At 70.5% G+C, this 115,343-nt stretch carries 98 protein-coding genes and 10 pseudogenes (1 of these 108 only partly in view); 42 read left to right on the plus strand and 66 right to left on the minus strand.

Translation table 11 applies throughout. From position 1 onward, the window contains the following. Positions 1-135: 135 nt before the first annotated feature. From IE294_RS09205 to IE294_RS09215, 3 genes are all read right to left on the minus strand, one after another. Positions 136-366: a hypothetical protein gene (locus IE294_RS09205; RefSeq protein WP_189819454.1), complete on the minus strand. Its 231-nt coding sequence runs from the start codon at positions 364-366 to the stop codon at positions 136-138. A gap of 100 nt (positions 367-466) precedes the next feature. After that, positions 467-1,165: a DUF6585 family protein gene (locus tag IE294_RS09210; protein WP_189884193.1), complete on the minus strand. Its 699-nt coding sequence runs from the start codon at positions 1,163-1,165 to the stop codon at positions 467-469. Further along, positions 1,162-2,238 carry an AfsR/SARP family transcriptional regulator gene (locus IE294_RS09215; RefSeq protein ID WP_189884195.1) on the minus strand — a complete coding sequence of 359 codons (1,077 nt, stop codon included), beginning with the start codon at positions 2,236-2,238 and terminating at the stop codon, positions 1,162-1,164. The genes IE294_RS09210 and IE294_RS09215 overlap by 4 nt, the downstream gene beginning before the upstream one ends. Before the next feature lie 182 nt (positions 2,239-2,420). Here IE294_RS09215 and IE294_RS09220 point away from each other — a divergent pair, with 182 nt between their 5' ends. After that, positions 2,421-4,733 carry a helix-turn-helix domain-containing protein gene (locus IE294_RS09220; RefSeq protein ID WP_189884197.1) on the plus strand — a complete coding sequence of 771 codons (2,313 nt, stop codon included), beginning with the start codon at positions 2,421-2,423 and terminating at the stop codon, positions 4,731-4,733. 50 nt (positions 4,734-4,783) lie between these two features. On the opposite strand, the gene IE294_RS09225 is transcribed toward IE294_RS09220, so the two are convergent. Genes IE294_RS09225 through IE294_RS09235 form a run of 3 tightly spaced genes read right to left on the minus strand, consistent with a single transcriptional unit; the run spans position 4,784 to position 8,087 of the window. Next, the gene (locus IE294_RS09225; protein WP_189884199.1) at positions 4,784-5,791 is read right to left on the minus strand and encodes an LGFP repeat-containing protein; all 1,008 of its coding nucleotides are present in this window, start codon (positions 5,789-5,791) and stop codon (positions 4,784-4,786) included. Positions 5,792-5,805: 14 nt separating this feature from the next. Continuing rightward, positions 5,806-6,846, minus strand: coding sequence for an LGFP repeat-containing protein (locus IE294_RS09230; RefSeq protein WP_189884201.1), 1,041 nt, complete (start codon positions 6,844-6,846; stop codon positions 5,806-5,808). 50 nt (positions 6,847-6,896) lie between these two features. Then, entirely contained in the window at positions 6,897-8,087 is a 1,191-nt protein-coding gene (locus tag IE294_RS09235; RefSeq protein WP_189884203.1) for a glycoside hydrolase family 183 protein, read from the minus strand. Between the two features lie 432 nt (positions 8,088-8,519). Here IE294_RS09235 and IE294_RS09240 point away from each other — a divergent pair, with 432 nt between their 5' ends. After that, positions 8,520-8,855 (plus strand): hypothetical protein, encoded by a 336-nt coding sequence (locus IE294_RS09240; protein ID WP_306433389.1) that lies wholly within the window; start codon positions 8,520-8,522, stop codon positions 8,853-8,855. A 192-nt stretch (positions 8,856-9,047) separates the two neighbouring features. After that, on the plus strand, positions 9,048-10,094 hold the full coding sequence (locus IE294_RS09245; RefSeq protein WP_189884639.1) for an alpha/beta hydrolase: 1,047 nt from the start codon (positions 9,048-9,050) through the stop codon (positions 10,092-10,094). A gap of 235 nt (positions 10,095-10,329) precedes the next feature. Here the strand turns inward: IE294_RS09245 and IE294_RS09250 are convergent. Together IE294_RS09250 and IE294_RS09255 are read right to left on the minus strand one after the other, a co-directional pair. Then, a pseudogene (locus IE294_RS09250) lies at positions 10,330-11,095 on the minus strand (relaxase domain-containing protein); the annotation flags it as partial. Positions 11,096-11,965: 870 nt separating this feature from the next. Continuing rightward, positions 11,966-12,565 (minus strand): CGNR zinc finger domain-containing protein, encoded by a 600-nt coding sequence (locus IE294_RS09255; protein WP_229917068.1) that lies wholly within the window; start codon positions 12,563-12,565, stop codon positions 11,966-11,968. A gap of 85 nt (positions 12,566-12,650) precedes the next feature. On the opposite strand from IE294_RS09255, the gene IE294_RS09260 reads away from it, so the two are divergent. From IE294_RS09260 to IE294_RS09270, 3 genes and pseudogenes are all read left to right on the plus strand, one after another. Beyond that, entirely contained in the window at positions 12,651-13,439 is a 789-nt protein-coding gene (locus tag IE294_RS09260; protein WP_189884206.1) for an MBL fold metallo-hydrolase, read from the plus strand. A gap of 165 nt (positions 13,440-13,604) precedes the next feature. Further along, positions 13,605-14,873, plus strand: a complete 1,269-nt coding sequence (locus tag IE294_RS09265) for an MFS transporter (protein WP_229917069.1) — start codon at positions 13,605-13,607, stop codon at positions 14,871-14,873. Positions 14,874-15,232: 359 nt separating this feature from the next. Then, positions 15,233-16,607: pseudogene (locus IE294_RS09270) on the plus strand (ISKra4 family transposase); the annotation flags it as partial. Between the two features lie 20 nt (positions 16,608-16,627). On the opposite strand, the gene IE294_RS09275 reads toward IE294_RS09270, so the two are convergent. Together IE294_RS09275 and IE294_RS09280 are read right to left on the minus strand one after the other, a co-directional pair. Next, positions 16,628-17,176, minus strand: a complete 549-nt coding sequence (locus tag IE294_RS09275; RefSeq protein WP_189884208.1) for a GNAT family N-acetyltransferase — start codon at positions 17,174-17,176, stop codon at positions 16,628-16,630. Between the two features lie 172 nt (positions 17,177-17,348). Beyond that, on the minus strand, positions 17,349-17,519 hold the full coding sequence (locus tag IE294_RS09280) for a hypothetical protein (RefSeq protein ID WP_189884210.1): 171 nt from the start codon (positions 17,517-17,519) through the stop codon (positions 17,349-17,351). 180 nt (positions 17,520-17,699) lie between these two features. Between IE294_RS09280 and IE294_RS09285 the strand changes: the two genes are divergently transcribed. Genes IE294_RS09285 through IE294_RS09295 form a run of 3 tightly spaced genes read left to right on the plus strand, consistent with a single transcriptional unit; the run spans position 17,700 to position 18,980 of the window. Beyond that, a complete protein-coding gene (locus tag IE294_RS09285) occupies positions 17,700-18,164 on the plus strand; it encodes a DUF1648 domain-containing protein (protein ID WP_189884212.1) in 465 nt (154 codons plus the stop codon). After that, on the plus strand, positions 18,161-18,646 hold the full coding sequence (locus IE294_RS09290) for a hypothetical protein (protein WP_189884214.1): 486 nt from the start codon (positions 18,161-18,163) through the stop codon (positions 18,644-18,646). The genes IE294_RS09285 and IE294_RS09290 overlap by 4 nt, the downstream gene beginning before the upstream one ends. 1 nt (position 18,647) lies before the next feature. Next, complete coding sequence (locus IE294_RS09295) at positions 18,648-18,980, plus strand: GntR family transcriptional regulator (RefSeq protein WP_189884216.1); 333 nt, start codon at positions 18,648-18,650, stop codon at positions 18,978-18,980. A 685-nt stretch (positions 18,981-19,665) separates the two neighbouring features. On the opposite strand, the gene IE294_RS09300 is transcribed toward IE294_RS09295, so the two are convergent. Continuing rightward, complete coding sequence (locus IE294_RS09300; RefSeq protein WP_268252776.1) at positions 19,666-19,995, minus strand: DUF6234 family protein; 330 nt, start codon at positions 19,993-19,995, stop codon at positions 19,666-19,668. Positions 19,996-20,124: 129 nt separating this feature from the next. On the opposite strand from IE294_RS09300, the pseudogene IE294_RS09305 reads away from it, so the two are divergent. Continuing rightward, a pseudogene (locus tag IE294_RS09305) lies at positions 20,125-20,342 on the plus strand (class I SAM-dependent methyltransferase); the annotation flags it as partial. Between the two features lie 737 nt (positions 20,343-21,079). On the opposite strand, the gene IE294_RS09310 reads toward IE294_RS09305, so the two are convergent. Together IE294_RS09310 and IE294_RS09315 are read right to left on the minus strand one after the other, a co-directional pair. Beyond that, positions 21,080-22,480 (minus strand): isopeptide-forming domain-containing fimbrial protein, encoded by a 1,401-nt coding sequence (locus IE294_RS09310; protein ID WP_189884220.1) that lies wholly within the window; start codon positions 22,478-22,480, stop codon positions 21,080-21,082. Between the two features lie 962 nt (positions 22,481-23,442). After that, positions 23,443-23,817, minus strand: coding sequence for a nuclear transport factor 2 family protein (locus IE294_RS09315; protein ID WP_189884222.1), 375 nt, complete (start codon positions 23,815-23,817; stop codon positions 23,443-23,445). 233 nt (positions 23,818-24,050) lie between these two features. Here IE294_RS09315 and IE294_RS09320 point away from each other — a divergent pair, with 233 nt between their 5' ends. Genes IE294_RS09320 through IE294_RS09340 form a run of 5 tightly spaced genes read left to right on the plus strand, consistent with a single transcriptional unit; the run spans position 24,051 to position 29,936 of the window. Continuing rightward, positions 24,051-25,418, plus strand: coding sequence for a TrpB-like pyridoxal phosphate-dependent enzyme (locus IE294_RS09320; RefSeq protein WP_229917070.1), 1,368 nt, complete (start codon positions 24,051-24,053; stop codon positions 25,416-25,418). Between the two features lie 9 nt (positions 25,419-25,427). Then, positions 25,428-27,230: a gamma-glutamyltransferase family protein gene (locus IE294_RS09325; RefSeq protein ID WP_189884226.1), complete on the plus strand. Its 1,803-nt coding sequence runs from the start codon at positions 25,428-25,430 to the stop codon at positions 27,228-27,230. 24 nt (positions 27,231-27,254) lie between these two features. Continuing rightward, positions 27,255-27,755, plus strand: coding sequence for a VOC family protein (locus IE294_RS09330; RefSeq protein ID WP_229917071.1), 501 nt, complete (start codon positions 27,255-27,257; stop codon positions 27,753-27,755). After that, a complete protein-coding gene (locus IE294_RS09335) occupies positions 27,752-28,759 on the plus strand; it encodes a 3-methyl-L-tyrosine peroxygenase-related protein (RefSeq protein WP_189884229.1) in 1,008 nt (335 codons plus the stop codon). The genes IE294_RS09330 and IE294_RS09335 overlap by 4 nt, the downstream gene beginning before the upstream one ends. Beyond that, positions 28,749-29,936, plus strand: coding sequence for an NAD(P)/FAD-dependent oxidoreductase (locus tag IE294_RS09340; protein ID WP_189884231.1), 1,188 nt, complete (start codon positions 28,749-28,751; stop codon positions 29,934-29,936). Before IE294_RS09335 ends, IE294_RS09340 begins: the two co-directional genes overlap by 11 nt. Positions 29,937-30,057: 121 nt before the next feature. Here the strand turns inward: IE294_RS09340 and IE294_RS09345 are convergent, their stop codons facing one another. Genes IE294_RS09345 through IE294_RS09360 form a run of 4 tightly spaced genes read right to left on the minus strand, consistent with a single transcriptional unit; the run spans position 30,058 to position 33,938 of the window. Further along, positions 30,058-30,543, minus strand: coding sequence for an aminoacyl-tRNA deacylase (locus IE294_RS09345; RefSeq protein WP_189884233.1), 486 nt, complete (start codon positions 30,541-30,543; stop codon positions 30,058-30,060). 1 nt (position 30,544) lies between these two features. Further along, on the minus strand, positions 30,545-31,114 hold the full coding sequence (locus IE294_RS09350) for a flavin reductase family protein (protein ID WP_229917072.1): 570 nt from the start codon (positions 31,112-31,114) through the stop codon (positions 30,545-30,547). Between the two features lie 11 nt (positions 31,115-31,125). Further along, the gene (locus IE294_RS09355; RefSeq protein ID WP_229917073.1) at positions 31,126-32,385 is read right to left on the minus strand and encodes a cation:proton antiporter; all 1,260 of its coding nucleotides are present in this window, start codon (positions 32,383-32,385) and stop codon (positions 31,126-31,128) included. A 5-nt stretch (positions 32,386-32,390) separates the two neighbouring features. Beyond that, a complete protein-coding gene (locus tag IE294_RS09360; RefSeq protein WP_189884235.1) occupies positions 32,391-33,938 on the minus strand; it encodes a tryptophan halogenase family protein in 1,548 nt (515 codons plus the stop codon). A 226-nt stretch (positions 33,939-34,164) separates the two neighbouring features. On the opposite strand from IE294_RS09360, the gene IE294_RS47405 reads away from it, so the two are divergent. Next, complete coding sequence (locus IE294_RS47405; protein WP_229917075.1) at positions 34,165-34,887, plus strand: LuxR C-terminal-related transcriptional regulator; 723 nt, start codon at positions 34,165-34,167, stop codon at positions 34,885-34,887. 145 nt (positions 34,888-35,032) lie between these two features. On the opposite strand, the gene IE294_RS09370 is transcribed toward IE294_RS47405, so the two are convergent. From IE294_RS09370 to IE294_RS09390, 5 genes are all read right to left on the minus strand, one after another. After that, positions 35,033-35,668: a LysE family translocator gene (locus IE294_RS09370; RefSeq protein ID WP_373315798.1), complete on the minus strand. Its 636-nt coding sequence runs from the start codon at positions 35,666-35,668 to the stop codon at positions 35,033-35,035. A 1,133-nt stretch (positions 35,669-36,801) separates the two neighbouring features. After that, on the minus strand, positions 36,802-37,236 hold the full coding sequence (locus IE294_RS49615) for an LLM class flavin-dependent oxidoreductase (RefSeq protein ID WP_359833349.1): 435 nt from the start codon (positions 37,234-37,236) through the stop codon (positions 36,802-36,804). Positions 37,237-37,503: 267 nt separating this feature from the next. Beyond that, positions 37,504-37,908, minus strand: coding sequence for a RidA family protein (locus IE294_RS09380; RefSeq protein WP_189884236.1), 405 nt, complete (start codon positions 37,906-37,908; stop codon positions 37,504-37,506). Positions 37,909-38,202: 294 nt separating this feature from the next. Then, positions 38,203-38,424 carry a helix-turn-helix domain-containing protein gene (locus tag IE294_RS09385; RefSeq protein WP_189820133.1) on the minus strand — a complete coding sequence of 74 codons (222 nt, stop codon included), beginning with the start codon at positions 38,422-38,424 and terminating at the stop codon, positions 38,203-38,205. Next, a complete protein-coding gene (locus IE294_RS09390; RefSeq protein WP_189884239.1) occupies positions 38,424-38,909 on the minus strand; it encodes a DUF2975 domain-containing protein in 486 nt (161 codons plus the stop codon). The genes IE294_RS09385 and IE294_RS09390 overlap by 1 nt, the downstream gene beginning before the upstream one ends. Positions 38,910-39,634: 725 nt before the next feature. Here IE294_RS09390 and IE294_RS09395 point away from each other — a divergent pair. Next, a complete protein-coding gene (locus IE294_RS09395) occupies positions 39,635-40,819 on the plus strand; it encodes a pyridoxal phosphate-dependent aminotransferase (RefSeq protein ID WP_189884241.1) in 1,185 nt (394 codons plus the stop codon). A gap of 238 nt (positions 40,820-41,057) precedes the next feature. Beyond that, positions 41,058-41,966, plus strand: a complete 909-nt coding sequence (locus IE294_RS09400; RefSeq protein WP_189884243.1) for a DMT family transporter — start codon at positions 41,058-41,060, stop codon at positions 41,964-41,966. A 474-nt stretch (positions 41,967-42,440) separates the two neighbouring features. Here IE294_RS09400 and IE294_RS09405 read toward each other — a convergent pair whose 3' ends face one another. Then, positions 42,441-43,049, minus strand: a complete 609-nt coding sequence (locus IE294_RS09405; RefSeq protein ID WP_189884245.1) for an ester cyclase — start codon at positions 43,047-43,049, stop codon at positions 42,441-42,443. 63 nt (positions 43,050-43,112) lie between these two features. After that, the gene (locus IE294_RS09410; protein ID WP_229917076.1) at positions 43,113-44,252 is read right to left on the minus strand and encodes an L-dopachrome tautomerase-related protein; all 1,140 of its coding nucleotides are present in this window, start codon (positions 44,250-44,252) and stop codon (positions 43,113-43,115) included. A gap of 432 nt (positions 44,253-44,684) precedes the next feature. Between IE294_RS09410 and IE294_RS09415 the strand changes: the two genes are divergently transcribed. Beyond that, on the plus strand, positions 44,685-45,710 hold the full coding sequence (locus IE294_RS09415; protein WP_189884247.1) for an SLAC1 family transporter: 1,026 nt from the start codon (positions 44,685-44,687) through the stop codon (positions 45,708-45,710). Between the two features lie 192 nt (positions 45,711-45,902). On the opposite strand, the gene IE294_RS09420 is transcribed toward IE294_RS09415, so the two are convergent. From IE294_RS09420 to ctaD, 6 genes and pseudogenes are all read right to left on the minus strand, one after another. Beyond that, positions 45,903-46,916, minus strand: coding sequence for a YihY/virulence factor BrkB family protein (locus tag IE294_RS09420; RefSeq protein WP_229917077.1), 1,014 nt, complete (start codon positions 46,914-46,916; stop codon positions 45,903-45,905). 71 nt (positions 46,917-46,987) lie between these two features. After that, positions 46,988-47,371, minus strand: coding sequence for a hypothetical protein (locus IE294_RS09425; RefSeq protein ID WP_189884251.1), 384 nt, complete (start codon positions 47,369-47,371; stop codon positions 46,988-46,990). A gap of 820 nt (positions 47,372-48,191) precedes the next feature. Beyond that, positions 48,192-48,317 (minus strand): hypothetical protein, encoded by a 126-nt coding sequence (locus IE294_RS48995; protein ID WP_268252777.1) that lies wholly within the window; start codon positions 48,315-48,317, stop codon positions 48,192-48,194. Between the two features lie 186 nt (positions 48,318-48,503). Beyond that, positions 48,504-48,728: pseudogene (locus IE294_RS09435) on the minus strand (hypothetical protein); the annotation flags it as partial. A gap of 54 nt (positions 48,729-48,782) precedes the next feature. Next, positions 48,783-49,343 (minus strand): hypothetical protein, encoded by a 561-nt coding sequence (locus IE294_RS47410; protein WP_229917078.1) that lies wholly within the window; start codon positions 49,341-49,343, stop codon positions 48,783-48,785. A 3-nt stretch (positions 49,344-49,346) separates the two neighbouring features. Further along, positions 49,347-51,038 carry an aa3-type cytochrome oxidase subunit I gene (gene ctaD, locus IE294_RS09445; protein ID WP_189884253.1) on the minus strand — a complete coding sequence of 564 codons (1,692 nt, stop codon included), beginning with the start codon at positions 51,036-51,038 and terminating at the stop codon, positions 49,347-49,349. Between the two features lie 239 nt (positions 51,039-51,277). Here ctaD and IE294_RS09450 point away from each other — a divergent pair. Further along, positions 51,278-51,694 (plus strand): annotated as a pseudogene (locus IE294_RS09450) (PucR family transcriptional regulator); the annotation flags it as partial. Between the two features lie 492 nt (positions 51,695-52,186). On the opposite strand, the gene IE294_RS09455 reads toward IE294_RS09450, so the two are convergent. Continuing rightward, positions 52,187-53,479, minus strand: a complete 1,293-nt coding sequence (locus IE294_RS09455; RefSeq protein WP_229917080.1) for a hypothetical protein — start codon at positions 53,477-53,479, stop codon at positions 52,187-52,189. 180 nt (positions 53,480-53,659) lie between these two features. On the opposite strand from IE294_RS09455, the gene IE294_RS09460 reads away from it, so the two are divergent. From IE294_RS09460 to IE294_RS09470, 3 genes are read left to right on the plus strand one after another with little or no spacing between them, the layout of a single operon-like run. After that, a complete protein-coding gene (locus IE294_RS09460) occupies positions 53,660-54,724 on the plus strand; it encodes an aromatic ring-hydroxylating dioxygenase subunit alpha (RefSeq protein ID WP_189884255.1) in 1,065 nt (354 codons plus the stop codon). Next, positions 54,721-54,903 (plus strand): hypothetical protein, encoded by a 183-nt coding sequence (locus IE294_RS09465; RefSeq protein WP_189884257.1) that lies wholly within the window; start codon positions 54,721-54,723, stop codon positions 54,901-54,903. Before IE294_RS09460 ends, IE294_RS09465 begins: the two co-directional genes overlap by 4 nt. Continuing rightward, complete coding sequence (locus IE294_RS09470; protein ID WP_189884259.1) at positions 54,900-55,835, plus strand: PDR/VanB family oxidoreductase; 936 nt, start codon at positions 54,900-54,902, stop codon at positions 55,833-55,835. The genes IE294_RS09465 and IE294_RS09470 overlap by 4 nt, the downstream gene beginning before the upstream one ends. A gap of 189 nt (positions 55,836-56,024) precedes the next feature. Here the strand turns inward: IE294_RS09470 and IE294_RS09475 are convergent, their stop codons facing one another. From IE294_RS09475 to IE294_RS09490, 4 genes are read right to left on the minus strand one after another with little or no spacing between them, the layout of a single operon-like run. Continuing rightward, complete coding sequence (locus tag IE294_RS09475; protein WP_189884261.1) at positions 56,025-56,480, minus strand: MaoC family dehydratase; 456 nt, start codon at positions 56,478-56,480, stop codon at positions 56,025-56,027. 13 nt (positions 56,481-56,493) lie between these two features. After that, the gene (gene menE / locus IE294_RS09480; protein ID WP_189884263.1) at positions 56,494-57,999 is read right to left on the minus strand and encodes an o-succinylbenzoate--CoA ligase; all 1,506 of its coding nucleotides are present in this window, start codon (positions 57,997-57,999) and stop codon (positions 56,494-56,496) included. Between the two features lie 12 nt (positions 58,000-58,011). Next, positions 58,012-58,887 carry an amidohydrolase family protein gene (locus tag IE294_RS09485; RefSeq protein WP_189884265.1) on the minus strand — a complete coding sequence of 292 codons (876 nt, stop codon included), beginning with the start codon at positions 58,885-58,887 and terminating at the stop codon, positions 58,012-58,014. Next, the gene (locus IE294_RS09490) at positions 58,887-59,804 is read right to left on the minus strand and encodes an SDR family NAD(P)-dependent oxidoreductase (RefSeq protein WP_306433390.1); all 918 of its coding nucleotides are present in this window, start codon (positions 59,802-59,804) and stop codon (positions 58,887-58,889) included. Before IE294_RS09490 ends, IE294_RS09485 begins: the two co-directional genes overlap by 1 nt. A gap of 239 nt (positions 59,805-60,043) precedes the next feature. On the opposite strand from IE294_RS09490, the gene IE294_RS09495 reads away from it, so the two are divergent. The 3 genes from IE294_RS09495 to IE294_RS09505 all read left to right on the plus strand — a co-directional run bounded on the left by IE294_RS09495 (position 60,044) and on the right by IE294_RS09505 (position 64,843). Beyond that, on the plus strand, positions 60,044-60,505 hold the full coding sequence (locus IE294_RS09495) for a MarR family winged helix-turn-helix transcriptional regulator (protein WP_229917081.1): 462 nt from the start codon (positions 60,044-60,046) through the stop codon (positions 60,503-60,505). A 10-nt stretch (positions 60,506-60,515) separates the two neighbouring features. Continuing rightward, positions 60,516-61,292, plus strand: coding sequence for an IclR family transcriptional regulator (locus tag IE294_RS09500; RefSeq protein ID WP_189884267.1), 777 nt, complete (start codon positions 60,516-60,518; stop codon positions 61,290-61,292). Positions 61,293-61,723: 431 nt separating this feature from the next. Beyond that, positions 61,724-64,843: a S8 family peptidase gene (locus IE294_RS09505; protein ID WP_189884269.1), complete on the plus strand. Its 3,120-nt coding sequence runs from the start codon at positions 61,724-61,726 to the stop codon at positions 64,841-64,843. A 212-nt stretch (positions 64,844-65,055) separates the two neighbouring features. Here the strand turns inward: IE294_RS09505 and IE294_RS09510 are convergent, their stop codons facing one another. After that, positions 65,056-65,961 (minus strand): LysR family transcriptional regulator, encoded by a 906-nt coding sequence (locus IE294_RS09510; protein ID WP_189884657.1) that lies wholly within the window; start codon positions 65,959-65,961, stop codon positions 65,056-65,058. A gap of 146 nt (positions 65,962-66,107) precedes the next feature. On the opposite strand from IE294_RS09510, the gene IE294_RS09515 reads away from it, so the two are divergent. Both IE294_RS09515 and dctA read left to right on the plus strand, forming a co-directional pair. After that, the gene (locus tag IE294_RS09515) at positions 66,108-67,226 is read left to right on the plus strand and encodes a PrpF domain-containing protein (RefSeq protein WP_189884271.1); all 1,119 of its coding nucleotides are present in this window, start codon (positions 66,108-66,110) and stop codon (positions 67,224-67,226) included. Next, complete coding sequence (gene dctA / locus IE294_RS09520; RefSeq protein ID WP_189884273.1) at positions 67,223-68,620, plus strand: C4-dicarboxylate transporter DctA; 1,398 nt, start codon at positions 67,223-67,225, stop codon at positions 68,618-68,620. Before IE294_RS09515 ends, dctA begins: the two co-directional genes overlap by 4 nt. 606 nt (positions 68,621-69,226) lie before the next feature. On the opposite strand, the gene IE294_RS09525 is transcribed toward dctA, so the two are convergent. Together IE294_RS09525 and IE294_RS09530 are read right to left on the minus strand one after the other, a co-directional pair. Further along, complete coding sequence (locus IE294_RS09525; protein ID WP_189884275.1) at positions 69,227-70,501, minus strand: glycoside hydrolase family 6 protein; 1,275 nt, start codon at positions 70,499-70,501, stop codon at positions 69,227-69,229. A 91-nt stretch (positions 70,502-70,592) separates the two neighbouring features. Further along, a complete protein-coding gene (locus tag IE294_RS09530) occupies positions 70,593-71,558 on the minus strand; it encodes a glycoside hydrolase family 6 protein (RefSeq protein ID WP_189884277.1) in 966 nt (321 codons plus the stop codon). A 228-nt stretch (positions 71,559-71,786) separates the two neighbouring features. Between IE294_RS09530 and IE294_RS09535 the strand changes: the two genes are divergently transcribed. Further along, positions 71,787-72,800 carry a LacI family DNA-binding transcriptional regulator gene (locus IE294_RS09535; RefSeq protein ID WP_189884279.1) on the plus strand — a complete coding sequence of 338 codons (1,014 nt, stop codon included), beginning with the start codon at positions 71,787-71,789 and terminating at the stop codon, positions 72,798-72,800. A 103-nt stretch (positions 72,801-72,903) separates the two neighbouring features. On the opposite strand, the pseudogene IE294_RS09540 reads toward IE294_RS09535, so the two are convergent. From IE294_RS09540 to IE294_RS09550, 3 genes and pseudogenes are all read right to left on the minus strand, one after another. Continuing rightward, positions 72,904-73,407 (minus strand): annotated as a pseudogene (locus IE294_RS09540) (endo-1,4-beta-xylanase); the annotation flags it as partial. Positions 73,408-73,509: 102 nt separating this feature from the next. Next, entirely contained in the window at positions 73,510-74,241 is a 732-nt protein-coding gene (locus tag IE294_RS09545; protein WP_189884281.1) for a DUF1990 family protein, read from the minus strand. Next, positions 74,238-74,450 (minus strand): hypothetical protein, encoded by a 213-nt coding sequence (locus IE294_RS09550; RefSeq protein WP_014677155.1) that lies wholly within the window; start codon positions 74,448-74,450, stop codon positions 74,238-74,240. Before IE294_RS09550 ends, IE294_RS09545 begins: the two co-directional genes overlap by 4 nt. 109 nt (positions 74,451-74,559) lie before the next feature. On the opposite strand from IE294_RS09550, the gene IE294_RS09555 reads away from it, so the two are divergent. From IE294_RS09555 to IE294_RS09565, 3 genes are all read left to right on the plus strand, one after another. After that, positions 74,560-75,396 carry a DUF1990 domain-containing protein gene (locus tag IE294_RS09555; protein WP_229917082.1) on the plus strand — a complete coding sequence of 279 codons (837 nt, stop codon included), beginning with the start codon at positions 74,560-74,562 and terminating at the stop codon, positions 75,394-75,396. Further along, entirely contained in the window at positions 75,396-76,286 is an 891-nt protein-coding gene (locus tag IE294_RS09560) for an SDR family oxidoreductase (RefSeq protein WP_373315799.1), read from the plus strand. The genes IE294_RS09555 and IE294_RS09560 overlap by 1 nt, the downstream gene beginning before the upstream one ends. A 491-nt stretch (positions 76,287-76,777) precedes the next feature. Continuing rightward, the gene (locus IE294_RS09565; RefSeq protein ID WP_189884285.1) at positions 76,778-77,323 is read left to right on the plus strand and encodes a hypothetical protein; all 546 of its coding nucleotides are present in this window, start codon (positions 76,778-76,780) and stop codon (positions 77,321-77,323) included. Between the two features lie 495 nt (positions 77,324-77,818). Here the strand turns inward: IE294_RS09565 and IE294_RS09570 are convergent, their stop codons facing one another. The 6 genes from IE294_RS09570 to IE294_RS09595 form a co-directional block, all read right to left on the minus strand. Further along, the gene (locus IE294_RS09570) at positions 77,819-78,484 is read right to left on the minus strand and encodes a hypothetical protein (RefSeq protein ID WP_189884287.1); all 666 of its coding nucleotides are present in this window, start codon (positions 78,482-78,484) and stop codon (positions 77,819-77,821) included. 91 nt (positions 78,485-78,575) lie between these two features. Then, positions 78,576-80,138, minus strand: a complete 1,563-nt coding sequence (locus IE294_RS09575; protein WP_189884289.1) for a carboxylesterase/lipase family protein — start codon at positions 80,136-80,138, stop codon at positions 78,576-78,578. Positions 80,139-80,153: 15 nt separating this feature from the next. Continuing rightward, entirely contained in the window at positions 80,154-80,792 is a 639-nt protein-coding gene (locus IE294_RS09580) for a GOLPH3/VPS74 family protein (protein ID WP_189884291.1), read from the minus strand. Positions 80,793-80,905: 113 nt separating this feature from the next. After that, positions 80,906-81,565: a response regulator gene (locus IE294_RS09585; RefSeq protein WP_189884293.1), complete on the minus strand. Its 660-nt coding sequence runs from the start codon at positions 81,563-81,565 to the stop codon at positions 80,906-80,908. Beyond that, a complete protein-coding gene (locus IE294_RS09590; RefSeq protein WP_189884295.1) occupies positions 81,562-82,731 on the minus strand; it encodes a sensor histidine kinase in 1,170 nt (389 codons plus the stop codon). Before IE294_RS09590 ends, IE294_RS09585 begins: the two co-directional genes overlap by 4 nt. Positions 82,732-83,038: 307 nt before the next feature. Further along, entirely contained in the window at positions 83,039-83,293 is a 255-nt protein-coding gene (locus tag IE294_RS09595; RefSeq protein WP_189884297.1) for a hypothetical protein, read from the minus strand. 336 nt (positions 83,294-83,629) lie between these two features. Here IE294_RS09595 and IE294_RS09600 point away from each other — a divergent pair, with 336 nt between their 5' ends. Beyond that, entirely contained in the window at positions 83,630-84,178 is a 549-nt protein-coding gene (locus tag IE294_RS09600) for a DUF4142 domain-containing protein (protein WP_229917083.1), read from the plus strand. Positions 84,179-85,902: 1,724 nt separating this feature from the next. Then, a complete protein-coding gene (locus tag IE294_RS09605; protein ID WP_189884299.1) occupies positions 85,903-86,754 on the plus strand; it encodes a hypothetical protein in 852 nt (283 codons plus the stop codon). A 394-nt stretch (positions 86,755-87,148) separates the two neighbouring features. Here IE294_RS09605 and IE294_RS09610 read toward each other — a convergent pair whose 3' ends face one another. The 6 genes from IE294_RS09610 to IE294_RS09635 form a co-directional block, all read right to left on the minus strand. After that, the gene (locus IE294_RS09610) at positions 87,149-87,475 is read right to left on the minus strand and encodes a DUF1048 domain-containing protein (RefSeq protein WP_189884301.1); all 327 of its coding nucleotides are present in this window, start codon (positions 87,473-87,475) and stop codon (positions 87,149-87,151) included. Position 87,476: 1 nt separating this feature from the next. Then, positions 87,477-87,833: a DUF1048 domain-containing protein gene (locus IE294_RS09615; RefSeq protein WP_189884303.1), complete on the minus strand. Its 357-nt coding sequence runs from the start codon at positions 87,831-87,833 to the stop codon at positions 87,477-87,479. Continuing rightward, positions 87,830-88,156 (minus strand): PadR family transcriptional regulator, encoded by a 327-nt coding sequence (locus IE294_RS09620; RefSeq protein WP_189884305.1) that lies wholly within the window; start codon positions 88,154-88,156, stop codon positions 87,830-87,832. The genes IE294_RS09615 and IE294_RS09620 overlap by 4 nt, the downstream gene beginning before the upstream one ends. Positions 88,157-89,019: 863 nt before the next feature. Further along, positions 89,020-89,481 carry a hypothetical protein gene (locus IE294_RS09625; protein ID WP_189884307.1) on the minus strand — a complete coding sequence of 154 codons (462 nt, stop codon included), beginning with the start codon at positions 89,479-89,481 and terminating at the stop codon, positions 89,020-89,022. 896 nt (positions 89,482-90,377) lie between these two features. After that, positions 90,378-90,923: an ATP-binding protein gene (locus IE294_RS09630; RefSeq protein WP_435858055.1), complete on the minus strand. Its 546-nt coding sequence runs from the start codon at positions 90,921-90,923 to the stop codon at positions 90,378-90,380. Positions 90,924-92,144: 1,221 nt separating this feature from the next. Continuing rightward, on the minus strand, positions 92,145-92,435 hold the full coding sequence (locus IE294_RS09635) for a hypothetical protein (protein ID WP_229917084.1): 291 nt from the start codon (positions 92,433-92,435) through the stop codon (positions 92,145-92,147). Between the two features lie 137 nt (positions 92,436-92,572). Here IE294_RS09635 and IE294_RS09640 point away from each other — a divergent pair. Further along, positions 92,573-92,686: pseudogene (locus tag IE294_RS09640) on the plus strand (IS21-like element helper ATPase IstB); the annotation flags it as partial. Between the two features lie 59 nt (positions 92,687-92,745). Here IE294_RS09640 and IE294_RS09645 read toward each other — a convergent pair. From IE294_RS09645 to IE294_RS09680, 8 genes are all read right to left on the minus strand, one after another. After that, positions 92,746-93,210, minus strand: a complete 465-nt coding sequence (locus IE294_RS09645) for a site-specific integrase (protein ID WP_189884309.1) — start codon at positions 93,208-93,210, stop codon at positions 92,746-92,748. Positions 93,211-93,396: 186 nt separating this feature from the next. After that, a complete protein-coding gene (locus IE294_RS09650) occupies positions 93,397-94,071 on the minus strand; it encodes a hypothetical protein (RefSeq protein WP_189884311.1) in 675 nt (224 codons plus the stop codon). Positions 94,072-94,340: 269 nt separating this feature from the next. Beyond that, entirely contained in the window at positions 94,341-94,466 is a 126-nt protein-coding gene (locus IE294_RS49000; RefSeq protein WP_268252778.1) for a hypothetical protein, read from the minus strand. Between the two features lie 699 nt (positions 94,467-95,165). Then, positions 95,166-95,999 carry a PIG-L family deacetylase gene (locus tag IE294_RS09660; protein WP_189884313.1) on the minus strand — a complete coding sequence of 278 codons (834 nt, stop codon included), beginning with the start codon at positions 95,997-95,999 and terminating at the stop codon, positions 95,166-95,168. Between the two features lie 322 nt (positions 96,000-96,321). Next, on the minus strand, positions 96,322-96,840 hold the full coding sequence (locus IE294_RS49005; protein ID WP_306433394.1) for a DnaB-like helicase C-terminal domain-containing protein: 519 nt from the start codon (positions 96,838-96,840) through the stop codon (positions 96,322-96,324). A gap of 17 nt (positions 96,841-96,857) precedes the next feature. Next, on the minus strand, positions 96,858-97,850 hold the full coding sequence (locus tag IE294_RS09670; RefSeq protein WP_189884317.1) for a helix-turn-helix domain-containing protein: 993 nt from the start codon (positions 97,848-97,850) through the stop codon (positions 96,858-96,860). A gap of 510 nt (positions 97,851-98,360) precedes the next feature. Next, positions 98,361-99,788, minus strand: a complete 1,428-nt coding sequence (locus IE294_RS09675; RefSeq protein WP_189884320.1) for an FG-GAP-like repeat-containing protein — start codon at positions 99,786-99,788, stop codon at positions 98,361-98,363. A 351-nt stretch (positions 99,789-100,139) separates the two neighbouring features. Continuing rightward, complete coding sequence (locus IE294_RS09680) at positions 100,140-101,381, minus strand: L,D-transpeptidase (RefSeq protein ID WP_189884322.1); 1,242 nt, start codon at positions 101,379-101,381, stop codon at positions 100,140-100,142. A 523-nt stretch (positions 101,382-101,904) separates the two neighbouring features. Here IE294_RS09680 and IE294_RS09685 point away from each other — a divergent pair. The 5 genes and pseudogenes from IE294_RS09685 (at position 101,905) to IE294_RS09705 (ending at position 105,675) form a co-directional block, all read left to right on the plus strand. Next, positions 101,905-102,338: pseudogene (locus IE294_RS09685) on the plus strand (DedA family protein). Further along, positions 102,335-102,943 (plus strand): phosphatase PAP2 family protein, encoded by a 609-nt coding sequence (locus IE294_RS09690; RefSeq protein ID WP_189884324.1) that lies wholly within the window; start codon positions 102,335-102,337, stop codon positions 102,941-102,943. Before IE294_RS09685 ends, IE294_RS09690 begins: the two are co-directional and overlap by 4 nt. Beyond that, complete coding sequence (locus IE294_RS09695; RefSeq protein WP_189884326.1) at positions 102,940-103,671, plus strand: phosphatase PAP2 family protein; 732 nt, start codon at positions 102,940-102,942, stop codon at positions 103,669-103,671. The genes IE294_RS09690 and IE294_RS09695 overlap by 4 nt, the downstream gene beginning before the upstream one ends. After that, on the plus strand, positions 103,625-104,287 hold the full coding sequence (locus IE294_RS09700) for a response regulator transcription factor (RefSeq protein WP_189884328.1): 663 nt from the start codon (positions 103,625-103,627) through the stop codon (positions 104,285-104,287). The genes IE294_RS09695 and IE294_RS09700 overlap by 47 nt, the downstream gene beginning before the upstream one ends. Continuing rightward, entirely contained in the window at positions 104,284-105,675 is a 1,392-nt protein-coding gene (locus IE294_RS09705; protein WP_189884331.1) for a sensor histidine kinase, read from the plus strand. The genes IE294_RS09700 and IE294_RS09705 overlap by 4 nt, the downstream gene beginning before the upstream one ends. On the opposite strand, the gene IE294_RS09710 is transcribed toward IE294_RS09705, so the two are convergent. The 3 genes from IE294_RS09710 to IE294_RS09720 form a co-directional block, all read right to left on the minus strand. Beyond that, positions 105,656-106,546 carry a COG4705 family protein gene (locus IE294_RS09710; protein WP_189884332.1) on the minus strand — a complete coding sequence of 297 codons (891 nt, stop codon included), beginning with the start codon at positions 106,544-106,546 and terminating at the stop codon, positions 105,656-105,658. The genes IE294_RS09705 and IE294_RS09710 overlap by 20 nt on opposite strands. Before the next feature lie 150 nt (positions 106,547-106,696). Continuing rightward, positions 106,697-107,536, minus strand: coding sequence for a COG4705 family protein (locus tag IE294_RS09715; RefSeq protein WP_189884334.1), 840 nt, complete (start codon positions 107,534-107,536; stop codon positions 106,697-106,699). 109 nt (positions 107,537-107,645) lie between these two features. Next, a complete protein-coding gene (locus IE294_RS09720) occupies positions 107,646-108,584 on the minus strand; it encodes a hypothetical protein (protein WP_189884336.1) in 939 nt (312 codons plus the stop codon). A gap of 473 nt (positions 108,585-109,057) precedes the next feature. Between IE294_RS09720 and IE294_RS09725 the strand changes: the two genes are divergently transcribed. Then, positions 109,058-113,143, plus strand: a complete 4,086-nt coding sequence (locus IE294_RS09725) for a CHAT domain-containing protein (protein WP_189884338.1) — start codon at positions 109,058-109,060, stop codon at positions 113,141-113,143. A 118-nt stretch (positions 113,144-113,261) separates the two neighbouring features. On the opposite strand, the pseudogene IE294_RS09730 reads toward IE294_RS09725, so the two are convergent. Further along, a pseudogene (locus IE294_RS09730) lies at positions 113,262-113,516 on the minus strand (ATP-dependent DNA helicase); the annotation flags it as partial. A 77-nt stretch (positions 113,517-113,593) separates the two neighbouring features. On the opposite strand from IE294_RS09730, the pseudogene IE294_RS09735 reads away from it, so the two are divergent. Continuing rightward, positions 113,594-114,296: pseudogene (locus IE294_RS09735) on the plus strand (SDR family NAD(P)-dependent oxidoreductase). 277 nt (positions 114,297-114,573) lie between these two features. Here IE294_RS09735 and IE294_RS09740 read toward each other — a convergent pair. Next, positions 114,574-115,343: the 3' portion of an ABC transporter substrate-binding protein gene (locus tag IE294_RS09740; protein ID WP_189884340.1), read on the minus strand. It continues 529 nt past the right edge of the window; only the last 770 of its 1,299 coding nucleotides appear in the window; the start codon falls outside the window, past its right edge — the gene reads right to left on this strand; it ends in the stop codon at positions 114,574-114,576.

Genomic DNA, 115,343 nt, shown 5'->3' on the forward strand with positions numbered 1-115,343 from the left:
ACCCGCTCCCGGAGACGGTCGGCCGGGAGAAGTGACGGCGTCCGCCGGACGAGTGCCGCCCGGCGGACCGCTCGGTCACGCACGCAGTACCTACCCTCCGGCAACGGCCGCCCAGGAGTCGTGTGCAGTGCTTGGTCAGTGCTGGGAGGCGATGATCAGGATGACGACGAGGATGACGAGGGCGAGCAGGCATCCGCCGCCACCGCCGCCGGACGATCCCTTGCGGAACTCGACCATCCCGCCGGGGACGACGGCCGGGTGGCTGCGGCGGTAGTGCCCTTCGATCGCCTTCTCCCCCTGGGACTCGCTCCCCCAGGAGGTGCGGTGCCCGCACTCACCGCACCGGTACCGGTAGCTGTCGGCCATGACTGTCTCCTTCTGTATTCGTTGGTCGTTCCGGGTTCGGTGGGTCGGGTGGCCGCCGGCCGAGTCCGCCGGACGCCGAGGCCGGTTCGAGCGCCCTACGTCAGTCGTCGTCCCGCCCGGCGCGGGCGAGGTGTTCGGTGAGGGCCTGGAAGACGCAGAGGTTCGGGATCCCGGACGCGGCGGTGGCCCACAGCAGCCAGCGGCCGCCGGTGCGGACGGCGACGAAACCGTTGCGGACCTCGATCCGCTGGACCTGGCTCCAGCGCAGGGAAGTCCGGGCGGAGCCGACGGCGTCCGCGGTGGCCCACAGGGGGCCGAAGGCCAGCCGCGCGCCCTGCCGCAGCGCGGCCAGCGCCCGTGGGGTCTGCGCGGCGACGACGGCCCCGCAGATCGCGGACCACCACTCCTGCGGCCGGGCGAAGTCGCCGCAGCGCAGCACGACCCGTTCGCCATGGACGTCGACCAGCACGAGGGCGCCGGTGACGCCGCGCGAGGTGAGCACCGTGCGCCGGCGCACCACTGTCGTGTTGAAGCGGACGGCGTGGATCGTCCGGCCGACGGCGGCTGTCAGACCGTGCTGGTACAGGTCCAGCCGGGCGCCCGGGCTCGTGGCCGGTCCGCCGTCGGCGCGTAGCAGGCGCCGCACCCGCGCGGTGGCCGGCCGGCACCGCCAGGGCTCGGTGGGCGGCGCCCGGTAGGTGGCGCGTCGCCTGCCCAGACGGGCCCGTCCTGCGGTCGCGGAGATCCGCGCCAGCAGCAGTTCCTCGGCGCGCTCACGGTCGTCCGCCGCCCCGTTCACGCCGCGCCCGCCCGGCCCCGGCCCGGCCCGGCGTCCTCCCCGAGCAGTGCCGCCCGCCGGGCCCGCAGGAGCAGGTCGCCCGGGGCGACGCCGAGGTCGTCGCCCAGGCGCCGGGCGACGCGGTCGAAGACGGCCAGAGCCTCGGCCCGCCGGCCGTCGCGCCGCAGCGCGTGCATCAGCGTCGCGGCGACCGGTTCGTTCAGCGGTTCCTCCAGGGCCAGCGCGGACAGCGCGGTGATCGCCTCCAGGCGCCGGCCCAGCCTCAGCTGCCAGTCCGCCTTCCGCTGGGCCAGGCCGACCCTGCGCTGCGCGAGCCGCACCCGCTCCGACTCGGCGAACGGCCCGGGCAGTCCGGCCAGCGGCTCGCCGCGGAACAGCTCCAGCGCCCGGGCGCACAGCCGTACGGCCCCCGGCAGGTCGCCGGTGCGTTCGGCCTCCTCGGCCCGGGTGACCAGGTCGTCCACGCACAGCGCGTCCACCTCGGCGATGCCCTGGACCAGTCCGTATCCGTACCGGTCGCGCCGGATCACCGAGTCCGGGCGCTCACCGAGACGCAGGATCTTGCGGAGCCGGTACACGTAGACCGGTACGACGTTGCCGTCCGGCATCTCCCTGCCCCAGACGTCCTCCAACAGTCGCCGCCTGCTGACGGAACGGCGCGGGTTCAGGGCGAGCGCCGCCAGCACGGCCTGCTGCCGCACAGGGCCGACGTCCACGGGCCGGCCCGCGAGCTTCGTCCGCAGCGGGCCGAGCACCGACACCCGCAGCCAGGGGCCGGACGCGGTGCCGGTGCGGCGTGCGGCGGTGTTCCCCGGCACCGGCCGGCGCGGTCCCTGGCCCGGTACGACCAGACCGCAGTCGAAGGCGTGCACGATGGCGGCGGCCCGGTCGCGCAGCCCCAGCTTCTCCAGCACGCGGCCGAGCCGTTCGGCCACCACCTGTTCGGGCAGGACCAGGGCGGCGGCGATCTCGGCGTTCCCCAGGCCGCAGCCGAGCGCGTAGAGCACGTCGCGTTCCTCGGCGGTGAGACCCGTGACGCCCCGGTCACACCTGCCCGCGGTCGTCGTCGGCATGGCCACTCCCCGTTCTCCGGACCGGTCGATCCCTTCGCCCCGGTCGTTTCGTCGATGTGGTCGAGGCTGGCCGTCGTGCAGGAAATGTGGACAGAGCATTCAACCGGTCATATGTGACCGGTGCCCGCGCTAGAGTCCCGACCTGCGGAAACGGACAACTCAAGGGGGAAGGGCCATGGCCTGTGGCCGGTGAGTTCGGCGCGGTGCTGCGCCGGCTGCGCGAGGATGCGGGACTGACCCAGGACGAGCTGGAGCGGCGTTCCGGTGTCAGTGTGAGCACCATCCGCGGCCTGGAGACCGGCAAGCGCAGCAACCCGCGGATGACCACGGTGCAGCAGCTGGCCGACGCGCTGGCCCTGCGCAGCGAGGACCGCGAGGAGTTACTCGGTGCCGCCGTCCCGGGGCGCCGGGGCGGCGGCGCGGGCGCCACGGGCGAGGCGGAAGCGAGTGCTCCGGAAGTGGGCGCGGCGCAAGCGGGTGGGCCCGCCGTGGCGCCGCCCGCGGTGCGGGCCGCGCCGACGGAGGCGGCCGAGCAACTCGCGAGGGCGGTGGCGGCCCGCTGGCAGCGCGAGGAGGAGCAGCGGCGGATCCAGGACCCGTACCCGCTGCCGGTCCGCTGGAAGGCCGCCTGCGAGACGCTCACCGACCACTGGGCCAACATCCGCCGCCTCCCGCCGGGCGCCCCGAGCGGCCCGCTGGATCTGAGCGGCCGGCTGGAGGGCATCGCGGAGACCTACCGGAGCGTCCCCTCCGGGCGGCTGGTGGTCCTCGGCAGGTCCGGGTCGGGGAAGTCGGTCCTGGCGCTGCGCTTCGTCCTGGACCATCTGAGGTCGCGGACGCCCGCCGAGCCCGTTCCGGTGATCTTCAGCATCGGCGCCTGGGACCCGACGGCCGTCACCCTGCGCGACTGGCTGACCGAGCAGTTGACGCGTGACTATCCCGGTACGGCCGCCCCGGGACCCGGCAAGGTCAGCCTGGCCTCCGCGCTGGTCGACTCCGGCCGCGTACTGCCGGTGCTGGACGGCTTCGACGAGATGGCCGACGGTCTGCGTCGGCCCGCGCTCGAGGCCCTCAACGCCACCACGCTGCCGCTCGTGCTCACCAGCCGCCCCGCCGAGTACGCCGCCGCGGTGGAGGAGACGGATGTGCTGACCTCGGCCGCGCCGATCGAACTCGTCGATCTCACCCTGGACGACCTGGACCACTATCTGCCCCGCACCACCCGCAAGACGGACCGCTCGGACCCGGCGGCGGGCGCCTGGCAGTCCGTGCTGAACAAGCTGCGCGAGCCCTCGCCTGACAGGTCACCGGCCCCGCTCGCCACGGTCCTGTCGACGCCGCTGATGGTGGCGCTCGCCCGCACCGTCTACAGCGATACGCCGGAGCACGATCCGGCCGAGCTGCTCGACACCGGACTGTTCCCCGGGGTACGGGAGTTGGAGGAGCACTTGCTCGACAACTTCCTTCCCACCGTCTATCGCCGCTCCCGACCGGGTGCGCGCGGCTGGGACCCCGAGCGCGTCCAGCGCTGGCTCGGCCACCTCGCCCGCCATCTGACGGAACTGAGGACTCCGGACCTGGCCTGGTGGCGACTCGGCCACGGCCTGCGCAGTTCCACCCGCACTCTGGTCACCGCCCTCGTCACCGCGCTGGTCATCGGACTGGTCGACGGCGCCATGTCCGCCGCCTTCAGCGGCTCGTTGGCCGGTGGCGTGCTGGACGGGACGATCGTCGGCCCACTGGCCGGTCTCCTGTTCGGGCTGGTGCACTGGTTCACGTACACGGTCACGGGCAAGGACGTCCAGCCGTCCGCCGTACGGCTGCGCATCCGCGGCCGGCCGGAGACCACCACGTGGCGGGCGGGTCCCCGGCTGGTGATCGGCGCCCTGGGCGGCGCGTTCTTCGGCTTCGCCTACGGTTTCGTGATCGGCCTCCTGCACGCGTTCGGCTGGAACGCCGGGCTGTCGTCCGCGCTGGAGCTCGGGCTGATCGACGCGATCGTCTTCGGGCTGGTCTTCGGTGGCGCCGCCGGGCTCTCCTTCTGCCTCCTCGGCCTCCTCGAAACGCCCCTCGACATCGTCTCCGCCGTCAGCCCGGGCAGCGTCCTGCGCACCGACCGCCGGACGGTGCTCACCCAACTGTGCTTCTGGGCACCCGTGTTCGGCGCGGCGGTGGGATTCGGGATCGGGGTGGTGGTGGATCTGCTGCAAGGGCACCTGGGCCGGCTCGTCATGGACCCCACGGGCAGTCTCATGCTCGGCACCATCAGCGGTCTGGGCGGCGCGCTCGGTTACACGCTGACCCTGACCGCCTGGGGCCAGTGGTGTCTGCTCACCCGCATCTGGCTGCCGTTGACCGGACGCCTCCCCTGGGCCGTCGCCGCCTTCCTGGACGACGCCTACCAGCGCGGCGTCCTGCGCCAGGCGGGTGCGGTGTACCAGTTCCGCCACGCCCGGTTGCAGAGCCGTCTCGCACAGGGCCGCCGGCGAGGATGAGCCGGCGGTCCCGGGGAGGTGTCCGTCGAGCGATGTGCCGGTGGTGCGGATCAGTTGTCGGTGATCCAGGTGCCCTTGTCGGGGTGCCAGTGGATGGTGGCGTTCTGGAAGCGCTGCATCCGCCCGCCGCCGGCCTCGTCCGTCTCGTCGGTCGTCGGATACCCGAGGACGCTCTCGTGGCCCCCCGCATGGAACGCGTCGTAGATCGCGTCATGCACGACGTGCGTACCCGTCGACGGCGACCACAGGAACAACCCCCGCTCGAAGAACTGGTACCGCCCCTTCGTCCCGTCCGGCGCCCGCGACGCATCCGCCTCGTCCATCGTCGGGAAACCCCAGCGCCGCTCCGCGTCCGTCGCCCACAACTTGCTCAGGACATCCCCGTACACCGCAAACGCCACGTCCGGGTGCCACAGGATGATCCCGTTCTGGAACTGCTGGAAGCGCCCACCCAGCGACGAGTCGCGTTCGCCCCGGACCGGCTGTCCCAGGACGCCGCCGGGGCCGCCCATGCTGTCGTACTTGACGGCGATGGTGCCGTACGGCACGAGGTCGTCGAGTGCGTTGTAGCGGCGGGGGGAGAAGCCGCGCAGTCCGTCGTTCCAGACGCGTTCCTCGGCCACGTGGCCGAAGTCGTACTCCTCGCGCACCACCGGCCGGGTGTGGGCCGGGTCCGCCCAGCGGACGAACAGCGCCACGTGGTCGACGCCGCCCGAGTCCCGCAGCAAGGCGTCGCCGGGCTGGAGGTCGTCGGCCGGGATGCCGGACGTGACGTCCCACAGGCCCCAGGTGGTGAGGGAGCTGCTCAGGTGCCAGGCCATGGAGACGTAGCCCGAGCAGTCCGGGCGGTAGCAGCCGAACTGGTCCTCGTGGCAGCCGGACTGGCTGTACGGCACCTGCTCGGCGATCCACGACCAGGCGCGGTCCATGGCCTCGCCCCGGCCGATCGGCCCGTCGGGGCTCGACGCGCTCGCGGCCGGTACGGCGCAGAAGGTGGTGACGAGGAGCGCCGAGGCCACAGCCGCCGTGCGAAGCACTGTGCGGTGAAGGGACTTCAAGGGAGTTCTCCCGTTCAGTTGTCGGTGATCCAGGTGCCCTTGTCGGGGTGCCAGTGGATGGTGGCGTTCTGGAAACGCTGCATCCGCCCGCCGCCGGCCTCGTCCGTCTCGTCGGTCGTCGGATACCCGAGGACGCTCTCGTGGCCCCCCGCATGGAACGCGTCGTAGATCGCGTCATGCACGACGTGCGTACCCGTCGACGGCGACCACAGGAACAACCCCCGCTCGAAGAACTGGTACCGCCCCTTCGTCCCGTCCGGCGCCCGCGACGCATCCGCCTCGTCCATCGTCGGGAAACCCCAGCGCCGCTCCGCGTCCGTCGCCCACAACTTGCTCAGGACATCCCCGTACACCGCAAACGCCACGTCCGGGTGCCACAGGATGATCCCGTTCTGGAACTGCTGGAAGCGCCCACCCAGCGAGGCCGCCTCCTCGGCCCGGACCGGCGCGCCGAGGACACTGCCCGGGCCGCCCATGCCGCCGTACTTCGCCCCGATCGTGCCGTAGGGCTGGAACGCCTCGTCCCGCAGCGCCACGGCGGTGCCCTCGGCCTGGTCGTAGCGGAGCGGGTAGTCGGAGCGCTGGACGGCCTGGGCCAGCTGCCCGGCGGTGCTGCCCTCCATGCCGGGTTCCATCTGCTCGGCGACCTCGAAGAACTTCGACGCGGCGTAGTCGACGTCCAGGACCTGCTCGGGCGATCCCCAGCCCTGCGAGGGGCGTTGCTGGAAGACGCCGAGCGAGTCCCGGTCCCCGCACGCCAGGTTGTTCATCCGGGACTCGACCCAGCCGGTCTCGAACCCGGCGAGCATCACCTTCGGGGAGACGTTCATGCGCTGGCCGACCTCGTAGACCTTGCGGGTGACCGCGATGTCGCGTTCCGCGGGGATGTCGCAGTACGCCGTGGCGGGCGCGGCGTGACCGAGGGGGCCGGGTATCTTCGGGGGTCGAATGCTGTCGGCGCTCGCCGGGCCGCTGCTGAGGGCGGTCAGCACCGTGAGGGCGGCGAGCAGGGCTGTGCCGCCTGCTCTCGCGCGTCGTAAGCGGACTGCGCGCACTTGATTCCTCCTGGGGGGTGTGTTCTGCGAGGGCACGTGCGGGGCGTGACTCACGGGTTGATGCCGTCGTACTGGAGGACGCGGTAGGGCGACTGGTGGGGCTGGCCGTTCCACTGCGAGACGATCAGGGTCAGGGAGGTGGGGCCGGCGCTGCCCGGGTGGATGTATCCGCCGTAGAGGAAGGGGAGTTGGGGCTTGCCCCAGTGGTTGGCCGGCCAGGTGGCGTTGCCGACGATCTGCGGCTTCGGCGCGCTCCACACGGCGTCGGGCCGGGGGGCGGTGCGGGTGCAGATCGAGTAGTCGGTGACGTCGAAGTAGCTCATGCAGTACGTGCCGCCGATGCGCTTGACGGAGAACTCGCCGATGTTGTTCCCGGAGAGGATCACGGACGGCTGCACCGCGCGCGTCCACTGCCATCTGCCGTCCAGGTAGGCCCAGTTCTCCTGCGCTCCGAAGTTGCCGGCGCGGAACTCCTCCGGCCGGATGCGGAAGAGCTGGATCGCGCCGCCGTCACCGGTGTTGAGGTGGCTGCCGTTCCAGCGCTTGGAGAAGATGTACAGCCAGCCGTCGGGGTCGATGCCCGCGAACGACCACATGCCGTACAGGGACTGGTTGACGCCCTGGGTGTCCCCCGCCCAGTGGTAGGGGTAGTCGTGCCAGGTGACGCCGTGGTCGTCGGAGTAGGCGACGCCGGACATCCGTGAGCCGTCGTAGCCCGCGGGCGGCTGCCAGACCTCCACGGAGGTGTACTGGATGTAGGTGCGGCCGCCGAACTCGATGCAGTCGTTCGGGATGCGGCTGACCTCGAAGCCGTGTCCGTTGTCGGCGTTGTGCTGGTAGTCGAAGAGCTGCCGGGCGCCGCCTCCCGTGGGCATGGCCCACGTGAACGAGATCGGCGTGGAGCCGGAGGCGTCGAAGGATGCCTGGTTCAGCATGACGGGGGAGCCGAGGTACTCCCCTCCCAGCGCGGGTTCGCTGAAGGAGTCGCCGAAGACATAGCCCCAGGTGTTGTCGTGCACCCGGTAGTAGGGGATGGCGAGGTCGCCCGATCCCAGCCCCTGCGCACGGGCCGAGTCGCCGGGCTGTTCGCACAGCGGCGCACCGTTCTGGGCCGCGGCGGCGGAGGGGGCGGCGGCGAGGGAGCCGCCGAGCGCGCCGGCGGTCAGGGCGACGCCCGCGCCGGCCTTGAGCAGGGTTCGGCGGGTGGGCGGACGGCGGTCGGGGTGTGCGGAGTCGGACATGGTCGTCCCTTCGGGGTCGGTCGGCCGCGGTGGACCCGGTCGGTGGGTCCGCCGCGACGCGCTGAGTGACGGTCGGGTATGCGGGCCGCGGGCGCGGTGCCGGCGGTCGTGCGGGTTCGGGCACCGCGGCCGGTGCCGGGGTGGCGGCACGAGGTGATCGCCGCGCCACGGCCGCGGATACGGACCGGACGGACCAGGGGGCCCGCGGCGGTCGGCTCATCCTGGCGGGGGGCGTTGAAGAATCGATGAAATCCCCGTTCAGCGAACGGATTCGGCGTCCAGGGAGTTTCGACGGAGGAGCCGTCGCGGAGCCGTCACCCGTCGGCCCGGACCGTCGCACACCCACAGCGGTGTCATGGGAATTTCATCGGCCCTCCTTAGCGTGACCGTGCCCGGACGAAGCCGCCGGTACGGGAGGGACGGTTCGATGGCATGCCGGAGACGCTGAACGCGCGGCTCTCGGACGTCCAGAAGGCCGTCCGCAACGGTGCGCAGATCCCGATCCACGGCCCGACCGGCGAGTTGGGTGTGCTGAACGTGATCGCTCCGGGCCAGGTCGACGGCGAGACGGATGTCGTCTTCGGGTCCAGGTTCATCCAGGAGGTGTCGCTTCACCGTGGACGGCCCGCCGCAGTCCTCCTCCCTGCTGACCTGCTCCCGGTCGGTCGACCCGACCTCGGCGCACTACGTCGGTCGGACGAGGCTGTTCTCGGCGGGCCGGTGGGTGACCGAGCGATTCACCGAAGAACAGGTCGCGACCTAGCCTGAGTTGGAGGTCGAGGTCCTGAACTGAGATCGACGTGTGAGCACGCCGGGACGCCGATGACAGCCTTCAGCGTGCTCCTCCCCTCCCGGGGCGTCACCGCGTCCCGGCACATCCCGCCCCGCACCACACGAAGGCTCACAAGGAGGCACGCTGTGGCAAGGACATCGAACCGCTGGCGACTGACGGCGACCGGGATGGTCACCGCCGTCACCCTGGCCGTGGCCCTGGCCCTGCCGGCCGGTCCGGCCCAGGCTGCCGACGGCACCGCACCGCCCCCGTTGACGAACGGATTCGGACTGACGCAGGTCGACACGGCCGTGGGTGGTCCCACGAACTTCACCATCACGGTGGCCACGCCGGAGGTCGCCGGCAAGCACCACATCAAGATCATCCTGCCTAGCGGCTACTACGGCGACCCGAACAGGCGCTATCCCGTGCTGTACTTCCTGCACGGCTCGCCCGACGACCCGATCCAGCAGAACTATCCGGCGCTGACCATGTCCGACTCGATGATCACCGTCATTCCGGACGGCGGCGCTCGCGGCTGGTACGCCAACTGGCTGAACCAGAAGACGCAGCTCGGCGTCCAGAACTGGGAGAACTTCCACCTCAAGCAGGTAATCCCGTTCATCGACGCGAACCTGCGAACCATCCCCACCAAGAAGGCCAGGGCCGTCGCCGGTGTCTCCATGGGTGGGTTCGGCGCCCTGCACTACGCGCAGGTCCGGCCCGACCTGTTCAGCCAGACGGCGTCCCTCTCGGGAGACATCGACCTGTCGGTCCGGTCCATGGACCTGCGGCTGGCCGTCGTCGCCTCCGTCACCGACGCGCTCGGCGCTATCTGCGGCTCGTCGTCCGGAGCCTGCGACCCCGACAACTCCCCCTACAAGCCCGGCGTGGACAGTGACGCCCTGTTCGGCTCGCCCTACCCGGTGTTCAACGCCGACTGGCGGTGGAACGAGGTCGATCCGGCCGCGCACATGGACAAGCTCGCCGGGATCGGCGTCTCCGTCTACGTGGGCAACGGCGGCGGCGTCCCCACCGAACCGGAGTTCTGGCTCGAAGGCGCGGCCCAGCACGTCAAGGACAGCATGGACGCGCTCGGCATGCCGTACCACTACGTCGACTACGGCGACGGTTCCACCTGGGGCACCCAGTGCAACGGCGGCCACAACGGCGGCTGCTGGGAACAGGATCTGCGGGACCTGATCCCCAGGCTGGAGCGGGCGTTCGCCTCCTGACCGTACGCACGCGCGACGAGGGGACGGGACGGCTGCCGTCTCCCGCGCGGCGGCCGTCCCGTCCGGCGTCCGCACGCCACGCCCGCCTCATCGCACCGCACCGGCACGGGTGCTTGTAGGCGGCCTGTTGCGTCCTGGGGCGCTCAGGTCCGCGGAAGCCGACGCTCTCCGCAACGGCTACCGCCCGCGCGGGTGGGACACCCGCGCCGGGACTGTCGAGCTCGCCGTTCCCGAGCGAGGCCCGCCACCGTTTGCGCGGCGCGGTCGGCGACAGCAGCTGCGTGCACGTGGGCGGGCGTGTCTGGTCGGCGGCCTGGCAGCCAGCGCGTAGGCGGCCCGCTCTCCCGTCGGATACCCCTGCCGTTCCTCGTACTTGACGGTGAGGACGGGCAGCGCGTCCTCGATCTGCTGGCGGCGGGCCGACTGCCGGCCGATGAGCCGCCGGTCGATTCCCGCGATCTCCATGACCGGCCTGCGGCCGTGCGCCACCTCGCGCGGCTCCCACGCCCACCCGAGCCGGGCGGACATAGCCTCCATGAAGTACAGGGTGGAGAGGGCGTCGGCCGCGACGATGAGCCTTTCCTTGACCCGGGGGCGGCGCTTGCCGCCGCCATTCCAGCGGATATCCACGACCGCACCCTCACCCACGCCGGCGTCATCGCCAGCGTCATGTCCCGGGCGGGGTCCTGGCACGACTCCAGAACCCGCGATGGTTGTCGTCCATCAGGGCCCACGCGAGGTGCGCCGTCACCGAGGGCCGGAACGTCAGGTCGAAGCCCAGCCAGGGGGTGCGCTCCTTGACCTTGTCGGTCTTGGGCGAGCGGTTGTGCTCGATGGGCCTGCCCAGCACGGTCGCCCGCCGGGCCTGCGCCGGACTCTTGCCGTCCGAACTCTTACCCTCCGGACTCCTGCCCTCCGCCAGGAGTTCGCGCTCGATCCGGTCGGCGTCCGGGTGCCACCCCTCCCCCCAGCAGCAGCTCGCCCTGCCGCTCGGTCACCACATCTCCAGCCGGGTGCGCGGCAGATGGCCAGTGTCTGGCACAGCAGCGCGCCGCGCTACGGCACCCAGTCGCCCCACCACCGGGGCGCGCCTCGTACGGGGGGCAGCGGGCTCGGGTGACGGTGACGGTGACAGGTACGTTGGGGCACTGACTGAGCACTTCGGCGAGGGCGGACCGCTCCCCGGTGCCGACGCTGAGTGCCCAGCGGGTCTTGTCGGCCACCCACTCGGCCGCGTACTGGCAGCGGTAGCCGACGACCGGCGGCAGCCGGGTGCTGGGGGGTACTGGTCGGCCCTGGACCGGCACGCGGGCGGGGCAGCCGACGGACGGCACGGCGGCACATCAGGAGCGGTCGACGGGGGCCGGGGACCGCGGGGTGCGGGGCGACGGCCGCCGGGCCGACCGGACTGGGCTGCCGCCCGGGGAGGAGAGCGGCACTCCAGCAGGGGCGCCGGACCGACGCGGCCCGTCGGCGGGCGGGCGACGAAGCGGGGCGGAGCCGAGGTGCGGCGACCACGCAGATCCAGGACGAGGACATCGCCCCGCTGTTCCCGCTCAAGCACAACCTCAACGTGCTCGGCCGCTACAGCTTCACCGCTTCCAACGCACGCAACGGGCTGCGACCGCTGCGTGATCCGGATGCCATCGACCTTGACGATGACGACGACGGGCAGGAGAGACGAGTGGGCGCTACCGCACAGCGCCCGCGTCACCGATTGGAGGATCGTGTCCTCGTCGCGGGGGTTGGAGGCACCGAGGCGGGCGACGAAGCCGTTCAGGGCCCCGGTGGGGGCGAACGCATGGGCATCGTCCCGTCCGTTGCCCCCGGCCCCTGGTGTCGGGGGGACTCTCCCGGGCGGTACGGGTTCGTCAGTCTGCTTTCGGCTGGGTGCGTCGGGCGTAGGCGCGGGCGGCGCGGGCGCGGTCGCCGCAGCGGGTGGAGCACCAGTGGCGACGCCCGTGGCGCAGCAGGTAGCGGTTACAGGGGGTGGAATCGCAGCTGGTAAGGCGGTTGGCGTCGGGGCCGGTGAGGAGGTCGGCCGTGTTGGCCGCCAGGCTCGCGAGGGCGCGGTCGAGGATCTCGTTGGTGGGGCACGGCGCCGCGCGGTAGGGGCCGTTCTTCTCGTCCCAGTACAGCAGGGCGGCCGTGGGAGCTCTGCCCAAGGCGTCGTTGACGGCGGACAGTGCCGCGGGAAGGGGGGGCAGTCCGTTGACGTGGGCGGCGAACAATGCCCTGATGTGTTCGCGCAGGGAGCGCAGCTGCGTCGCACACATCTCCTGCACTCCGGCGTCGGCGGGCGCGAGGCCGTGTTCGGTGAGCCAGCGATTCGTGGCCTCGGGGGTGCCGAGGAAATCGATGAAGTGCCCTCCGGGTAGTGCGACGGCGCTGTTGACGAAGTCGAGGGCGAGGTATTCCTCCCCGCCCGGGGCGGGCGGTGGCGCGGATTGGGCGGTCAGGGTCTCGCTCATGGCTCTCATGGTACGGCTTGCGTTCATCCGTGACACACCTCTACCGTTCATCACGGATGAACCGCCTTCTGTCCGTGAGGTTTTGATGCCCGATACCAGAACGACCACTGAGCAGATCCCCATACGCGTCTTCGGCGGCCCGACCGCCCTCTTCGAATACGGTGGCCTGCGATTCCTGACCGACCCGACGTTCGACGCGCCCCGCGACTACCACGTGCCGGGCGGCCGGCTGACCAAGACGGCGCCCGCCTCCGCCGTGCCGTCCGGCCTCGGCCGTATCGACGTGGTCCTGCTCTCCCACGACGAGCACCCCGACCATCTCGACGACTCCGGCCGGACGCTGCTCGCCGACGTCCCGCTGACCCTGACCACGCCCGGGGGCGGGCAGCGCCTGGGTCGGGGAGCCAGGGGGCTGGTCGACTGGGAGCAGATCGAGTTGGACCGCCCCGGCGGCGGAACGATCACTGTCACGGGTGTGCCAGCCGTCCACGGGCCCGGTCCGCGCGAGGAAGTCGAACCGATCACCGGCCAGGTCGTCGGATTCGTCCTGACCGGGGATGGCCTTCCCACGGTCTACGTCAGCGGCGACAACGCCTCGCTCGACCTGGTCAAGGAGATCGCCGAACGGTTCGGCGCGGTGGACACCGCCATCCTGTTCGCCGGAGCTCCCCGCTTCCCCATGCTCTTCGACGGCGCGTTGATCGTCCTCGACAGTGCGCAGGCCGCCGACGCCGCCCGGATCCTTGGTGCCCGCCGGGTGGTTCCCGTCCACTACGACAGCTGGGCGCACTTCACCGAAGGCCGTGACGAACTGATCGCCGCCTTCACCGACGCCGGGCTGCCCGACCGCCTGGACCTCTGCGACCGGGCCTGACCACGCAGCCGGGCACGCCGGGACGCCGACCGATGCCTCGGCAGGGCCGGTAGGGGTCCGCCTCCTCTGGCTCGGCTTGCCACGGCGCCACACCCGCGTCCTCTTCGGACCTCCCGAGCCGGCAGAGGCGCCGTCCGGCAGGGTCATGCTCAGCGAAGGAACTCCGTGACGACTACCCCGCACGCTCGCATCGAGGATCTCCCGCGGTCCCAGGCGCAGCGCCGCGTCCTGATCGTCCTGATCGTCGCTCAGGTCCTCAGCGGCGCCGGACTGGCGGCAGGGGTGACCGTCGGTGCCCTGCTCGCGCAGGACATGCTTGGCTCGACCGGCCTTGCCGGCCTACTCAGTGCCGTGTCCATCACCGGCTCCGCGCTGGCGGCCATCGCAGTCGGGCGTATCTCCCAAGCCCGTGGCCGTCGCTCCGGTCTTGCCGCCGGGTACCTGGCCGGCGCCATCGGCAGCGCGGGCGTCATTGCCGCCGCCGTCGCCGGCAGCTCCGTGCTGCTGTTCGTCGCGATGTTCGCCTACGGCGCCGGTACGGCCACGAACCTGCTGGCCCGCTACGCCGGTGCCGACTTGGCGGCTCCCCAGTATCGCGCCCGCGCCTTGTCCACCGTGCTGGTCGCCACCACCCTGGGCGGCGTGGTCGGCCCGAATCTCGTCGCACCCGCCGGCAACCTCGCTCATGCCCTGGGCATCCCCCGCCTGGCCGGGCTGTTCCTTCTCTCAAGTGCCGCCTACGCGATAGCCGCGTTGGTTCTGGCCATCTGGTTGCGCCCTGACCCACTGCTGCTGGCCCGCACGCTGGAAGCTGAGCGCACCGCCGAAACGTTCACGCGTTCAGACGAACCCGGCAGTCGGGCGCGGCCGGCAACCGGACGACGCCGCGCCGGCGTACCGCTGGGTGCGCTGGTCATGGCCCTCACGCAGCTGGTCATGGTCGCGATCATGACGATGACACCGGTCCACATGCACAACCACGGCCACAGCGCCGCCACCTCCGGCTTCGTCATCGCGATCCACATCGGGGCGATGTATCTGCCCGCGCCCCTGTCCGGCTGGCTCGTCGACCGGTACAGCGCACTGACGGTCGCCGCCGCCGCCGCGCTGGTTCTGCTGGCTGCCGGGATCGTTGCCGCCAACGCCCCTGATAGTTCTGTCGCCGCATTCGCGATGGCGCTCGCGTTGCTGGGTGTGGGCTGGAGTCTCGGTCTCGTCAGCGGCACCGCGATCATCACCGATGCCGTCCCGCTGGCCACCCGTGCCCGGACCCAGGGCTTGGTCGATGTCTCCGTCTCCGTCGCGGGTGTCATGGGCGGCATGGCTTCAGGCTTGGTTGTCACAGCCGCCGGCTACCCTCTCCTGGCGGTCGGCGGCGGTACCCTGGCGCTGGCCATCGTGCCGGCCATCGTCGTCGCAGCGCGCAGTCGCTGAGTGGGGACCTCTGGAGACGGCCCCGCACCGGCAGGACCGCGCTGCTCACCGCCGCCGTCCCGGCCGCATTACTGGCCGGCCTCACGCCGGCCCACGCCACAACCACGGCGGGTGCACCCGCCGTGGCCCGGGACCGGACCGCGTGCCCGAGCGGGTTCGTCTGCATCCACCCCGACATCGACTTCGACGGTTAGTGAAGCGTGGCTGGCTGGACGAGGACGTCCCCGGTCTGTTCACTTTGGCCCGTCACCGAGCTGGCGATTCGCCCAACTCCCGTTAGCAGCAGGGACCTTCCGCGCCTACATTCGAAGGTGCGACACATATCGGATGCTGGACGGGAAGAGCCCTGGAGATGAACACCGTACGATACCCAACTCACTACTGACCCCTTTGCGCGCTCCCTCAGCGCCTTCGAGACGCTGACCACCACGCTGTCGGGCGGCAATGCGACCGCCTGGCCCCACAAAAAAGGGGCCGGGCACTCGCGCTGGCTGGCCACTGCGTTCGGGATGGTCCGGGTCAGCCGAGTCGCTCACCGGGGCCGGGACGTGGGCAACGTCCACCCTGCCGACGCTGTGTTGTCTCTGCCGGCGGGCCGACACTCGACGGGGTTACGGCGGCTCGCGGTCACCGAGGCCGTCCGTGGCTCGTTCGACCAGGCCCACGATGCCAGTCGAGCGCCGCTGCGGGAGTGTGCTCGGCAAGCGAAGGTTGGAAGAGCTCGTGGTCGCCGCCGCGGTCGACGTCGACGGCTTCTACCGGACCTTGATCCCGGTCCCGTGCAGCCGGGACATGCCCTTGGTGGTCCAGGTGGACGGCAAGGGCGTAGTCATGCGCCTGGAGGCCCTGCGCGAGGCTACCCGCCGAGCCGCCGCGAAGGCCGCCAGTGGTCACCGCGGTCGGCTCGCGCCGGGCGAGAAGCCGAACCGGAAGCGGATGGCCACCGTGGCCTGCGTCTTCGACACCCGCCCCGCCCCCAGGCGCCCGCACGATGTGATCCACCCGCCGGGCGGCCGAAGCGGCGAACGTCCCGCGCGCCCCCGGCCAAGGGCGGAGAACAAGTGGTGCACCGCCTCGCTGGTCCGTCCGCCCGAGCAAGTCATCGCCGACATCTTCGACCAGGCCGAGGCGCGCGACCCGAAGCAGCTGCGGCCGTGGGTCGTCCTGGTCGACGGGGCCCGCCACCAGCTCGACCTGATCGAAGCGGAAACCGGCCGGCGCGGCGTCACGGTCCACGTCCTGCTGGACTTCGTGCACGTGGCCGAGTACGTCTGGGCCGCCGCCCACGCCTTTTATAAACCCGGCACCACCGAGGCTGAGACCTGGGCGGCCGACCATCTGACCGCGATTCTCTCGGACCACGCCGCTCGCGCCGCCGCCGAGATGACCGCTCAGGCGGAGGGGGAACACCTGTCAGCCTCGCGGCGCGAGGGCGTCGATGCCTGCCACCGCTACCTGACCGGCCACCTCGATCAGCTCCGCTACGAGATCGCCCTCGCGCGCGGATGGCCGATCGCCACCGGCGCAGTCGAGGGCGCCTGCCCCCACCTCATCGCCGATCGCCTCGACATCACCGGCGCCCGCTGCGGCCTGCACGGAGCCGAAGCTGTCCTGCGACTGCGTGCCGTCGTCTCCAACGGCCACCTCGACACCTACTGGCGCTTCCACCTCGCCCGCGAGCACGAGCGTCTCTATCCCACCCCCGAGCAGCGGACTTACCCCCTCACCGCTTGATCGCGAGCCTCACGAGCCCCTCAAGATTTCGGGCGGACATGCAGATGCCCCTCGGTCGGAAACGCGGGCGGTTGAGCAGGCAGGACCGCTTCGAGCTCGAAGCCGCATCTCTCAGCCACACGACATGAGGCACGGTTGCCCACCGCATGGAGCAGATCCAGTCGCGCCACCGCTATTGGCGAATGCTCGCTGAAGGCCCACCGCACCACCGCCTCCAGGGCCCGGGAGGCCAGCCCCCGCCCTCGAGCCTCGGCCGCTGTCCAGTAGCCCACTTCCGCAGAACTGTCATTCCCGATCTTCACCGTCACATGGCCGACCGCCGCAGCGAAGCCTTCCCCTCCGTCTTCCAGAACGGCGAAGCTGAATCGGCTGCCATCGGCCCAGCCCTGATGCTGGCTGCCGATCCAGCGACGAGCATCAACGTCGCTGCTGATCACACTCGTCAGCCAACGACGCAGGTCAGGATCCCGATGCGCGGACACAAGAGAGCCGACGTCGTCGACCTGCCAGGGGCGCAGTCTCAGGGCAGGCAGCGCCGCAGTCGACCCCACGGACAGTTGGACGCTCACATGATCCTCCGATCAACTCGGCTGCTGATCAACAACCTAGCCGCCGAGCCCCCCACAGAGGACAGGAGTCCTTGTTCCCTTCAAAGGAGCCGCACCCATCGACATTGGAGTCACTGGTCCTGTCCCAGGCGTCTCAGACCGCGGTGGCCGCTCCGTCGGGAGCGACCGCGAGTCAGAACTGATCGATGAAGCCGTTGGAGAAGGACCTCAGACGTTGCGGCGCCGACCAGGCCGTCGCGCCGGGGGCGAGCGTGGGGGGCATCGCCTCGTATTCCCAGCCTCCGTCGCCCTGGACCCATCCGGCGGTGACGGTGCCGTCCGCCGCCGCGGCCAGCCGGGGCATCGACAGGTCCAGTCCGGCGTAGGCCGTGAGCGGAGCCGAAGCATCGGCGCCTTCCTATCTCGCCACCACTCACGCCGGTAATCTGCCGATGGGGGAAGGTCGTGGGTTCACATCCCGCCACCCTGACCGGGAAGTACCAGATCAGGTGCCTGATCTGAGTCGCAGAGGGGGCTGACGTTCATGTTCACGACCCGCACGACGCCTCCAGGACTTGCCCGTCGCATGGCCTTGGTGGCTGCGCCCTTCGCCGGAGGGGCGTTAGCCAGCGTGATCGCGTTCTTGCTGATCCGGGACTCGTTCCCCGACAAGGTGACTACGCACTTCACACTTGACGGCACCGCCGACGGCTACAGCTCCCCTGTCGCAGCACTTGGCCAGTACATGCTGGTGTTCGCGATCGAAGCAGCCGGCACCATGGCCGCAGGCTTCTCCACCAGGTCCGCGCTCAAGAGCACCAGGTCGCTGTGTGTCTTCTCTTGTGGCTTGGCCGCCGCGACCGCCTACCTCCTCATCGCGGCTATGTTGACCGCCAGTGGCTCCGGCGGACACACCGCGCAACTGCCCCTTTTCCATCTGCCCGTGGCCGTCGTCGTCGGCGCCGCCGTAGGCGGTGCCGCCTGGCTCATCTCCAGGAGGCGCGCATGAACCAGGACCCGACTCCACACCAGGTGACGGTCTGGCACCGGTCTCTGGCCAGCGGCTGGATGCTCGCCACAGGCATCGTCTCGGCAGCCGGCCTGCTGGTCATCGCCGCGGTCGACCACCCGCACCGGACCGTCGCCCTATGGCTCTTGATCGTTTCCGCAGCTTTCCTCATCACCGGTGCCATCCGTGTCACCGTCTCCCCCCGCGGGGTCACCGCCGGATCGGCCCTCCTCCCGTTCCTGCGACGCCGTTTCCCTCTTGACCGCATCCAGAGCGCTTCCGCCCGCTGGACCCGACCCACCGAGATCGGAGGATGGGGCTACCGCTGGAACCCCGGCCTCAGCTCCATCTCGCTCCGCGAGGGCGACGCCCTGTGGCTCACTCTCACCAGCGGCAACCAGTTCGTGATCACCATCGACGACGCCGACACCGCTGCCCAGCTCACCAACCAACTCCGCGCTCACGGACGCAAAGGTCGCTGACATGCTGGTGACCATCGACCGCTCCTCGCCCCAAAGCCTCGCCGAGCAGATCGCGGCCTCCGTCCGCCGCAACATGGCCGATGGCAAGCTCTCCAGGGGAGACCGCCTCCCTCCCGCCCACGCGCTGGCCCACAGCCTGGACATCAACATGCACACCGTCCTGCGCGGCTACCAGATCCTCAAGGACGAGCAACTCATCGAACTCCGCCCCGGTCGCGGGACGGTGGTCACCGCCGACGCCCCCAGCCTGGCCCTGGTCATCGCGGCATGCCGGCACTTCATTCACCTCGCCCAGCAACGGGGATGGCAGACCCCGACATGCTCCAACTCGTGACAGACCGCCTCAAGCCAACCGGCTGACGAGACGTGCAGGAATCTTCGAGGTGGTGGTCCTGGAGCACTGCATTCAACGCGCGCTGTGGACTGGTTGGCGCCGCCGCTGCCACTGAGCGGGCAAATGCCGGACCCGGCGCACGCGTTCGGCCCGCTGCGGCCGGCCGAGGGCGTCGTCTGGCACCGTCACGGCCGTGGGCGGGGGAGACGACCCATGCGCGGACGCCTTCGCGCCGGACGAGGTCGGGTGTGTGCTGCCTTCCGCACTGCGGGACCGGGCGTAACGCTCCCCCACCACGGTGGTGCTGGGTATCGCCCACAGCATCCGGTGCACAGTGAACATCGATGCGTATCACTCTATGGGCGGTACGCACCGAGTGAGGTCGATACGGTGGAGCGGCACCGGTTTGCGGCGTCGCGTTCCCCCTTGACACAGGCCGTGGTCAAGGGGCATGCAGCGGGAGCACGCCGGGTGAACGCGCGGAATAGTTCCCATCTGTGTCATCCACTCCGCCCGGTGGAGTCCACCCGGTGGAGTGGAGGCCGGGCATCGTCGGCGCGCATGACAGTCAGCCCCCGGCCGCGATGCGCGGTATCGAAAACGCGCCGCAGTCAAGTCCAGCGGTTACCCGGTGTCGGGAACGCCTGGTCCGCTCCACCGACTGGCGGACATCACGCATACAAGTTCAACTAGCCAGGGTGAGGTGCCCGCTCATCGCGGCGGTACAGAAGGCCAGCACCGCGGCAGCGGCTACGGCCTGCGCCGCCACACTCACCCGGTATCCCAGTCGGAACAAGCCGATCGCTGAGAGGAGTACCAGTCCACCGAATCCTCCCACGTAGGCGAAAACCGGCGTCAGCGACGCGTGGGGGTCCGGCTCTAAGGGGTTGAAGTCGGTCCGCGCCAGACCGGTCAGCAGGGCGACGATTCCGACGATGGCGTCGAGTAACCACAGCAGGACGGCGAAGAACACGTCTTCGCCCGTACCTCGACGGGAAGGTGAATGGTCGTGCATGAGCCAAGCTTCTCCGTGCACAACAGGCTGGGGCCTGAGTACGCATACTCAGACACCACCGTCGATCAGTGATTCCCTACCCGCTGGCGTGCTCCAGCACGGTCGCATACAGCCGTGCACCAGCGACCTTCGGGTGGCGGAGAAGCGCTTGAGTTTGCCATCGGGACCGGCCGCGTAGCCGTCCCGCTCGCGGGGCGAGGAGTCCCGGTCACCGGCATCGAGCTGTCGCTCCCGATGATGGAGCAACTGCGAACCAAGGCCGATGAAGCGACGTCCCCGTGATCGTTGGTGACATGGCGACCACCGTCGCTCCTGGGAAGTACGCCCTCGTCTGCCTGCTGTACAACAAACGCGCGGGGGTGGGGTGCGCAGCTGGCGATCGTCAGGGCCGCATCCGCGGGGTGCGGCGCCCGGTCACCCCGGCGGCACACAGCCGGGACCAGGCCGACAGACGGCAGTGAGCGGCTGCTCTCCCGCAAAGGGGGACGGCTGCTGACGCAGGAACAGTACGAGGAGGGGGCTGAGGACACCATGACCGTGGAGCAGCAGCTCCTGGGCCGGCTGCACGAGGAGGGCACCACTGCACCGAGCGCCGGGAGCGCCCGCCGCGAGCACGACACCGCCGACCGGGTCATCGAGGACTGAGGACACCGACCATGTCGTACACCGACCACATGCCGCCCGTCGGCAAGGTGAAGCAGAGCCACCCGGAGCTGACTGACGACTGCCGCCCGGGCGGGAGGCCATCTTCAGCGGGTCGGGCGGGGATGGGTGCAGGGGTGAGGCAGGCGGCAGGAGGGCGGCGCGTTCGGCGGCGGTGTCGGGTGCGCAGGTCTTGAAGGCGGCTGGACGCGGGCGTGGGTGTGGAGGTCGATCGCGTCGGTGAGGTGGTCCCATGCGTCGCTGTCGAGGCCGGCTGGGCGGGGACCGAGGACGTCGGGGCCCGCGCGGTGGTGGCGGCGCCGGTAGTCGCCGAGGGTCCGGGGCAGCCGTCCTCGCCGTGGATGTACTCCCGGCCGGGTCCCTCCTCAGGGGTGGGCCGGGAGTAGCCGTGGGTAGTGGTCCTCGCGGCGATTGGCTAGGGCTACTTCTGGCCGGCGCAGGGGTCGCAGCAGGAGGGGGCCGGTTCGACGCAGACGCTGACGGTGTCGGTGTTGTTGGCGGTGTCGGGGTCCTTCTCGTTGGCGGTGGCGGTGGCGGTGTTGTCGACCAGGCCGGCCTTGGTGGCTTTGGCCCGCAGCACGAGGGTGGCGTTGGCGCCGTTGGCCAGGTCGCCCACGGTCCACTGCCCGGTGGCCGGGTCGTAGCTTCCGGGGCCTTCGGCGGACAGGAAGGCGAGGCCGTCGGGGAGCTGGTCGGTGACGGTGACGCCGGTGGCATCGTTCGGGCCGGCGTTGTGGACGGTGATGCGGTAGGTCACGGTCTGGCCGACGGTGACGGTGGTGGCGTCGGCTGCCTTCACCACGGTCAGGTCGGCCGCCGGTTTGACCTGCGTGACCTGCTCGTTGGAGGTGGAGGTCAGGGACTCTGGTGTGTCGCCGAGCCGGTTCTCGTAGGAGGCGGTCGCGGTGTTGGTGATCTGCTTGCCGCCGCTGGCCCGGTCGATGGTGACCCGGTACTCAACCGTGGTTCCCGCCGGCAGTGTCTCGGTGTTGGGCAGGCCGCCCCCGTCCGCGGCGGTGGCACCGTTGCCGAGGTGGAAGACGACCTTGTTCGCCTGGGCGTCGTAGTACGCCTGGTCGTCGCCTTGCGCGTCGGTCTTCGCTCCGGTGTTGGGGCCGTCGACGATGCGCAGGGAGCCGGGCAGGTACGTCGTGCCCTGGGGGATGACGTCGGTCAGGGTGAGGTTCTCGGCCGCGCCGCCTCCTTCGTTCTTGGCGGTGATGCGGTAGGTGACGACGTCGCCCACGTCCAGCGGTCCGGCCGGGATGGCGGTCTTTTCGAGCGACACGTAGGCGGCGGTGCCGAAGAAGATGCCGTCCAGGAAGTTGCCGATGCTTCGGTTGCCGCCGGCGGCGGAGATGGAACGGAAGGCGAAGCGCGTCGTTGTCTGGCCTGCCGGGACGGTGTAGGTGCCGGTGTAGTAGCCCCAGGCGGTGTTGCCGTCGGTGAAGCGCCTCTGCTCCACCGTGGAGCCCGGTGCGCCGATGTCCAGCGCCATGGTGTCCTGCCCCTGGCGGCCGCGGTGGTACAGCCGCCAGTAGAGCTTCGTACCGGGGGTGGTCGGCAAGTCCTGGTAGAGCGTGGAGACTTCATTGGCGTTGAGCTCGGCGAATTGGGCGCCGTCGGCTGCCGGCACCCCCTGGAAGCCCGAATGCCACAGTTCGATCCTGTGGTCGGAGGCCGTGGTGAGCCAGCCCGGGACCCGCTTGGCCGCCTGTGTCTGTGAGGCGTCGGGCAGAATCTCCACGCCGGTCACGGAGGGCTGTTCGAAGCTGCCGTTGACCAGGGCAACCCGGAGCGGGGCAGCGGGAGGTGTGGTCATGGGTCTTCCCCCTTGGGTGGGCACTGCTGGTATGCGCCGCCAGGCCGCACCTCTGCGCGCCGCGGCGGAGCCGAAACGCTCTGTAGCGCACCGCACTGACGTGATTACGTACAGTGTTGGATGGAGAGGTCCAGCCAACCCCCTGGAGGCAAGTTTGCGGGAGCCGCGCCCGCACGTCCGCTGCCGCGACGTCATCCCTGCGGCGTCGGTACGCCACTTCCGTCACAGGGGCTCCTCAGCCCTCCCTCGCGCATCGCCGACATGACCGAAAGCCCATGGTGCACGTGCTGCCGTCACTCTCGCTCAGGGTGAATCGGCCAGTAGCGGGTTGACGGTTCTGGCGCAGCGGCACACGTATAGGGGCTGCGGTCTCCCGGTGGCGCTCCGTGACGTGCCGGGCGACCGCGTCGACGCCGGGGCGGGCGTACCGCTCCAGGGAGCGGACGGAGGCGTGACGGGAACGGGCCAGCAGCAGCGGGGTGGAGGTGCCGCCACTCTCGACGGCGTGTGTGAGGGCACTGGGGCGGAGCCGGTGGAGTGTGAAGCCGTCCAGGTCCTCGATGTCCTCGATGTCCTCGGGTGAGGCGAGCGGGGTGGCCAGGAGACGGGTGTTCTCCTCGAAGATCTCCTCGGCCCGGCGGCAGGAGAGCGGGGCCCGGCCGGTCGAAGGCGCGGGCCGTCTTGCGGCCGTTGGTGTCGCGTGCCTCGATGATTCCGTCGGATCGTCCGTCGCTTCAGCGACCTCCGCGGTATGCCCAGGGCCTGGGAACGGCGCCCCCTCCCCGTGCGTGGGCCGACACGCCCGGCGCCTCGTCCAGCATGCCCCTCAGCCCGACCGGAGTCGTCGTCCCGACGCCGCCGGCGCCGCCGACTCGGCTTCCACCGAGCCCGCTTCACGCCCCGGCCGCCCCGGCCGGGGCAGGGGTACGTCTCTCCCCGGGCACCGCTCCCCCGCTGCTCCCCTACCGCTTCGCCGTGGCCTGGTGTGCGAGGAGCCTCCAGCTGCCATCGACACGGGCCCACACTCCGAGCGCGCGGTTGGCCAATTCCCTTCGCACTCCCCCCGCGGTGATGTCGATGTGCATTTCGCTGATTATCACGGCGGTGTCGCCGATCACTTTGACGCTCTCCACAAGGTGATCGATGCGGTGGTACACGTAATGGGAGTTCTCGCACTTCTCGACGAACGATTCGAGCGTATCCAGGGTTCCGCTCGAATGAACGTAGGAGAGGTCGGGATGACAGAGGTCAGTGAAGTCTCCGAGGTCGTGTGCCACAAGGGTGTCGAAACGGCGCTTCTCCAGTTCGCGAATGACGTCCGTGTCAGTTGCCGTCACGTGTTCCTCCGCCTCGGGCCCGGCTTCGTACCACAAGCTCGGCAGGTGCGACTCGCGGTGACTTCGGGCAGCCAGTCTGCATCCGGGCAGGGTGGGGAGTCGTGCGCATTTGGGACTAGTCAGATCTGCGGAGTGCTCATCCCCGCGAGCAGGCAGAAAGGGCGAAGCCGTCCGGATATTCCCTTCCTATGATTCTGCACCAGGAATGTCCTGGCCTTCGAAGGGAATCACCGGTGTTGAAGCGAGTCCTGCTTTCCGAGACCGACCTGCCCGACCGTTGGTACAACATCCTTCCCGATCTTCCCACGCCTCTCCCCGGCCCCCTCAACCCCGTGACGATGGCTCCCCTACAGCCCGGGGATCTGGTCGACCTGCTTCCGCAGAAGGTCATCGAGCACGAGTTCACGCAGGACCGCTGGGTGGAGATCCCGGAGCGGGTGCGGGACGTCTACAAGATCTGGCGGCCCTCCCCGCTGGTCAGGGCGGAGCGACTGGAACGCGCGCTCGACACCCCGGCACACATCTACTTCAAGTTCGAGGGTGTGTCCCCCTCGGGCTCCCACAAGCCGAACACCGCGGTCGTCCAGGCGTACTACGCCGCCGAGGAGGGCGTCCGCCGGCTGACGACGGAGACCGGGGCCGGCCAGTGGGGTTCCGCGCTGTCATTCGCCGGTGCGCTGTTCGGGCTGGAAGTGAACGTCTACATGGTCCGCGCGTCCTTCGAGCAGAAGCCCTACCGCAAGTCGCTGATGCAGAGTTGGGGCGCCCAGGTCTACGCCTCGCCCACCCGGCGGACCGAGGCCGGCCGTCAGGTCCTGGAACAGGACCCGGACTCGCCCGGCAGCATCGGCATCGCCATCAGCGAGGCCGTGGCGGACGCGCTCAGCCGCGACGACACCAAGTTCGCGCTGGGCTCCATCATGAACAACGTGCTGCTGCACCAGTCCGTGATCGGTCTGGAGGCCAGGAAGCAGATGGAGATCATGGGCGAGTACCCCGATGTGGTGATCGGCTGCGTCGGCGGCGGCTCCAACTACGCGGGGCTCGCCTACCCGTTCCTGCGGGACCGGCTGAGCGGCGAACGCCCGCGGACCCGGTTCGTCGCCGCCGAGCCCGAGGCATGCCCCACACTCACCCGCGGCAAGCTGGCCTACGACTACCCGGACACCACCGGCCTGACCCCGCCCCTGTACATGCACACCCTGGGACACGGCTTCATCCCCGGCTCCATCCACGCCGGCGGCCTGCGCTACCACGGCGACGCGCCCAGCCTGTGCCTGCTGAAAGAGCACGGTCTGGTGGAGGCACGGGCGTTCCCCCAGACAGAGATCTTCGATGCGGCGGTGCGCTTCGCGCGGAGCGAGGGATTCGTCATCGCCCCCGAGTCGTCGCACGGGCTGAAGGCGGCGCTCGTCGAGGCGCTGGCCGCCCGCGAGGCGGGGGAGGAACGGGTCATCCTGTTCAACATCTCCGGGCACGGCAACTTCGACCTGGCCGCCTTCGACTCCTTCCTGGCCGGGACGATGGAGAATCCGACGGTCACGGACGAGCAGATCGCGGCAAGCCTGAGCGATCTGCCGTCGCCCTCCGCCTCGGTCTGAGGGGTGGTCATGGCGACGCGTCCCGAACTGCGGGGTACGTTCGGCGCGGTGTCCTCGACACACTGGCTGGCCTCTGCGGCGGGCATGGCGACCCTGGAGGCCGGTGGCAACGCTTTCGACGCCGCCGCCGCGACGGGCTTCGTGCTCCAGGTGGTGGAACCCCATCTGAACGGGCCTGGCGGCGATGTGCCGATCCTCTTCTTCGACGCCGCATCGGGTCGCGCCCAGGTGATCTGCGGGCAGGGGCCGATGCCGCAGGCGGCGACACCGGAGGCGTTCCAGGCCCTGGGCCTGCTCCGGATCCCCGGCTCCGGTCTGCTCCCGGCCACCGTCCCCGGCGCGTTCGGGGCCTGGCTGCGGCTGCTGGAGGAACACGGCACGATGCGGCTCGCGCAGGTGCTCCAGTACGCCGTCGGTTACGCGGCGGACGGCTATCCGGTCCTGCCGAAGGCGGCCGAGGCCATCGCCGTTCTCGCGGAGCTGTTCCGCGACGAGTGGACGCAGTCCGGCCACACGTATCTGGTGGACGGCGCGCCGCCCCGGCCCCGTTCCCGGCTGCGCAACCCAGCGCTGGCCGAGACCTACCGGCGGATCATCAAGGAAGCCGAGGCCGCCGGACCCGGCCGTGAGCAGCAGATACGCGCCGCCCACCAGGCGTTCTACGGCGGCTTCGTCGCCGAGGCCATCGACGCACATCTGCGCACCGCCGCCCTGGACGCCACGGGCAGGCGGCACCGGGGCCTGCTCACCGGCGACGACATGGCTCGCTGGGCACCGCGTACGGAGGCCACGGTCCACCGCACCTACCGTGGTCTGGAGGTGCACAAGCCGGGCCCCTGGTCGCAGGGCCCGGTGTTCCTCCAGCAACTCGCCCTGCTGGAGGGGTTCGACCTCGCGGCGATGGGCCTGGACAGCGCCGACTATCTGCACACCGTGATCGAGTGCGCCAAGCTGGCCTATGCGGACAGGGAGGCCTGGTACGGCGACCCGGACTTCACCGACGTACCGTTGTCCGCGCTGCTGGCCGGTGACTACGCCGACGAACGCCGACGACTGGTCGGCGACCGTGCCTCCGACACGCTGCGTCCCGGTTCGCCGGCAGGACGGCCGCCACGGATCCCGCCGCTGGACCGTGCGGAACCGCCCGTCGGACCCTACTGGCAGGGCCAGTTGTACGACGGACTGCCCACGGTGGTCCCCCCGGTCGTGGCAGCGACCGAGGCCCGCGGTGACACGTGCTGCCTGACGGTCACCGACCGGCACGGCAACATGGTGGCCGCGACGCCCAGCGGCGGCTGGCTGAAGAGTTCCCCCGTGGTCCCCGGGCTCGGCTTCCCGCTGGGCACTCGGGGCCAGATGGCCTGGTTGGAGGAGGGGCACCCCAACTCCCTGGCACCGGGCAAGCGGCCCCGTACGACCCTGAGCCCGACCCTCGTCGTCCAGGACGGCCAGGCCCGGCTGGCGTTCGGCACGCCGGGCGGGGACCAGCAGGACCAGTGGACGCTGGGGTTCTTCCTGGCCCATGCGGACTTCGGACTGGACCTGCAACGCGCCGCCGAGACCCTCGCCTTCCACTCCGAGCACGTCCCCTCCTCGTTCACGCCCCGCACACACCGGCCGCTCGCAGTACGTATCGAAAGCCGTCGCAGCGACGAGGCCGCAGCCGGCCTCACCCGCCGCGGGCACGCCCTGGTCTCCGTACCGGACTGGTCGCTGGGCAAGGTGTGCGCCGTGGGTGTCGAACCGGGTGACGGCCTGCTGCGCGCCGCAGCGTCACCGCGCGGCGAGCAGGCGTACGCCGTCGCCCGATGAACCATCGGAAAGGATTCCCCAACCGTGCCCCTCCCTGTGGACGAACCCCCAGCGGCCGGAAGCGCCCCGCGGGCCGGACTGCACCACCTGGCGGTCGAAACGGCCGACCTCGACAACTGTGTCGCGTGGTACACCGACTTCTTCCGTGGTATCGCCACCTGGACCCTCGATACGTTCTCCGACCTGACCCGCGACCGGCTGCCCGGCATCACCCGGCTGACCGAGGTGGCCGCCGTCGGCATGCGGTTCCATCTGTTCACCCGCTCGGCCGCCTACTCCCTCCCGCATCCGGACACCTTCCAGTTCCAGCATGTGTGCATGGCCGCCGCGACGGCCGAGGAGTTGCGGGCGTGGCGGGACCGCTGGCAGCGGTTGTTCGCCTCCGGACGCTACGTCTTCGCCCGTCCCGAGCCATCGACGGAGATCGTCGTGGACTCGGACGGGGTGAGCAGCTTCTACGCCTACGACGTCAACGGGCTGGAGTACGAGTTCACCCACATACCGGTGGAGGCAGAGGGACGGTGAGCGCGCTGGACGGCAACTCGACCACCGGTCTGCTGGAAGCCGGCGTCGCCGAGTACGGCGGCCGCGCCTACGGGCTCGAACCTCTGGTGCTGCCGCCCGCCCCAGTGCCGAGCAGCGGCGACGGTCACCTGACCCGGCGGTACGCGGAACTCCTCGGCACCACCCGCACCCGCACGGACCCGGGTGCGGTCCACCCGGGTGCCCTGGTGCCGCTGGGTACCGCGGGCTCCGAGGAGCAGCTGTTCTGGTTCCGGTGGATCACCGGTCACCAACTCACCTTCATGCTCTGGCAGGAGCTGGGACGGCGGGCCGCCGAGGCCGCCGTCCCGGTGCCACCGGAGGAGGTGGCTGCCGCGGCCCGACTGGTGCGCGGCTACTCGGCCATGCTGCTGTACACGGCGTCGTGCACCCGGGATGTCTACCACCGGATCATCCGGCCGAGCATGGCACTGCACCACCCTGCGTTCAGCGGTGCCTGGGCCCGTGACTACGGTCCCGTGCGGGCCTTGTTGCGGGGGCGGCTCCCCGAAGCCTGGGTCGGCTGGGCAGACGTCCTGCTCGACGAGTGCGCGCTCAACGACGCCGTGCACGAAGGCATCGCCGCGAAGCTGGTGCCCGACGCCCCCTCGTTGCTCCAGTCGGCGGCGGGCGATGGCCGGGCCCTGCCACGCGACGTCCGGGCAGTTCTGTTCGACACGTACTTCCTCACCCTCCGCGCGCCCTGTTCGCCCGCGGAGGTCGCCGCGCAGCTCCTGCGCCGGATACGGGTGGTGCGGGACGACCTGGCGGCCAACGGCCTGTACCCGGCCGCCGCCTCCAGCCGAGCAGAGAAGCCGGACGCACTGCGGACGGCACGGGTCGAGGAGATCGAGCGCACCGTTCCCCGGCTCCTCGGCAGGATCGCCCGCGACTGCGTGCGGCTTTCCACTCCCGAGGCGCGCGCTCCGTCCCCCACCCGCGCATACGAGCACCCGTTGGAAGGAAGCGGATCCCATGGCACATGACGTGATCGTGGTCGGCGGCGGTATAGCGGGCTGTACGATCGCCGAGCGGCTGGCCGGGCAGGGGCTGAGTGTGCTCCTGCTGGAGCGCGGCGCCCTGGCCGGCGGGGCGACCGGCCGCAACCAGGGCGGTCTGCTGCCCAGTCCGCTGCCCGCGTGCGGCGGGCTGTTCGCCGAGGCGGTCGCCTACTACGAACAGGCCGAGCTGGAGAGCGAGGTGCCGTTCAGGTTCCGTCCGCACGGCTATCTGCTGGTTGCCGCGGACACGGAGGACTTGGACCGGGCCCACGCCCACGGCCACGCGCTGTCCGCGTCCGGGTTCCCGGCCCGCGCGGTCAGCACCGATGAACTACGGGATCTGGAACCCGGCCTCGCGCCTGACCTGGCGGGCGCGGTGATCGTCGAGGGGGCGTACGCCCTCCACCCGGTACTGGCCGCCGCGGCCCTGGCCGGGCGGGCCGCCCGCGCGGGCGCCGAGATCCGGACGCACGCACCGGTCCGGGGTCTGACCACGGCCGGCGACCGGGTCACCGGTGTGGTCACGGACGACGGGCCGCTGGCGGCGGGAAACGTGGTGCTCGCGGCGGGGCCGTGGTCACGGAGCCTGGCCCAGCAGGCCGGCAGCGATGTGCCGGTGTTCGGGGCACGTGGCTGGCTGCTGCGCACCGCGCCGGTCACGGGCGCGGTGTTCCGCCACACTCTGATGCAGTCCACCTGGCACGGTCCGGTCGGCTTGCGGCGCAACGGCCCCCCGTTGTTGGCCGACATCGCCGCTCCCGCGACCACGGCCACTCAGGTGGTCTTCTCGTTGCAGCCGTTGCCCGGTGGAGAGGTGGTGCTCGGTTCCAGCAGTGGTCCGGCGCTCCAGCTCGATGACGTACGGGACGGCGACGCGGCGGTCCCGCTGATCGCGGCGGCGGCAGCCCGGCACGCCCCGGTGCTGGCCAAGACACCGGTGCGCGCGGCGTGGTCGGGTGTGCGCCCGATGTCCCCCGACGGTCTGCCCATGGTCGGCCCGGCGTCCGGGGCCGCGGGGCTGTGGCTCCTGACCGGGTTCGGCATCGACGGCATGCCGTTGGCCCCGGGCACGGCCCGGCTCCTGACGGAGTACCTCGTGTCCGGTCGGCGGCCGGCGGGTGCCGAGCCGTTCGCCCCGGAACGGTTCGACGACCGGGAGTAGGACGGTGGCCCCCTCATGAGGGAGGCGGTGCGGTCCGGACATCCGGCTCGCACCGCCTTTCCGGTTCACCCGGTCGGGCGTCCGGCCGAGGCCGGGCCACTGCGTGACGGGGCCTGCCGCGTCACTGGGACAGTTCCTCGATCTTCGGCCCGACCAGCTCGATCAGTCGCGCGGCCTCGATCCGTACGGTCCGGTCGGCGCGACCGCTGCCGCAGTACACGGTGCCCATCCGGGTCACCGCTGTGTCGAAGACGATCACGACGTCCGGCAGATCGCAGACCGGACTCGCGCCGCCCGGTTCCATGCCGAGCAGGCTCAGCTCCCCCGGTTCGGCCTGCCGGAGCTTGGCGCGGGAGACGCCCGCCGCCCGGGCCAGCCGGCCGTAGTTGACGCGTCCGGTGACGGGCAGGGCGGCGAGCACGAAGCCGCCGTCGGCCGTCCGGAAAACCATGGTCTTCAGTAACTGCTCGGTGGTGAGGCCGAGTTTGGTCTCGGCATCCTCCTGGCCGACGATCGGGACGTGGTCAAGGACCGTGAACGGCACCCCGGACCTGCGGAGCACCTCCTCGGGCGACAGGACACTGGTGGGCTCCGCTGGCTGCGACATCTCACTCCTCGGCGGCTGGGTCCGGCCGGGACCGGCCGGGCTCCGCCACGCTACCGCTCGTCGGCCAGGCGGCGTACCGGCGCAGCCCGTACAGCAGCGGGGGCCGTCCGTGTCCGGTGCGGACACTGACGCGGAACACCCGGCCGAAGACGATGGTGTGGTCCCCTGCCTGCCGCACCCCGTCGACCCGGCAGTCGCCCACGGCGTGCGCGGCGTCCAGCAGGTGCGGGCCGGCCGCCGCGTCGGGCAGGTGCCAGGCCGTCCGCCGGAACCGGTCCGGGTCGCCTGAGGCGAACAGTTCCGCCACGTCCCGGGCAGAGTCGTGCAACAGGTTGACGCTGAACGCCCCGGTGCGCTCCAGCGCGGCCAGCGTGGGACTGCCGGTTCGTACGCAGACCAGGAGCATGGGCGGGTCCAGGGACACGCTGCACAGGGACGAGCACGTCATGCCCCAAGGCCGGCGAGTGTCGTCCAGGGTCCCGATGACCGCGACGCCGGTGGGGAACAAGGACATCAGGGTCCTGAAGTCGCCCTCACCCACCGTCGTTTCCCGGCTGGCCGTGGCAGACATGTCAGGCCTTGTCATGGGACAGCTCCTCGGACGCGGAACGTGGCAGGGGCCCCGGTGGCGGGGAAACGGTGGTCCGCGAACGACAGCAGCGGGCCGGTGGCGGCCGTGGTCACGAGTGCCATCAGCAGCATGACGAGGAAGAGCCCGGACGAGAGGATCCCGGCCGACAGTCCGGCCTGGAGTACGGCGATCTCCGTCAGGCCCCGGGTGTTCATCAGCACCCCGAAGCGCAGTGCCGTCCTGGTGGGCAACCGCGCGGCACGCGCGCCGGCGTAGCCGCCGCCCAGCTTGGCCGCCATGGCGAGGAGCACGACCACGGCGAGGGTCACCCAGGAGAAACCGTCCGGCCCGTCAGTGGCCGTCCGGAAGCCCACCGTCACGAAGAACGCTGGGACCAGGAGCAGGCCGCATCGCTCCACGCTGCGTACGGCTTCGGTCCGCGGTCCCTGTTCGCCGTCCCGGGGAACGGCGAGACCGGCCAGCACCGCGCCGAAGATCGCTGTGAGTCCCGCCCGCTCGGTGGCCAGGGCCGCCGCGATCGCGCCCGCGCCCAGGGTGGCCGCGGCGGCGGCCGGCCACCGGGCGCACAGCCTGCCGACGGCCTCCCGGCCCAGCAGCCGCCGGAGCGCCACGGCCACCGTCGTGCCGACGGCGATCACCGCCGCGGCGCGGACGACCTGCCTGCCGCTGCCCGCAGCGGCGGCCAGCGCGGAGTTCAGGAGCAGCCAGGTCAGGGCGTCGATGGAGACGGCGACGAGGAGGGACAGTCGGCCCTCGGTGGGGTCGGCGATGCCCCGGTCGGTGAGGATCCGCGCCAGCACCGGAACAGCCGTGACGGCGAAGGCGGCGGCCAGCAGCAGCACCAGCGCCGCGGTGGGTGCCGTACCCCGCTCCTCCGCCGCGTCCCGCCACACCACCCACACGGACACCAACGCCCCGGCGATCAGCCCCGGCAGCAGGGAGCCGGCCGGCAACCAGCCGTAAGAGCGCGGTGACACCTCGCCGCGCCGCGGGCGGGCGCTGTGTCCCACGCCCGTCAGGTACAACGCGAGCCCGGCCAGGCCGATGGTGTGCAGGTGGCCGGTGGTCCCGGACGGCAGCACCGTCTCGACGAGGCCGGGTCCGGCGGCCGTCGTCAGGACGGGGACGACGACGAGGCCGAGGGTGATTTCCCCGATGACGGGTGGCTGGCGTATCAGCGTCGCCGCTCGGCGGGCCGGCCGGGCCGCCAGGAGCACCACGGCCAGCACCACCACGGCGTGGAGGGCCACGACCATCAGCGCAGCCCCGAGAGGTACTCCACTTGGCTGGGCAGCGTGTCGACCAGCTTGCGCGCCTGTTCCCGGACCCGGGCCAGCTCGGCCCGCGCCGCACGGGTGTCGAGCAGGTCCAGCGCGGGCGGGTGGCGCAGCGGGATGCCTCCGAGGCCGAGGGCCATGCAGACGTAGCTGTAGGGCTCGAAGGCGTGGTAATAGGGGTAGGTGGTGTCGTTGTCGGGCAGTTTGCTCTGCCATTGCTCCATGCGCACGGCCATGTCCTCGGGTACCGCGCGCTTCTTCGCGTCGCGCCAGTAGTCGTTGTCCACGCGCGCGGCGCCCCGGTAGTGCAGGATCAGGAACTCCCGGACGCCCTCGATGGTCCGGGCTGCGCTGAGGTTGTAGGTGTCGCGCAGCACCGGGTCCCTGTCCGTGCCGGGGAAGTACCTGACGAGTTGTTCGATCGCGTGCTGGATGAGGAAGATGCCGGTCGACTGCAACGGTTCGACGAAGCCGGCGGAGAGTCCGATGCCCACGCAGTTGTTGACCCAGGCCCGGTGGGAACGGCCGATCCGCATCCGGATGTGGTTGGCCTCCAGGTCCGCGGCGGCGGGCCCGACGAAGTCGCGCAGGACGCGTTCGGCCTCCTCCGGCTCGCAGTAGTCGGCGGCGTAGACGTATCCGGTGCCGATCCTGTCGTAGAGCGGGATCGTCCAGATCCATCCGGCGTCCTGAGCGGTGGCCGTGGTGCACGGCCTGATGCCCCGCACGGCGGTGTCGACGGGGACCCGCAGAGCCACCGCGCGGTCATTGGGGAGGGAGTCCTGGAAGGAGATGAAGGGCTCGCCGAGTGCGTCGCCGAGCAGCCGGCTGCGGAAGCCGGAGCAGTCGACGTAGAGGTCCGCGGTCAGGTCTCCGTGCTCGCGGGTGACGAGACCGTCGATCCAGCCCCGCTCGTCGAGGCGCACGTCCACGACGTCGTCGATGATCCGGTGGACGCCGCGTCCGACGGCGTAGCGGCACAGGAAGTCGGCGAGGAGCGAGGCGTCGAAGTGGTAGGCGTAGGGGAACTGGGTGTTCTGTTCGGCGAGCGTGGTCCGGTAGAGCGGCCGGTCGGGGTCCTCGTCGAAGTCCTGCTCGAAGAGCCGGTGGTCCAGGTACCTGGGGGACGCCTTCGCGTCGCAGAGCCAGGGTATGAGGAAGCAGTCCCGGTCGAAGCGGCCCGTCCCGCCGACTTTCTGCCACCAGTCGGTGAGTGGCACCCCGTCGACGACCCGCATCCGTTCGAAGGGGTGGTAGAAGTACGTGCCGGGCGCCCGCCAGTTCTCCAGGCGCACCGCCAGCTTGTACGTGCCGTTGCACTCCGGCATCCAGTCGGCCTCGCTGAGACCGAGATAGTCGAAGAAGTGGCGGACGGTGCTGAAGGTGGCCTCGCCCACCCCGATGGTGCCGATCCGCCGGGACTCCACCACAGTGATGTCGACTCTGTCCGCGAAGGCCGCCCGCAGGTAGGAAGCGGTCATCCACCCAGCCGTTCCACCACCCAGGATCACCACGCTCTGTGTCATGGCTGGTGACTCTAGGCGTGATCTCCGGGTGGTGTCTTCGGTAGATCGGACGGATCACGGCAGGCCAGGAGCCGAACGGACTAGGCCGAAGTGACCGGCTCTCCCCCTTTCTGCATGTGCCAGCTGAATGTGGCAAGAAATCGTGTGCTCTGGGTCGCGGCCGTGGGATTAGATGAGGCGTTGTTCGACTCTGTCCGTAGCCGCTACTCGCGGTGCAGGGGGGCTCGTGGACGAAGTTCGATCCGACCGGAACCCAGCGTCGAGCGACTTGGCCGGCGGTGAGAAGCCGGAACCATTACGGATCTTCCTGATCGATGATTCGAGCCTGGTGCACGCCGGGCTTGCGCATGTTCTGCGGGAGTACCCCGACCTCACCCTTGTCGGCAGCGCCCGGGACAGCCCGACGGCACTCGAAGCCACCCTCAACTCCTCGTTGGACGTGCTCATCATCAACACCGCATGCCGGTCCATCAACGTGGTGGACCTGATGCACCGGGCTGTCCACTACTCCGGTTCCGGTGTCTCGCGCATGCTGCTGGTGACCAACGATGCGAACGATCCCATCCGCGCGGATGCTGACAAACTAGGCGCCGGGGGTGTGGTGCTGGCCTGGGAAGAACCGGAATTCCTGGTGTCCGCCATCAGGCTCGTCTCCGGAGGGTACCGGATCGGTATACCTGACCAGGAGGAGCCTGACAACAGGCTGCCGCGCAGGAAGTCCGTCCGCCATACAGCCCTCGACCTGCTCACGCTCCGCGAGCGACAAGTCCTCAAACTCCTGGCGCGCGGCATGAAGAACGCCGAGATCGCCGGAGAACTGGTGGTCAGCGAGAGCACGGTCAAGACACACGTACAGAATCTGCTGGTCAAGCTCGGCCTGCGGAATCGGGCCAGCGCGGTCGCGGTCGCCTACGAATTGGGCATCACCCGAGGTGAATGGCCGCGGTGATGTGGTCGAACGTGTCAGCTGGGGCGGACCGCTCCCGGCGCCCGGGACCCCGGCGGCCGGATCGCCGACCGTATGCCATCGACTCTCCGGCCGGCGGATTGCTGCGCGCCTGACATCAGGTCGGCGGGTCGGTCCCCCGCCTCCCTCATTCGCGTCCGCTGAACGCCAGCCGGATTCCCAGTCCGACCATCACCACTCCCGACGCTCCACCGATCCACGACAGCCGACGCGGTGACCTGGCAAGCCAATTGCGGGCCGTTCCCGCGAGAAGGCCCCATGTCGCGTCGGAAACCAACGCGATCAGGACGCAGATCAAACCCAGCAGCAACAGCTGCACCCGGACATTCCCCGCCGAGGAGTCGACGAACTGCGGCAGCACCGCGCCAAAGATCAGCAAGCCCTTGGGATTGCTCACCCCGACGATGAAGCCTTCCCGGAAGACCCGTCCCGGCCGGCCGGCCGACGCCTCGGCCTGCTCCTCCACCATCAGCAGTTTGCGGTGCCGCCATGCCTGAACACCGAGATAGACGAGGTAGAGAGCGCCGGCGAACTTCAGGACCGAGAAGACCAGGAGGGATCGCGCGAGTACCTCCCCCAGCCCGAACGCCACCAGTACGACCTGGACGAGGAGACCTGCCTCATTCCCCACCGCAGTGGATACGGCGGCCCGTCGCCCCAGCGCCACCCCCCGGCTCACCACGAACAGGACGCTCGGCCCCGGCACGGAGATCAGCACGGTCACCACAGTCAGGAAGACAGCCAGACGATCTAATCCGATCACCAGCACAGGATACGCGCCCCGCCCTCATCGCCCTGTGGTTCGAGGAAATCAGTGAACTGTGCCGGCACTACTCAGTTCTTCTCAGCCTGGTCTTGGCCACCGCGCACTGCTCCATCACGCCAGGGATCGCACCGGCCGCGGCGCGAGCGCCTCGATCCGGCCAAGGTCGCCCACCTCGGACCAGGGGCGGCTACAGGGCCCCGGGGAGTGAGGGAGGCATGCGGCGCCTTGCGTCCACTGCATGAGCGAGGGGCGCGCGGTGGCGTCGGTGCTGGGAATGTCGGTGGAGTGGGGGGCGGCCGGGCGTGCGCTCGAAGGCCAAGCCGGCTGGCGGAGCGCGGGTGGCTCCGGCAGGAAACGCCGGGGATGTGCGGCGCCGCCCGGCGGGCCGTGGGTGAGGCCGACGGTGAGGCGCGTCCCGCCGTGCGGCGCAGGGCGGCCTCGACGCCGTCGCGGCGCGGCGCAGGGCGGCCCGAGCCCGGGGGGCGGCGAACCAGTCGGCGGGAGCTGATCCGGCGCCTGCGGGGAGTGCGGTCGCGGCGGGTGACTGCTGCTTCGCGGTTCGGGCTGCCGTGAGTGCCTTGCTGAGGCGAGTGCTGTGCGAGGTGGGCTCATTGCCCCGTGTACTGGGGTCCTTGTTGGGGTCCTTGTGGGGATCCGCTCGACTTGCCAACCGAGCCGGCGTCGCAGGGCAGCCTTGGGCTGATCACGTTCGTCTGGCAGTTCAGTCCCGGCCGACGTGGCCATCGGCCGGGACTGAACTGCCTTGACGTGTGTGGTGGTGAAGGGGTGGTCGCCTACGCGGCGAAAGGCTCTGCGGGGCTTCAGCCGAACGATCGTCCCCGCAGGCAATAGGTGAGGCCCGGGGACACTGTCCCCTTCACCACCACACCCCCTGCAACCACACCCACCCGCCGGGCATTCCCCGGCCGCCCGGACGACGCACGGATCGCCCCGTCGGGCGCACGGGTATCTGACCTGGGCGCTGCGAGGCCTGAGGAGGGCAGGGGCCCCACAGGCTCAGCACGATGTGCGTCAGGCCTGCGGCGATGAGCTCCGCGATGGCCTTGCGGTCGGCGATCGGGTCGTCGTAGGAGACGATGCGCTGAACGGAGCGGGTGATCGTCCGCGGATCACGGGCGATGGCCGCGCGGTGGTCGTCCAGAACGGCACTGCGCTCGGTGATGGAGTCCAGCGTGTTGCGCGGCGGTCCGGGGATGTTCCGGATGTCGGCCTGCTCGGCGACCAGGCGGAGCGTCCCGTTTCCTCAGCCGCCGATCGGCGGGGGCGGGGCCTGGCCGCTGGACAGGTTCCGGCTCGTTGTGGTTGCCGGTCAGGGTGTAGTAGCGCCCGTGGAAGCCGAAGACGTCCCGCGTCCAGATGCCGCGGAGGATGGTGATGGCCTCCTTCAGGCGGGCGATGCCTTCGGCGGGCGGGACGAGTGAGAGGCCGTAGGCGGCGTACTCAGCGACGGCCGGGTTCTCGCCGACGATCACGTCCACTGTCGTGGCGATTTCGCCGAGGACGGCGGGCGGTCGGACGTGATTGCACGTCACGAGCAAGCCCATGCGCAGCCGCTGGGTCCTGGCGGCCAGGGCGCTCGGCAGCGTCCACCCTTCGAGGGGCTGCCCATCCTTATGTCACGGAGGGGAGGCACTGGTCGGACATGGTTGCCACGCGCCCTTCGAGTCGACGCGCCGCCGTTGACGGCGACACGATCGTCGCGTCGGTTGACACCGAGACCCGCTGGCTTCACCTCGCACAGCCGCCGTCCCAACGCGCCGCGAAGGTGACGGCCCGATGAGACAGCTGAAGGAATCAGGCCAGTCTCCCGCCTATGGCTTCACGTCGAGACGCACGAGCGCGCCGATCTCCACGAGTTGGTCCGGCAGTGCCAGGTCGGAAATGCCCATGACCGTGCTGGCGGGCCGGTGCTCCCCGAAGTACTCCGCGTGGAGGCGTGCCGTCGTGTCGAAGTTCTCCCGCAAGTTCCTCACCAGCACTGTCGTTTCCACTACCTGGCTGCGTGCGGCCCCGAACTGCTTCAGGACCAGGTCCAGATTCTCCAGCGTGGTTCGGACTTGCAGTTCGAAGTCACCTGCGCCCACGAAGTTGCCGTCACGGTCATGGGACAGCTGCCCAGACACGTAAACCGTGTCACCGACCTGCATGGCCTGACTGTAACCGTAAGACGACTCCCACGGCATACCAAAACCGAACGCCTTCGCTTGCAAAGTCATGACGCACTCCTTGAGACGGCACGGGGAACCGTCAGTTACCGAAAGCCCCTGTCATGAGGGAAGTTACACGTCCATCGCAGGCGATTCTTGTTCGGCAGCGAAGCCGAACTGTCCTGTGCGTGCACCAGTCGGTTCGAAGAGCTGGGTCACCTGGACGAAGTTGCCCGCACGACCCGAGGGACGGATGAGGTACGCGAAGCGAACGCGGGCGAGCTGTGTCTTATGAGGGCGTTCATGGTCGCGGAGTTGGTCAAAGACCGGCGGGACCTGCGAGGACGCGCGGGCAGGGACGGTTCACTCGTCCGCGACGTCCTCGGCCTCCCAGCGGAGCAGGTCACCCGGCTGGCACTCAAGCACCTCGCAGAGCGCGGCGAGCGTCGCGAACCGTACCGCCTTGGCACGGCCGTTCTTGAGTACCGCCAGGTTGGCGGGCGTGATCCCTACACGGTTCGCGAGGTCGCCCACGGACATCTTCCGCCTGGCCAGCATCACGTCGATGTCCACGACGATCGGCATCAGATCACCTCGTCCAGCTCGGCCTGCATCCGTGCCGCTTCGACGTCGCGCGCGACGGCCTGGGCAAGCAGCATCCGCAGCACGAGCACGATGAGCGCGACCCCCAGGATGGCCACGCCGACCCCGCCCATGATGACGGTGACGCCCGGGTCGTCCCGCTGGCCCGGCGCATTGAGGACGGTGACCGCGAACCACACGAGTGCAGCCGCCACGATCGCGCCGATCACGCCGTCCACGTACCGGAAGGCGGCTTGGGAGAACACGGTTCCGCGTCGGACCATCGTCACCAGCCGCCATACGCAGCCCAGGGCGACCTGGGCCGTCACCATGCCCAGGATCGTGATCAGACGCAGCGGGGTCAGCGGGAGTGACCCGTCCTCCGGGTCGGTGGCCAAGGCCCACACCATCAATGCCTGTACGAACACGGTGCCGGTGAGCACCACCACCAACACGGCCCGCAGCGCACGCACTGTCAGCTTTCCCATGACCCGTCCTTCCATCGAGTTGCGATGGAAATCTATCGAATTTCGATAGGTCAGACAACGGCTGGGACGGAGGGCTGGGCGGTGGATCCGCAACGTTCCAGCGGCGGCGCCGGTGCGGCACCCGCGGCGACCGTCCTGAGCCCTGCCTGCGGGTGAGCGGACACGAACGACCCAAGCGCTGACGCCCGGCGTCGAACTCCAGGAGTACGGGTCGGCCGGTGGGCGGCCGATGGCGAGGTCGGCACGGCCGGCAGCCGTCGCGGCCCTCAGTCGCTCGGCGTGCGGCGGCTTCGCTCACGAGTTCGAGCAGCGTGTGTGCACCACGTCGGGAAGCGCTGCCACCGGATCGGAGCAGGACATCGGGCAAAGTGCCGGAGAGGCCGGAGAATGCCACGACCAGGACAGCGGTGAGTGCGGCGGGCGCCGCCGTCTCCGAGTGTGTGGGTGCGCGCGGACGGAGCGTCCGTGCCGGAGGCGGATCACCGGGGAAGCGTGACGGCAGTCCCCCGCCGGAGGCAGGGGACGCACCGTGGAGGGTTCATCCGCACCTGCCCCGGTACGTCCCCTCCGTGCCTCCCTCCGTGACCCGCATATGCTGGACGACCAGCATCGGGACGGTCCGGGGTGAGGTGCCGTCCTCACCGCCGCGGGCACCACGGCACCGGGATTCCCGGCCGTCCCGTCCGCCGGGACGCGGGGGCCCGCTCTCACGCCGGAGGCACCGTATGGACACCCCGCGCATCTCGCGCCGCGCGCGAGCCGTCGCGCCCTTCTACGCCATGGAGTTCGGCAAGCACGCCGCCGCGCTGGAGGCCCAAGGGCACCACGTCGTTAAGCTCAGCCTCGGCGAACCCGACTTCGGCGCGCCCCCGGCCGTCCTGGAGGCCATGCGTGAGGCCATGGACGGAAGACCCCTGCCGTACACGCCCGCCCTCGGTCTGCCCGCGCTGCGGCAGGCCATCGCCCGTTTCTACCGTGACGTGCACGGGGTGCCGGTCGATCCCGGCCGGATCGTGGTGACCGCCGGTGCCTCGGCCGCCCTGGTCCTGGCCGCCGCCGCCCTCGTCGACCCCGGGGACGAGGTCCTCATCGCGGACCCGTCGTACCCGTGCAACCGCCAGATCATGGAGAGCTTCGGCGCGCGGGCCGTCCTGGTGCCCACCACCGCCGCCGGCCGCTTCCAACTGGACGCCGCGTCCGTGCGGTCGCACTGGACGGACCGGACCCGCGGAGTGATGGTCGCCACACCGTCCAACCCGACCGGTACGTCCGTGCCGGCCGCCGAGCTGGCCGCGATCTGCGGCACGGCCCGCGAGCGCGGCGCGTGGCGCCTGGTCGACGAGATCTACCTGGACCTGGGCGACCACGACGAGCACGGCCGCCCGCCGGCGAGCGTGCTGGCGTCCGACCCCGACGCCGTGGTCGTCAACAGTTTCTCGAAGTACTTCGGCATGACCGGCTGGCGGCTCGGCTGGTGTGTCGTCCCGGAGACGTACGTACCCGTGATGGAACGCCTCGCCCAGAACTACTTCCTGTGCGCGTCGGCGCCCGCCCAGCAGGCCGCGCTGGCCTGCTTCACCCGTGAGTCGCTCGCGGTCTGCGAGGCGCGCCGCGAGGAGTTCGTCCGGCGCCGCGCCCTCGCCGTCGAGGGACTGGAAGGCATCGGCCTGCCGGTGCCCGTGCGCCCCGACGGCGCGTTCTACGTGTACTTCGACGTCAGCGGCACCGGGCTCACCTCCTGGGAGTTCTGCGAGCGGGCCCTGCACGAGGCACACGTCGCCCTGACCCCCGGCAGGGACTTCGGCGCCCGCACGGCGGACACCCATGTCCGGCTCTCCTGCGCCGCGGCGGCGGACGAACTGCGCGAGGGGATCGCCCGCCTCGGCACGCTGGTGGACACGCTCGGATGACATCTCAGGAACGGAGGGCGGCCCCGGCGCCGCTTGGAGGACGACGCACCGGCTCCGCCGGACCCGGCCGGGCGGCGGCACCGGAGCGCGGGCCGACCGGAACGGCCGGGACTAGACTGACCCGGGTGTTTCCGCGCGAAGGAGCAGGAAACCGCCCAGAACACCTCGCTCGTCGGCCGTACGGCGACGCTCCGTCCTCACCGAACGCGCACGACAACCGGAAGCGGTGCCATCGGACATGATGCTGGCGATCGTCTTTGCCGTGCTCGCCGCGGGAAGCAACGCATGGGGAACCGTCCTGCAACGGCGTGCCGCCGGCAGCGTCCCCGCCTCGCGATCACCCCTCCGGCTCCTCGCCGGTCTGCTGCACAGACCGGCGTGGCTCGGCGGCATCCTCGGAGTGACGCTCTCGGCCCTCTTCCAGGCCCTGGCCCTGAACGCCGGATCACTGGCGACGGTGCAGCCGGTCTTCATCCTGGAGCTGCCGATGGCCCTGCTGTTCGGCAGCTTCGTCTTCCGGGTGCAGGTGTCCGGCAAGGCGTGGTGGTGCGTGCTCTGCATCTTCGCGGGGCTGGCGGTCTTCCTGTTCTCGGCCGCCCCCACGGGCGGACGCGACCAGGTGCCCGGCCCGTGGTGGCCACCGACGATCGCCGTCGTCGCCGCGGTGGAGGCGGCACTGGCCCTCCTCGGCCTGCGCCGGCCGCCCGGTCTGGCCAGGGCCGCCTGTCTGGCAGCCGCGGCGGCCATCGGCAACGCGCTCACGGCGGCCCTGGTGAAGTCCGCCATGGACGTCCTGTCCCGTGACGGAGCGGCCGGTTTCCTCCTCGCCTGGCAGACGTACGGCTTCGCCGTCGCGGGATCGCTCTCCATCGTGTTGCTCGGGTACGCCATGCAGGGCGGGCCGCTGATCGCCTCCCAGCCGGCCCTGACCCTGGGCGACGCCGCGGTCAGCTTCGTTCTGGGTGTGACGTTGTACGCCGAGTCGCCCCGGCAGGGGCTGTGGCTCGTGCCGGCCCTCGCCGGTCTGGCGCTCCTGGCGTACGGCGTCTTCACGCTCTCCCGCACTCGGTGCCTGGCCAAGTGCGTCAACCAGGAGGAGCGGGACGGGGACCAGGAGGTGGGTCAGCGCGCCGCAGCCCTCATGTGACGGCCGGCGTGCTGGACCGAAGGGGCACGTGGGGACACGTCCACTACCGACCGTGCAGGCACCGTGGGTCCGGCGCGCCCGGGAGGGTCCTGAAAGCCGGTTCCACGGCCTGTCGCGTACGCGTTCCGGCAGCGGTGAGACCGGGGCTCGCCGAACACCCGGCCGCGGACTCCGGGCCGGCACGCGTATCACAGCGGACGCGGAACGAACGGGAGGGGCGGTACCTTCCGAGCCGTGCCCGCGGGTCACACGTGCGGTTGACCGCCGCACACGATCACGTGCGACCAGTGCCGTGACCGGAAACCTTCGCCGCCGCTCCCCCGAGCACCGTGGGCGCCGGCATGTGCGGCACGCCCCGCCACCGAACGTGGTGCCCAGGGCGCCCGTGCCCGGAAGGCACCGGTCGGTCCGGTACCGCGCCCGGTGGACGGCCGGAGGCACGACCGCGTGGCGGGGGTCGGTGCGGACGGTCGGTCAGTCGACGCCGAGCTGGGACAGCAGGGTCTGGTTGTCCTCGATGTGCCAGTCCTCGACGATCTGCCGCTCGCCGACGTGCTGGATGTCGATGGCGTTGAAGTCCACCTTCTGGCCCTTGCCCTGGACTCCGTCGAAGGTGCCGGTGAAGTGGCCCCGGAAGACGAGCCGAGCGGTGATCTTGTCACCGGTGATCAGCAGGTCGGCCAGTTCGCACGTCAGGTCGGGCACGGCGGCGCGGAAGTTCCGCGAGGCGAACACCGGGCCTTCGGGGCCCTGCGGCCGACCGGGCGGCAGGGTGTTGTCCACGAAGTCCGGGCTGACCGACGCGTCGAGGTACTTCTCCTCGCCCGTGTTCCAGAAGGTGTACAGCTGCTGCGCGAGACGCACCTCAAGCACCGCCCGGCGCTCACCGATCGAGCGGTCCACCGTCAGCGCCGCCGGCCTCACCAGGTCGGGCGAGCCGTCGACCAGCTTCCAGGGCCAGGCGTGGGAGCCGGTCCGCTGCCGGTCCTCGGCGACGGACGGCTGCGCGGCGAGCGCGGTGCCGGCCGCAACGGCGGCGGCGACGGAGGCCGCCACGGCGGCACGAGTGAACTTGCGGGACATGCGGGAATCCGCCTTTCGGTCGATCGGTTGCGGGAGGAGGAGCCCGGCCGGAGCCGGCTCGGGTCAGCGGCGTGCCGGTCCGCTGCCGATGGGCAGGCGGTACAGCACGTACGGCTTGCGCCGGAGGTCTGTGCCGCCGTTGTAGGCGGCCTGGCGGTTGAGCTGATTGGCGACGACGTAGAGCTTGTGGTCGTAGCCGATGGAGAACGTGTCGGGCCAGCTGAGCCGCTCGTCCTGCACCAGCGTGTGGTAGCTGCCGTCGGTGTCGCGGCGGACGATCGCCTTGCGCTCGATGTCACCGGCGTACACGCGTCCCGCACGGTCGGTCTCCAGACCGTCGGACATCCCCTTCGCACCGAGGTCGTGCACCTCGATGGCGGTCTTCCGGAGACGGGTGAGATCGCGTGTGCGCACCCCGTACAGTCGCCGGCTGGACAGCGGGCAGTAGTACAGCCACTCACCGTCGGGGCTCAGCGCGATTCCGTCCACACCGATGCCGATGGGCGTGCCCGCGGACGTGCCGTCCGGACGGTTCAGCATCGGCCGGCCGTCGATCGTCGGCACGAAGCCCGGCGCCGGCAGCGTCGACGGGGTGTCGTCCAGGCGCCGCCACGACTCGCCCGTGGCCAGGTTCACGACGATCAGCCCGTTGGGGCCGTCCGGTGTGGCGTCGGTGAGATACGCGAAGCCGTGGACCAGGTCGAAGCGCACGTCGTTGACGAAGCTGCGCGGACCGGCCACCGAGGCGGGGAAGACGATCGTGCGCACCACCTTGTCGGTGGCCAGGTCGACGGCCACCAGCTTGGGCCCGCCGTACGGCGCGTCGGCCCACTCCACCCGGCCGGTGTCGACCACCCACAGCCGGTCGGCGGCGTCGACGACGACGCTCTGCACGCCCAGGAAGTGCCGCTCCGGGGCGGCCGTGTCAGGGGTGTTGATCTCCCGGTCCGGGTAGGCGACGGGCTTGCCGTGCCGGATCTCCGCCACGGTGAACGGCACGTCGTCGCCCCACCGGGGGAAGTTCACGAACACGCGGCCACCACGTGAGACCGTGACACCGGTCGGCATCGCACCGTCGAACGTGGCCACCGTCTCCAACCGCGGCGCGTGCGGGTGCGCCTGCGGGGCGCCGCTGCCCGGCCGCGGGGCGGCCTCCGCCTGCCCGGTGCCGACCGCCAGGGCCGCGCCCACGGCGAGTGGCACGGCGAGCACCGTACGCCGGTCCGGACCCGTCGTCGAAGCGGGATCGGGGGTACGCATAAGGACTGGCTCCCAACTGTGCTGGGGCCTTCGCGAAGAAGGTCACCTCGGGTTGCATTCCGCACATCAGTGCACAACGGTCCCCGTCCGCGTGCTTCCGTCGAATGACTGACGCCGGTGGGGCCGCGCATCACTCTGGTACGAAAGGCGTGATGATTCCAATGACTGGATGTGCTGGCTTCCATAGGTTTCATGCATGACGTTGCCCCCGGGGCACCTCATGCACTGGACCTATCGGCATGATGAAAATCATTCCTTGGACTCATGTGACGGCAGGAGTGCAAGATCGGAGCGTCCTCGGAAACAGGACGTCAACCGTCCCTGGCCGGCCGTGCCCTGGTGGCACTGCCCGCTCGACGCATCACTGGAGTCCCGATGTCCGCATCCACCTCCCGCACGGGCCGGTCCGCCGGCACCGCGCGACCCGCACGGGCCCGGCTTCCGCTCAACACCTTCGGCATCTCCTTCGGCCTGTCCGGGCTGGCGGGGACCTGGACGGCCGCCGCCGCACTGGGGGCGCCGCGGGTGATCGGGACCGCCCTCTGGCTGGTGGCCGCGACCGCGTGGCTGGTGACCGTGCTCCGGTACGCCGCGGCCGGGCTCAGGCCGCACGAGGTCGCCGACGATCTGCGCCATCCTGTTCTCGGCCCGTTCGCGGCCCTCGTGCCCGTCGCCGCCTCGCTGATGTCGGCCCGGCTCGCCGTGTCGTTCCCCCAGATGGGGAAGGGGCTGGTGTGGGCCGTGCTGGCCCTCAGCGCCGGCTTCGGCGCGTGGTTCGTCGCCAGGCTGCTGACCGTGCCGCGCGACCCGGCGACGCTGCACGGCGGCCATCTGCTGCCCACGGTCGCGGCGTCCCTGATCTCGGCCCAATCCGTCGCGACGATCGGTCACCCCGGTGCGGCGAAGGTGTTGTTCGCCGCGGGCATCCTGTTCTGGCTGCTGGTCGGGAGCCTGCTGCTGGTCCGCTTCGCGACCGGTCCCGAACTCCCGAGGCCGCTGCTGCCGACCCTGGCGATCTTCTCGGCGCCGCCGGCCGTCGCGGGCAACGCCTGGTGGGTGATCACCGGGGGCCGGCCCGGTACGGTCCACGAGATCCTGCTCGGCACGATGGCCGCCCTGCTCCTGCCCCACCTCTTCCTCGTGAAGGACTATCTGCGGCTTCCCTTCACCCTCGGTTTCTGGGCCCTGACCTTCACCACCGCGGCGAGTGCGACCTACGGGATCCGGCTGCTGTCCCTCACCGGAGCGACGTGGAGCGCCCCGGTGGGCTGGGGCGTGGTCGCCGTCGCCACCGGTGTCATCGGAGCCGTCGCGGTCCGCTCCCTGGCCCTGGTCCCCTTCCGCCGGACGCGCCGTCACCACACCGGCCGCACCGCGCACCCGGCGACGGCAGCCTGCTGAAGCGCCGCCGCGAGGCAGCCTACTGATCCCTGCGAACGCCCCTTCGGACAGCTCGGCCGAGTGGCGGCTCGCTGTACCGACAGCGCCGAGAACGAGGCCACGCCGGCGCGCGTCGTACAAACCGTTCAGCAGGTGTACGGCACAGGGTCCCGAGGTCGCCGGGCAGCAGTTCCTCTTGGCGAGCGGGCTTGCCTAGGAGGCATCGTCCGGCGGTTCCTCGTGCAGGGGCTTCGGTGGCTGGTCGAAGCGAACGTCGATCTTCTGGAACCCCTTGAACGCCTCGGTGGCGGCGTACGAGCTGTAGGCCCGGCGGTCCGCCGGGCTCAGGTGCACCCGGTCCGTGAACGGCGTCAGCAGGCTGCGCGGCCACAGCTGCATCACCCGAACGGACGCCACCTCGGCCGCCGTGACGAAGATCAGCGCCCCGATGTAGAGCCAGGCGAGCAGGCCCAGGACGATGCCGAACATGCCGTAGGTCGCGGTTGCGCCGCGCAGGACGTGAGTGACGTAGTAGGAGCCCGCCCACTGCACTGCCTGCCAGGCACAGGCTCCACCCAGCGCGACGCCGGCCAGCCGGCGCAGCGGGAGCGGCCGGTGCGTCAGCAGCCGGTACCCCAGGAGGAGCAGGACGGCGTTCAGGCACACGGACGCCACGGTGGCGCCGATCCAGGTCCCGCCCTTCAGCGTCGCGCCGAACACATAGGTCTGCGAAGCCGCGACCGACAGCAGGGTGAACGCGCCCAGTCCGACGGCGAGGAGCAGCAGGAACAGCAGGCCCTTCAGTCGCGAACGGAACGGGTCGGGGCGTGCGTGCCGGGGGACCGCCCAGATCTTGTTGAGGGCGTACTGCGCGGCCTGTGCCACGCCGAGAGAACCGTAGAGGCTGCCCGCGATGCCCACGGCCAGCGCGACCCCACTGCTGTGGAAGGAGTGGATGTTGTGCCCGAGCTGGTCCCCGATCACCGGGAACTCGCCCAGCGCCGAGTCCATGATCCGCTGGCGCAGAGCGGGATCGTCGCTGAGGAAGGTGCTCAGGACGGCGATGAGGATCAGGAGCAGCGGGAAGAGTGAGAGGAAGCCGTAGTAGGTGAGGAGGGCCGCGAGGTAGGCGGCCTGATCGTCGTAGAACTTGTACACGACGGCCACCGGGAGCCCCACCCAGCGGTGCCGTCTCTGGAAGCCGTCGGCGCGCTTGAGGAACCTCAAGGCCCGCGCTCGCCGCGTCGACGCGCTGGACCGCGACGGAATCGGACGAGATCCGTCCGATGAGAACGTCGTCATTGCACCGTCCCCCACCCGCCGTGTTCGTTGTGCCAGGCGATGGCGCGCCTGATCTCCGTCTCGTCCAAGCCGGTTCGGCACGCCAGCTCTCCGAGCGTGAGAGCCGGCGTGCCACTGCTCAGGGCGCGGTTGACTTTCGCCGCCCAGAGTTCCTCCTCTGTGAAAGGCCGGCGCTGGTAGGTCTTCCTCAGCACGGCGAAGTGCCCGGTGCTGCACGCCGTGATGATCCGCAGGCCGTCGAACCAGTCGTTCCGAAGACTCACGGACGAGGAGTCGGGTACGTATCCGCGCACGGCCTCGTCTTCCGGGAACGTCGCCCCGCAGACGTCACACAGCTCCAGACGGACCGCGGGCATCCGCTTCTTCCTGCGCTTCCTCATCCCGTCTCGCCTCCCGGAAGGAGGTGAGGAAGCGATTCAGCCGGCGGCATGGGAATCAACTCCTCGGTCGTCTGCACGCTGTCAGTGACAGCAACGTGTACGGGGCGGATGCCACATCCGTTCCCTCAGCCCGGCCCTGATGTCGGTCCGATGGTGTGTGATCCACTCGCACGCGGGGCTCACCCAGGGGCTCTGTGGGGCTCCGAGGAACTCACCTGCCAGTCCGTCGAGAATCCGACCGCATGCCGTGTCTGGGTACCCGCGCCGAAACACGCCACGCGATCACGACAACGCACACCGGCGGCAGCCGAGGCCGTCGGCCCCGAGCCCGGCGGTACGGGTCGATCGGCCACCCCGGCGGTCGGGGCCACTCCAGGATCGTGTGAGGCTGCGCCCGTGGTCAGCGGCGTAGGTGGCGACGACCGCCGTCGATGGCCCGCCCGTGTGGAGGAGACGCCGGTCGAGGATGCCAGCGAGGTCGTCCCGTGCGCTGGCGAGCAAGTCGCCGGTCAGTCGGACGTCGGGCCGCCGCGCGGTCCGCCCGCGCTGGGCGGGGGCAGAGGCATGGCCGGCCGGTGTGATGTCACCCGGCCCCGGGGTGGCGACGGTGACGAGTGACAGGTGGACGGAGTCGAGTGGGCCGGCTGCTGCGCGGCCCTGGAACCAGGCGTGCGCGTGAAAGCCTCCGGCATGTGGGGCCGGTGGATGATCGCCCGGCCCAGGATGATGACGGCGGCCCGGAGACCGACCACCGCCACCGTGGCGAGTGGGCCGGCGAACCCGACCACCCGTCCGCGAGCGCGCAGGCACCGGGCGGTCTTCACAGCCCGGTCATGACGAGACGGCTCAAGCCGGCGTGGCGGGTGGGGTGCCAGAGGGTGTGGAACAGGTCTCGCAGGGCGGCCATGACCAGCGCGACCCCTACCAGCGAGACCGACCACTCCATGCGCGTCTCCCGCGGGCCCGTCGTGTGAAGGGGCCCCGGCTCGCCGGGCAGGGAATCAGGGGCACGAGCGGCACTGACGGACGCGGCGTGCCGCGGGCTCCTTCCCGTCCCCGCGACACGGCGGCCCCTGCCGCACGAGTCGGCCCGACTGAGGTCACCTGTGCAGAACCACCCGGTGGGGTTCGCTCAGTCTCCGCGGTGCCGGGTGGTCCCCGCGGGGGCACGCGGTGTGCGGCCACCGTCCGGCCCGTAGCCGAATCGGATCAGCACCTGGGGGCAGCAGCGCCGCTGCGGCAGGCAGGCCGCCGCCCGCAGATCCGGCCACTCCATCGCCTGGTGCAGCATCGAGGTGCGCACCCCGTGCGCGGTCGCGGTCAGCAGCACCCGCTCCAGGGCCTGCCCCGCCCGCAGGATGGTGTTCCCTCGGCCGGGACGGCCCCTCTCGCCATCTCTGCCTGCGCGTCGTCACGGACGGCGGCCACTTGGGTCGGCGCGTCGGTGCCGGACCACCCGTCCGTGAACGACCGCGAGGGTGAGAAACAGCACGACCACCGCGGTGGGCACGGCCGCGACCGTCCACCGGTCCACGCCGCCCTCGCGCTCCGCGACCGCCCCGAGGGCCGCCGCGCCCACGGCGGCAGCCGGCCCGGCACCGAGGAGCAAGGCGACGACGTTCCGCGCACGTCCGGTGTCGAATGGCCTTCTGTCGCGGCCGAGTTCCCCCCACTCGTGGGCGGCCTCGCGCAGGTCACGGCGGCGCTGAGCTGCCGCGCGTGCCCTGAGGCCCACCGTGACGGCGGAACCGGCCAGCGCCGCGCCGGAAGGTGCCCACCACTTTTCACAGACGAGCAGCAGCAGCGCGACGATCCCGGTGGTGGCCCAGCCGCTGAGGCAGGCCTCCGCGGCCTTGCGGTGGGCCGGCGGCCGGTCGGCTCCCGCGCGCAGGTCGGCGAGGGCCGGCAGGTACCAGACACAGCCCGCCGCGGTGACCGTGGCGGCTCCGAGGGCGAGGACGGCGTGGGGCATGGCCTACCTCGCCGCCTCTTCGAGTCCGGCGATCTCCGGGTGGTGCAGGTCGAAGGCCGGGGACTCGCTGCGGATGCGGGGCAGCGAGACGAAGTTGTGGCGGGGCGGCGGGCACGAGGTCGCCCACTCCAGCGAACGGCCGTAGCCCCAGGGGTCGTCGGCCCGGACGGGCTTGCCGTACCTCGCGGTCTTCCAGACGTTGTAGAAGAACGGGAGGATCGACAGACCGAGCAGGAACGAACCGATCGAGGAGACGGTGTTGAGGGCGGTGAAGCCGTCGGCTGCCAGGTAGTCGGCGTAGCGGCGGGGCATGCCCTCGGCGCCCAGCCAGTGCTGGACCAGGAACGTGGTGTGGAATCCGACCGTGAGCGTCCAGAAGGTGATCTTCCCGAGGCGCTCGTCGAGCATCTTGCCGGTGAACTTGGGCCACCAGAAGTGGAATCCGGCGAACATCGCGTACACGACCGTACCGAAGACCGTGTAGTGGAAGTGCGCGACGACGAAGTACGAGTCGGAGAGGTGGAAGTCCATCGGCGGGGACGCCAGTATCACGCCGGTGAGGCCGCCGAAAAGGAAGGTGATCAGGAAGCCGACGGTCCACAGCATGGGCGTCTCGAAGGACAGCGAGCCCTTCCACATCGTGCCGATCCAGTTGAAGAACTTCACGCCCGTCGGCACCGCGATGAGGAACGTCATGAAGGAGAAGAACGGCAGCAGGACGCCGCCGGTGACGTACATGTGGTGCGCCCACACCGTCACGCTCAGGCCCGCGATCGCGATCGTCGCCGCGATCAGACCCATGTAGCCGAACATCGGCTTGCGGGCGAAGACCGGGATGACCTCGGAGACTATGCCGAAGAACGGCAACGCCAGGATGTAGACCTCCGGATGCCCGAAGAACCAGAACAGGTGCTGCCACAGCAGGGCTCCGCCGTTGGCCGCGTCGAAGACGTGGGCGCCGAACTTGCGGTCCGTCTCCAGCGCGAACAGCGCCGCCGCCAGCACCGGGAAGACGATCAGGACCAGCAGAGCGGTCAGCAGTACGTTCCAGGTGAAGATCGGCATCCGGAACATCGTCATGCCCGGCGCCCGCATGCAGACGATCGTGGTGATGAAGTTGACCGCGCCCAGGATCGAGCCGAAACCGGACAGTGCCACCCCCATGATCCACAGGTCGGCGCCGAGCCCGGGCGAGTGGACGGCGTCCGACAGCGGCGCGTACAGGAACCAGCCGAAGTCGGCGGCGCCGCCCGGGGTGAGGAAGCCGAGCGCCGCGATCGCCGAACCGAACAGGAAGAGCCAGTAGGCGAGCATGTTCAGGCGGGGGAACGCGACGTCGGGCGCACCGATCTGCAACGGCATGATCCAGTTGGCGAACCCGGTGAACAGCGGCATCGCGAACATCAGCAGCATGATCGAGCCGTGCATGGTGAACGCCTGGTTGAACTGCTCCTGCGACATGAGCTGAAGGCCGGGCCGGGCCAGCTCCGCGCGCATCAGCAGCGCCATCACACCGCCGACGATGAAGAAGGCGAACGCGGTGACCAGGTACATCGTCCCGATCTTCTTGTGGTCGGTGGTCGTCAGCCACTCCGTCCACGTCGGCCGTGCGGCCCGTCGGGGCGTCTCCGCGGCCCCGGTGACCCCGGCACTCGGCCGCGCGGTCCCCGCCTTGTGTGTCTGTGCCTGGTCCACCGGTCGGTGTCCTCCCCTTCTGCCTTGTCGACGACGAGCCGGGAAGTGCCGTGCTGCGGGTATGGACCTGGCCTCTTCCCGGCCGCCGCCTCATGATCGTCGGAGGGGCACCCCCGCGGGATAGGGCCGAACAGCCCCCGGTCGGCCGTCGGACGGGGTCGAACGTCCCCGACCGCTCAGGCGGCCCACGCGCAGCGTCTCCAGCGGGGCGCCGGTGTCCGCCGAGTCGCCATCGGACGCCCCAGCCCGGCCCCGGCGGGGTGGTCCAGTCCTGCGAAGCGGCACTGAACGCGCTCGACACGGCCGAGCGTCTCGGCCTGGACGACCCTCTCCTGCACGCCGCCGACCTGCTCGTCCATCCGGTCCTCGCCCGCGACCGCCAGGCTATGGCCGACCTCGTCCTCGGCACCCTCGGTCCGCTGACGACCGCCCGCGGCGCCGCCCAGCCCCTCCTCGACACCCTCACCGTCTCCTTCGACTCCGGCTGCGTCGCCGCCGAGGCGGCCCGCCGCCTGTCCCTGAGCGTGCGGGCCATGACCTACCGCCTGGAACGCGTCCATCAGCTCACCGGCGCCGACCCCGCGGACCCGGCCCACCGCTACATGCTCCGGACCGTGACCATCGGCGCCCGGCTCCTGGACTGGCCCGCCAAGGAGTGTGAGGCGACCGGGCGGTCGCTTCGCGCATCGGCCCGGCCGGTGCCACGGCCGCCGAACCCGCCGACGGCCACCGCCCCGCGCTGGTGAGGTCACTGGGGACGGGGGGCGGAGCGGGCGGCCGGGCATCGGGGTGCCCCGGCTCGGAGCAGTCGCCGGTCCGCGTGGTGCCGGCTGACCGCGCCATCGCGCCCGGGGAGTCCGCTGCCGGAGAGTTGATCCACGCGGCCGGGTTTCCGAACAGGCGTTTCTTCCCACGCGTACTCGGGGGAAGTTCCGATCTCGGCGAGTCCGGACTCGCGGGGTGCGGTGCCACTGGAGCGTCGTTCGGCAGGGCCATGCCGGCGAAGGCGATGGGTGGGGGTCCGTCAGCCGATGCTCCGCTGCCACGACCGACACCGCACCGAGTCCGGCACGATCACCGTCCTCGGCTGCCGGAAGTGAGGACCGCGTCCGGAACTGGCCGTCCCGGACACGGTGATCCGGCGGTCCTCAGGCGGACGGCACCAGGGAGAAGACCACCCGCTTCCCGGTGGTGGTGTTCTCCCGCTCGTTGAGCCCCCACAGGCGCCCGGACGACGGGGCGTAGGAGAGGTTCTGGGTCAGCGGCGGGGCATGGGTGAGGACGTGCGGCGCGGCGCCCGGCAGCGCCCGGTGGATGCAGTACGGCACGTCGGAGTCGGTGGTGCCCGCCGTCTCGGGGCACTCGCCGCTGAAGTAGTAAGAGGTGCCGTCCGTGGCGGCTCCCTGTACCTTCCAGATCGGCACGGTGTAGGCACCGGTCGCCGTGACCGTGCCGGTGTAGTCGTTCGCGGTGTCGGTGTCCGGGAGCGCCGTGCTCGCGTTCAGCGGCCAGCGGATCAGCGGCCCACCGCCCTTGGTGGCGATCTGCGAGGTGACCAGGGCGTCCGGTGAGGACGTCCGGTCCAGGCTGAGCGAGGTCAGGCACGGCCGCGTGGCGTCGCAGGGGTCACCCGTGGTGCCGGTGAAGTAGATGCCGACCATGGGCAGCGCCCAGTTGTGGTAGCGGGCCGAGGACTTGCCGTTGCCCAGGATGCCGACCTGGTCGGTGGAGGTGTCACTCATCTTCCACAGGTGTCGCAGGTCGTAGACCTGCATCTGGTGCCCGGTGGCGACGAAGAGCTTGTTGCCGTACCAGGTGACACCGTCCGCATGACCGCTCAGCACGTCCGTCCCGGACCGGTCACCGGCCCCGCCCACCGGGCGGAAGGTGGAGCCGCTGCCGGTGGAGTACGGGTCGACGAGAAGCACGTGCTGGTAGGTGACCGAGGTGCCGGTCGACTCCGCGATGGTGATCCGCGCGTAGTCGTTGTCGGTGTAGTGCCAGGAGGCGATGTAGAGGTAGTGGCCGTTCCAGGTCCCGTTCGGCTGGGCGTCGTGCGAACCGGTCAGTCCCTGGGGCGTCCAGACGGCGGAGGTGTCATCGGCCTGGTCCCAGCAGAAGCCGTCGTACTTCAGTGAGCCGTCGAGGTTGGTGCTGTGGCACAGTGCCGCCCGCCCGGCGTGACCGCCGTCGGCGAGCACCTGGTCGGGCGAGGTGCGCACGGAGACGCTTCCCGACGCCTCGATCTGCTGGATCGCGGCGCCGCGGTTCGTGAAGTCCCCCGCCCGCATCGTGAACCCGCTGGGGTCGATCGGGGCCAGGACGGAGGCGGCTGCCGCCGGATGAGCCACGGACAGGGTGACCGCCGAGAGCAGCAGGGCCAGGAACGCGCCGACCGCCCCGATCCACCGGCGGTTCGTCCCGCACATGATTCTGTTCATGCGCGCTGACGCTACATCAGCAGCCGTCATTAACATACGGATTGGGCAGGACCGCCAGCCCGGGAGCAAGGTGGCGGGCGCCTTCGCGGATCGCCTCTTCCGTGGGGCGGAAGCCGTATTGCGCCCCTGTGGAGGCTCTCCCGACGATGGCGCCACCACGAGAGACGGGAGCCGACCCCCATGCCTCACACGACCGCCTTCGCAAGGAACCAGTGGTACGTCGCCGCCTACAGTCACGAGGTCGGGCGCGAGTTGCTCGGCCGCACGATCCTCGGTGAGCCGCTCGTCCTCTACCGTGCCGAGGACGACGGCACCGCGGTCGCCCTGGCCGACCGCTGTGTCCACCGCCGCTTCCCCCTGTCGGAGAGCCGGCTCGACGGGGACCGCATCGTGTGCGGCTACCACGGCTTCACCTACGACACGACGGGCGCCTGCGTGTACGTGCCGGGGCAGAAGCGCGTCCCGCGCACGGCCCGGGTCGCCTCGTACCCGGTCGTCGAGCAGGACTCGCTGGTGTGGGTGTGGATCGGCGACCCGGCGCTCGCCGACGCGGGGACCGTTCCGCGGGCCCGGCACCTGGACTCCCCGGACTGGGTCACGGTGCGCGGCATGGAGCCGATCGACGCCGACTACGGCCTGCTGGTGGACAACCTCCTCGACCTCTCCCACGAGACGTATCTGCACGGCGGCTACATCGGCACCCCGGAGGTCGCCGAGACGCCGATCACCACCGAGGTCGACGAGGGCGCCGGCATCGTGCGGGTCAGCCGGCACATGGACGACGCCGAGTGCCCGCCCTTCTACGCCCGCTCCACCGGTATCGAGGGCCGTATCACCCGCTGGCAGGACATCGAGTACCACGCGCCCTGCCTCTACCTGCTGCACAGCCGGATCGCGCCGGCCGGCGTGCTGCCCGAGCCGGACGGCACCGACCCGAACGGCTTCCACACCGAAATCACCTATGCGATCACCCCGTCCACCGACGGCAAGGTGTTCGACTTCTGGGCCGTCTCCCGGGACTTCGCGAAGGACGACGAGGAAGTCACCACGTTCCTGCACGACTTCAACCACACGGTCGTCATGCAGGACGTCGACGCGCTCAACCTGTTGCAGAAGACACTCGGCACCGAGCCGGCCGGCTACCAGGAGCTGAGCATCAACATCGACACCGGTGGTCTCGCCGCCCGCCGCATCCTCGCCCGTCTGGTCGAGGAGGGCGACAAGCCGGTGGAGAAGGTCCGGTGAGCACGCCGTCCGCCGCCGTGAGCCGCGAGGTCTACCGCGTCGACTGGCTCCCCGGCACCGACGTCCTGCACGGCACCTGCCACTGCGGCGCCGAGAACACCGCCGACGACCCGGTGCGGATGTGGGAGTGGATGCTCGCGCACCCCGAAGGACACCAGCCCGGAGGAACCACCTCATGACCGTGTACGAAGCCGAACTCGTCGTCGACCGCCGCGAGTCGGCGGCCGAGGGCGTGCTCACCCTCACCCTGCGCCATCCGCTGGGCGAGGAGCTGCCGGCCTGGGAGCCGGGCGCCCATGTCGACGTCCTGCTCGGCCCGGGCCTTGAGCGGCAGTACTCACTGTGCGGCGATCCCGCGGACCGGCACCGGTGGCGGATCGCCGTACTCCGCGAGGCCGACGGGCGGGGAGGCTCGGCGTACGTCCACGAGCGGCTGCGCGAGGGCGACGAGATACGGGTGCGGGGGCCGCGCAACCACTTCGCCCTGCACCCCTCCCCGCGCTACCGGTTCATCGCGGGCGGCATCGGCATCACGCCCGTCCTGCCGATGCTCGCCGCGGCCGAGGCGGCGGGCGCCGAGTGGACCCTGCTGTACGGCGGACGCACCCGCCGCTCCATGGCGTTCACCGCGGAGCTGGAGCGGTACGGGGACCGGGTCACGGTCGCCCCGCAGGACGAGACCGGGCTGCTGGACCTGGCCCCGGTGCTGGACGGCCTGCCCGACGGCACGCTCGTCTACTGCTGTGGCCCGGACCCGCTGCTGGACGCGGTCGAGGAGCGCTGCCCGGCCGGGGCGCTGCGCGTCGAGCGGTTCCGGCCCAAGGAGCAACCCGCCGGAGACGACCGCGCGTTCGAGGTCGTCCTGGGGCGGAGCGGCCGTACGCTCACCGTCCCGCCGCGGGTGTCGATCCTCGACACCGTGCGTGCCGCAGGCGTCGAGGTGCTCTACTCCTGCGCCGAGGGCACCTGCGGCACCTGCGAGACCGACGTCCTGGAGGGCGCGCCGGAGCACCGGGACTCGGTCCTGACGGACGAGGAGCGGGAGTCCGGCGAGACCATGATGATCTGCGTGTCCCGGTGCCGGGGCGGGCGGTTGGTGCTCGATCTGTGATGGACCCTCTGGTCACGAGAGGTACGCCTCCACGTCGCCGAACCGGGCTGCGGCGGGGCGCGAGGAGGACTCCCCTGTGCGCTGTCACCGTTGTCTCCCGCCGCCGGGGCAAGGCAGCCGGGGCGGCGACGTGCGCCCAGCGCACTGCCTCGGGCAGAGCACCCCAGGCCCGGGACGGAGTCCTCCCGCTCAGACGTAGAACCGCGACAGGCTCCGCAGGACGGCCGCGGGCTTTCCGCCGCCGTCGATCTCCATCGTGCCGTCCACGGCGATCTGCACCCCGTCCGGCACGTCCTCCACCGAGGCGAGCTTCGCGACCAGCCGGATACGGGAGCCGACCTTCACCGGGGCCGGGAAACGCACCCTGTCCAGACCGTAGTTGACCTTCGTCGACACGCCCTCGACCTCCAGCAGCTCGGTGAAGAGCGGGATGAAGAGGGAGAGGGTGAGAAAGCCGTGGGCGATGGGCGCGCCGAACGGGCCGTCCTTCGCCCTTTCCGGGTCGACGTGGATCCACTGGTGGTCGCCCGTGGCGTCGGCGAAGGTGTCGATCCGCTCCTGGGTGACCTCGATCCACGCGCTGGTGCCGAGGTCGCTGCCGGCGAGCTTCTTGAGTTCGTCGAGGCCGTTGACGGTGATGCTCATCTGTGGTCCTTGTCTAGGAGGTGGTGCCGTACCGGGAGCGGACACGGGATTTGAGGAGCTTTCCGGAGGCGGTGCGCGGGAGGGCGTCCGCGATCACCACCGACTGGGGGATCTTGTACTTGGCCAGCCGACCGGAGAGTGAGGCGATCACCTCGTCCGGGTCGAGCGTGGAGCCCTCGCGGGGGACGACGACCGCGCGCGGCACCTCGCCCCACCTGTCGTCGGGCACGCCGATGACGGCGCACTCGACGATGTCGGGGTGGGCGAGGAGCTGGTCCTCGATCTCGGCGGGGTAGATGTTCTCGCCGCCTGAGATGATCATGTCCTTGATGCGGTCGACGATGTAGACGTACCCGTCCTCGTCGACGCGGGCCGCGTCCCCGCTGCGGAACCAGCCGTCGGCGAAGACGGCCTCGGTCTCCTCCGGCAGTCCCCAGTAGCCGGACATGACGTGCGGGCCGCGCACCACGACCTCGCCCGTCTCGCCGACGTCGACCGGTGCGAGGTCGGGCCGCACCACCCGTACGTCGCTGAAGAAGTGCGGCACACCGGCCGAACCCGCCTTGCCGACCGCGTGCTCGGCGTCCAGGAAGAGGGTGCCGGGCGCGGCCTCCGTCATGCCGTAGCCCTGGAGGAAGGTGAGCCCGCGCTCCTGGTACGTGGCGATCAGCGGGGTCGGGACCGGTGAGCCGCCGCAGGTGAGGATGCGGAGGCTGGACAGGTCGGCCCCGTCCCAGCGCGGATGCCGGGCCACCTGGTCGAACATGGTCGGCACCCCGAACATGAAGGTGATCCGGTGGCGTTCGATCAGGTCGAAGGTGGCGTCCGGGCCGAAGGACTCCACCAGGACACAGGTGCCCCCCTTGAGCAGGACGGGCAGGGTGAGCATGTTCAGCCCGGCCGTGTGGAACAACGGGGCCGAGACCAGGGCGCGTTCGTCGGCGGTCAGGTCGTGGTCGACAAGGACGTTGAACGCGTTCCAGACCAGGTTGCCGTGCGTGAGCATGGCGCCCTTGGGCCGGCCCGTGGTCCCCGAGGTATACATGATGAGGCAGGTGTCGTCGAGGCGAACGGGCTGGTCGATCGGCTCGTCGCTGGCGGCGGCCAGCAACTCCTCGTATGCGGCGCCCACTTCGACGTACGTCCGTCCATCGGTGCTGCCCGGCAGTCCGGCCGCCGGCGGGGCCGGCGAGGGCGCGTGGACGAGGGCCTTGGCGCCCGAGTCGGCGAGCTGGTAGGCGATCTCGGGTTCGGCGAGGCGGATGTTGAGCGGGACGAAGACCGCGCCGAGGGTGCCCGCGGCGAAGAGCGTCTCCAGGAAGGCGGGGTGGTTCGGGCCGAGGTAGGCGATCCGGTCGCCGGGGCGGACTCCCCGGGCGCGCAGGGCGTGCGCGAGGCGGGTGGTGCGTTCGTACAGCTCGGCGTAGGTGACGCTCCGGTCGCCGTGGATCAGGGCGGTGCGGTGCGGGGTCTTGCGGGCCCGGCGTGCGGGCCACGACCCCAGTCCCTCGTTGCGCATCTCACGGCCCCTTCAGGTGTGCGTCAGTCCGAGCAGCCGGGCGGCGTTCTCCTTGAGGATCTTCGGGCGCACTTCGTCCTTGATCGACAGCTTCGCGAAGTCGGCGAGCCAACGGTCGGGGGTGAGGACGGGGAAGTCCGAGCCGAAGAGCACCTTGTCCTTGAGCAAGGTGTTGGCATAGTGCACGAGCTGTGGCGGGAAGTACTTCGGCGACCACCCGGACAGGTCGATGTGCACGCCGGGTTTGTGCGTGGCGACCGCCAGGGCCTCGTCCTGCCAGGGGAACGACGGGTGCGCCAGGATGATCTTCAGGTGGGGGAAGTCGGCGGCGACGTCGTCCACGTGCAGCGGGTTGGAGTACTTCAGCCGGATGCCGCCCCCGCCGGGGACTCCGGCGCCGATGCCGGTCTGGCCCGTGTGGAACAGGGCGATGGTCCCGGTCTCCTCGATGACCTCGTACAGGCCGTAGGCCACCGAGCGGTCGTTGGGGAGGAAACCCTGGATGCTGGGATGGAACTTGAAGCCCTTCACCCCGTACTCCTCGACCAGGCGCCGGGCCTGCTTCACGCCGGCCTTGCCGCGGAAGGGATCGATGGAGGCGAACGGGATCAGCACGTCCGGGTTCGCGGCGGCGGCCTCGGCGACCTCCTCGTTGGGGACCGGTTCGGTGCCGGTGGCGGACTCGGCGTCGACGGTGAAGATCACGGCGGCCATCTTCCGCTCGCGGTAGTACGCGGCCGTCTCCTCCAGGGTCGGCTTCCGGTCGCCCTCTACCTTGAAGTAGGCGGAGGAGGCGTCGTGCAGGTCGTCGTCCAGCGAGGAGTGTCCCTTGGAGGAGACCTCGGCGTGGGTGTGGACGTCGATCGCGACGAGTTCGTCCAGGCCCATCACGCCTCCGGGAACTTCGGCGCGGGGATGCCGACGGTCTGCGGTTCGGCGCCGACCGAGGTGGCCCACACGTCGGCGAGGGTGTCCGGGGACCAGCCGCCGTCCGCGTACGCCGCCGTGACCTCCCGCGGGTGCGACCAGAGTGCCACCTTGTCACCGCCGATGCCGATGGCCTGGCCGGTCACGCCGCGCGCCGCCTCGGAGGCGAGGAAGGGTACGAGAGCGGCGCAGTCCTCGGGGGTGCCGAAACCCTCGCCCTTGCGGAGGAAGTCGGGCAGCGGCTCGCCGTTCTTCAGGGCCTCGATGTAGGGGGCGAAGGCCGGGATCGTCTCCGTCATGGCGGTGGCGGCGACCGGAACGATCGCGTTGACGGTGATGTGCGCGCGGGCCAGCTCCATCGACCAGGTGCGGGCCATGGCGGCGATGCCGGCCTTGGCGGCGGCGTAGTTCGTCTGTCCGAAGTTGCCGCGCTGTCCGGCCGGGGAGCCGACCAGGATCATCGTGCCGCCCTCGCCCTGCTCACGCATCCGGACGGCGGCGGCTCGGGCGCAGGTGAAGGTACCGCGCAGATGGGTGGTGATCACCGCGTCGAAGTCGTCGTCGGTCATCTTCCACAGCACCTTGTCGCGCAGGATGCCGGCATTGGTGACCAGGACGTCCAGACGGCCGAACTCCTCCACGGCGCGGGCCACCAGCCGGTCGGCGGCCTCGCCGGTACCGACCGCGACGGCCTCGGCCACGACCTTGCCGCCCGCCTCGGTGACGGACTTGGCGGCTTGCTCGGCGACGGCCTCGTCGACGTCGTTCACGACCACGGCGGCGCCGTGGGCGGCGAGGGCATGGGCGTAGGCCAGGCCGAGGCCACGGCCGCTTCCGGTGACGACGGCCACCTTGCCGGTGAGATCGATGCTGGGCACGAGCGGGTCCCTTCCAGAGGGGTCGGCCGCCGGGCGCGCCACGGTGGGTGCGCCTGTGGCTCGGGCGGCGTGCGGTCCGGAATCGAAGCTAAGGACAATCATTGTTGTCGTCAATAGTTGTTGCCGACCGGTCCGTGCGGCATGCTGTGAGGCAGCACGTACGTACGTCCCGCCTCCGGACGGAGGCCCGGCCCAGGGAGCCCGCCATCACCGGCCAGCAGCACGCCCCAGAACACGCCGTGGGCTCCGCCCCGATCGACGCTCGCGAGCCGTGGATGCGCGGGCTGCACGCGGACACCGGCTATCTGCTGTACCGGCTCGGGCTGCGCTCCGGCCAACTGTTCAACGCCTTCCTCCAGGAGTCCGGCCTGCGGCTGCGCCACTACGCGCTGCTGCGCTTCCTCGCCACTCAAGAGGGCGCCCTGCAACGGGAGTTGAGCACCTCCCTCGGCTACGACCCGAGCGCGATCGTCGGCCTGGTCGACGATCTGGAGAGGCTGGGGTTCGCCGAGCGCCGCCCCTCCCCGGACGACCGGCGCAGCCGTATCGTCGTGCTGACCGAGGCCGGCCGGGTCTTCCTGCGCGACACCGACGAGGCGGGTTCGCGGGTCACGGGCGAACTGCTCCGGCCGCTCGACGCCGAGGAGCGGGACGTCCTGCACACGCTGCTGCTGAGGATCGCCGAGAACGGGCTCGGGTGACGCCGTCCCCATGACCGCCGACGCGCTGCCCCCGCAGACGGTGCGCTCCGCACCGGACCGGCTGCTCGCCGTGCTCGCGGCCTTCGACCACGCGCATCCGGCGCTCTGTCTGACCGACATCAGCCGCCGGGCCGGGCTCACCCTCACCACCACGCACCGGCTGGTGGGGGCACTGACCGAGTGGGGCGCACTGGAGCGCGACGCGGAGGGTCTCTACCACGTGGGGCTGAGGCTGTGGGAGATCGCGGCGCTCGCTCCGCGCGGACTCGCGCTGCGGCAGGTGGCGCTGCCGTACCTGGAGGACCTGTACGAGGCGACGCACGAGAACGTGCAGCTGGCGGTGCGCGACGGCGGGGAGGTCGTGTACGTCGAGTGGCTCTCCGGGCGCTCCGCGGTCGGCGTCCACATCAGGGTCGGCGCCCGCTGGCCGCTGCACGCCACCGGGGTCGGGCTCGCGCTGCTGGCCCACAGCGGGCAGCCGTTCCAGGAGGCGTACTGCGAGGGGCCGCTGACCGCGTTCACGCCGTACACCATCGCGGATCCCGCGCGACTGCGCCGCGAACTGGCGGAAGTGCGGCGGTCGGGCGTGGCCGTGAGCAGTCGTCAGATCACCGAGGACGCCCTGTCGGTGGCGGCCCCGGTACACGGCCGCGACGGCGGGGTGATGGCGGCGGTGTCGATCGTGGTCCCCCACGCGACGGCCCAGGCAGCCGTGCTGATTCCGGCGGTACGGCTCGCGGCGCGGGGGATGTCACGGGCGCTGGGGTGGCAGCCGGCGGCACGCTGAGCCGAGGTTCGCACGGCTCAGGCTTCGGGGCAGGAAACCGGGGCAGTGACCGGCGTTGAGGTGGAGCACCACCGGGCAGCGATCAGACGGATCGGTCTACGCCGGTCGACGGCGGCGTCCCGCTCCCGTACCAGGGCTCGATCCCGCTCGCGGTCTCCCCGGTCCTGTACATCCTCATCGGCTGCCTCAAGCCGCAAGGTCGGGACCTGCGACGTCTGGTACGTGCGATCGCAAGGGGCGCGCCCTCGACGGGGTCCCCCTGCTTCCCGCAGAAGTACGACCACTGTGGCCACGTGAGCATCTGAAACAACGTGTAACACCTCGTTAACTGATGTCGAGTTAGGTAGGTCACGCTCCCCTCCTCACATCCCGGGAGAGAGCGTCGACGTTCATGGGATCGCTCCCATCGGGGAGCTACTGGAAGGAGTCTCGTGGCTACGAGCACACGGACCCGGCGACGGAGGCTGGCCATACCCCTGTTGGCCTTCGTCCTGGCCGGCGGCGGCACGGTCGCCACCGGGGGTACGGCGACGGCGGCACCCGCCGAGCCGGACACCTCGGTGGGCAGCGGTGTCAGCTCTGGACTGCGACCCGAAGGAGATCGGGTCGACCTGACCGGGGGCGCCGGCCGGTTCAGACCGCACCAGACCGGTAGGTCCGATGCGGAACACAAGCAAACGCCCTCCGGCCGCACTCCGTACATCGTGGAACTCTCCGAGGAACCGGTGACGACGTACGCGGGCCGGCTCGCGGGGCTGGCCCGGACCCGCCCGGAACCGGGCGAGCAGCTGGAACCGCAGTCGGGGGCGGCGAAGGCGTACCGCAAGCACCTGGGTACCCAGCGGACGGCCGTGGCCGAAGCAGCCGGCATCACGGTCAACGAGGTCTACACCACGGCCTTCAACGGATTCTCCGCCACGCTGACCGCCGCTCAGGTCGAGGAACTGAAGGCGGACAAGCGGGTCCGTTCGGTCACCAAGTCCCAGGTGGTCGGTACCAGCCAGGCGTCCCTTGGTGACACCACACCGCAGCCGACGACTGGCACGGCAACGGGCACGGCCGGAACAGCCACGACCGGGGCATCGGCCGGCGGCGCCCGGACAACCGGCTCGCCGGCGACCAGCGCGCACAGGTCCGCCGCGCGCAAGCCGGGCAGAAGCACCGGCGCCGGGGTCGTGATCGGCGTCCTGGACACCGGGATCTGGCCGGAAAGCCCGTCGTTCGCCAAGCGGATACCGGCGGCCCCGGCGGGCTGGCACGGCACCTGCCAGACCGGCGACACGTTCGCTGCCCGGCACTGCAACGGCAAGATCGTCGGCGCCCGGTACTTCGCCGACACGCTCCTCGCGGCGTCGGGCGGCACGCTGCCCGAGGGTGAGGTGCTCTCCCCCCGGGACATGGTCGGGCACGGTACGCACACGGCGTCCACCGCGGCCGGCCTGCCCGTCGACAACGTCACCATCTCGGGGCGGAACTTCGGTTCGGTCTCCGGCGTGGCGCCGGATGCGCGGATCGCCGTCTACAAGGTCCTCTGGGGCGGCTCGGGATACGACGCCGACATCATCGCGGGCATCGACGCGGCGGTCGCCGACGGCGTACAGGTGCTCAACTACTCGATCGGAACGCAGTTGGGGGACAGCGAGCCCAACACCCCGATCGGCAAAGCCTTCCTCAACGCCACGCTGGCCGGAGTCTTCGTGACGGCCGCGGCCGGCAACAGCGGCTTCAGCAGCGCGGTCAGCAACACCCAGCCGTGGGTCACCACGGTCGGCGCGGCGGTGACCCACGTGAACGAGGGAACCGTCCGGCTCGGCGACGGCACCTCGATCACCGGCGCCTCGCTGGACGTGCTCCCCGGTGGCCGATCCCTGCCGCTGGTCTTCGGCGAGCAGGCCGGCACACTGGAGGAGGGCTCGGCGTACTGCGAGCCCGGCAGTCTGGACCCGGCGAAGGTGAAGGGCAAGGTGGTCGCCTGCGCCCTGGACAGCCCCTACGGCGCGGTGGAGGAGCTCAAAGCCAAGCGCGCGGCGGCCATGGTCCTCTTCGATCCCCACGGCAACTTCCGGGTCAACAGCATCTACGACTTCCCGGTGCTCTATCTGAACACCAGGGACCAGGCCGGTAAGATCTTCAACTACCTGATGAGGCACCCGGCCGACGGCACCGCGCAGCTCACCTCAGGCAACCAGGGCTCCGGTGCCCCAGGTGTGCCGGCCATCGCGGACTACTCTGCGACAGGGCCGGACAAGACGCATCCCGGGCTCATGAAGCCCGACCTGGTCGCCCCCGGCAGCGACATCATCGCGGCCGTCTCCCCGCCGGGAAACTTCGGCCGGCAGTACGACGCGTACTCGGGGACCTCGATGGCGGCCCCGCACGTGGCCGGTGAGGCCGCGGTCCTGCGGGCCGAGCATCCCGACTGGTCGCCCGGCGCGGTCGCCTCGGCATTGCACACCACAGCCGGCACCGTGGGCGACACCAGCCCTCTGGCCCAGGGCAGCGGGCTGCCGTCGCTGACGCGGGCCGCCGATCCGGGGCTGGTCATCGAGCCGGACGCCAAGAGCCTGACCGCCTTCAGTGAAGCGGCTCAGCCCGACGGCCGCGAGCTGAACCTGCCGTCGATCGGGCTGCGCGAGTACGACGGCACCAAGCCGGTGGTGTTGACCCGCGAGCTGACCAACGTCGGCAGCAAGCGGGAGACGTACCATGCCTCGACGAGCGGGCTGGAGGGCATGCAGGTGAGCGTCGCACCGGCCACGGTGACGGTGGCACCGGGCGAGACCGCCTCGGTCACCATCACCCTGCGGCGCGGCAGCGCACCGTGGGACCGGTACGTCACCGGCGCGATCACCTGGCGCGGCACCCACCACCAGGTACGGATTCCGGTCGCCGCGCGCCCGTGGGGCATCTCGCCCCGGTCGTACGACGACACCCTGGAAGAGTTCGGCCGGCTCGCCGACGGCAACTACGGCATGTTCGAGCCGGGCTTCACCGGCCCGGTCTCCGGCCGGTCGACCGGCTACGCCCCCATGCGGCGGGAGTCGTACTCGATGCGGACCGGGGTCAGCGGCGGGGTCTTCGACCGGAAGGCCCTCGGGGTGCAGGCGCACACCTTCAAGGTGCCGGCGGGCAGCGCCGGGATCGTCGTGGACACCGCGACCGACGACCCGGACACCAACCTCGACCTCTGGCTGTACAAGGGCGACAAGCTGGTCTACCGGAGCGCCGCCGGCTGGAGCAGCTCCGAGCGGGCCTGGGTCTTCATGCCGGAAGCGGGCACGTACACGGCGTACGTCTTCGCACAGGACTCCGGTGGCCCGGTCGTCGACTACCGGCTCGGCCACGTCGTCCTCAGCCGTAACGGCCACTACGAGCCGGCGACGCTGGAACTGCCGGCCGCGGTGGAGCGCGGCACGACACCGCGGTACAAACTGCGGCCGGGCGCTCCGCTGAAGCCTGACGCCGAGTACTGGGCGTACACCGAGCTCCGCACCAAGGGGCAGGTGATCCCAGGTCAGTTGGTGTCCACGAACCAGTACTCCTGGGAGTGACGCGGTAATCCCCCGGGGCCGTAGCTCCCGAGTGGCCGGTGGGGTGGGGCGGAGCGGCTCCCGCCCCACCGGCTCGCTCATCCCGGACTCCACGGAGCCGGCATCCGGCGGCTTCTGCGCGCCGCCGCGATCGGCGCCCTGCGCTCGACTCCGTGGTCACCGGCGCACCCTGCCGGGGCACGGCGGCCGGTGGGCGTGGTTCGGTGTCGGCGTCAAGGTGTGCGGGCCGCGGCGGTGTCGCGGAGGAGTCCGGCGAAGGTCAGGGCGGCGGGGGTGAGCGAGTGGTCGGCCATGCGTACCAGCAGGATGCGGCGGACGGGGGCCGGCGGCTGGAGGGGCAGGACGCTGACGCCGGGGCGGATGCCCTCCAGGGCCAGGGTGGGGGCGAGGGCGACGCCGATGCCGGCGGCGACCATGGCCTGGGCTTCCTGGTAGTCGTGGGCCTCGTAGGCGATGTGGGGCTCGAAGCCGGCGGCACGGCAGCCGCGGACGAGGGCTTCGGCCACCGGGTGGTGGTCGGCGCGGGTGATCCAGGGGTCGTGCGCGAAGTCGGCGAGTGAGGCGGCGCCACGGCCGGCGAGTGGATGGCGGTCGCCGACGAGAAGGGCCGGCGGGTCGTCGAGGAGTGGGGTGACGACGATGTCCTCCCGGTCGATCCGGCTCCAGTCGTAGTCCCACATCAGCGACATCTCGATCTCCCGGTTCTCCAGCATGGTCCAGAGTCCGGTGATGCGGGCGCTGCGGACGGTCAGGCGTACGTCGGGGTGAGCGTCCCGGAAGGCGATCACGGCCTGCGGGAGGAGCGAGGCGCCGACGGTGGGGAAGGTGCCGATGCGGAGCGTGCCCGCGCGCAGGCCGGCGAAGTCGGCGAGTTCGTTTTCCGCGGCCCGCAGTTCGCGTTCGATCCGTTGCCCTCGTTCGGCCAGCGCCCGGCCGGCGTCGGTGAGGGTGACGCCCCGGGCGTGGCGTTCCAGCAGGGGCTGGCCCGCCTCCGTTTCCAGGCGGCTGATCTGCTGCGACACCGCTGACGGTGTGTAGTTGAGGGCGCGGGCTGTCGCGGTCACCGAGCCGCGCCGGGCGACCTCCGTGAACAGCAGGATGCGCCGGACGTCGAGCATGCCCTTACCTCCAGCGTTCACTTCAACTTAATAGCCATACAGATTTCCGAGATTGTACTTCACGCTGCCGTGACCCACCGTGGAGGACACCACGCACGGCGAGACCGTCGGTGGACATCCCCTTCCATGGCTGTGAGGAGTCGGTTGTGCTGCGTCTGCACGGCGAGATGATCCGCGGAGGAACCAGCAAGTGCTGGATCTTCGACCACCGCGACGTGGCCGCCACGGGCGTGGACGTCGACGCCCTCCTGCTCGCCGCCTTCAACGCCGCCGACCCCCGCCAGATCGACGGGGTGGGCGGCGCCTCCTCCACCACCTCCAAGGCCGCCGTCGTACAGGCGTCGGCCCAGGCCGGCGTGGACGTCGAGTACGCCTTCGCTCAGGTGGGGATCGGGGACGAGCGCGTGGAGTGGGCCAGCAACTGCGGCAACTGCGCCACCGCCGTCGCCCTGTACGCCGTCCACCACGACCTCGTGCCGATCACGTCGGACACCACCACCGTCCGCATGCTCAACGTCAACACCGGGGCCCGCCTGACCGGCACCATCCCCACCCCCGCGGGCGTGGCCCCCGAGGAGGGCACGGCCATGGTGCCGGGAACCTCGGCACCGGGCGTACCGGTCCTGCTCGGGTTCCAGGACCCGGCGGGCTCGACGACCGGCCGCGCTCTGCCGACCGGCCGGGCCCTGGACGAACTGACCGGCCCGGACGGTCCCGTCGAGGCATCCCTGGTGGACGCCGGCGCACCGGCCGCGCTGTTCGAGGCCAAGGCGTTCGGCCTCGACGGCACGGAGTCCCCCACCGCGTTCGCCGCCGCCGTGCCCGCGCTGACCCTGCTGCGCCGCCAGGCAGCACTGGCCATGGGCCTGGCCCGCGAGGGCGATCCGGTCAGCCACGCGGTGCCGAAAGCAGGCATCGTCGCCCGCCCCGCCCCCTATCGCACCACACAGGGCATCCTCGTCGACCAGGACGAGTACGACCTGGCCGTGCGCATGGTCTCCATGCACGCCCCGCACCCGGCGATCGGCCTGACCTCCGCCGTGGCCCTGGCCACGGCCGCCGCCACCCCCGGCACCCTCGCCCACCGCGTCGCCCGGCAGACCGCCGACGGCACGCTGCGCCTGGGCACCCCCGCCGGCGTGGTCACCACCCGAGCCGTCCCCGTACCGGACAGCGCGTCCCCCACGGTGCTGCTGCACCGCGCCGCCCGGCGTATCGCCCGAGCCGAACTCCTCGTTCCCCTCCCGGAAGGACGCCCCGCATGAGCCGCAACGACGCCGCCCCGGGTTCCGTCACCGCACCACCGGGCCGCATCCGCCGGATGCTGTCCCACCTCTACGTCCAGTGCCTGATCGCCGTCCTCCTCGGCGCCGCCGTGGGCGGGCTGTGGCCGTCCGCCGGCGCCGACCTCAAGCCGCTCGGCGACGGCTTCATCGCGCTGGTGAAGATGTTCATCGCGCCGATCATCTTCTGCACGGTCGTCCACGGCATCGCCTCCATGGGCAACGCCCGCGCGGTCGGCCGTGTCAGCCTGAAGGCTCTGGTCTACTTCGAGGTGCTGACCACCGTGGCCATGGTGATCGGCCTGGTCGTCGTCAACGTCGTCAAGCCCGGCAGCGGTCTGCACATCGACCTCTCGACCCTGTCCGCCAAGGGCCTGCCGCCGGAAGCGACCACGGCCCACGAAGGCTTCGCAGAGTTCCTCCTCGCCATCATCCCGGCCACCCTGGTCAGCGCCCTGACCGGCAACGAGATCCTGCCGGTGCTACTGGTGTCGGTACTGTTCGGCTTCGGCCTGCACGCCGTCGGAGAGGCCGGCCTGGGCATCGCCCGGGGCATCGAGAAGGTCTCCACGGTCCTGTTCACGCTCATCCGGTGGATCATGCGGCTGGCCCCCATCGGCGCGTTCGGCTCCATGGCCTTCACCATCGGCAACTACGGCCTGGGCACCCTGCGCCACCTGGGCCTGCTGGTCGGCTCCTTCTGGCTGACCGCCCTCTTCTTCGTCCTGGTCGTCCTCGGGACCGTGATGCGCCTGAACGGACTGCGGCTGCTGCCCTTCCTGCGCTACATCAAGGAAGAACTGCTGATCGTCCTGGGCACCTCGTCCACCGAGCCCGTACTGCCGCGCATGATGGCCAAGCTCCAGCACGCGGGCGCCTCGAAACCCGTCGTGGGCATCACGCTGCCCGCCGGGTACTCCTTCAACCTCGACGGCACCGCCATCTACCTGACCATGGGCTCGGTCTTCCTCGCCCAGGCCCTCGGCATCGACCTCAGCCTCACCCAGCAGGTGACCATGCTCGCCGTCATGCTGCTCACCTCCAAGGGCGCCGCAGGTGTCACCGGCTCCGGCTTCATCGCCCTGGCCGCCACCCTCGGCGCCGTCCCGCACGTACCGGTCGCCGCCCTCGCGCTGATCTTCGGCATCGACCGGTTCATGTCCGAAGCCCGCGCCCTGACCAGCCTGGTCGGCAACGGCGTCGCCACCCTGGCCGTCGCCCACTGGGAGGGCGAGCTTGACGAGGACCGCGCCAAGGCCGTCCTGCGCGGCGAGATTCCCTACGCCCCTGCCCCCGCTCCTCCCGCGGTGCCGGCACAGCCCGGTCCGAAGGAGACGCCCGCGCCCACCCGCGACCCCGTCCCCGCCGCAAGCTGACGTCAGGTGGGCGGGCCGGCCCCGAGCGTCTGCTCGGGGCCGGCCCGCCCACGTCTCGACAGGACGTCGCCCGGTCGTAGGTGGAACGCCGACGACCTGCACCCGGCAGCTTCCGACTGGCGCGAGCGATATACCGCCGTTGTCCGGTCCTCATCGCCTGCCGTACCCGGGCGCTCGATCACGGCGAGGACGACGGCGTCCAGGGGCCGCAACGGCCGCCCAGCGCCGCGCCGTCCGACGCGCCACGACGGAGACCCTCCCTGTGGTCAGGCGGCGCGGTGACGGGGCCGCCGGAGAGGAGTCGCTTCCCGGTTGGTACCGCGACCGTGATGCGGAAACGCGGGCCCGCATGTGCTGCTCGTCGCGGGCCTGCGAGGCGGTGCGGAGGATGCGTCGTACGACTGCGTCGAAGGCCGCTGCGGTCATCCGGTAGCCGCCGACGGCCATCAGGCCGAGTCGGGCCCCGGGGACCCTCCTTCTCTGCGCAACGAGGCCCAGGCCTCCCCACTGCCGCCACCCAAGTCGAGGCACGAGTACGACATCCCCTTCCTCAAGCACGAGTTCTCCTCCGAGAAGCCGGAGGACGGCGCGCGGCCTCGAATTCGCTCAGCGGTTGAAGGTCAGGCGCGGTGCCGCGTTGCGGGCCAGGGCGTGGGCCTGGTCGGGCCACCAGGTGCCGGCGGGCGGGTCGACGACGCCGTACTCGGGGTCGATGGTGCCGCCGGTGTTGCGCGTGCAGCTACCGTCGGACTCGCCGGGGATCTTGATCCACAGATAGGCGTCGACGAGGGGTACGCCGGTGTCGGCGGTGGGGCGCGGGCCGAGACCGCGGCCGGGTGCGTTGCACCAGACCTCCGGATCCCCGGTGTACTTGCCCGGCTCCGGGGTCCAGGCGCCCAGGCCGTTGCGGCTGGTGTCGATCACGAAGTGACCCAGCCCGTCGGCCGGCGGGGTGCCCACGTTCTGGTCGTACCAGGCGTCGGTCCACCGCCAGGTGGTGGGGTCGGTGGAGGAGACCGCGTTGCCGGGGGTGCCGTCGTTGGGGGCAGCCGCCGAGTAGTACTGGCCGGCGCACCGCTCGGCGTGGCCACGCGCCTCCTCGGGCCCCTCGGTGGCGTACCACATGCACTTGGCGATCCAGGTGCCGTATCTCGCGTTGTGGTCGGTGGGGTGGGTGTTGGACACGTTCAGGGCGAAGCCGTCACTGTCGCGGACCCCGGCGTCCAGCAGCCGCTGGGCCATCTCACCGACGGGCCGCCATTGGACGTTCCCCGCGTCCAGGTAGACCACGGTGCGCGGCTTGGCCTTCAGGGTCTTCACGGCGTAGGCCAGGTCGGCGATGCGGGCGGCGGTGAGTTCGCCTGTCGGGTCGGTGGTGGGTCCGCAGTCCTTGGGGAGGAGGGCCGTGCCGTCGGGTTCGACGACGACCACCGCCTTGCTGGTGCCGATGCCGGCGGCGAAGGCGTCGATCCACTGCCGGTAGGCGGCGGAGGATGCGGCTCCGCCGCTGGAGTACTGCGTGCAGTCCCGGCCCGGGACGTTGTAGGCGACCAGGACCGGGGTCCGGCCCACGGCCCGGGCCCGGTGGACGAGCTCGCCGACCTTGCCGCGCACCTCGTCGGGCGTGCCCTCGGTGAACCACTCGGCCTGCGGCCATCCGGCGAGCTTGGCCATGTTCACGGCGTTGTCGATGTCGCCGTTCCCGAAGTCCGCGAGGGCCTGCTTCGCGGCCTTGCTGTGCGGGTCCACATAGAACTTCGTGGCCGGGGTGAGCACGTCCCGCGTGGGTGTGGCCTGCGCCTGCGTCGCGGTGAGAGCGGCGCCCGCGGTGAGAGCCGCGACGACGACGGCCGCGCGGCGCCGAAGGCTGCGTGGATTCATGGTTGCTTCCTGGTCGATGAGGTGGTGGAGGCAGCTGCCCGCCGCCCCGGCGGACTGCCGGTTCGCCTGGGCGGGCGGCGGGAGTCCCGGATCAGTAGCCGTAGATCATCTTGTAGGCGACCTCGGGGAGGAACTGTCCGGCCGTGGAGCCGGCTCCGACGCCGCAGTTGCCGTCGGACTCGCCCGGGGTCTTGATCCACAACAGCATCTCGGCACCTCCGCCCGTCCGGGTGGGGGTGCCGATGCGGCGGCCCGCGGGGTTGCACCACTGGCCGTTGGAGCCGTTGCCGTTGCGGCTGGTGTCCACGACGAACGGCTTGGTGTAGCCGTAGCGGGCACTGAGCTCACTGTTGACGGCGTTGCCGAAGGCGGTGTTCTCGGCGGTCGTGAAGTAGTTGGAGACGTTGAGCGAGAAGCCGTGGGCCTGACGGAGGCCGGCTTCGTGGAGGCGCTGGGCCATGGTCGCCGGAGCGACCCACCCCGGGTTGCCGGCGTCCATGTAGACCCAGGTGTTGGGGGCCTGGCGGCTGAACTGGGCGAGGGCGTTGGTGAGCATGGCCTCTCGTTCGTCGATCTGAGCCTGGGTCATGCAGCCGTAGTCCCCGAGGGAGTCGGGTTCGAGGATGACGACCGCCGGGCGGCCTGCGATACCGCCGGCGAACTGGGCGATCCAGTTCGCGTAGGCGGACGGCGAGGCGGCTCCGCCCGCGGAGTGCCCGCCGCAGTAGTCACGGTTGTAGATGTTGTAGGCGACGAGGACGGGCAGCTTGTCGGAGTTGTCCGCCGCTCCGGCGTACGCCCCCGTGGCCGTCCCGATGGTGCCGCTCCAGGAGCCGAACCAGCGGGCCATCGGGGTGTTGGCGATGGAGGCGTTGATCGCGGACGCCCGGCCGTCGCCGGGATTGGCGGCCACCCACCTCTTGGCGCTGGAGTCGGGGTCCACATAGAACCCACTGGTCATGGTGGTCGGGTCGGCCGCGTGGGCGGACGGTGCGAGGGCGAGCGCGGACGGCAGGGCGAAGAGGGCTGCCACCAGTATCCGGAGTCTGCGGCGCATGGCTGTACCTCGATTTCCTGAGAGGGGTCCGAGTGCACTGGGAGCGCTCCCACTGGAAGCGGTCCCAATCGTGGAGTGGGCTGGATGGGCTGTCAATGGTCCGCGCAGGACTCGACACAGGGCTCGACTTTCATCAGAATGTGAGGTCCATGATGAGTGGCTGGCTGGAAGCGGTCCCAGTCCAGCAGTCATCCCCGAGCGCGCCTACCTGTGACAGACTCCCGGCTCATGGCAGAAGATGCGCCGCGTCGGCAGCCGACGCTCGACGAGGTGGCCGAACGCGCCGGTGTCTCCCGCTCCGTGGCCTCCCGCGCCCTCAACAACGCTCCGCACGTCAGCCGCGCCAAACGCGAAGCCGTCGAACGGGCCGTCCGGCAACTCGGTTACGTCCCCAACCCGACCGCCCGGGCCCTGGCCACCCGGCAGACGGGAGCGGCCGCCCTGGTCGTCTCGGGAGAAGATCCGTCGATCTTCGCCGATCCCTTCTTCGCCCAGGTCATCGTGGGGGCGTCGGCCGCTCTTGAGGAGGCCGACCTGCATCTGATGCTGTGCCTGGCCGCTTCCGACCGCGGCCGCAAACGGGTTGCGGAACTCCTTCGCTCCAGGGGCGCCGACGGCGCCATGCTGATGGCTCTGCGCGAGGACGATCCGCTGACCCGGGTGGCCGAGGAGGCCAAGATGCCCGTCGTGTTCGGCGGACGCCCGGTCGGTACGACTCCCCGGTGGTACGTCGATGTCGACAACGTCGGCGGGGCGCGCAAGGCGACCGAGCACCTGCTCTCACGCGGCCTGACTCGTGTGGCCGCGATCTGCGGGCGGCTGGACACCGAGGCCGGGCGCGCTCGGTACCACGGCTACCGGGACGCCATGCTCGCCGCCGGCCTCGATCCCCTCCCGCCGCAGGAGGGGGACTTCACCGAGTCCAGCGGAGCCGCCGCCATGGCCGCACTGCTGGTGAACCACCCTGATGTGGAAGGGGTGTTCGCCGCCGGCGACAACATGGCGGTGGGAGCGCTGCGCACGCTGCGGAACGCCGGCCGACAGGTCCCCGCCGACGTCGCCGTGGTCGGATTCGACGACCTGACCGTCGCCCGGATCGCCGATCCGCCGCTCACCACCGTCCATCAGCCCATAGAGGCTCTGGGCCGGGAGATGGCGCGCATGCTGGTCGCGCTCGTCAACGGACAGGACCCCACTGCGCTGATCCTGCCGACCCGCCTGGTCGTCCGCTCCAGTGCCTGACGGCTGTGGCGGGGCCCCGGTCGCAGCAGGTGAAGTTGGTCGCGGGTGAGCCGGCCGAACCGCCACGGCGGACCGTTGTGGTCACCGCTCGCGTTCGCGACGTGGACGCGTAGAAGTCGCGTGGTGCGCTCCAGCCGTTCGGGTCGCTGATGTCGGGGTTGGTGAAGCAGGACGCGTTGCCCATCTGGTGGACGAGGTTGTGGCCCGAGGAACTGGCGACGCTGGCGGACAGGCGGTACTTGCCGTTGCAGTAGACGACGGACGGGTCCTTGATCCCGGCGATGTTGGGCGTGGCGTCCGGCTTCGGAGCGATCGGCTGTCCGCTGGACGACCAGCCGAAGCTCGACGGCAGCGCAGCGGCGGACGTGCGGGTGGTGGCCGCGGTGCCGCCGAGCGCGGTCAGCACCGCGCCGTACGGCGCCTTCCTGTTCCCCGCACCGTCGAACAGCAGGGTTCCCCCGCTGCGCCAGGAGTCGCTGTCGCGGATACCCCATGCGCTGATGCCGGTGCGGCGTGCGACGCTCATGCACGCCCTGACCGTGTCCGCGTACGCGGTGGCCGGCGCCTGCGCGATGTCCGGCTCGGTGATCTGTACGTCGACGCCCAGCGTGTTCGTGTACCGGGACTGATCGTGGGGGGCGACGTCGTCCCCGGGGCTCCTCCAGTGCCCGCGGCGACAGCATCGCCCGCACGGACGCGCCCGCGCGCCTCAGGCGGGGGCAACCCGGTGGATCGCCAGCGCGTCCACGCGGTGCATCCTCGTGTCGGAGGGCGCGCACACCAGACGCCCGACCGCCGGGGAACGGCCGGGCAGCGGCTCCTGGCCGCGTAGCTCGGCCTCGACGAACAGGCGCAGCCGTGCGGCACACCTGCGGTAGAACCGCAGCTGGGTACGGCGGCCGAACAGGCGCCACCCGAGGAAGGTGATCCGGTCCAGGGTGGGGGCACCCTGCGAATGGCAGGAGACGACGAACAGCACCTCGCCGGTGTCCTGCCGCTTCACCACCTCGTAGGTGGCCCGGCCGCGTTCCAGGTGGCCCTCCAGGGTCTCGTAGGCCCATCCCCAGACGCGGTCGGTCCCGTCGCGCACCTCGTCCACCACGCTGGTGACGCGCACACCGCAGTAGAAGTGCATGCCGTGGAATCGAGCCTCCAGCAGCATGTCGCGGCCGAGCAAGGGCGTGGCGGGGTCGTAGAGCGCGCGCACGATCTCCGGCGGCGAGAACTCGTAGTCGCGGACCAGGCGGCAGGCCCGTTCCCATGGGCCTCCCGGCTCCGGCGGGCCCGGTCGCTCCGCCGGCAGCGCGGTGCGGTGAACGTCGATGTTCCAGGACGGCCGGCGCACCTCTTCGACCGAGTAGTTGACGCGCGCGTCCGCGAGGTCCCGCCACGCCTGTACGGCGTCGAGGCGTCCGAAGGCCCAGTTGCCCAGGGAACTCACTGGGAACCTTCGAGCGAGTCGCCGATCAGCCACAGCGTCGGCGGCCACAGACCCACGAAGAGCGCGCGCCGCTCGGCGTTCCCCCGTTGCTCCTGGTCGACGGTCTTCGCGCGCACCCACAACGTCACGCACAGGCCGACGGAGGCGAGCGAGACCAGGTGCAGATGAGTACTCCGCACACCTGCGCGGTGCAGGAGCCGGACCACCATGGGAACCTCCGGGGCCGCTTGCTTGTGTCACCATCTTTTCGGAAGAGTGCACCTTTTGTCAGGGTATACACCTGTTAATGACGTTTCATACGGAGCCTAAGGGGCGGAGATGATGCCTCCACGCTGTCCTCGAACGCTGGCCGTGCTCGCGCGGTGGCTTCTGGGCACAGGGCTGGTCTCGTGGCGCTACCTGTGGGAGACGACGCCTCTGCACCGAGGCGGCGAGTGCCGCGGTGACGAGACGGACCTCCCACCGCGGCTGCCGCCCGCAGCGGCCGACAGCCGGGTGCAACGGGCGCAGGACGGCTACGGCCCCCTCTTCCACCGCCTCTTCCGCGTGCGCATCGCCGATGCCGACGTGGGTCCGGACCGGCTCATCGAACGGGTCTGCTGCGATTTCAAGCGCTTCGTTCCCTCCGAGGTGGTCGACATCCACACCGGTGAGCTCCGTGACCACGGCCTGGACGTCGGGGACGAACTGCTGGTGGAGATGCCAGGACCCTGGAACGGCCCCGTCAAGGTCGTCCATCGTGACGTCGACCGTCTGCACCTGGTGACCCTGCGCGGTCACATGGAGGCCGGTCAGGTGCATTTCCGCGCGCGAGAGGAGGACGGCCTGCTGGTGTTCGAGATCGAGCTCTGGGCGTGCCCCGGCAGCCGCCTGGTGCACCTTCTGTACTCGCACCTGCGCCTGGCGAAGGAGATCCAGCTCAACATGTGGGTCCGCTTCTGCCTGGCCGCCGCCGCGATGTCGGGAGGCCGACCGGCCGACGGTGTGCACATCTCCACCCGCTGGCTCGAATCGCCGGACAGGGCACCGGTGCGCCCGCTCTCCCCGGCCGGGAAGAACTCTTCGGGCGGCGCACCGGCCCAGGGGGCACCGTCGGCGGACCGGTTCGGTCAGCCGGGCGCGAGCCGGGACCACCGAAGCGGGGACAGCACGTGATGGCCGGCCCGCTCCAGGACCGGACCGTCGTCATCACCGGAGCCGCGCGCGGACTGGGAGCGGCACTGGCGCACGAACTGGCCCGACGCGGGGCGCGCCTGGCACTTCTCGGCCATGAGGGGCCCGAACTGGATGCCTTGGCGGCCACCCTGCCCACACCGGCGCTGGCGGTCGAAGTGGACGTCACCGACGACTCCGCCCTGGACGATGCGGCGGGCGAGGTCCGCGAACACCTCGGCCGGCCGTCGGCGGTCGTGGCGAACGCGGGAATCGCCGAGGGAGGCCCTTTCGCGACGTCGGACCCCGCCTCATGGCGCCGTGTCATCGACGTGAACGTGACAGGCAGTGCCCACACGGCGCGGGCGTTCCTGCCCGATCTGAGGGCGACGGCGGGCTACTTCCTCCAGGTCGCGTCGCTCGCGTCACTCGGAGCCACCCCGATGATGAGCGCTTACTGTGCCTCCAAAGCGGGTGTGGAAGCCTTCGCCCACGCCCTCCAGGCCGAGGTGGCGCACGAGGGGATCGCGGTGGGCGTCGCCTATCCCGCCTGGGCGGACACCGACATGATCCGCGAGGCCGAGGACTTCGCCGCCCTGCGCGAACTGCGCGTGCACATGCCGCCCGGCGTCCGGGACATCCGTCCGGCAGAGGCGGTCGCCGCCCGGCTGGCGCGCGCCGTCGAGCGCCGCAGCACCGCCGTCTACATCCCGGCGTGGCTACGTCTCGTCCAGCCCCTGCGCTGGGCCCTGCCACCCCTGGTACTACGGCTGGCCCGGCACAATCTGCCCCGCTGGGACGCCGGACGGCCACTGCGTGCCACGGGCAGGCTGGGCACCGGAGGACGGGCCGACCGTGCCGCGGCCACACCGGACGGCGACCGACGGGGCTGATCCCCTGCCCACAGCACCGAGCGGGACCGGAAGCGTTCTGCGACAGCGCGGCGGCACCCCACCGGGCAGGGCGCACCGGGCGGCGCGCGTTCCGCGTCGCGGAATCGGCCGGGAACCCCCACGCTGGAAGAGCGGGAACAGATCCCTCGGCACCAGTGCCGAGGGAAGCCGGCATGCCGAGGAAACGCGAGGCGAGCAGGGAACCGAAGGCGGGCCATCACGTCACTTCACGCAGTCACGGAATCCGGGCCGAGGACGAGGTGGGGGGAGCACTGGTCGTACACGGAAGCGTCCGACCGGAAGCGGCGACTCGCGATGACGTAGCGCCGGGTACGGCATCTCGTGCCGCACCGCCCGCAGTTGTCCGTCACCCGTCCGGACCGTCGGCGGCGTCCCTATGCGGGTGCGGTGGGCCGGCGACGCGCACGCCCGGCTTCGCGGCGATCCGCCGCCCGCACAAGGGAATCCACAGCGACCGAAGGAGTGTGCGGATGAACACCCCTCCCCGTTCCGGTGCGCTCGGGCACCACCCCGCCGGACACGGCCGCGACGTGAAGTTGCTGGGCATCTATCTCAATGACCACCTCGCCGTCGACACCCTCGGCGCCGAACGCGCCGCCCGTCTGGCGCGCGCCTCCCGGGGTTCCGCACTGGGCCGCGCGCTCGGGCCCGTCGCGGCAGAGATCGCCCAGGACCGGACAGCGCTGCTGGCCGTCATGCGGGACCTCGGTGTTCCCGTTCGCCACTACAAAGTGTGCGCCGGCTGGGCCGGCGAGAAGATGGGACGGCTGAAACCCAACGGCCGGCTGGTACGCCCCTCTCCACTGGGCACCGTGCTGGACCTGGAAGCGCTGCGGCTGGCGGTCGAGGGCAAGGCGGCCGTCTGGCAGACCCTGCGCCGGCTCAGCGCGACGGACGAACGCCTGGACCGTGCACGCATCGAGGTGCTGCTCCAGCGTGCCCGGCGGCAGCAGGACACCATCGAGGAGTGGCGTCTGCGCCAGGCCGAGGAAGCGCTGGCCACGACGTCCGGCTGACCCACCGCTGCCAGGTGGGGTGCCCGCTGGGCCCGCTGTCCGCTCAGCAGTGCTCCTCGGGTTCTGTGCCTGCCGGCCGGCAGGGTCGGCCGCAGGCGGTGCAGGTGCCGGCCCCGGACGGCAGGCGTTGCGGTCGTCGGACTGGTCGCCGGGGGCGGCAAACGGCGTCATGGGCCGGGGTTACGGTTCCTTGCACCAAGGCAGGCACGACCCGGACGGACGGCAGCGGGCCAGGTGTCACGAAGCAGCCGGGCGCCGGCGGGAAGCAGGCCGTCTTGAGGGTCCTTACGCGGGGCACCTTGTGCGGCGAGGCCCCGCAGCCGGCCAGGACCGCCACCGGCGCCGTGAACGCGAGCCGAAGGCGAACACCTCCCGCACCGGGAACACCGACGGCACCGGCAGGCTGAGCCGCTCAGGAAGCAGCAGCGCCCCCATCGCACACGTACACACGGCCCACCCCGCTCGGCTCCCCTGGCTTCCGCCGCGCCGGTGGCCTCAGCGCCGGGGAGCCGGTGCGCCGACGGGCGTGCGTCCTGCCGCGCTGCGGTAGGCGGAGATGCCCAGGGCGAGCAGCCAGTAGCTGAACAGCGCGCCCATCAGGGCGGTCGTACCCCAGCCGTTCGCCGCGTAGAAGTGTGCGGGGGTGTGGCCGAAGAACACCGACGGCACGAAGGCCAGGTTGATCCCTGCCAGAACGAACGCGGAGCGGCCGGTCCAGCGCGGCAGCACCTTCGTGCGCGAGACCGCGCATCCCACGGCGGTCAGGAAGAACGCGAGCATGAGGCGGCCGATCGACCCGTAGAGGAGGTAGGTGGCGTGGACCGTGATGGTGGGGTCGATCGGGTGGTCGGCGGCGATGACCGCACCGCCTTCCAGTCCGCTGGAGACCATGGTGATCGTCGCGTAGACCAGTCCGGCGGCGAAGGCCAGGGTGCCGGTCCACTCGCTCGCGGGGTCCGTCCTCTTGACCAGCTCACGGAAGGCAGTGACGAACACGACCAGGAGTGCCAGCGCGAGGATTCCGATGAGGAGCCTGGCCAGGACGTTGGAGTCCGGTGGCGGGCCGGAGTAGAGGAAGTACAGGGGTACTTCGATGATGAAGGCGGCTGCGCCGGCGATGCCGGACAGTCCTGTCAGACGCCTGGCGACGGTTTCGTTCATGGCTGTCCCCCTGGAGTTCGTGTGGTGGGTTCCTCGTCGGTTCGTCCACGGCGTGCGGTTCGACGGGCTCTTTCGACGGTCGTTTCCGGGATCACCCGAGGCCGTTCCAGAACCCGCAGTGGTGGCGGGGCCGCGTCGTGCGGGTGGCGACGATGTGGTCCGGCGCCAGGGAGAGCACTGTCCGCCGGGGCCAGTGCGGTGATGACGGGCCGTTCGGGTCGGCGCTGCGGGCGAAGCGTGTCCAGTAGTCGATCATGGTGTCGGCCAGCCGGTGCTGCGCCGCGGTCAGGTCGCGGGGACGGCCGCCCAGATCGAAGAGGTACGGCAGTTCGCTCGCGTGCGGTGCGCCGAGCGGGAAGGGCGGCGTGCCCGGGGTGAGCGGCGGGGCGTGTTCGTCGGCGAACTCGTAGCGCCACACGGGCACGTGAGTGGCGAGCAGACCGCCGGTGCGCGCCGTCGGGCAGGCGAAGTCGGCGTCGCCGATGACCGCGCCGAACACCGGGCCGCCGTCGGTGCGGTGCACCGGGTACGCGCGGACGATCGCCCTCGCCTGTCCCGGTGCGGGGAAGAAGGAGGCCACGACGTCGGGCCAGGTCTCCGGGGTGACGGGATGGCCGGCCTGGATGATCCCGGCGGCCCACCCGTTGCCCTCGTCATGGGTGTGGCCGATCAGTACGGGTACGTGGTGGAAGTGGCCGTCGGTGATTGCCGCCGCGGAGTCGTCGGGCAGCAACGGGGTTCCGTTCGCGGGCTGCTGGTCCGCGCTCTGGGCGGCGAGCAGACGGGAGACCGCCACGTGCCGCAGGCAGGTCGGGACGTCGCGTGCGGAACCGCAGCCGACTCTCGCCGCGAAGTCCGCGCCCGCTGCGCGCGCCGCGGGCAAGGGGACGGACGACGGGGCGAACGGTCGCTCGGGACGCCCTGTGCAGGGGCCGCTCTCGATGATCGCCCGGTCGAACAGCCCCGCCGCGGCGGGTGAGGTCAGCTGGGCGCAGACGCTGTAGCCGCCCGCCGACTCGCCGGCCAGGGTCACGTTGTGCGCGTCGCCGCCGAAGGCGCCGATCTCGGCGCGCACCCAGCGCAGCGCGGCCTGCTGGTCGGCCAGGCCGAACGTGCCCGAGCCGGGCAGCCCGCTGTGCGCGAGGAAACCGAGGGCGCCGAGGCGGTAGTTGACGGTGACGATCACCACGTCACCGCGGACGGCCATGCGATGGGCGTCGTACGAGTTGCCCGCTCCGGTGGTGAACCCGCCGCCGTGCAGCCACACGATGACCGGCCGGGGGTGTGCCGGTCCGGCGCCGTCGGGCGTCGTGACGTTCAGGTGGAGACAGTCCTCGTCGGTGCTGCCGGCGGGCACCTCGCCGGCCGGTTGCGGGCAGGGGCTCGCGGGGCGGGTCGCGTCCCGTGTCCCGGACCAGGTGGCCGCGGGGGAAGGCGGCGTCCAGCGCAGGCTGCCGACCGGCGGCGCCGCGTACGGGATGCCCGCGAAGGTGCGGTAGCCGTCACGGTGGACACCCCGCGCCAGGCCGTGGTGGGTGCGGACCACCGTTGCGGCGGGCGGGGCGGGCTGCGCCGGGGGCGCAGCCGACCAGGCCGTCGTGAGGACGGCGGTCAGGGCGCAGCCCAGAGTGGTCAGGACGCGGTGCGTGGTCATCGTCTCCCCGTTCGGTCAGCTGCCGCCCATGCCGCCCTGCGCGGCGATGACGGTCGTCGGAAGGGCGCGTACCGCCTTCTCCAGGCCCGGCGCGAGGGTGGCGAGAGACCCGGTGCAGGTGTCGATGCGGGCCCGGAAGGTCTTCTGGTCCCGCCGGGACACCACGGAACGGATCCCACCCGCCGCGGCCAGCGCCAGCAGCGCGGCGTCCGCGGCGGGGACGTCCCGCACCGGGCCGTCCCCGTGCAGGACCGCGGACAGGCGGGCGCGGAGCGCTGCGGGCACGGCGCGGTCCGTCACGCTCAGCCGACGTGTGCCGAAGCGGGTACGGGGCGCCTTCGCGGTGAGGAGTCCCGCCGCGGTGAGCCGGTCCTCCGCGTCCGTCAGGGTGTGTGTGCGGTGGCGGCGCACGAGGTGCTTCCAGCCGTGGCCGTCGGCCGCGTCACGCAGAACGCGGTCCAGGACGGGGTTGCCGGTCGGTTCCGTACCGCAGACGGTGACCGTGCCGCCATGCTCCTCCAGCCGGCCGCGCATCGCGAGGTCGACCAGGGCGGCGGCACGGACCAGCAGAGCCGCGCGGGAACGGTCGTAGGGAGCTTCGGCTGCTTCGTCGTGGGCCAGCAGGTACAGGGTGCAGGGCAGGTCGTCGATCACACCTCGACGCTAGGTCCGGCACCTCCGGTCGCACATCGGCCGCGGGAGGGGGCCGGCACTGGGAACGCGGGAGGAGCGCGGTCCGGGTCTCCTCCCTGGGGAGGAGGCGGCTGTCAGGGGCGTCGCGGCCGTACGAGGCCGTGGTCGTAGGCGGCGACGACGGCCTGGACGCGATCGCGCAGGTTCAGTTTGCGCAGCACCGCGGTGACGTGGTTTTTGACGGTGGCCTCCGACAGGCGCAGTCGCTCGGCGATCTCCGCGTTCGACAGCGCCTGCCCGATCAGGGTGAGCACCTCCCGTTCGCGGATGGAGAGGTCCTTCAGGGACGGCGGCGGCGCCGGGTCGGGGGTCGTGCGCAGGAACCGGTCGAGGACACGGCTGAGGACGCTCGGTGCCAGCAGCGCGTCGCCCCGCGCGGTGACGCGGATGGCATCGACGAGTTCACCCGGACGGATGTCCTTCAGCAGGAAGCCGCTCGCTCCTGCCCGCAGAGCGGCAACCACGTGCGCGTCCACATCCCAGGTGGTCAGCACGAGGACCCGGGCCGGGCTTCCGCTCGCCGCGATCCGCCGGGTCGCCTGGATGCCGTCCAGGACGGGCATGCGTACGTCCATCAGGACCACGTCGGGCGCCAGTTCGCGCGCCAGCCGCACCGCCTCCCGGCCGTCCGACGCCTCACCGACCACCTCCAGGTCCTCACGGGCGTCGATGATCATGCGGAATCCGGTACGGACCAGGGCCTGGTCGTCGGCCACCACCACCCGCAGTGTCATGAGGCGCGCTCCACCGGTAGCCGCGCCGCCACTTCGAACCCGCCGCCGGGCCGTGGGCCGGCGTGCAGGCTACCGCCCACGAGCCGTGTGCGCTCCTTCATCCCCACCAGTCCGCGCCCCGCTCCGGCCCCCGCCGAAGGTCCCTGCGCCGTACGCCCGTTGTCGACCACCGTGATCTCCAGGCAGTGTCCTTCGTCCCTCACGCGCACGCTGACCTCATCGGCGCCGACCGCGTGGCGCAGCGTGTTGGTCAGGGCCTCCTGGATGATCCGGTACGCCGTCCGGTCCACCGCGGCCGGCAGCCCGTCAGCGGCCCCCTCGTGGTACACGTGTACGGTCATCCCCGTCGCGCGCACCGTGTCGGCGAGCTCGTCCAGACGCGTCAGTGAGGGCCCCGGCGTCCGCGGCTCGCCTGTCGCGTCCTCGCCCGCCTCGGGCCCGAACGCGCGGAACGTCAGGCGCAGTTCACCCAGCGCGGAGCGGGCGGCCACCTCGATGTCCCGCAGCGCCTGACGGGCCTGGTCCGGCCGCTGGGAGAACACATCGTCCGCGGCGCCCGCCTGAATGACCATCACCGACAAGGTGTGCGCCACCACGTCGTGCACGTCGCGCGCGATCCGCGCACGCTCCTCCACCACGGCCCGGCGCATCTCCGCCCTCATCCGCTCCTGCTGCGCCTTGCGCCACTGCCCCAGGGTCCACGCCAGGACCACCGCCAGCACATAGACCGCCGGGCCCGCACTGCCGCCCGCCCCGAACGCCAACGGGACCGGCAGACACATCGCCGCGAGCGCCCACAGCGACACCCGCCGTGCTCTGGTGGCCGACAGCACGCACAACGTGACCTGCGCCGCGAGCAGCGCCCCCGTCAAGGTGACCGCGGGCAGCAGTGCCCACACGGCGATCCCTGTCGCCGTGTTCGCGACCAGCACGGGGACCGGGGCGCGTGTCTGCCACCTCAGGGCACCGGTCTGTACGAGAACCAGGGCCGTGGCCACGATCAGTCGACGGCCGTCCTCCGCACCGGCGACGGTCACCGGGATGCCCAGGGCGGCGATCACCAGCCCTGCCGACCCGCACCACAGCGCCCGGGCGGTCCGGGGCGACAGCTCACCCCGTGCCTCCCCGGCGAACGCGTCGTTCTGCTGACCTGTGCTGGCGTCCACGTGCCGACCTTATCCAGCGGCGCGGCGATACCAGCGCCTCCCCTTCAACCCGGACGTCTCGCGGACGCCGGGGCGCCCACTGCCCTGTTGCCCGGCGCCGTCACAAGGTTCGGCACTCCCCTCGGCCTTCCCCGTGCAGAGACCGCTCCGGAGATGGACGGGCGGGTGCGGCTCTGGCCCGGCTGGCGACCTGCCGGCGTTCTGGGTCGCCCTGCGCGAGGCTCTGATCACTTGGTTCAACACCCGGAGCGCCGGAATCGGCCCGGCCGAACGCACCGGCGTGCTCCCAGCCGAGGAAGCGACGGTGCTACGCCTCGCCGGGCCTGACATGGACCTCACCGCACCGCTCCTCCTCTCCGACCCCGAACAGGCGCACACCCTCGTCGCGGCGATGACCGGGCACGTTCATGGCGAACACCAGCTGGCCCCACTGCAACGAATCCAAGGGAGTGCGGCCCGGGCGTCGGTCGGGGCGGGAGTCGAGCTCGACGAGGAGGTCCGGCAGCGGCGTGCGGATCACCGCGTCCACTCGCCCGTACCGGCTCGTGCCGTCGGGCGCCATCGGCAGCCCCGCTTCCCGGTGGAGACGCCAGTTCGACCGCAGGACGGTCCGGGCGAAGTACAGGACGGCCGCCGTCAGCGCTCGACGTGCCAGTCGATCACCATGCCCGGGCCGCGGTACCGGCGGTGCAGCTCTTCGGCCCAGCCGACCCATCCGGCCTACGCGTGTGCACACCCCGGGGCTGTCCGCATGAGCCACTCGGGTGAATCGCGGGCTCCTCCCGGTACGGGCGGGTGGCACCCCGGTACAGATCCATGGGGGCGCTCCATCGCGCGCCCCGTTCCGATCGCCGGCGCGACGCAGATGTGCCGAGCCGGCGCGAAGGGAGCGAGACCCATGCGCAAACGACCGGTGGCCGCCGCGGTGGCGGCGGTAGCGCTGTGCGGTACGGCCGCACCCCAGGCATTCGCCCAACGGCCCGCTGGCCAGGACGAAACGTTCCTCATACAGGTGCACCAGGGCAACCTCGCCGAGATCGCGGCGGGCCAGGACGCCGGGAGGCACGCCAACAGCGAGTGCGTGAAGCAGGTCGGTGCCGTACTGGTACGCGACCACACCAAGCTGGACGCGGATGTGAAGACGCTGGCCGACAAGCTGAAGGTGCGGCTGCCTGCCACCCCGTCCGCGGAGCAGAAGAAGCAACTGGCCGCCGTGCAGGCGAAAGCCGGAACGTCGGCTTACGACACGGCATGGCTCAAGGCTCAGGAAGCCGGACACCGCCAGGCGCTCGCTTTGATCGACCAGGAGATCAAGGCCGGGAAGAACAGCCAGGTCGTGGCCGCTGCACGCAACGCCCGTCCGGTCGTGGCGATGCACCTGGACATGGTCAGCGGCGGCACCTGCCACATGGCCGGTCACTCCGGCATGAGCAGCCAAACGCAGTAGCCACTCGCAGCAGTAGGCACCGTGGAACGCCACCAGCCGGCCGTCATGCGCGTGAACTGGCGCGAGCTGAGCGCGGCGGCGGCCGGCTGGCCGGGGCGCAGCGCACCAGGTGCGGACCCCGACGCGGTGCGGGTGAGTGCTGGGCGGTGGCCAGGAGCGACCGAGGTACCGTGCCGGGCGTTGCGGACCCGGGCTGATCGGTGCGGTCGGATCTGCTGGCCAGGCACTCCTGACGGTCTCGAACGGTTGCCGAACTGGGCGGACCGGGATGCGGCCCACGCCAGAGCACCGAACAGCAGGCCCGCATCTGTGGGTGCCACAGGTGCCGCCCCCGGATCCCCTCAGAGATCAACCAGCTCCTGACGAGGCTCGTCCCGCGGCGGCCCGGCACACGCCTGGCCGCCGCGCTGCGGACCAGCAGCGTCCCGAGGACTCCGACGGCGGGCCCGCCGGCCGCCCACCACACGCCCTCGACCGCACCGTCCTCGCGCGCGGCGGCCGGCGCTCCGCCGAGCCCCAGGAAACCACCGCCCGCCGGCCGGTCGTACTCCCGCCGCAGCGCGCGGTGCCGGCGGATGTCGTCGTCCGCCACGTCCGGCGCCGGTTCGGTGCGCACCCACAGGGTGCCGTCCTCGGCGACGAACAGCTGGTCCTGGCGCAGCATCGCCACGTCCCCGCCGGGCGCCCGCCGGGTCTGCGGCCAGCCCCCGACCCCGGACCGGGGGCGGATACCGGCCCTCGGCCCACTCCCGAGGCACCCGCTCCGTACCGATGTACGCCGGGTCGAGCAGACCGCGCAGCTCGTCGTAGGCGGCCTGCCCGGCATCCCACGCCTCGGTACGCCCGGCACCGGCCGCCACCACCACGGCGATGTCGGGCTCCTCCGGTACGGCACCGGCCCGTGCCTCGTCCCTCGCCTCGGTACGCGCGCCGGGGTGCCGCCGGTGCCGTGGATGCCGGGCCCAGCGCGAGCAGAACCGCGACCAGGCCTGTCGCCACCACCCGTCGACGAACCCCGGCCCTCCGCTCCCCCACCCGCCTCCCCCGACCGGTCGAGGTTGGCGGAGGTGACAACAACGGTCGGTGTGCAGGGCTGCGGGCTGAAGGTCGCACCCTTGGCGACCGCTCGCGGATGGGCAGCCAGCAACGGGGAGCCCGTCGACATCGTCGGCAACGTAGCTCTCGCCGCGGACATGCGGCGCGAAACGTGCTGTCGGCGACGCCCCGGTTCTTGCACAGAAACCGTGCCACCTCCTGCTGTGCCTGCCCCTCGATGTCGAAGGTGACGATGCCCGTGGACGGCTCCGGGTCGAACGGCGTGTGCAGCGTCGTGCCGGACGAAGCGGAACGCCTCTGCGGCGGCCCACGGGTGTTCGTGGGAGAGGAATCCGCCCGGACTGATCTACGCGGAACGACGAATCCTGGAGTGAGGTCGCGCGCATGGTCGCCCCGCACTTGTCCGTGGCCAGACGGATCGCCCCATGGTGCGGATCTTCTCGTCGAACGCTCGCCGGTACTTCGTGATGGCGTGACGGACGGGAGCCGGGTTCGCGGCCAGGTAGGAGCGGTGTCGGAGTCGACCAGGCTCGCAGGGTTCGAAAGGGTTGTGCCCGCAGGCCCCAGCACATACCGCTACTGTCTGCCCATCGAGGGGACATGGGGGTGGGGCGTTGGCAAGCGCATGGTTGGTACAAGTGCGACGTGGGTGGGCCTCAAGGCCGAAGGTGATCCGTGTCGTCGTCTACATCTGCGTACCAATGGGCTTGTTCGGCATAGGCGTTGGCATATACGGAGACCACCACCGGTGGTGGGAGCACCAGAGCTTCCTCACCAACCTGATCTCCAGCTTGACGAGCGTGATGTTCGGTATCCCGACCGCCTTGTTACTCCTCGGATACTTGAGCAACGCACAGGCGGAGGCGTTGCAGAAGCAGCAGGTCCGCCGCCGCGCTCGACGTGATATCGATGCCTTCCAGCAGGTCCTTCTCCGGCCGTTTTCCGCGAGCGACCTGGCGTCCCTACGCATTCAGAAGTCCGACTTGGACCATGCCGTTACAGCGCTGCGGGCGGTTCCGAGCGTCGAGGGGGCTCACAGACGTCCGTTGGAGGAGGTCCGGGAAGCGATCACGGCATGGGTCGATCAGGTCCGGCCCCTCGAAGCGGACTACCAGCAGGCGCTGGCCAGCATGACGTCCCAAGCCGTTGGCGTGCACGCGTCTGCCTGGATCGAGGATCTCCAGGCTCACTGGGAGGAGCTCGACCAGGGGCTGCGCTTCCAGATGTCCGAGGCCGACCAAGCATGGCTCACGCCTGTTCGCGCAGCCGAGCTGCGGAAGGTGTGGGTGGAGCTGCGATCGGCGAACATCGTGCGCCGTATTGAGACGGATGTGACGAGATGGACTGCCCGCTCCAGTTCGATCGAACCGGCTACCACGGACGAGGCAGCGCATCGGATCGCTGCCCTCTACGGCGGCTATGAGCGGGAGCATCGGCTCATCCATGACCGGTACAAATGGTGGAGTGCGTTCGGTGTGCTCATGGACGGGGCCGACGAGTTGGCCAGGCTGCTGCGGTAGCCACTATCCGTTGATGTCCGTCTCCTTGGCGAACGGGCTCAGCGCAAGTTGGCACACAGGCTACCGATCCGGCAGTAAATGTGCCCGATGCACCGCAGGTCCCACCCGGACCTTGAGAGATCCGCTCGGATTGTGAGCTTTGGCCTCAGCGATCAGGTACGGCACCGACCTGAAGGCGCAGTTCTGCGAGCAGTTCCGGGCCCGGGGAGGGACGCCGGACAGCGAGCGGTGTCTGCGCCGGCAGGTGCGACGGCTCAAGGAGCTCGGGGCAGCCGACGCCCAGCAGATCACCCAGCTCAAAGCCCCTGTAGAGGCACTGGTGGGTGCGCTGCACCAGGCCACGGGGGCGAACAGCCAGCTGCACCGGCAGCGTCGCGAACCGGTCGGACGGCTGTCACTTCCTGGCCGCGTCGGATTCCCCGCCAATGGATTCCTGGTAGGCATCCGCGTAGGTGGGAGAGTCCTTGATCAGGTCGTCGCAGAACGCGGCGACGTCGGTGCCGATGAGTTCCAGAACTCCCTTGCCCGCGGCGGCGCCCTCCTCGAAGAAGTCGACGATTCCAGGGAGGAGGGGTCCGTCGGACAGGCTGACCGGTCCGACCTTGAACAGGTACTTCTGCATCTCCTTGTAGACGATCTGGTAGTCCGGCGGGAGTGCCTTGACCCGGGCCAGGTGCGCCCGCCACTGTTTCTTGCCTTCGATGATGTCTTGGATGCTCACGTCAGCCTCCCAGCCGGCTCAATTTCCTCGCGACGTTCCTGTTCAACTGCTCGCGCCACCGGTCGCGATAAGTCCGGGCCCCTGCTCCGCCGGCCAGCGCCGTGCAGAAGCCCCGGACGTCGTCGCCGAGCACCTCGTGGATGCTCTGCCCGTCCGCTGCCGACACTTCGAGCAGTCCCAGGGCGGAGTCGAGGATCGGCGTCAGGTTGCGGCCGGTGAAGTCCCCGTAGGGGAAGAGGTGGGCGACGATCTGTTCCCACACCGCCCGGTAGTCGTCGGGCAGGGTCTCGACCCGGGCTTCGAACGCCTTCCATTCCCTGGTGAGATCGCTTCCTGTGACCTTCTCCCAGAAGTTCATCTCCCGCCTTCCTTGAGCCTGTTGATGCGCGATGAGAGGTACTGCCATTTCGCCCAGAACTTCGCGAGTTCCTCGCGTCCGGCGTCGTTGAGCGCGTAGAACTTCCGCGGCGGACCGACCCCGGATGGCCGTTTCGTCACTTGGACGAGCCCGTTCCTCTCCAGCCGCAGCAAGATGGTGTACACCGTCCCCTCGATGACGTCGGCGAAGCCGAGCTCGTTCAGCCGGCGGGTGATGGCGTACCCGTAGGTTTCCTCGCTGCCGATGATTTCGAGCACGCACCCTTCGAGCGTGCCCTTCAACATCTCCGTCAGGTCGTCCATCGCGGGTGCTCCTCAGCCCTGTCGGTACTACGCGATACCGAGTACCGCTATACGGTACCACCGAGTAGCGGAACGGCAACGTCTCCGGTGAACGCAATTCCGGACCAACTCGTTCGGCGCGGGACCGGGTGCCGTCGAACGCTGCAACCCGGTCACCGGTTGAGCTGACGAGTGGGCCGTTACACGTCACGATGCTGGACCTGCCAGGGAAGTTCCCAGCCCGTTCCCCCACACCGAGCTGACCGGGCTCGTCCTCTTCTCCGGCCCCGACCGAACTCCGGCGACACCCAGCCCTACCGGATGAGCCACATCGGCAACGTCCACCACCGCTGCCTCAACGCCATGCCGCCCCTGCTGCTGGCCTAGGGCACCGAATTCCCCAAGTGCGAAGTCGTCCTCCACTCCTACCGGCACTCCTACGCGCAACGGCACGCGGACACCGGAACCCTGCCCGACCTGCTCCGCGAGCTCATGGGCCACAGGTCATTGCAAACTACACAAATCCACTGTCGGCTGACCGAGAAGCGGACCCGGTCCGCGGTCGACAAGCTCGTCTCGCACCAGTTCGACCGGCACGGCAACCGGATCTCGGCCCAGGCCCGCCGGCTCCTGGAGCACGAGCACGTCCGCCTGCGGATCGGTCAGGTCTCCGTCCCCTACGGGGGTGCGTCGAGTCGACCAATGTCAAAGCCGGTGGCGACGGCTGCCCCTTTCGGTTCCGCTGCGTCGGCTTCGATCACCTCCGCAGCGACCCGTCGTACTCGCCGGAGCTAAGGGCCTACCTCGAGAAGGGCATCCACTGGGGCAGGCGCCCCCTCGAAGCCACAGCCAGACCGCACCGGCGAACCTGCCTGGTCACAGCACTAAATACGGATGAGGATCTGTCGCAGGGGGTGTCCGAGCGCGCCCGTGAGGGAGGCAAGCTCCTCGTCGCTCAGCCATGCCCGGTTCGGATACAGGATCTCGATCCTGAACCGTGCGAACCCCATCGGCCAGTCGTATGCCAACTCGTTGAGCGACATCTCGACCTCACAACACGGAACTGTCACCATGAGCGTCGAGAAGCCCTCGGCATAGCGCTCCGAGACGGCCTCCGCCCACCAGCCCAGTGCGAACTCCCCACCGCAGTGATGGCAGGAGACCGTCTCCAGGTTGGCGCCGCAGGAGACCACCTGGACGCTGTCGTGCCACATGGCTTCCAGACCACGGCGGGCGTCGTCGTCGGGGAGCATTTCCGACAGCATGGCCGCAGCACGATCCGCCGCAACTTTACTGGGCTGCCAGTGAGGGTCAGTCGGGATCACCGTCAGGTAGTTGTCACTCATCGCCCGCCTTCCCGTGCCCGCCACGGTCCGCTTCTCGTCCACCTACCCGGCGAACCTATCCGGTCACAGCGCCAGCACGATCACACGCACCCTGTGGAGTGACGTCATGCGTGACGGTAGGCAGCGCGGGGGGCTTGTGGGTACGGGGTGCGATTGTGAGGTCGACCGGTTGTCGGATGCGGCGGGCGGTGGGCGGTGGGCAGCAGCGTGGTGACCCGTGCGAGGTCGATGCCTCTGATGGTGGCGATGCGGTCGATGCTCAGGTGGAGGTCGTCGTGGAGGAGCACGGTGTTCACAGCAGGGGTGGGGGTGCGGCCGGCACGATGTGCGACGGCCCGGGTGTGCTACTCCCACGCCCAGCGGTGGGGCACTGCTGGTCGTGATCCAGGTCCAGTTGGTGGCTGGCGATGAGATTGAAGAGTTGGGTGACGCTGAGCTGGGCTTCCTCTTGTGGGAGGCGTGCGGCGGCGTAGGCGTGTTCGGCCTGCCGGGCGGTGCAGGTCGTCGAAGGCGTAGAAGGCGTAGAAGGCAGTTGAGAGTACGGCCGCGGCGGGCGGTGTGGGCTTCATGGTCCTTCCCCCCAGCGATGGGCGGACAGGTCAGCTGAAGATGGCGGCGGGGCCGCTTTCGGCGGCGGCGTGAGCGCAGCGCCACAGGGGGCGGGCGATGATGGGCAGGTTCTGTAGGACGACGGACGGTAGCCGTCTCGATCCCGCGCCACCAGTTCGTGAGGGAGCTGCGGCCAGCGGCGGATGCGGCGCTGCTGGAGCAGGGGCCAGCCGCGAGCGCTCAGGACGTCGCCGCGCGGCTGGGGTATCCGCTCCTCGCGGCGCGCACCGCCTTGGCGACCGCGCGCACGGGGCCCCACCAGGAAGGGCCCGGCACAGGACTTGACGTCACATGAGCTGGCGGCCGGTGACGTCACCGCCCGGGTCGTCGGCGAGTTGGACGGTCGCGGTGATGCGCTTGCCCATGGGCTCCCGGTGAACACGGAAGGTCTGGGAGGCCGCCAGCACGATTTCCAGGCCGTGCTGACCGATCCGGTCCGGGTCGGCTGGGCTCACCGACGGCAGCGTCGTACTGCTGTCCCACACGCTCACCTGGACGGCCCCCTCACTGACCTCCAGGTCCAGCAGACAGGGGCCGGGTGCGTATTTGCGGGCGTTGGTCACCAGCTCGCTCACCGCAAGCTGGACCATCCCCATCGCACGAGCGGACACCGGTAGGCCATGTACAGCCTGCAACGAGGTGAGGAAGTCGCGAGCCACACTGCGAGCTTCGGCGATCTCGGCGCTGCCCTCGAACGCCACGGAGACTGCCAGTTGACGGTCGGCAGGCGGGCCCTGGCCCTGATTTCGGGCAGTACGGGGCACAGATCGCCTCACTTTCGAAGCGTTACTAGTTACCCACCACTGGTGCCCCGAAAGTTTGGCGCAACCCATATCAGATCGCTACACGGCGCCTGGCCCCGCGGATGCGCTGGCTGTCGCACCGGGATCGCGAGGACGGCGGGGTGGAGCAGTTCGGCTTCGCGAAGGCTGACTTCGGCGGCGCCGAGGCCGTCGCCAGGGGCGCATGGCGTGGGTCTTGCGCCTTGCACTCCCCCAGGGACACCGCTCCTGGGAAGTTTCCGGCGTGGCACCCCGCCGCAGCGGCTGGATCTTCGCTCGCTGGTCCTCAGGAGCCGATCGCGTAGCTTTCAGTCTCGTCGTAGTTCCAGCGGTCGAACAGGCCGCTGTTGGCACCGACACGGCAGGAGATCCGCACGGGTATTCGCGCCTTTCTCCCCCATGCCGTCCCCCCTTGCACCATCGTCATCACCTGCGCCCCCCTCTGGGAGAACGGTCAACCGGTTTTGGGCAAACAGCCCGCAACGGCAGAACTCCCCGGTCTGTGATCCAACTCACGGTCTGCGCCGGATGCGTCGGTTCCCGGTCCGCATCCCGAGCCCCTGCCCCACGAGCCAGTGCCGACTCCGGACGGCCAGAGCACGACAGTTGGAAACCCTTCCCAAGCTCTGCACGAACCAGGTAGTTCAGGCAGGCGGCTTCCCACAGATTCCAACTCAAGGGAGTCGAGACGACGGCGACGGCGTACCAACCCGCATCGCTCGCCCTTCGCCGGGAGTCGGCTGTCTGACCGCAGCTGCGGTGAGACAGTCCGCGGAGGGGCGGTGAGCGCCTGGTGATCCCGAAACACCGTGGACGAGCCACGCGAAGACCCCAAGGGCTCGGCCACTGGAGGCGAAGGCGACCGACTACCCCCCTGGCCATCGGACCGTATCTACAGTGGGGCGGGATGCCGCTCCGAGTCCAAGGGGGTTGTGTGTATTCGACTACCGAGCGCTTCTACGACCATGACGGCAACCTCTGTCGCCCCGGCGACCGGTTCTACGACACAGAAGGCATCCACCGGCGTCCCGGGGAACGGTTCTTCGATCACGAAGGCGTCCTTCGGCGTCCCGGGGAACGGTTCTTCGACTGCGAGGGATTCTTGAGGAATCCGTAGGAAGTACGGGCCAGGGCGGGGCGGAACTCCAGCTCAGCTACCTCGGTCGTCGATTGAGCTCCTCGCGGTGTGAGACGGGCTGGGGTGCCGTTCCCCGGTAGACCCGAAGGGCCCACCGCCCCTTGCAAGTTGACGGGCGCCTACGGAAACCGGCATCACTGCTTGCCCGGCGGCTCCTCAGCCTCCTCGCCGTCGAAGCCCCGGTGTTCCTCCACCAACTCCTCTATCTCGCGGGGTACCTCGTACAGCGCCTTGAGGACCAGACCCCATGCCCGGTCCCGCAGTTCCTCCGGTACCTCGTCTTCGATCTTGTCGGCGAGCCTGCCGATCTCGTACCGGGCGTCATCCTCCGTGCCCGTGGTCGGCGCGGTCACCACCTCCCACAGGAACCGGCCCACCCCAGCCGCCACCCGGCCTATGCCGCCGAGCACCGAACCCACATCCATCTGCACTTCCCCCTGGTAGTTGGTGTCTTGCCGCAACGAGGCCCCTACCAGTATGCGGGGCGGGTCACCGAGTTGATTCACGTCTGCGGTTGACCGACGAAGCGACCGGCCTCTGGGCGCCGCCCGCTTCATCGACCTGCGCGGCCATCGTCGACCGCCTGACCTTCAACAGCGCGATCATCGAGACCGGCACCGGCTGCTACCGCCTGGCTATCAGGCTCGCACCTGCCGAACAGGTTCAAGTCGGGTGACGAGGCGTGGTTATAGAAGCCCTCACCTGCTGCCGGTTGAGTTGTGCGCGCCGATCGCCTTACTTGCCAGTCAGGGTTGGATCCGGATCTGGGCCCGGTGAAGGGGCGGGTGCCGCCGAGGTTGCCGTCCGCGCGCAGGGTGAGCCCCACGCGGAGGTGGAGGGTACCGTCCGGGCGGGGCCGGCGGCGGCGTTGCCGTGCCAGCCGTCGCCGATCTGCATGGAGCCGCGCATGGAGCGGGAGTGGCGGGCCCAGCCCCGCGGGTCGGTGATGGCGATCTCGTCCGTGCCCTTCTTGCGGGCGGTGGAGGCCAGTCCGATGTGCGGGGAGGGGCCGGTCCAGGCGGTAGGCATGCCGGCTCGGGCGGAGATGCGCTTGATGGCGCGGGTGACGGAGTCCGGTTCCAGGCCGCCGGTGATGTGGCCCCACCGGTCGTTGCCGACGAAGGTGGGGGTGGACGGGGCGGCCCAGCGCGGGCCGTGCTCGGCGATCAGGCGCTCGCGGTAGGCGGTCCAGGCCCACACCGGGCAGATCTCGGGATCGTCGGCGTAGCGGATCTTGGTGTTGCGTCAACTCGCGCCACTCTTCGGCATCTCGAAGTCCGCGGCCGGCTCGGCGGCCTGGATTTCCTCGCCAACGCCCTTTACTTCACGGCGGATACCGCACTGGACGAAGCAGAGATGCGCGACAGCCCGTGGTGACTGCCGCCATCACGTGGGCTGCGACTGCCCTGCTGCCCCCTCACCGCCCGGTTCCTCCGCATAGTTGCTCAAAGCCGTGGAAGTCATTTCGACTGACGCCTCCATGAGACGTCTCATGCCGGTGGAAAACAGCATCAGGACGCTGCCTCCAGCCGTCAGCCATGAGTACCAGACCAGCCATCTGGCGGGCCCGTGATCTTCAATCGATGCCCACAGAGCCACAAGGAAAATAGACACCGTCTGAGCGAGCCAGACAGCCACCCAGGCCGCCAGAATCCTCACCCACCCTGCCAGCCCGCGCCACCTGTCGTGATACTCAAGAGTAGCGACGGTCGCGGTCTTCTCCATCCGCTTGAGAATGTAATGCACCTCGAACCAAGAGAGCACAAACGCGCCCACAGTGGTACCCGAGACGATAGCCGCATAGTCATCGGTCATGTGCAGTCGGTCTTCGTCGAAGAAGGCGAAGACCAGCGGAATTCCAACCACCGCCAGGCTGGCCACAATCATGAGCACTCTCGCCAGCAATACGGTCACGAGCCCGGCCAAACCGCCTACCACGCTTGTTTGCTGACTCCGCAGGATGCGGATCTCCTCCTCAAGCCTCCGCTGCTCTTGTTGCACTTCAGTGATCTCAGCCTCGGCATCTCCCGCCGAACGGTTCTGCGCTGCCTCAGATTCCATCGACCCTCCCCCATGCCCGGTCCCCGCTGAAGACTCGCTCAAGATTATCGCCAGCACTTCCCCCGGCGAATTCGGCCAGGGAGTCATGCAGGGCTACCGCACGCCAACCGGCCGAAGCAACCACATAATGAACGTCTTCGAGAAGTCTCCGAGGAGACGATGCGCGAGCGGCCCCGCATCGGTTCGGCGAGCCGGCCGGAGGCCCCGACCTTCATCAGCGCCACGAGGGCGCTGCCGCCGGCGGTCGGGGCGACCATGTGCTCATGCGATCACCGGCACGGCGACGTCGCCGTCCAGCGAGCGGGGGCGAACTCGGTCAGCCGGTCCGTCCGCGGCGCGGTCGCGGCCCGCTCGATCCGCGCCGCCAGTTGCTCGCGCAGCTGCTCCAGCCTCACCGCGGCCAGGTACTCCGCGGTGCGCTCCCGGGCGGAGTCGTCGGCCTTCGCCGCGGCGGCGATAGCGTCCGCGCCATGCGGGTTGTGCTTGACAGCGGCGGTTCTGCTCGGTCTTGTACGCCCGCCGGGCCTCCGCCTCGGCTTCCTCGGACCGGCCCAGCCGCCCGAGGGCGCTGGTGTGGTACTCCGGCGGGGCCTGCTCCACGGCCTGGAGCGCGGCGAAGGCGAGCGCTGACGCCGCCCGGGTCGGGTCCTCGTCCGGCGCGACTGGCTCGTTCGACATCGGCGTTCAGCGATGCCCGGATGCGGGCGGCGACGGTGGCGGCGTCGTCCGCGTACCGGGGCGGCTGACCAGGCCACGGCGACCAGGCCGGCCTCCACGATCGCCACCCCGGTACGGCGCCGATGACCGCACGCCTCGCACAGGCCGGCCAACAGGTCCTGCCCGCAGTCCTCGCACGGGGGTGCCCGGCGCTCGCGCTCCGCCCGCTCCTGGGCAACCGCGCCGGCCCCATCACGGCAGGGGCCTGGTCCGCGCGGGCCTGCTCGCGCAGCCGCTCCTCAAGGACCCGGCGGCGCTCGCCCTCGGTCAGGCAGCGCAGTTCCCGGTCGACTTCCGCAGCGGTCTGCGCCCGCCGGGCACGCCGGATTCGCGCCGTGCGGTCGATGCCCCTTCCCGTCCGGCCGGACGGGCGCGGATCAGCGCAGTCCGGCGAAGAGGTCGTTCTCGGGTATGGCCGCGCCGGTGGTGTCCTGGACACGTACGAAGGTCTCCATGCCCATCAATTCGCCGAACCTCTCCTTTCCCATCTTGAGGAAGAAGATGTTGTCGCCCTGACTGGCGTGCGCGGCCAGCGCGTCGAACTTCTGACCGCTGAACCCGGTCGTGTCCACCCACGTGGTGATCTCATCGTCGGGGAGGCCGATCTCGGCCATCGCGGCGGCCTCGGCAGGATCCGGCTCCGGCATGTCGGGGTGGAACTCGCGCATGATCTCGCCGAACCGCTGCATCATCGAACGAGGCATCGTGGTCCAGTACACCTTCGGTGCCAGCGTGGTCATCTCCAGCGCCGCCATCGTGATGCGGTGGGCCTGGATGTGGTCGGGGTGGCCGTAGAAGCCGTTCTCGTCGTAGGTGACGACCACATCAGGTCGGTAGTGCCGCATGAGTTCCGCGAGCCGGGCCGCGCCGTCCTGCACGGGGGTCTGCCAGAAGGATCCGGGGGCGTCGTTGCTCGGCCAGCCCATCATCCCGGAGTCGGCATAATCCAACGTCTCCAGATCGCTGACCTTCAAGACGGCACAGCTCGCCGCGAGTTCTTGACGGCGCATCAAGGCGACCGCCGCCGGATCGTGCCCGGGATCGCCCGGCTTGACGCCTCCCGGTCCGTCACCGCACCTGCCGTCGGTACACGTCACGAGAACCGTGCGGATGCCTTCCGCCGCGTACCGCGCGAGGATCCCACCGGTTCCGGTCGCCTCGTCGTCGGGGTGGGCATGCACTGCCATGAGCGTCAAGGGCCGGTCAGTCATGAAGCGTTCCTCCTGGAGAAATACGTCTTGGTCTGAGTGTGCGGCCGGCGTACCACGATCGTGGCGTCCGCATCCTGGTGGGGCGGACGACCTTGTGGTCTCCGTGTTCCCCGCCGGTGCGGCGCCGGTTCCTCGATCGATGCAACCGTGCCGGCCGGACCGGCTGTTCCCGGCTCGGCCGCTCAGCCTTCCAGACGTCGGCGGTCAACGCGAACAACGTACAGGCACGACCCGCAGGTCTCGGCGCCACTCCGGATCCGACATCCATCCGGCACCAGCCGTGATATTCCGGCGCCGAATTGGAGACCCTACAGAGGCGGCGTCACGGCTGCGTCCTATCGACGAAGCGGGAGGGGTGGCCCTGGGCGGCGACGGTGATGGTGGCGGTGGAGCCGTCGCGGTGCCTCGCCACGATCAGGTCGGCATCGCCGGCGCAGGGGAGGTCGTCCTCGTGGACGTCATCACGGTGGTGGATGGGGATGGCGACGTCCGCGTTGTCCTCGACGAGCACGCCGGTGTCTCGTAGGTCGTTGAGCATGGGTCTTGTATCGGCGCGCGGCGCGGTGTTCTGCGGCCTGGTTGAGGGTGGAGGTGGCGAGACCGGAATCTGCGGCTCTTGCGTCACCGGCCTGGCCGGGCGTGATGACGAAGGCCAGCGCGCGACAGTGGCCGTCTGCGGCAGGGCGGATTGCAGTGATTGGGGCGAATTCTGCTCGGTGATTCCGTGGCCCGTCCTCAGGTCCTCCATGCCCTGCTCCCGCCCCCTGACCGCGGTACTGCCGGCGATCCTGGTGTGACTCGTCCGCGCCTCCCGTCTCCAGCAAGCGGCACCGGTCACCATCGGGACGTAACGAAGCACTACCAGGGCATCGCGGAAGCGGTGGCTCCGAGCACGATGGAGTTCCGCCACTCGGCAGGGGAGACGCCGTAGGTGGCGCGGAACACCCGGCTGAAGTGCGAGGCGCTCGTGAACCCCCAGCGGTGGGCCACTGCGCCGATCGTTGGCTCCGCTGACCGGCGGGCCAGGTCGCGTCGGCAGTGTTCCAGTCTGCGCTTCTGTATCCACCGGCTGACGGTGATGTCTTCCAGCTCGAACAGTTTGTGCAGATAGCGGACGGAGATGTGGTGGGCCCGGGCGATGGTGTCCGGCGTCAGGTCCCGGTCCGACAGGTGCTGATCGATGTATGCCCGGATGCGCAGCAGCAACATCCGGGCGGCAGTCGGGGTGTCCGTGGGGGGTCTGCCGAGTCGCTCCTCGGCGAGGGTCTGCACCATGTCCACGACGTTGCGGGCGATCGACTCGCCCGTCCGCTGCGGGTACGTCGCGGCGGTCTCCACGAGCCGGGACAGCAACGGTGTCAGCAACGTGCCGAGCGCCGACTCGCGGCCGAGCGGCGCGGCCGTGATCTGGTGCAGGTCGGACTCGCGCAGGTCCAGGACGTGCCGTGGCAGGACGAGGGACTTCGTCTGGAACGGTTCGGGGAAGGTCAGCCGTAGGGGGCGCGCCCTGTCATAGACGAAGAGAGCCCCTGACCGCACGTGCACGTCGCGAGTATCCTGCTCGACCCGGGCGTTCCCCCTGCTGAGCAGCATCACGACGACGTGGTTGTCATTGGTGCTTCCGGCGATGAGGCGTCGGGTGCGGAGGGTCTGCATAGGGTCGCCCTCCACAGTGACGCCCCGGATGCGGCCCAGTGGTGACGTGCGGACCGTGCCGGAATACACCTCTTCAGGAACGCTGATGTCAACCGCTCCGAAGGTCCGGGACAGCGCCTCTCGCCAGTACAGCCGTCGGCGGTGGGCCGGCACCGAGTCCGTGGTGTGGAGAGTGGTTGATGGGTCCGGCGACATGGAAACCCCTCATCTTTCACCATGCTTTCGCGGCACACATGGTGCCATCGCGAACGGGGTCGTGGCATCGCGTGAATCAGTGAGATCAACGGTAAGAGGGAGGGGGCCTGCCTCCGTGATCAAGCGGCGCTGAGCGACCGCCCGGTGGCGCGACGTCGACGGCACTTGGCTACTGGCCGGCGCGAAGCCGGCTGGGCCCGGCTGTCACCTGGGCCGGGTGTTCCTAGGAGTCAGGCGGCACACGAGCACTTCCACCAGACCTGGAGGCCCCCGTGTCCGTCCGCCATCGACCGACCTCGCCCCAGCTCCGCAGAAGCGTTCACCTGAAAGTGAGAAACCAGCCCTCCGCCCCGGTCAGCGAGCAGGCGGGCCGGCCAGCCGGCACGGCCATTGCCGGCCGCAGCGAGGACGGCATGGTCGTGGGCCGGGAGCTGTCTGCCATCCGGCTGCGGGTCTTCCCCAGCGAGACCGAGGGCCCTGGAGAAGACCGGCGCAGTGCAGGTGTTGCGCTCAGATGACTCCGAGGAGCCCGTAGCCGCCGAGGCGGGTGTTGTACTTCTGCGGGAAGCCGACGGACGCGGCGGTGATCACGCGGCTGCCCTTGGCGGTGGGGCCGCCGGTGCCGCCCGGGAGGACCCAGACCGCGCCGGTGCCGAAGTTCTCCTCCGCGGCGCCGATGAAGAGTTCCGCCTTGCCGTCCTTGTTGATGTCGCCGGCGGACACGGTGGTGCCGAACGCGTCGTCGGCCTCGTCGCCCCCGGGGATGCCGGCGGTGTCCTGGGTGAAGGCGTAGGCGCCGCCGCCCAGGGCGCCGGTGCGGCGGCCTGGGATGACCGTGACCTGCCCGGCGTTCCGCTTGCCCGTGTCCTCCAGCGGCGCGCCGACCACGATGTCCGCGAGCCCGTCGCGGTTCAGGTCGGCCACCGTGAGGGCACCGCCGAAGTGGTCGCCCTTCTCGCTGGCACCAGGAACACCGGCGGTGTTCTGGGTGAGCTGCACCGGTTGCGCCTCCCACGCGATGCCCTGCGCCGACCCGTACCACACGAGCACCCGGCCGCCGGGCGCGCCGTCGACACCGGCCTTGTCCGGCTCGTCCGGGTCTCCGACCACGAGATCGGCGTACCCGTCGCCGTTGACGTCCCCGGTGGCCGCGATCAGGCCGTTGCCCTTCTGCTGCCAGCCCCCCAGAACGGGGTCGACGTACACCGCCCCGCCGCTCAGGTCGGCCAGCCGGACGGTGACGACGACGTCTTCCGGGAAGCCACCGTGGTGGAAATCGCCCAGCGCCACGCTGCCGACGGAAGCGGTGTACATGTTCTCCACGGCGTCGCCGTACGTGCCGCTGCGACTGAACGGCCCCCTGAAGCTCATCGCCCCCTCGTACCCGGCGACGAGCACCTCGGTCTTCGTACCGGGGCCGGTGCTGAGCGCTGCGACGTCCAGACCGTAGTACGCGCCCGCGGTGGTCGCCGGCAGGTCGGTGCCGGATGTAAGGCCCTTCTTGCTGCCCCACAGCACCGTCACCATGCCGGCGTCCTCGCCCCGCCCGGTGTCCTCGTACGGGGCGGACACCACCAGGTCCGCGAAGCCGTCCCGGTTCAGGTCGGCCGTGGCGGTGGCGGAACCGAAGCCGTCGTCCGCCTCGGCCGCGCCCGGCACGCCCGCGCTGTTCTGGGTGATGGTCACCCGCCGGGACGTGGACAGCCCCGACGCCGATCCGTAGAGCACGACCACGGCACCGGCCCCCGTCTTGCCGGCGACGTTCGCCCCCGGCGCGGGCAGCACGGCGTCACGGTAACCGTCGCCATTGAAATCGCCGGGCACCGCGCCGTGCACGGCCACGGCGGGTGTCGCCGACAGCAGCGGAGCGCCTACGACGGCGGCGACCAGGAGCGCCCCCGATCTCCAACCGCCGTGCCGGGTACGTCTGTTCGCCATGGACTGGATCCCCTCCCCAACGGGCGCATCCCTGCGTGCGCCGCGATCTGGGCATCGTAAAGGGGGAGCCTCGCTAAGCGCCTGGCCCCTCCCCCCTGGGGCCCGCTCCGTGTGCTCGTCGTGCGACGTCCGCAGAACCTGGTGACGTCCTTCGGTGCGTCGGCCAGGACTCGGCCGACGCAGTGCACGACCGTGGCGGCGGGGCGACCAGCGTGTCCGCAGGACGTCGGCTCGGCCGGGCTGGGCGGCGAGCCGTAGTGGGTCCTGACGCCGCGGGCGGTGGCCGACAGGGTGTCGGCCACCGCCTGGTGGAAGGGATGCCGGTTCCGCTGACCGGAGAGTGGCGTGGTGTCAGGTGGTCGGGCCGCCCGCGACCCACTGCTGCCACGGCATGTTCCAGTCGCTGAGGCCGTTGTCCGGCGCCAACTTGGTCTTGTCCTCGGAGTTCTTGACGACCACGACGTCGCCGATCATCGACTGGTCGAAGAACCACGCGGCGGGCTGCCTGCCGTCGCCGCCACCCCGGACGTCCTTCAGGCCCACGCAACCGTGGCTGGTGTTCACCTTGCCGAAGATCGAGTCGGCAGCCCAGTAGTTGCCGTGGATGAACGTGCCCGAGTCGGTCAGGCGCATGGCGTGCGGAACGGCCTTGATGTCGTACGAGGGCTTCCCGTCCTTCTCGGTGAGGCCGACGCTCGCACCGTTCATATGGACATGCCCGAACTTCTCGGAGATCACCATCTGACCGTTGTACGTCGGGTGCTCGGCGCTTCCGGACGAGATCGGGATGGTCTTGATCGTCTTGCCGTCCCGTACGACGGTCATCTGCTTGGTCTTGGCGTCGACGGTGCTGATCTGGCTCCGGCCGATCTTGAACGTGACCGTCTTCTGGATGCCGTCGCGGCTGAGCGTGACGGTGACGGTGGAGCCGGACGTCCAGTACTTCTCGGGGCGGAAGTCCAGGCGGTGGTCGTTCAGCCAGTGACCGACGACCTGCTGGCCGCTGCTGGAGCTGACCTGGATCTCCGACTCCACGGTGGCCTTGTCGCCGATCGCCTTGTCGAACGTGACCGTCACCGGCATGCCCACGCCGACGGTCGAGCCGTCCTCGGGGGAGACGTGCCCGATGAAGTCGTTGGCCGGGGACACCGTGGTGATCGTGGCGTTGCCGGTGACGGAGCGACCCTTGGCGTCGTCGGCCTCTGCGGTGATCTGATACTTGGTGGCACGCTCCAGCCGGCCGTTCGGCTTCCAGGAAGTGCCGTCCGCGGACAGAGTGCCCGGGGTCTCGGCTCCGGTCGCGACGGCGGTCATGGTCACCTTGGTGAGCTTGCCCTTGCTGACGGTCACACCGACCGGGTCGTTGGTCCCGACGTTGTAGGCGCCTTGCCCGGGAGTGATCTCTATTCGGGCGTCGGAAGCTTCCTGGGTGCCTGACTGGCTTACCCCCGCCTGCGGTGTCGGGGGGGTCCCGGCATCGTTGCCGCCGGTGGCAGCATTGCTCGTACCGCCGAGGGCCGTGATGGCGAGTACGCCGCCGAGTACGCCGGTCGTGGCCACCAGCCCGGTGCGACGTGTGAACAGCGTGATCAAGCGCTTCTCCCTGTCACTGGTCTTTGCATCCCTGCGCTGATCGCCGAAGGAGTGCAACCAGCCATGACATCACTTATAGGCATACCTCTCGCCAAAATGGGCAAATTGTGTTGAAGGCCACGCGCTGTCGAGCGCGTCGCCGAGGTCGCGGACTGGAGCCGGCTTGAAAGCCCTGGAGGTCGGCCCGGGAGCCGATGCCGGTCCGCAGACGGACCCTGACCCGCCCGGCACAGGCGGAACTCGCCCGAGCCCGGCCCGGACCACCGCGGCGACGATCCCGACCCGCTTGCGCGAGAAGAGCGCGGCCATCGCCACGGCCTTCGATTCGCCCGTCGGCCGGCGTTCACCCTTCACCGCACCCAGGAGCTCGTCGGGTTCTGCACGCACGGGAACGATCCTCACCCCGCAATCGTCTACAGTTCTGTAGACCGTCTGCTCGATCGCAGACGGTCGGGGCGTCGTGCATCCGGTCGCCCGCACAGAAAGGGACTCCTGCCGATGACCACACCCGTCGCAGCTCGCGGTGAACCCTCTCAGCACGCAGTCGCTGCTGGCCGCCTTCGGCGCCCTTGGCCTCCGCGCGGTGATGTTCGCCGGCACAGGGCTGCTGGACGGCTTCTTCCTGCCGGGCGACTCCCTTCTGTTGCTCGTGCGCTACGGCCACGCGAAGGCGATCGTGCCGGCGGGATGCGTGCCGGTGGTTCGTACCGTGCTCTCCCGCTCGCGGGGGCCCTGGCGGTGCCCGCCCGGGTGGTCACCGTGTGGCAGGTGGTCCGCGGCCCGGTGTGCGGCGTCGGCCTGACCCTGACGGGGTGCGCGCTGCGTTCGTCGATTCCCGGCCTGGACCGCTGGCTGCTGCCCCTGGTGGGACTGATCGTGGCGGTGTCGCTGATTCCGCTCGCCGCGGAGCTGTACCGGTGCGACAGGCGCGCGCAGGCCGAGGAGGTCCGCGGATGATGCTCGCGCTCGGCGGCGCGTCGATCGACGGCTCCGTCTACCGGGAGGTGGTGGACCTCGCCCGGCACTCGCCGGGCTGGCTGGACACCACGATCAAGGTGTGGTCGACGTACGGGCTGGCGGTGTTCGCCGTGCTCATGGCTCTGGGCTGGTGGCGGGCGCGACGTGCGGGTGCGGCGGCGGCGATGACGGCTCTGGCGGTTCCGGTGGTCGTGCTTCTGGCGTACGGGGTGGATGCCGTCCTGAAGCTGCTGGTCCGAGAGGACCGGCCGTGCCGCGGCCTGCCGGTGCGGGCGCTGGAGGCGTGTCCGGCGCAGGGTGACTGGTCGTTCCCCAGCAACCACGCGGCGATCGCCGCCGCGGCGGCGGTGGCGCTGCTGTTCGTGTCGCGGCGGCTGGGTGCGGTCGCCTGTGTGGCGGCGATCGCCATGGCGGCGTCCCGGGTCTGGGTCGGCGTGCACTATCCGCACGACGTGCTGGTCGGGCTGGTCCTGGGCGGGCTTGTCGCACTGGCGTCGCTCCTGGTGCTCACACGCCGGTCGACGGAGCTGGCCCGGCGGCTGACGGCGGCCGGACCCCTACGGCTGCTGCTGTCCGGCTCATGAACCGCAAAAGCATCGCCGACCTGGCGAGCAGCGTCGGGGTGGGCGCGTGGGCGGCGTTCAGCGTCCTGACGCTGGTCGTCATCGGCCGGTCCGGCGCACCGCTGTGGCTGGACGACAGCTTCCTCACGTGGTCCGTCGGCCACCGCCCGGAGGCGGTCGTGGCACTGGCCCGTGCGGTGACCGCCACGGGCACCGGCCTCGTCCCCTACGTCCTCGCCGCGCTGGCCGGCGCCGTCGCGGGCCGCACGACGCGGTCCCGGCTGCCGGCCACCGCCGTCTGCCTCGCCTGCCTCGGCCTGGGACAGCTGCTGCGCTACGGCGCAATGGAACTGGTCCACCGACCGCGCCCTGCGCAGGCCGACTGGCGGGCACACGCGAGCGGCTGGGCGTTCCCGTCGGGTCACACCACCACGGCCGCCTTGGCCGCGGGCCTGCTGGCCGTCGCACTCACCCTGCGCGCGCCGCGTGGGAGCACGGCTCTGCGGATCGCGGTGTGTGGCTGGGGCCTGGCGGTCGGGCTGACCCGCGTCTACCTCGGCGTGCACTGGTTCACGGACGTCATGGGCGGCTGGCTGTTCGCCGCCGGCTGGCTGGGGGTATGCCTGTGCGTCGCCGCACACCTTCTCCCCGCACCCTTCCTCACCGAACTGACCGACCCCGCTCACGCTCCGACGGAGGACCATGCGTCCGAGGATCCTGGTTGTCGAGGACGATCACGCCCTGCGTGACGTGCTGCGCCGTGGCCTGTCCGACGAGGACTTCGAGCCCGTCCTCGCCGCGGACGGTGCCACCGCTCTGCGGCTGGCGACCGGCTCAATCGCGGCGGCCCTGCTGGACGTCGGCCTGCCCGACGCTGACGGACGGGACGTGTGCCAGGCGATGCGTGCCAACGGTTTCGCCGCCCCCGTGATCTTCCTGACCGCCCGGCACCAGCTCACCGACCGTCTGTCCGGCTTCGCCGCGGGCGGTGACGTCTACCTGCCCAAGCCGTTCCACCTCGTCGAGCTCGCCGCTGTGCTGAGAGCCGTCCTCAAACGGGCGGTCGCCGCGTCGGCGGTGCCGTCCGGAGATCTGGTCCTGGACGCGGTGGACCACAGCGTGACCGTGCACGGCGTCCGCAGCACCCTGTCCCCCACCGAGTTCCGGCTGCTGGCCACGCTGGTCGCCGCGGACGGCACCCTGGTGCGCCGCCGGGATCTGGTACGGGCGGGCTGGCCCGAGGGCGCGCAGGTCAGTGACAACACGGTGGACCAGTACCTGAGCCGGCTGCGCCGCAAGCTGCGCGAGACGGGCAGCAGCCTCACGATCAGTACGGCGCGGGGCGTCGGACACCGCCTGTCATGATCCGCGCCCCCCGTGTCCTCCGCCGCGTTGTCCCGCGCACTCTGCGCGGTCGGCTCTCCCTGGTGGCGCTCACCACGGCCGCCCTGCTGATGACGATGCTGACCGTGGTGTTCAACGCCGTCATGGACCGGCATCTGGAGCACCAGGCGGACGACGAACTGCGCGACCGGGCGGCGGCGGTGGCCATGACCGTCGATACCAGCGGTCCCCGGGTGCGCGTCCTGGAAACCGTCAATGACGGTCTGCTCGACGCCAACGTGTGGATCTACGCCGGGAACCGCCTGTTGGAGAGGCCGCCGTCCACTTCGGGCGACAGCCCCGTGATCGAGGCCGCCGGCCGGCTGGCCCGGCAACACGAGCATGCCTGTGTGACCGCACAGGCTCACGGTCACCAGCCGGTCCGGCTGTGCTCCCTCCCCGTGTCCGGCCGCCACGCCGGCGCCGCTGTCGTCACCGCGCTGGACCTGGCGCCGTACCGCGGTTCGGCCGACACCCTGCTGCTGGGGTCGCTGTTCCTCGACGCCGTGATGCTCGGCTGCACGTATGCGCTCACCCGGCTGTCCGTCGGCCGGGCGCTGCGCCCGGTGCGGACCATGACCGACCAGGCGACCCAGTGGAGCGCCGTAGGATCCGACGAGCGCTTCGGCACGGAGGATCACCCGGCCGAACTCGCCCGTCTGGGTATCTCACTGGACGCGCTCCTGGACCGCATACGCACCTCGCTGCGCCACGAACAGCAGCTGACGGGAGAGCTGTCCCACGAACTACGCACCCCGCTCACCCGGATCATCATGGAGCTGGACTGGTGGCGGGCCCGCCCCCGCACGGACGCCGAGACCCGTGCCAGCCACGAGGTGATCGCCGAGGCCGCCCAGTCCCTGCGCACCATCTGCGACACGCTGCTGAACGAGGCCCGCGAGAACGCGCTGAAGCCGGGGACCGCCCCCGGCACGACTGATGTCGCGCCCGTCCTGGACCGGCTGCTCCAGCACCTCGACACCCCGGACCAGGTGAAGACCGTGGTGGAGACGGAGACGGAGACGCCGGTGCTTCAGGCGGGGACGGCCCCCGCTCTCGTCGAGCGCATCCTCAGCCCCCTGCTGACAAACGCCGTCCGCTACGCCCACTCCCGCGTGACCATGTCCGCGCGGCGCGTCCCCGGCGCCGTGCGGATCGACGTCGTCGACGACGGCCCCGGTGTGCCGGAGACATTCAGGGACGAGCTGTTCCGGCCCGGCCGGCGCGCCGATCCCGGCGACGGACACGACGGCGCGGGCCTGGGGCTGCCGCTCGCGCGACGCCTGGCCCGCGCCGCCGGCGGTGATGTGACTCACGACCCTCGGCACACGCCGGGGGCCAGGTTCACGGTCAGTCTGCCCGCCGGGTGACCGGTGCCTGCCCCTTCCTCACCGTCCGGCGTTCCCGCACGTGGGCGTGCGCCATCAGCCCGAACAGGACGGCGAGGAGCACGGCGGACGAGCCCGCGGTACCCAGATCCAGACCTCCCTTGGCGACCGGCTTGGTGAGGAAGTCGCCCGCGGTGGCGCCCAGTGGGCGGGTGAGGACGAAGGCGATCCAGAACAGCAGCACGTTCGGCACCACGGGCACCTTCATCAGCGCCGCCAGCACGGCCAGCACTCCGGTCACGAGCAACGCGCCGCCGAGGTAGCCGAGACCGGAGCTGTCGGAGAGGAAGTCGCCCATCGATGTGCCGAGGGTGTTCGAGACGAGAATCGCCGCCCAGAACAAGGCCTCGCCCCTGAAGGTGACGATGTCGCGGATCTGGAACGTCATCCCGCTCAGCTTCCAGGCGAGGAAGATCGTCAGGAGGATCGAGATCAGGATCGCCGCCCCGGCGGGGTAGCCGAGGCCCAGGCCCTGCGGTCCCCAGCCCAGCTTCGTCGCGCCGTTCGAGAGGTATGTGGCACTGGCGTCCCGGTTCATGAAGTCGGACATGGTCGTGCCCGCCATGGAGGTCGACAGGATCACGGTCCAGTAGAAGAACGGGTTGTAGTGGCTGGAGCGCAGCTGGACCACCAGCGTCACCACGAAGACCAGGAACAGCAGGACCGTGGTCAGGAAGTAGCCCAGCTTCAGGGTCTGCGCGAAGAGGTCGCCCGCCGTCTCACCCAGGGTCGTCGCGGCGATCTTCATGATCCAGAACGCCAGCGTGACCTCGGGCAGCTTCTTCATCACCGACTTGGTCCTGCCCGACGTGCTCGCCACGTCGAGGTCGGTGACGACCTCCGGTTTCTCCAATTCACTCTCCTGTCTGGTCGAACGACAGGACGCTCGCCCCCGGGAAGCGGGACGAGCGCCCTGTGAGATGAGCCGACCGCCGGGCGGTCGTGATCTCCGACCGTGGCACAGAGAGCCTGAACGCGTCCTGAACGCCTGTCGTGTGGCAGGTCAGGCCGCGTGTCGAGCGGCAGGCTCCGCCTCGGTGACGTCCTTGCGCGTCACGCTCAGGTAGACGACCAAGCCGAGGATGACCGCCAGGAACAGCGCGCTGGTGATCACGGTGCCCAGGCCCAGGCCACCGTCGCCCGTCGGCTGGGAGAGGTAGTCGCCGATCGAAGCACCGAGGGGACGGGTGAGGATGTAGGCGATCCAGAAGCTCCACACCGCGTCCAGCCCCAGCGCGAAGTGCGCGATGGCCACCGCGGCGATGGCCACGGCGAACAGGACGGCGGACAGCCAGTACCCGAGGTCCATACGCTCGGAGACCAGGTCGCCGGCCGCGGTGCCCAGGGCGAAGGTGAACAGCACCGCGAGCCAGTAGAAGGACTCACGGCTGGTGGTGTCAATGCTGTGGATGGACAGCGTCCGCTCACGCCGGTACCAGACGGCGAACACGATCGCGAGCAGGACCGCGAACACCGCCGTACTCGTTTCCAGCGGCACGCCCATGTTGTCGGTCAGGTTGTCACTGATCAGGGTGCCGACGACGCTGATCAGAGCCACGGCCGCCCAGTACACCCCGGCCCGGTACGCCGTCGTACGGAACTGCACCACCAACACCACGGCGAGCAGTGCGCTCATCAGCACCGACACACCGGTCAGACCCAGGCCGGCCTTCTCGTTCAGCAGGTCGGCCGCGGTCTCCCCGACCGTCGTGCACAGCACCTTGATGATCCAGAAGTAGACGGTGAGCTCGGGCACCTTGTTCCAGCGAAACCGGTGCCGGGCCGGAGCGACAGGCCCACCGGCCTCGGGGACCGCGGATGTCTCGGACGTTTCATAGGTCATGGCCAACGACCGTGCCACCGGACACCTGAACGCATCCTGAGTGGCTGCACGGCCCCACGCGCACCAAGCCTCTCGCACCAGCGGCAGAGAACGTGCGGTCGCCCCCGGCCTACTCCGACTGTGGATGGGAGTACACGAGGGCATCGGGCAACGGGACCCGCTGGCGCCAGTGTGAGCACAGGGTGTCGTTGAGGGCTCGTTCCTCGCGCGGGGTCTCCGGGCGAGGCAGGCAGAGCTTGTCGTACAGGGCGAAGCGGTGGGTGTCGATGGCCGCGTCGATGGAGGCACCGTAAGCCATGGCGGCTTGAACGGCGCCACGGTACGACAGCCGGGACAGAACGGCCGGCATCAGGGCGAGCAGGAGCCACCATCCTGATTGCCACAGCAGGCCGGCAGCGGTCACCGCGGTGACGGCCGCCATGACGGAGAAGCGGCACGCGGCGTCCATGGCGTCGCGATGGGTGTCCACGGCCTCCTTGTGAATCCCCTCGATGAGCGGGTAGAGCCGCGGCCAGGTGACCACCACATCGAGCCCGTGGCTGAACCCGGCGTAATGCTCCATGGCGGCAAGGGTATTGCCAAGGGAGGTGGGGGCGGGTGTGAGTTCGGCCGGCGGGTACAGCGTGCTCCACCGGGCGTACACGGCGCCCGCGCGGTTCACCTCTGCCGGCAACGGCGGATCGCCGGCCGCGACCATACGGCTCCCGAGCCTTCGACGCAGGGATTCCTGGCGGTGGACCGCGAGTCGGCGCAGCGGACCGAGCAGCGTTGGCCACTCGCCTTCCAGGAGGCGGACCAAGCGCAGTTGCAACGGGTGGCTGACGACAGCGACCAAAGTGGCTACCAGCCAGAGGCCCAGGATCTCACCGACACCGAGCTTCGCGGCCGTCTCCCAGGCCCGGTCGAAGTCCGGTGCTGTTCGCGGTGCGCCGGCCCAGAGGAGTACCAGGAGGAACAGGGCGCATCCGATCGTCGGCAGGTACGAGACGAGCAGGAATCGTTTTCCGAGCACACCGCCGGCGGCGCCCACCAGGGCCGAGAGCTTCATGCGTCCTCACTTGTGGGGTTGCCGCAGGTGGGGCAGGCGGGTGGAGTGGGAGCGGGGCTGTAGACCGTGTGGAGGCACTGGGCACAGGAGTAGCGGAAGGCTTTGTAGTGCCGTGAGGCTCCTGGCAGGAGCGACCGGTCGCCGTCGCCGCGGGACCAGGAATCGTCACGTTCCTGGTCGGTTTCCCGGACGCCCTCGGGCGGATAGTCCGTATGCGTGGCCACACCGATCCGGGAGTCGCCCACGTACACAGTGAGCGAGGTGAGCGCGGGAAAGGCGTCAAATATGGCCTGAAGTTGCCCTGCGGCGTGCTGGACGCGCTCAGTTGCCGTGCGCAAGCTGGGATCCTCGCTGAGGGTCGCTACGGGAGCACCGTGAGGCCGAGAATCCATGGTGCTGACGAGATGGCGGTAAGTCCGCTGAATCCTGCTCACGTCCGGCACGCTTGCTCCAACCCGGGGGGGAACGGATCGATGTCGGACGTGATGGTAGCCGCGCTTTCGGACCGGTTGGAGGTCTACGAGCACAGCCAGGACCGTACGCTGATCGACACCCCCGAAGCGCTCGTTGAGTCCTTGGGCGTGATGCGCACGGTGGCCGCCCAGCTCGGGCAAGGATCGCTCGATGTCGGTGCGCTGCTGAACGTCTGCTGGCTCCACTACTATCGCGGCACGAGGGGCCGCCACATCAATCTCTCAAGTAGCGACCTGCCCGTCGCAGGCCTTTTGTCCGTCTTCCTGGACGAGCACCGGCCAGGCCATGCCGCAGACCTTCCACCAGTGGGCGCGGGGCATGTCACGACGGAGGGCTGGTGCGCGCTTGTCTCAGTCAACGCGCGCCACCTGGCCCAGGATCCGACGTTTTCAGCAGTCGTCCACGAAGTGCTGATGTTGATCGGGAGGAGCACCGGGGATCGCGCGGTACGGCGCCGCGTACAAGCGACGGCTGGGCACTTGCTCTATGACCGGTACAAGTTCAGTGATGACATCAGCTATCTGGCGAACGCCGTCCAGTGCCTTCGGGATGCGGCCGATCCCGTCGTCGAGGACGATGCGGACCCCGGCCCGGATCCGACCGTCATCGATGGTCTCGGCACCACGACTTACTTCCTGTACAACGCCACGGACGACGTGGACCTGCTGGTGGAGTCGGTGAACAGCCACGCACGCGCTCTTACCGCCGGGCCCGGGAACGGACCCCGGCGTCTGGGCTTCATGGACAATCTGGGCGCCTCCCTGCATGCCCTGGCGCTGGTTCGCCGCGACCCGGCGTTGCTCTGGCAGGCCGTCGACTGCTTCATGGAGGTGGCCGGGCTGCACAGCACGGACTCCGATCGGTGGCAGGCCATCGACAAAGTGTGGCGGACCCTGGAGATCACATGCCGCGTCTGCCGCACCCCTGCTGATCTTGAGACGGCCATCGAAATGGGGAACGCCCTGCTCGAACAGCACGGCGACCGCGATCCCGAACACGGGCATCATCTGTCCATCCAGTCCGCGCTGTTGCACGCCCGCGTCACACTCAAGGCCGTCCCCGAACTACTGGACCTGTATGTGAGGATCGCCCGTCGTGCCGCGGAGGCGTTCCCCGTGGGAGACCCTGTTCGCGCGCGCATGCGCGGCGATCTGGGCGTCGCCCTCGCCACACGGTTCACGTACCGCAGAGATCCGGAAGACCGAGCAGAAGCCCTGGAACTGCTGCGCGCCGCCGCAACGGATCTGCCCGATGAACCAGTCGCTCAGGACAATCTCCAGAAACTCGAAGCGGATGTCATCCGCCGGACCGCATCCCACGCGCAGGTCAGGTCCCTCGACCAGATCGACATGGCCGCGAAGGCCGCTGTCGATCTGGGGGACGCGTACGTCTTGTTCAGCAACCCGATGTTCTTGTCCGAGGCCATCCGCCTGGCGGAGGCTGCGGTGAAGGCGATCGGGCCGGAGCACAGCCTGTACTGCGAACTCAATCGGATACTCGCTCAGCTGTGGGAGCACGAGGCTCAGCGATCGGGGGTGGCCGCGGATTTGGATCGTGCCATCGCCTACGCCGAATCCGGCGCCACGGAGTCCCAAGCCGGCACGCCCGGGCGTGCAGAGCTTGATTCACGCCTCGCGCAACTGCTCCGGCTGCGTTTCGAACAGCGCGGTGACTTGGCTGACCTCCAGGAAGCTGTCCGACGGGGCAACGCCGCCGTGAGGGATGCCCGGGACAGCCGTGAGCGAGCTATTGCGCTCAACAGGCTGGGGCTGTCACTTGGCCGCCGGTATGAACACAACCGGGACCTGGTGGATATGCGGGAGTGCATCGACGCATATCTCGAAGCTGTCGACCTGTCCGTAGACAACCCCCAGCTACGTGCCTCTGTGCTCAACAATCTGGGAGGCGCCTACTCGCATCGGTTCCAACGTCATCAGATCCGTGCCGACCTGGAACGGGCCGTCGAATGCTGGCGCGAGTGTGCCCGGTTGACTCATCCGGAACACGCGAACGCGGCGACGCGTTGGGACAACTTCGCGAGGGCTCTGCACCACATGTACGGACTCGACCGCGATCCCGCTCACTTGACGGAGGCGTTGGCGTACGCCGACAGGGCTGTCGCGGCAACTCCCCTGCACCACATCGAGCGGGGCCGCCGACTGACGACCCTCAGCAATGTGCTGGTCGCGCGCTACCACGTTGCCGGTGATCCCGCGGACCTCAGCCGTGCTGTCACCCAGGCCAGAGCGGCTGTCCGCACTCCCTCGGCGGATCAGGCCCATCGGGCCGAGTACCTCAACAACCTCGGCAGTGTGCTGGTGACGGCGGGCGCGCTGCGGTCGAGCGAGGTCTCCGTCGACGAGGTGCTCGCCGTATTCGACGAGGCACGACGCCACCAACCGTCGCTGGTCCATCTCCGGGGCATCGCCGCCCGGAAATGGGCTGCGGTCCGTGCGGCGGCAGGCGATGCACACGCTGCGATCGACGGCGCCGAGTTCGCCTTTGACCTGCTGCAACAGATCGACTGGCACGGCATGGCCCTGGCCGACCGGTTGGACGTGATACGTGAATGGGACGGATTCGCCCGCGAAGTCGCCGTGTGGGCCCTGCGGTCGGACGATCCCGCTCGCGCAGTGGAGTTCCTGGAGCGGGGGCGCGGACTGCTGTGGGGGCAACTCACCGGCCACGTCGGCGATCTCGAACGGCTGAGAGCCGTGGATACGAGGCTTGCCGAGGAATTCCTCGCGATCCGGGACGAGGCGCGTGAACTGACCGACAGCGCTGTTCCCGACAGAGCAAGGGGAGAGCGGCTCGCAGACGTCAACGCGGAGCATCGGCGGATCGTCTCGCGGATCCGCGCCCTGGATGGTTTCGACGCCTTCCTGGGCCCTCCGTCTCCTGGCCGGCTCGCCGCAGCCATGGGGGATGGCGCTGTCGTCATCCTCAACGTGAGCAGAGCGAACTGCGATGCCATCGTTCTCCGCGGCCCCGGGATTCGGGCGGTGCCCCTTGCGGTCCCGGGGATGGAAGTCGCTGAGCAGGTGCGACGCTGGACCACCGTGTTGAGGACTGCTCAGGAAGCCCGTCGTGAGCTGAACCATGCAGCCCTCAAAGGCCGTCAGGCACCCCGGTGGGCAGTCGTCACGTATCGCACGGCAATCGATGAGCTGGGCGAACTCCTCGCATGGGGCTGGGACGCCCTGACAGGACCAGTACTCACTGCCCTGGGCCACAAGGACCGCTTCTCGGGGAATGCCGACTGGCCGCGTGTGTGGTGGTGCCCCACAGGCCCGCTCACTGCCTTCCCGCTCGCCGCCACGGGACACCACGACGGCTCCGGTCGGGCTGTCATCGACCGGGTCGTCTCCTCGGAGGCCCCGACACTTCGCAGTCTTGCCGAGGCCCAGGAGCGGGGAACAGCCCAGAACACACCTCGGCTCCTGGCCGTCGCGGTGCCGACCCCGTACGACCGCGGCGACGTCCTGCATGGTGCCCAGGAGGAGCGTGCGGCGGTGCTGGCCTCCACGTCCATCGAGGTCACCGACCTGTACGGTCCCACTGCGACACGAGAGACGTTGCTACGAGAACTCCCCGCCCACTCGCGCTTCCACTTCGCGGGGCACGGCGCCGGCGGTGTCACGGACCCGACGGACGCGGCGCTGATCGCCTTCGACGCACCCTTGCGCATGACGGACCTGGTGGGGCTGCCCCTGGACGGAGCTGAACTGGCTTACCTGTCAACGTGCCACGGGGTCACCGGCAGTGCCACCCACCCGGACGAGAGCCTGCATCTTGCCGCGGCGATTCACGTGGTCGGGTTCCGGCACGTGATCGCAGCCCGGCAGGAGATCGACGACCGCGTTGCGGCGGACACGGCAGCCGCCTTCCACCGGCACCTTGCCCACACTCCCGATCCGGGCATCGCACTGCACGAAACCTTGCGGGACATGCGGGAACAACTGACGACCAGGACAGACGCGGACTGTGACAACCCGGTCAATCCATGGGCCTGGGCAGGCTTCGTCCACCTCGGGCCGGCCGGTGCGCGCCTCACACGAGAAGGGGCCGGGGCGGAAGGTCACTAGCGCCGGCTCGGGACCAGCCGGACTGTCATGGCGGCGCAAGCGGCTTCGCCCCAGTGGCATACGGCGGTGCGCTCGCTCTGAAGCGTGCGCCCGCGGCGACGACGCGGGCGCCGAGTCGTCAGGCGGGCCGCACGGTGATGCTGCGCAGGCGCTTGGTGGCCCGGGTCAGGGCTACGTACAAGTCCCTTTCCCCACCGGGGCGGGCCGTGATGATCTCCTCAGGGTGCATGACGACGACCCCGTCGAATTCCAGGCCGCGTGCTTCGGACGCCGGCACGATGCGTGCGTGGTGAGCGACGCCCAGGGCCGTCAGCTCACTCACCCTGGTATCCGCGCAGACCACTCCCAGAAGCTCGCCCGGGTGCGCGGTGCTAGCGTGTCCAACACCGTCGTGCCCGACTCGGAACCGATTCCGCTGCCCGCCGGCCGGCGCCGGTCCCGGGAGCGGCCGTGAGCGCCCCGCACTCCAGGAGGCTGCTGGGCAAGGTGGTCGTGGTCACCGGCGCGGCCCGTGGCCAGGGCGCCGCCGAGGCAGCGACGCTGACCCGGGAGGGCGCGCGTGACTGCCGCCGCCTCGACGTGGCCGGCGAACAGGACTGGGCCGACCTCGCCACCGAACTGGAGGAGTCGTACGGGCAGGTGCACGGCCTGGTCAACAACGCGGGCACCACCTGGCGCGCCCGGCTCGGCGACGTACGGGCCGAGGACTTCGACCGTGTGCACGCGGTCAACGTCACCGGCCCGCTGCTCGGAATCCAGCACCTCGCCCCCCCTGATGCCGCCCGGCTCCTCGGCCGCCCTCACCGCCCACCACCCGGTCGCCTGCACCGCCAGCAAATGGGCGCTGCGCGGCTTGTCGAAGACGGCGGCGCTGGAACTCGGCCCGTGCGGCATCCGCGTCAACACGATCCACCCCGGCTACATCGAGACCGGGATGACCGCCTCCGCCGCTCCCGCCTTCCGCGAGGCCAACGTCCGCGAGACACCGCTCGGCCGCACCGGAACCGTCGACGAGGTCGCCGGGCTGGTCGTGTTCCTGCTGTCGGAGGAGGCGTCGTTCATCACCGGCGCGGAGATTCCCCTCGACGGCGGGCTGACCGCGCACGGCGGGGTCAAGTCGGTCTCCGACACGCTGCGCGAGGAGTCCTCGTGAAGCGGCTGGAGGGCAAGGTCACGCTGATCTCCGGCACGGCCCGCGGCCAGGGCCGGGCCGCCGCGCTGCGGTTCGCCGCCGAGGGCGCGCTCGTGGTCGGCGGCGACCTGCTGCACGAGGAGGCCGTCGGCACCCAGCGGCTGCTCGCCCGCGAGGGCGGCACGGCTCTCACCCCCGGCCCACTGGACGTCACCGAGAGGACATCACGGCCCGAACGGACGCGCCGGTACCCCTGGGCGCTCTCCGGGCGGCAAGTTGGTGCGTCCCGCGCCACGGCTCACCGGGCGCCGGCCCCGCCACCGGCGCCGTGCTCGGTCAGGTACTCCTCCGCGCCCGGTATCCGATGCGCGTCCTCCGCGCCCACCAGACCGCCCGGCGCGTCCGCGTCCGGCTTGAGCGTGTACGCGGCGACGCTCGCGGGACGGTGCACGTCGGAGAAGTCCTGCGGGACGCCGAGACCGGTGTCCGCGTCATGCTGCGAGCGGTGTGCCTTCACGACGTCCTCGCGGGCGAGACTCCCCGCGGCGCAGGCCTTCTTCAGGTCGGCGCCGAGCAGCTTGGCGGCGTTGTAGCCGGACAGCACACCCGAGTCGACGGAGGAGCCGGGATACTGGTCCTGATAGGCCGTCACCATCCGTCGTACGCCAGGGAGGTCGGAGCTGACCGCGGGGGCGGAGCTGACCACGTGGAGCAGCGCGGTCAGGGCCGGCGCGGCCGGGGTCTTCATCAGTTGCGGGGCGAAGCCCGGCGCGCTGCTGACGACGGGGACGCGCAGGCCGCGGGAGGCGGCGACACCGACGAGGGACGCGGTCTGCGCGGGCCCGGCGCTGATCAGGATCGCCTTCACACCCTCCTTGCGCAGCGCCGAGACCTGCGCGGACAGATCGGTGTCGGTCGCCTTGATCTTCTGCCCGACGACCTGCACGCCCGCCTTCCTCGCCGCCCAGGTGGATCCCTCCAGAGCGTTGGCGCCGTAGTCGCCCTCGAAGTAGACGTGGCCGATGGTGTCGCCCTTCCGCAGTTTCCTCGTGCGGGTGAGGAAGTCGA

The organism is Streptomyces canarius (genome assembly GCF_014650735.1).
Classification (GTDB): domain Bacteria; phylum Actinomycetota; class Actinomycetes; order Streptomycetales; family Streptomycetaceae; genus Streptomyces; species Streptomyces olivaceoviridis.

Coding starts and splice junctions, on each gene's coding strand:
- IE294_RS09240 (WP_306433389.1), top strand. CDS start 8,520: ATGCCGGAGACGCTGAACGCGCGGCTCTCGGACGTCCAGAAGGCCGTC.
- IE294_RS09695 (WP_189884326.1), top strand. CDS start 102,940: ATGAACCGCAAAAGCATCGCCGACCTGGCGAGCAGCGTCGGGGTGGGC.
- IE294_RS09405 (WP_189884245.1), bottom strand. CDS start 43,049: ATGTCCCGCAAGTTCACTCGTGCCGCCGTGGCGGCCTCCGTCGCCGCC.
- menE (WP_189884263.1), bottom strand. CDS start 57,999: ATGCGCAACGAGGGACTGGGGTCGTGGCCCGCACGCCGGGCCCGCAAG.
- IE294_RS09255 (WP_229917068.1), bottom strand. CDS start 12,565: ATGAGCGAGACCCTGACCGCCCAATCCGCGCCACCGCCCGCCCCGGGC.
- IE294_RS09345 (WP_189884233.1), bottom strand. CDS start 30,543: ATGTCGCAGCCAGCGGAGCCCACCAGTGTCCTGTCGCCCGAGGAGGTG.
- IE294_RS09555 (WP_229917082.1), top strand. CDS start 74,560: ATGATGCCTCCACGCTGTCCTCGAACGCTGGCCGTGCTCGCGCGGTGG.
- IE294_RS09475 (WP_189884261.1), bottom strand. CDS start 56,480: ATGAGCATCACCGTCAACGGCCTCGACGAACTCAAGAAGCTCGCCGGC.
- IE294_RS09325 (WP_189884226.1), top strand. CDS start 25,428: ATGGCGACGCGTCCCGAACTGCGGGGTACGTTCGGCGCGGTGTCCTCG.
- IE294_RS09650 (WP_189884311.1), bottom strand. CDS start 94,071: ATGGAATCTGAGGCAGCGCAGAACCGTTCGGCGGGAGATGCCGAGGCT.
- IE294_RS09385 (WP_189820133.1), bottom strand. CDS start 38,424: ATGCCGATCGTCGTGGACATCGACGTGATGCTGGCCAGGCGGAAGATG.
- IE294_RS09285 (WP_189884212.1), top strand. CDS start 17,700: ATGTTCACGACCCGCACGACGCCTCCAGGACTTGCCCGTCGCATGGCC.
- IE294_RS09390 (WP_189884239.1), bottom strand. CDS start 38,909: ATGGGAAAGCTGACAGTGCGTGCGCTGCGGGCCGTGTTGGTGGTGGTG.
- IE294_RS09715 (WP_189884334.1), bottom strand. CDS start 107,536: ATGACCTATGAAACGTCCGAGACATCCGCGGTCCCCGAGGCCGGTGGG.
- IE294_RS09380 (WP_189884236.1), bottom strand. CDS start 37,908: ATGACTTTGCAAGCGAAGGCGTTCGGTTTTGGTATGCCGTGGGAGTCG.
- IE294_RS09485 (WP_189884265.1), bottom strand. CDS start 58,887: ATGGGCCTGGACGAACTCGTCGCGATCGACGTCCACACCCACGCCGAG.
- IE294_RS09215 (WP_189884195.1), bottom strand. CDS start 2,238: ATGCCGACGACGACCGCGGGCAGGTGTGACCGGGGCGTCACGGGTCTC.
- IE294_RS09535 (WP_189884279.1), top strand. CDS start 71,787: ATGGCAGAAGATGCGCCGCGTCGGCAGCCGACGCTCGACGAGGTGGCC.
- IE294_RS09720 (WP_189884336.1), bottom strand. CDS start 108,584: ATGAAGCTCTCGGCCCTGGTGGGCGCCGCCGGCGGTGTGCTCGGAAAA.
- IE294_RS48995 (WP_268252777.1), bottom strand. CDS start 48,317: ATGGAGTGGTCGGTCTCGCTGGTAGGGGTCGCGCTGGTCATGGCCGCC.
- IE294_RS09675 (WP_189884320.1), bottom strand. CDS start 99,788: ATGGCGAACAGACGTACCCGGCACGGCGGTTGGAGATCGGGGGCGCTC.
- IE294_RS47410 (WP_229917078.1), bottom strand. CDS start 49,343: ATGCCCCACGCCGTCCTCGCCCTCGGAGCCGCCACGGTCACCGCGGCG.
- IE294_RS09670 (WP_189884317.1), bottom strand. CDS start 97,850: ATGTCGCCGGACCCATCAACCACTCTCCACACCACGGACTCGGTGCCG.
- IE294_RS09615 (WP_189884303.1), bottom strand. CDS start 87,833: ATGAACTTCTGGGAGAAGGTCACAGGAAGCGATCTCACCAGGGAATGG.
- IE294_RS49615 (WP_359833349.1), bottom strand. CDS start 37,236: ATGGGCTTGCTCGTGACGTGCAATCACGTCCGACCGCCCGCCGTCCTC.
- IE294_RS09630 (WP_435858055.1), bottom strand. CDS start 90,923: ATGGGTTGCGCCAAACTTTCGGGGCACCAGTGGTGGGTAACTAGTAAC.
- IE294_RS09560 (WP_373315799.1), top strand. CDS start 75,396: ATGGCCGGCCCGCTCCAGGACCGGACCGTCGTCATCACCGGAGCCGCG.
- IE294_RS09425 (WP_189884251.1), bottom strand. CDS start 47,371: ATGAGGAAGCGCAGGAAGAAGCGGATGCCCGCGGTCCGTCTGGAGCTG.
- IE294_RS09635 (WP_229917084.1), bottom strand. CDS start 92,435: ATGGATGTGGGTTCGGTGCTCGGCGGCATAGGCCGGGTGGCGGCTGGG.
- IE294_RS09460 (WP_189884255.1), top strand. CDS start 53,660: ATGCCTCACACGACCGCCTTCGCAAGGAACCAGTGGTACGTCGCCGCC.
- IE294_RS09455 (WP_229917080.1), bottom strand. CDS start 53,479: ATGAACAGAATCATGTGCGGGACGAACCGCCGGTGGATCGGGGCGGTC.
- IE294_RS09600 (WP_229917083.1), top strand. CDS start 83,630: ATGCGCAAACGACCGGTGGCCGCCGCGGTGGCGGCGGTAGCGCTGTGC.
- IE294_RS09550 (WP_014677155.1), bottom strand. CDS start 74,450: ATGGTGGTCCGGCTCCTGCACCGCGCAGGTGTGCGGAGTACTCATCTG.
- IE294_RS09205 (WP_189819454.1), bottom strand. CDS start 366: ATGGCCGACAGCTACCGGTACCGGTGCGGTGAGTGCGGGCACCGCACC.
- IE294_RS09525 (WP_189884275.1), bottom strand. CDS start 70,501: ATGAATCCACGCAGCCTTCGGCGCCGCGCGGCCGTCGTCGTCGCGGCT.
- IE294_RS09360 (WP_189884235.1), bottom strand. CDS start 33,938: ATGACACAGAGCGTGGTGATCCTGGGTGGTGGAACGGCTGGGTGGATG.
- IE294_RS09235 (WP_189884203.1), bottom strand. CDS start 8,087: ATGTCCGACTCCGCACACCCCGACCGCCGTCCGCCCACCCGCCGAACC.
- IE294_RS09705 (WP_189884331.1), top strand. CDS start 104,284: ATGATCCGCGCCCCCCGTGTCCTCCGCCGCGTTGTCCCGCGCACTCTG.
- IE294_RS09585 (WP_189884293.1), bottom strand. CDS start 81,565: ATGACACTGCGGGTGGTGGTGGCCGACGACCAGGCCCTGGTCCGTACC.
- IE294_RS09400 (WP_189884243.1), top strand. CDS start 41,058: ATGATGCTGGCGATCGTCTTTGCCGTGCTCGCCGCGGGAAGCAACGCA.
- IE294_RS09300 (WP_268252776.1), bottom strand. CDS start 19,995: ATGCACGACCATTCACCTTCCCGTCGAGGTACGGGCGAAGACGTGTTC.
- IE294_RS09395 (WP_189884241.1), top strand. CDS start 39,635: ATGGACACCCCGCGCATCTCGCGCCGCGCGCGAGCCGTCGCGCCCTTC.
- IE294_RS09470 (WP_189884259.1), top strand. CDS start 54,900: ATGACCGTGTACGAAGCCGAACTCGTCGTCGACCGCCGCGAGTCGGCG.
- IE294_RS09340 (WP_189884231.1), top strand. CDS start 28,749: ATGGCACATGACGTGATCGTGGTCGGCGGCGGTATAGCGGGCTGTACG.
- IE294_RS09295 (WP_189884216.1), top strand. CDS start 18,648: ATGCTGGTGACCATCGACCGCTCCTCGCCCCAAAGCCTCGCCGAGCAG.
- IE294_RS09350 (WP_229917072.1), bottom strand. CDS start 31,114: ATGTCTGCCACGGCCAGCCGGGAAACGACGGTGGGTGAGGGCGACTTC.
- IE294_RS09595 (WP_189884297.1), bottom strand. CDS start 83,293: ATGGCGCCCGACGGCACGAGCCGGTACGGGCGAGTGGACGCGGTGATC.
- IE294_RS09565 (WP_189884285.1), top strand. CDS start 76,778: ATGAACACCCCTCCCCGTTCCGGTGCGCTCGGGCACCACCCCGCCGGA.
- IE294_RS09700 (WP_189884328.1), top strand. CDS start 103,625: ATGCGTCCGAGGATCCTGGTTGTCGAGGACGATCACGCCCTGCGTGAC.
- IE294_RS09690 (WP_189884324.1), top strand. CDS start 102,335: ATGATGCTCGCGCTCGGCGGCGCGTCGATCGACGGCTCCGTCTACCGG.
- dctA (WP_189884273.1), top strand. CDS start 67,223: ATGAGCCGCAACGACGCCGCCCCGGGTTCCGTCACCGCACCACCGGGC.
- IE294_RS09625 (WP_189884307.1), bottom strand. CDS start 89,481: ATGAGTGACAACTACCTGACGGTGATCCCGACTGACCCTCACTGGCAG.
- IE294_RS09310 (WP_189884220.1), bottom strand. CDS start 22,480: ATGACCACACCTCCCGCTGCCCCGCTCCGGGTTGCCCTGGTCAACGGC.
- IE294_RS09290 (WP_189884214.1), top strand. CDS start 18,161: ATGAACCAGGACCCGACTCCACACCAGGTGACGGTCTGGCACCGGTCT.
- IE294_RS09415 (WP_189884247.1), top strand. CDS start 44,685: ATGTCCGCATCCACCTCCCGCACGGGCCGGTCCGCCGGCACCGCGCGA.
- IE294_RS49005 (WP_306433394.1), bottom strand. CDS start 96,840: ATGGTGACCGGTGCCGCTTGCTGGAGACGGGAGGCGCGGACGAGTCAC.
- IE294_RS09280 (WP_189884210.1), bottom strand. CDS start 17,519: ATGCCCCGGCTGGCCGCGGCGGCGGACGGCACCGTCACCGCCGGATGG.
- IE294_RS09575 (WP_189884289.1), bottom strand. CDS start 80,138: ATGACCACGCACCGCGTCCTGACCACTCTGGGCTGCGCCCTGACCGCC.
- IE294_RS09500 (WP_189884267.1), top strand. CDS start 60,516: ATGACCGCCGACGCGCTGCCCCCGCAGACGGTGCGCTCCGCACCGGAC.
- IE294_RS09725 (WP_189884338.1), top strand. CDS start 109,058: ATGTCGGACGTGATGGTAGCCGCGCTTTCGGACCGGTTGGAGGTCTAC.
- IE294_RS09245 (WP_189884639.1), top strand. CDS start 9,048: ATGGTCACCGCCGTCACCCTGGCCGTGGCCCTGGCCCTGCCGGCCGGT.
- IE294_RS09260 (WP_189884206.1), top strand. CDS start 12,651: ATGCCCGATACCAGAACGACCACTGAGCAGATCCCCATACGCGTCTTC.
- IE294_RS09620 (WP_189884305.1), bottom strand. CDS start 88,156: ATGGACGACCTGACGGAGATGTTGAAGGGCACGCTCGAAGGGTGCGTG.
- IE294_RS09660 (WP_189884313.1), bottom strand. CDS start 95,999: ATGACTGACCGGCCCTTGACGCTCATGGCAGTGCATGCCCACCCCGAC.
- IE294_RS09570 (WP_189884287.1), bottom strand. CDS start 78,484: ATGAACGAAACCGTCGCCAGGCGTCTGACAGGACTGTCCGGCATCGCC.
- IE294_RS09510 (WP_189884657.1), bottom strand. CDS start 65,961: ATGCTCGACGTCCGGCGCATCCTGCTGTTCACGGAGGTCGCCCGGCGC.
- IE294_RS09530 (WP_189884277.1), bottom strand. CDS start 71,558: ATGCGCCGCAGACTCCGGATACTGGTGGCAGCCCTCTTCGCCCTGCCG.